The organism is Pseudobacter ginsenosidimutans (assembly GCF_007970185.1).
Lineage (GTDB): Bacteria > Bacteroidota > Bacteroidia > Chitinophagales > Chitinophagaceae > Pseudobacter > Pseudobacter ginsenosidimutans.
On sequence record NZ_CP042431.1, the window covers coordinates 5,075,090 to 5,190,432 of the forward strand.

Genomic DNA, 115,343 nt, shown 5'->3' on the forward strand with positions numbered 1-115,343 from the left:
CATCTGTGAGGGGAACAGGCAGGATCTCGAATTTCTCGCCCTTGCTGACGAGGGCTTCCTTGCCCTGGATCCGGTAAGCATCTTCTCCGAAGGGAACGAATTTTTCGGTAGCATCCAGGAAGTATGTTTTGCCTTTGAAGTAGAGCGTAGTGATGGCATGGTTGTTCACACAAAGTGCGGGCAGTGATTGCGAATAAGGTATCTGACGGGTTCCGATCCATGAGAAGTGTGCATCGTAACCCTGTAACCTGAGCATTTCCGTTAGCAGGTTGGCCATGCCTTTACAATCGCCGAATTTGCTTTCCAGCACATCCTGTGCATTGGAGGGGATGAAGCCGGAATAGCCGTCTTCGTATGCGATATACCGGATCTTGTCCTGCACCCAGTAGTAAATGGCTTTGATCTTTTCTTCGTCAGAATTCTTTCCTTCAACGATCCGGCTGACGGTGGCTTTGAGTTTGGAAGGATCGTTCCTGGCCATCGTGTACATCCTGTTGTTCCAGTTATATACATCGTCCACTTTATCGAAACCCTTGATGAGATCGCCTTTACGTTCGTATGATTTCACCCTGATCACCAGGTGCGGATCGGAGAAGGCGCGGCCGATCTGCCTGCTTTCCGATTTGGATGCTTCCAGGTTAGCTACTTTGTAGGTATAGTAAGTGTATCCTTTTTTCGTTTCTTCTGATTTCTCCACTTTGAAGCCGGTCATATTGAATGGCTTGATATCGATGGTAAGCCATTCGGGTACTTTGAAAGTGACCACTTTTTCCAGGAGGGGATAATGTTCATGGAAGAAGATGCGGGTGAAGTATTTGGAATCGAGATAATCCTTTGTAACGTTGATCTGGCCGGTGTTTCCCGGGCCGTTGAAACTGAAGGCGGAGAAGCGCATGCGGTTATCGTCGAAGAAGATGCCATCATCGGTAACTGATCTGTCTTCCCACTGGTAAAACAATCCAGGTACTTTTTTGCCCTTGGTACTGCCTGTTCCGTGGTGCTGAATGATCTTCACGAAATTGTTGTAGTACTGCGGGTACCAGGCCCTGGCCCTGTGTTGCAGGGCAATGAGCTCTATTTCGGAGGTTTCGCGAACGGTGACAACTTTGTCTTTATAGCTGTTCTCGCCCCTGTCGAACGTGAAGGTCTGGTGGATGAAGCGGATGGCGGAAGGATCATCCGGGTATTTTCTTGCGAGAGCTTCGGCCTGGTTGATGTCTTCAGGCAGGGCTACAGCATTGCGCCATTCAACCAGTGGCGGTTGTGCATGGGCGTTGAAGCAGACGGAAACCAGGAGTATGAGTAACAGGGAAATGAAGCCCGCTTTTTTGTGGGCAACAGGCGCAGATAGTTTGTAGCCACCTGCAACAGGATGGGTTTGCATCATGTGGGTGAAGGGTTTGAGGCGTTTAGCCACTTTAATTAATGGATACTTCGGTGGAGATAAGTGGGCTGTTCCATTGCCTGGAGGCAGAGGAAACTTACTTCCGGCGGAATGAGTAACGTTTCGTTTGCGAATTTATGATGAATTATGATGATTATTTCCACAGTTCAAGAAGGTTTTTCTCTTCTTCATTCATCCTTCAGATTGCCGGAGCGGGGAGGGAAGTAATATTGTGGCTTCTCTTATGTAGACTTGTTACATTACAAAAGCCCCTGTTTCCACAAGGGCTTTCTGTAATGTACTTTTATGTTGGAATGCCGGGTGGTGGTAGTGAGGCAGCTTACCTGCGCGCCACTGTCACTTTCAGGAAAGTAGCCGGGATCAATGTGGTTTCGTTATTACCGCTTTTGTTTTGCCTGTTGAATAAGTCTTCCAGTTCCTGTTGCAATTCTGCTTCTTTTCCATTTTTTCCTGCCGCATCAAAGGCATTCATAGTAGGTCCGTAATAAAGCCTGAACCTTTCGAGGAATTCGGATGGTGTACCTGAGATCCCGAAATTGAAGGTTTCCCTGCTGAAGGAGATGTCTTCCTTTGCCACGCCTGCGGCGCCAAAGCGTTCGGTCACATGATCTTCTACGCCCCATAACATCGGACTGATAAATCCCTCGGGTGGGGGTGGTGTATAGGCCGAGCTGATCTTTAATATCTGTGCTACCAGGGTTGGGTCCCCGGGATCCAGTTACCCATTACGATCCTTCCGCCGGGCCGGGTAACGCGCACCATTTGTTTGGCCACGTCCATTGGCCTGGGGGCGAACATGGCGCCAAAGATGGTAACCACCAGGTCAAAGCGCTGATCGTCCAGTCCCTGAAGCTCTGTTGCATCCCCTTCCCGGAAGGTAATATTATCAAGTCCTTCTTCTTTGGCTCTTCGATTGCCTGCCGCTACCAGGTTGGAAGCAATATCTACGCCCAGTACGTTGGCCCCGAGTTTTGCGGCGGGGATGGCGGTAGTTCCGTCGCCGCAACCAAGGTCCAGTACTTCCATTCCTTTCGAGATGCCTAATTGAGCAACAAGCCCGGCGCCGCTTTGCCGCATGCTTTCTGCGATCCTTGTGAAATCGCCCTTTTCCCAAAGTGCTTTGTTTGGATTCATTGCTTTTATTTTTATTGTTTTAAAATGTGAGCGCAATGATAGAAGTTTAAAAAGGGGACGGCATTTCTCTAAAGTCCAATTATCTGACTGAAAGGTCCGGAGGGAGGATCCATAAGGGAATGACTAAACTCATTACATTACGAAAGCCCCTGTTTTTCACAAGGGCTTTCTGTAATGTACTATTATCATGGTTCAAAAGGAAATCTATTTCCAGAGGGCTTTATACACTATTCCTGCAAGGGCTGCACCAACAATGGGGGCGAGGATGAAGAGCCAGAGCTGTTCTACCGCCCATCCACCCACGAAAACCGCCTGGCTGATGCTTCTGGCAGGGTTCACGGAAGTGTTGGTGACGGGGATGCTGATCAGGTGGATCAGGGTGAGGGTGAGGCCGATGGCCAGCCCTGCAAAACCGCCGTTTGAATTACGGCTGTCTGTGGCGCCAAGGATCACGATCAGGAACATGAAGGTCATTACCGCTTCGCAGAGGAATGCCGCTTTCATGTCGTACCCGCCGGGTGAATGTTCTGCATAGCCATTGGCTGCAAAAGTGCCGATACTGCTGCCATTCCCTGTTACGATCACGTACAGTACAGCTGCGGCCACAATGCCGCCCAGCACCTGTGCAATGATGTAGGGAAGCAGATCTTTGGCCGGCATCCTTCCACCTACAAAGAGCCCGATGCTCACTGCAGGATTGAGATGCGCTCCGGAAACCCTACCCAGCGAATACGCAATGGTGAGTACAGTTAAACCGAAGGCCAGGGCTACACCCAGCAAGCCAATACCTACACCCGGAAATGCCGCAGACAATAAGGCACTGCCGCAACCTCCCAACACCAACCAAAAAGTGCCAAAGAACTCAGCCGTAAATTTTTGTACCATAGATATTGATTTTTAAAGTCAGGAATATCATAAAAATACTTATACGATTTGAAAAACGAAGGATTCCGGCCACGGAGTTGTGCACCTGAAATGCACCTTTTCTCCCGGTACGGCCTGCGCGACGTACCTTTGCCCGATGGATTATTTCAAGAAGCTGCTCGATCTCCTGAAAACAGAGCGGCAGGAAGATGAAGCAATGTACCGCCAGCTCAGTTCCTCCCTTTCCGTGAACGACCGCCGGGAAGCCGGTCTCAGCTGGTATCCCGTGGCCATCCGCGGCACCGAGCCCACGAAGGGCGACTATATAACGGTGGAGCTGGAACGAACTACCAACCAGGACATTCCCCACCAGTTCCGCACCGGCGCCAGCGCCGCCCTGTTCAGTAATCACAACCGGGAACATGACAGGGTGGAAGGCGTAGTCAACTACGTAGGCGCCAACAAGATCAAGATCACACTCCGCACGGATGAACTGCCCGAATGGAGCCGCAACGGCAAGCTCGGCGTAGACCTCCTCTTTGATGATAACAGTTACGATGAAATGCAGCAGGCGCTCCGCCAGGCCATCGCCCTGAATGAGAAAAGGGAAGAAGGAAGACTGGTGCGGATCCTCACCGGCTCACAGGAACCTGTATTCGAAAATTATGTATCTCCCGTTCCCTTTCCTTCGCTGAACCCTTCGCAGCAGGAAGCAGTGAATAAGATCCTCAGCGCGGAAGACCTGGCCATCGTGCATGGCCCTCCTGGTACGGGCAAGACCACCACGCTGGTGCAGGCCATCAAAGCACTGGTGGCGAAAGATAAACAGCAGGTGCTGGTAGTGGCGCCCAGCAATACTGCGGTTGACCTTCTCAGTGAGAAGCTCTCCGATGCAGGTCTTAATGTGCTGCGCGTTGGCAATCCCGCCCGTGTGAATGAAAGACTGCTAAGTCTCACCATGGACCATAAGATGGCGGAGCATACAGCGAACAAGGAGATAAAAAGACTGAAGAAACAGGCCGGCGAGTTCAAAGACATGGCCCATAAATACAAGAGGAATTTCGGAAAGGCCGAGCGCGACCAGCGCAAAGCCCTCTTTGATGAGGCACGCAATATCATGAAGCAGGTGGAGAAGACCGAACAATATATCGTGGATGATCTTCTTGCCAAAGCCGATGTGATCACCGCTACTTTGATCGGCGCCAATCATTACCTGGTGCGCGAACGAAAATTCCATACAGTAGTGATCGATGAAGCCGGACAGGCGCTGGAGCCCGCCACCTGGGTGCCGGTGATCAAAGCTCGCAAGCTGATCCTCGCAGGCGATCACCTGCAACTGCCGCCCACCGTGAAATCCAATGAAGCAGCGAAGAACGGTCTCACCCTCACATTGCTGGAAAAGCTGGTGGAGCGCTATCCGCAGTCAGTAGTGATGCTGAATGAACAGTATCGCATGAACCGCCTGATCATGGGCTATTCAGCTGCCACCTTCTACGATAACCAGCTCAAGGCACATGCCTCGGTTGAAAATCATACGCTCAACAATGATGAACATCCTCTGCAATTCATCGATACTGCAGGATGCGGATTTGAAGAGAAGACCAGTGGCAATGCTATCTCCAATCCGGAAGAAGCCGCATTCAGTATCAATTACCTGAAACAGCTGTCTGCTGAAAAGCAGTGGGATGCCGCTTTTCCAACGGTGGGCATCATTTCGCCCTACAGAAGACAGATAGATGAGCTGAAAGCCATGTTGCAGCAAACACCGGAGCTGCTGGCATTCCAGCATCGCATCACCATCAATACTATCGACAGCTTCCAGGGACAGGAACGTGATATGGTGCTGATCAGCATGACGCGCAGCAACAACGATAACCGGATCGGTTTCTTATCAGAGATCAGGCGCATGAATGTAGCCATGACAAGAGCCAGGAAAAAACTGGTAGTGGTGGGAGACAGCAGTACACTGAGTCAGCATGATTATTACGCAGGGTTCATCGCTTACGCAGAACAGCAGGAAGCTTACAAGAGCGCCTGGGAATATATGGGCGTTTAGAACTTATTTGCAGCAGCTTTTCTTCGGAAAGAAAATCTTTCTGAAAACCTGCCAGAACCTGTTCAGTAGGGTGGTATTGGACATCGAATTGTACATTTAAAAGGCAAATTTACGAAAATGATCAGACTCGGGCTTATCAGGGAAGGAAAGACCCCTGCAGACAACAGGGTGGCGCTCACGCCTGCACAATGCAAGTGGATCCATAAGAACTCGGATGAGGTCCGCATTTTTGCGCAATCCTCACCTGGCCGCTGCTTTTCCGATAAGGAATACAGGGCTGCCGGAATAGAGGTTGTGGACGATATCAGCGATTGCGATATCCTTCTCGGCATCAAGGAAGTGCCCGTTAGCCAACTGATCCCCAACAAGACCTATCTCTTCTTTTCACATACACGCAAGAAACAATCCTATAACCAGGAACTCTTTCAAAGTATCATTTCCAGTAAGATCACCCTGATCGATTATGAATGCCTGGAGCATGAAGACGGACAACGCATTCTCGGCTTCGGTTTTTTTGCCGGAGTTGTGGGAGCGCATAACGGGATGATGGGATATGGTCATCGCTCAGGTGCGTATGATCTTGTACGTGTGTACAGGCAAAGGAGTTTCCGCGAGCTCATCCATACTTATTTCGGATTAAGGATTCCTCCTGTGAAAGTGGCGGTCACCGGTAGTGGCCGTGTGGCGCATGGGATCCTGGAAATCATGAACCTCATGGGCATCGTGGAAGTGGAACCTGAGGATTATCTTCTTAAAAAATATTCATACCCCGTCTATACGCAACTGAAAGGTGCAGGTCTCTACGAACGTAAGACCGATGGTGCTTACAACCGGGTGCATTTCCACGATCATCCCTCTGAATACAATTGCAAATTCCTGCCTTATGCAATGCAATCAGATATCCTGATGAATGGCATTTACTGGGATACTGCCATGCCACGATTGTTTGAACGTGAAGCCGTGCAGGATCCTGCCTGGCGCTTGCATACCATTGCCGATATTACCGATGATGCATTCGGTTCCGTGCCGATCAATCTTGGTGATCAGACCATTGAAGATCCGGTCTATGGTGTTAGTAAAACAAGTTTCAAAAAAACCGCACCGTACTTACCCGGAAGCGTAGACGTAATGGCTGTAGGCAATCTGCCCAATGAATTGCCGCGTGATGCCAGCCGGTATTTCGGAGAACAACTCATCAAATATGTGCTGGAAGATCTTGTGAAGAACAATCAGTCGGATGTTATAGAACGCGCTACCATGGTGAAAGAAGGCGTACTTACCTCTCGCTATTATTATCTTGCAGATTACGCAGCAGGAAAATAATCATCACGCAAATATCTAAGACCCCGGGGTCTAAAGCTGATACAGCTGTTAACATTATTTTTACCGGATTCATATATCCGATAAAAAAACAATGTACATGTTACACCATGTAGCTGCTGCCAAACCCGGTAATCCATTTCGCATTTATGCCAACTTCAAACAGCTCTATAGAGGATCAGTAAAGATCTTTCTTTGTGCAGTTGTCTTCTTTATTGCGCCTCATTTTTCTGCAAACGCGCAAATAGCAGGAGTGGGTGCTGGTCAAACCTATGCCACTTTGAACGATGCCATTACTGCTATCAACACTGGTGCCTTAACAGGAAGTATCCAGCTTCAGATCCGCAGTAGCAGTACATTGTCCGGAACAGCTGTGTTGAATGCTTCAGGAACAGGAGCGGCCAGTTACTCTTCCATAAGAATTTATCCAACGGGCAATTATGCAGTTACAGCAAACATAAACGGGCCACTGCTTGAATTGGTGGGTTGTGCAAATGTTACCATCGATGGCAGGTTGAATACAGTGGGCGCCACATATAATCTCACCCTGGAAAATATGAATACAGGCGCCAATGCTGCTGTTATCCGGATGCGTGACGGAGGTTCCAACAATATTGTTCAAAATGCAATAATCAAAGGAGCAGGCGGCTCCGCAACGCGTGGTCTGTTTACTGCGGATGGCGCCGGCAATATGGTGAATATTGTTTTGCAGTATTGCAGAATTACCAATTCAAATGGGAACCGCCCTTACAGTTCCTTCTATGTGAATGCAGCAGGAGCAACATCATCCGCCATTTTTTTCGGTAATGAAGTGTATGATCTTTTCCGTTCAGACGCGGGCACCAGGGCTGTAGTCTTCACAGGTACTCTTTCTGCCGGCTATATCATGAACAATCATTTTTATGAAACTACCCCGGTGAATGCAATATCCGCCAATACGTACCGGGCTGTTTCAGTGGAAGGAAACAATGCAACGAACGTATTGGTACAGGGGAATTTCATTGGGGGATCGCAGGTGAATGCAGGCGGCAGCGCCATGACGTTCACATCTGCTTCTGCGCCGCAATTCGACGCCATCTATATTTCTGGGGGAACTTCCGCTGCGCCTGCTTCCGTGCAGAACAATACCATCACGAATATATCCTTTCAGAGCGCGAAGAATAATCTCAATAATATCTATTCTCCTGGTTATTTCAATGCTATCTATATTTCCGGAAGCGGTGTTTGCGCCAATATTGGTACTGTTGCTGGCAATACCATCGGCTCACAGACAGTTACAGGCGCTATTCAGTTGTTTCCCACCAATACCACTGAATACTGTCCGGCAGTGATGATCTTCAATGATGCTGATGGAACAGTGGATATTCAAAACAATACAATGGGTGGGATCAATTCCACCGGCCCTGCATTGGCCAAGAGCTTTACAGGTATATTGAATGTGGCGGCAGGCAATACAACCATTTCAAACAATATTATCGGAAGCGTTACTACTGCCGGCAGTATCAATATCGGACCAAACAGTGATAATGCTCCGGTGAATGAACTGGTCTGGGGAATTGCCAATCTTGGTTTAGGTGGCAATAAGATCATCTCTGGTAATACTATTGCGAATATCACGCAGCAAGCTGTTGGCCCCAACGTGAATACACTGAAACATACAGCAGGTATTTTCCTGTTGGCCGGTGGCGATGTAACAGTGGATAATAATGTAATCCATCATCTGAAAAGTTTATCCAACACGGTTGTTGGTGGTGAGTTCAGCAGTGTGGTGGGCATCGATGTTTTTCAGAATATCGGTTCCATCAATTCTATTTCCGGCAACAGGATCTATGAACTGGAATGTCTGAATACGGAAAACCTGGCTACGGAAGTAACCGGAATATTTTTCAAAGGGAATAATGTCAGCTCGGTAATTCGAAACAATTTTATTCATGGCCTGCGGCTTTCATCGTCCAGTACCGCGGCAAAGATCAATGGTATCAATATCGGCGTCTCCAATGGTATTGCTGAGCTTTCCAACAATGTGGTTGCCCTGGGAGCGGGTATCACCAATGGTTATGCGATCAACGGTATCCTGGATGGCAGCCAGGAACCAGGCAATGCCAATAAATTCTATTACAATACCATCAGCATTTCCGGAGATATGGGACCGGGAAGCAATTCATCGGCATTGTATCTGGGCAGCAATTTGCCTTCAGGCAGAGCAGTTATCAATAATATCCTGGTGAATGAACGCAATAATATGATGGGCACAGCCAGTCATTATGGCTTGTTCGTGACCGGAACACCTGTGCTAACGGTGAACTACAACGATTATTACACGCCTAATTCCGGAGGAGTGGCCGGCTATTATTCAGGCAATAGAACATCGCTTCCTGTAATTACAGGTCAGGATGCCAACAGCGTTATCCGCGATCCGGGATTTGTTACTGCCGGAGGAACGAATGCAACCGGTTATATTCCGGCAAATATGCTGGCAGGTACAGTTCTGGCGGGCTATGAGCCTGATCATATCGGTGTGGTGCGTCCGGCAAGCCCTTTCATGGGCGCCTTTCATTATTTGAGTACCTTGCCTGTGGCCTGGCTGGATTTTAAATTGTATCCTTCCAAAGACCGGATCGTTCTAAAATGGTCCACTGCCAATGAGCAGCTCAGCAGGGATTTTGTTGTTCAGCATAGTGTGAATGGGGTCCACTGGAAGCAAATTGGAATTGTTGCTGCAGCGGGTACAACCAGTTTGACCTCTCTTTACCAGTATACAGATCTCTCTCCTTCAAAAACAAGGAACTACTACAGGATACTGCAAAGGGATATAAATGGAAAATCGGATTACAGTGTTATCCGGACAGTAGAATTTGGACAGTCTGCTGCATTGCAGTTATTCAATAATCCTGTTACCAGGGGATTGCTGGAATTTCAGACAAAGCAGGCAGCCGAACTATTCCTTGTAGCTCCTGATGGACGTTTGATTTGGAGAAAACAATTCTCAGCAGGGCAGCACCAGGTGAGCGTGCATGCGTTATCACCAGGTGTCTATTACTTGAAGTCTGCCACAGAGGTTATTCCATTTGTGAAAAAATAAAATGGGAATAAGCATGCTGCGCCTTCTCCACACTTTAATATTGAATCCTTCAGTATCTTTAATCCTTAATCGTTGCAAATGTCGCTCGCAGCAGACAGAAACGAACCCTGGGACTGGGAGATCAGTAACCGTAGCAGTTGGCGCAACTGGCCGGTAAAAGAATTATGGGCCTACAGGTACCTGCTTTTCAGGTTCATCAGGCGTGATTTTCTGATCAATTACCAGCAGACATTACTGGGACCGCTCTGGGTTGTATTGCAACCTCTCTTTACGCTTGTGGTTTATGTGATGGTATTCAGCAGGTGGATAGGGATCGATACCGGCGCATCACCGCCCGTGTTATTCTTCCTCTGCGGCATTTTGTTATGGGGATTGTTCAGCGATCTCTTCACTGGCACCGCTTTCATCTTTACTCATTACAGCTCGCTTTACACCAAAGTTTATTTCCCCAGACTTATAATTCCTTTTTCCGTGGCAGGAACCCATCTGCTCCGGTTTTGTATACAGTTTGTTTTGCTGGTGGCGGTTTTGGCTTTCTATGCAGTATTCCGGGACTTCAACTTCTCCTGGAATTTCTGGTTGCTGGTATTGCCGCTGTCTATTTTACTGACTGCTCTATTTGCATTGGCGCTCGGCCTTATTTTTTGTATCCTCACTGCCAGGTATCGCGACCTTGGCAATATCGTTCACCTGGGCGTCAGGTTGTTTATGTTTGTAACGCCTGTTATCTATCCAATTTCCTCTCTACCTTCCGGCATTCGCTGGATTGTGCATATAAATCCACTATCCGCATTATTCGAAGTATTCCGGTATGCCCTATTGGGCCAGGGAATATTTTCGATGTGGCAATTACTTTACAGTGCAGTATTCATCATCATCACTTTCTTTATAGCCCTGATATGGTTCAATAAACAGGCCATCAGGCTTATAGACATTGCATAACCGATATGAGCAAGATTGTAATTGAAGCGGCTGGTGTTTCCAAGATCTACAGGCTCGGCGCCATTGGTACAGGTTCTTTCCGGCAGGATGTAAAACGCTGGATAAACAAAACCATGGGGCAGAAGAACAATGCTTTCTTCCATGAAGATAAGCTGGCCGCAGATCAGTTCATGGCCCTGAAGGATATCAGCTTCCAGGTCAGGCAGGGGGAAACATGGGGAATTGTTGGACCCAATGGCGCAGGGAAATCAACTTTGCTCAAGATCATCTCACGCATTATTCAACCAAGTTCCGGTTTTGTAAGAGGGAGAGGGACTGTTGGTAGCCTGCTGGAAGTAGGTACAGGATTTCATCCGGAACTTTCTGGCCGAGAGAATATCTATATTAGTGGATCCCTGTTGGGTATGACTAAAGCACAAGTGCTGCGCCAGTTTGATGAGATCGTTGCTTTCTCGGGGCTTGAAAAATTCATTGATACGCCGGTAAAGCGTTATTCGTCGGGCATGTATGTGAGGCTGGCTTTTGCAGTGGCTGCACATCTTAATGCGGATATCCTTATTATGGATGAAGTACTGGCTGTGGGAGATATCGAATTTCAGAAGAGATGCCTTGATAAAATGCAGGAAGTGGCCAAAGACAGCCAGCGAACGATCTTATTTGTCAGTCACAATATGCAGGCGGTGAGCCATCTTTGCCGCAAAGCAATCTGGTTGCAACAGGGAGCAATGATGGCAATGGGCGATACCAGTGATGTTGTAGAAAAATACATTGGCAGTTTACAGCAGAATAAGCTGCATGTGGCATGGGGTGAAACCAAAGAAGCACCGGGAAATGAATATGTGCGTATCCTGTCGATGGAGCTGGTGCCTCAGCTGCTGTCTGCAAAAAGTGTGATAGACATCAGAACGCCGCTGACTGTAAAGTTCACCATCCGAAATCAGCAGGATAATGCATTGCTGAATGCCGGACTGCACTTATTCAATTATGCCGGTGAATGTATTTTCGATGTAGCTTCGCTTCCTGTATTGTGCAGCGAAGGTGCAATTCAGGGGGAGTGCCAGATCCCGGGCAACTTCCTTAATGATGGAGCGTATTATCTTTCACTCATCATTGTTCAGGACACATCCATTCCATTATTCTATTATGAAGGAGCGCTTCATTTTGAAGTGGCTGATTTTCGTGAAAATACCACCTGGTTTGGTAAATGGAAAGGGGCTGTGCGTCCGCAATTTCCATTCAGGTTTGAACCGTCGATAAAACAGGCAATTCCATAAACAGCAAATTAGTTTGGATAGAATTCCGTTATCCCCTCCATTCATAGCACCGGTTTCCGACGGTGTACGCAGACCCCGCTGGTCTGTGATGATCCCTGCATTCAACTGCGCCGGATTCCTGGTGGAAACATTGGAAGCAGTACTTGCACAGGCGTTGCTTCCGGATGATATGCAAATAGAAGTAGTGGATGATCATAGTACCGATGCGGATGTGGAAGCATTGGTAAGAAATGTGGGCAAAGGAAGGATTGCTTATTTCAGGCAATCAGAAAACAAAGGAAGTCTTCGGAATTTCGAAACCTGTATCAACAGGGCCAAAGGGCACTTTATCCATTTATTACACGGCGACGATCTCATAAAGCCGGGTTATTACCAGGCAATGGATGAACTGTTTGAAAACTATCCGCAGGCAGGCGCTGCTTTTTGCCGCTATGAATACATTGGGGAAAGCAGTAAGCGCTTATATTTTCGTGATGCGGAAATGAAAGAAGCAGGTATCCTGCAGGATGCCCTGCTGCTGCTGGCTGGCCGGCAAAGGCTGCAGTTTTGCACCATTACAGTGAAAAGGGAAGTATATGAAAAGCTGGGCGCATTTTTTGGTGTTGATTATGGAGAAGACTGGGAAATGTGGGTAAGGATTGCCCGTGACTATCCCGTTGCCTATACACCGCAGACACTGGCTTCATACCGGTTACACTTGGCCTCCATTTCCGGCAGATCATATGCTACTGCCAAGAACCTGAAAGACCTTCAGTGGGTAATGCAAACCATTCAGCAATATCTTCCGGAAACGGAGAAAGAAAGGATACTGGAGCAGTCTATGAAATTCTATGCGCATTATGGTATCAAGATTGCCAATGATCTTTGGTATGGACTGAGAAACCGCCAGGGAGTGAAGGTGCAGGTGCGGGAAGCATTGCGTATGCACCGCGACTGGCTGATGTATTGGAAGATCTCAAAACTGTATACCAAGATGGCGTTGAATATTACATCATTCATTCCCCGACGCAATAAAGCACAAACTGTATGAAGGCAGGTATGACCATTCTTGTTTGCACGTATAATGGGGCTGAACGACTGCCGGTGACGCTTCGTTTTATCGCTGCACAGCAAATCCCTGCCGGTTTGGGTTGTGAGTTGCTGGTGGTCAACAATGCTTCTACGGATAATAGTCTGGAGGTGATTAAGAAAGAATGGCAACAATATGATACAGCCATCAGCCTCCGTGTTATCACGGAAACGAGGCCGGGACTAACTTTTGCGCGGGAAACAGGTTTTTGTGCGGCGCAGCATGAATATATCATTCTTTGTGATGATGATAACTGGCTGGCCCCGGATTATGTACAGACCGCCTTTGCCGTGATGGAAAGCCAGCCTGAGATTGGCATATTGGGAGGTAATGGCAATTTTGTTTTTGAAGAACCAGCGCCCGCCTGGTTATTATCCTGCAATCTCTATGCAGGTGGAGAGCAGGCCAGTAAAAGTGGAAAAGTGAACAACCAGATCGTTTATGGCGCAGGTGCAGTGCTGAGAAAATCTGCTTATGAAAAGATTTGCGCCGGAGGCTTTGTTCCTGCATTGACGGATCGCCAGGGCATGAGCTTAAGTTCTGGCGGCGATCATGAACTGTGTTATGTACTGGCATTGGCAGGCTATAAGATCTGGTATGAAGATAAACTGCGCTTTGATCATTATATCACTGCCAACAGGCTTACACTCCCTTATTATCTGACCTATATTGAAGAAAGCGCTCATTGTTTTTCTGTATTGGAACCATATAAGATCTTACTGAAAACAAAAAACAAATCCATCTTCAGATTTCGTTGGGAGCTATTCAAAAGCTTCTGGTATCATATGAGAAAAATGGGCGTATTGCTCATTACAAAACCTATTGCCAGTAAGCAGACAGACGACCGTGAATTGCGCAAGCTCCAGTATACACTGCTCATACAGCGTTTAAGGTCCTATGGCCGGATCTCGTTGTTCGAAAACAATTTTAGCAAAGCAGTATCCTTACAAAATGAATTGTTGCGAAAAGTAAAACAAAGAAACCCCATCGCTACAAATACAAATAGTAATCCTTCAGCAGCTCAGTAAATTCTTCCGTGTAATTTCCATCTTCTCCTTTTATCGTCAATTCAAATGTTGGATTGAACTGATCATTGGTCCTGGAATAATGTAAAATACTTCTGAAGAAATCATGCTTTGGTGTTTGTTTCACCAGCAGATTCTCTACCAGTGAGAATCCATTTTCTGTTGCCAGTTTATTGAAGTATTCCCATCTGTGATAGGGCAGCAAGATCCCGAAGCCTCCGTGTGGCTCCAGGCTGCGGCTGATCACGCCGATCAGTTCTTCCAGCGATAATTGTTTGCTGTGTTTGGCGATCTGCTCTTCTTCCGAAGACGATGGCAGATCATTTTCAAAGAAGGGCGGATTGGTGATGATGAAATCGTATTTGATGGGGAAGGCGTAGGTGCGGGCATCTCCGGGAAATACCCTGATACGTTCTTTCCAGATGCTTTGCTGGATGTTTTCTTTCAGTTGCTTGAATGCGCCGAGGTCCAGTTCGATGCCGTGGATCTCTGAATTCGATTTCTGGGCAAGCATCAGAGAGAGCAGTCCCGTTCCTGCGCCGATGTCAAGCACTGTAGTGTAGTCGGCGGTCTTGGCGGCAAACCATGCGCCGAAGATGCAGGCATCTGTGCACACTTTCATGGCGCACTGGTCCTGGTGAACGGTAAACTGTTTGAATTGAAAGTAGCCGTTGGCCATTTGCAGTTTTTGAGTTATACAAATTCGGTTACTGGTTTAGGTTACCATTCGGCTTTGGCGGAGGGGCTGGCAGTAAGAGGGGTATATTCTCCTGCCAGGAATTTGTAATACGCTGTGATGGCGATCATCCCGGCATTGTCTGTACAATATTGGAATGCGGGAATGAATGTGTTCCATTTCATTTTATCGCCGGTTTCTTTGAGTGCGGTCCTGAGACCGCTGTTGGCTGATACGCCGCCTGCGATACAAACATCTTTGATGCCTGTTTCGATGGTGGCCTTCTTCAGTTTGTTCATCAGGATGCTGATGATCCGATGCTGAATGGAAGCGCAGATATCTGCCAGGTTCTCTTCCACAAAATTGGGGTTGGTCTTTGTGTTCTCCTGGAGGAAATACAGGATGGCGGTTTTGAGTCCGCTGAAGCTGAAATCCAGTCCGGGTATTTGTGGCTCGGGGAATTTGAAACGATCGGGCTTGCCTGTTTTGGCGTATTTATCTATCAATGGGCCGCCGGGGTAGGGCAGTCCGAGTAATTTGGCTGATTTGTCGAATGCTTCGCCTGCGGCATCGTCGATGGTTTCGCCGATGATGCGCAGCTGGTGCGGGCTATCGCATTGCACGATCTGCGTATGTCCTCCGCTGACGGTGAGGCAAAGGAAGGGGAACGATGGTTTCGGATCGTCTATGAGATTGGCGAGCACATGCGCCTGCATATGGTGAACGGCGATGAGTGGCTTGTTCAAGGCCAGGCTCAGTGATTTGGCGAACTGTGCTCCTACCAGCAGGCTGCCGATCAGGCCAGGCGCCTGTGTGAAGGCGATGGCATCGAGATCTGATAATTGTTTGCCTGCTTCCTTCAGTGCCTTGTCCACTACCGGCACGATATTCTGCATATGTGCGCGGGATGCGAGCTCGGGCACTACGCCTCCGTATTGCTCATGCACGGCCTGGCTGGCAATGAAGTTTGAGAGGATCTTTCCGTCTGCACAAACTGCGGCCGATGTTTCGTCGCAGGAGGATTCAATTGCAAGAATGGTAACGCTCATAATCGCGGCAAAGGTAAGTATTCTCGGAGTTTTGTCCGTCACTCGCCGGGAGGCGAGGGAGGATACTGCGGGATTATTTCGAGCGTATCGCCACCACCGGGTCCATCCTGGCGGCAATGGAAGCGGGAATGATCCCTGCCAGCACGCCTACCACAATACAAATAGAAATGGCCAGCATGATGATGCCGGGCGCAATGAACACGGTAAACCCAAAGATGGCCGAGAGCACGAATGTGAGTATGACCACTATCAGCAATCCTAACATCCCTCCCATGATGCAGAGGAAAGAGGATTCCAGCAGGAATTCCGTCATGATGGTAATGCGCTTCGCGCCGATGGCTTTTTTTAGACCGATCTGCGAAGTGCGTTCGCGGACCGTCACGAACATGATATTCGCCACACCAAACATGCCAACGATCAGACTTAAAGTGGCAATGGCCCAACCGCCTTTGTTCACACCGTCGAAGATGCTGGAAGCGAAATTGGCGAAGGTATTGATATCATTAAGTGTGAAATTGTCTTCCTGAGTGGGTTTCAGTTTGCGGATGGAGCGCATGGCGCCAAGTAACTCATCTTTCAGTTGCTCGAGCGGAACATCTGGTTTTCCGGTGACGAGGATAGATGGCCCGGCCCAATCTTCTTTGGTCATCTGCTTCATGAAATTGCGGGTGATAAGCACGTTATTGTCGTAGTCCCATCCTCCCAGTATACTTTTTCCTTTCTTCTTCAGGATCCCTACCACCACTGCTTTCTTGCCGTCCTTCAGTTTCAGTTCCTGCCCCAATCCTTTTTTTACATCTGAACCGAAAAGGTTTTCAGCCACCATATAACCAAGGATGATGGCGCCAGTGCCCTGGTCAAATTCAGACTGCAGGAAATAGCGGCCAATTCCTACTTCAATGGGTTGCAGTTTGTCGAAGTCCTCGGTGATCCCATAATAATTTAGACCGGTGAGAACGCTGCCATTGTATTCGATGGGAGAACTGATATTATTGGTGTAAGCAATGTATCCGATTGCAGGCACCTTTTGTTTCAGGAGCTCTACCTCTCTGTATTTAGGGGCTGGGCGGTTCATGTATTTCCACCAGGGCGCATTATCGTCTCCCGAGTAGTCCCATTTGTCGATATAAATGGAATTGGAGCCAAGCGCCTTGATATCCTGTTGCACTGCATATTCCAGGCTGTTCACGGTGGCGAGCACGCCAATGATACAGAGGATGCCGAAACCGACGCCGGAAAGGGAGAGCAGGGTACGCAGCTTGTGCGATTTGAACTCCTGCCAGGTGAGGTTGAGGCTGCTGCCGAGAATTTCGATGATACGACGCATATTCCAAATTTAAGTGATTGTTCCCGGGTATTTGTCGCAGCACCCGCTGATTTATTTCAATGGTCATTCCGGCTGATAAGCCTTTTTATTAACTTGCTGTATGTTTACGATCGAAAGTCACCTGCTGAAAGCCAGCATCCATCCGAAAGGCGCTGAACTGCAGAGCCTGTTGCAGAAAGAATCCGGCATAGAATATATGTGGAAAGGCGATCCCGCCGTTTGGGGGAAATTCTCGCCCGTCCTCTTCCCGATCGTGGGCACACTAAAGGATAACACTTACTATTACAAAGAACAGCCCTACCAGTTGGGGCGGCATGGGTTTGCCCGCGACCATCAGTTTGCCGTGGAATCGCAGGCATTTGACAAGATCGTGTTCCTGTTGAAACAGAGTGAAGAGACTTTGAAAGTATTCCCTTTCCCATTCGATTTCAGGATCGGTTATACTATTGTTGACAGCAGCATTGCCGTTACTTATGAGGTGGTGAATACAGGTAAGGAAACGATGTATTTCTCCGTGGGTGGCCATCCCGCCTTTGCATTGCCACTGGTGGCGGATACAGTGTACGACGATTATTACCTGGAATTCGATCAGGCCGAAACCACAGGCCGCTGGCCTATCGCTGAAGCCGGACTGCTCAAAACCTCGTCCATTCCATTGCTGAACGATACAAAGCAACTGCCTTTGAACAAGGGATTGTTTGCGCAGGATGCACTGGTGCTGAAGAATCTCAACTCTTCCAGGATCTCTTTGCTGAGCCGCAAAACAGAACATGGTCTCAATATGGACTTCCCCGGATTCCCCTTCCTGGGATTGTGGGCGGCGCCCGGCGCCGATTTCCTTTGCATCGAGCCCTGGTGTGGTATTGCCGACAGCGTTGATACGATGCAGTTATGGGAAGAGAAAGAAGGGATCAACAAGCTGGAAGCAGGAGAAAGTTTTGTAAGAACATGGACGGTAACCGTATTCTGATCGGATACAGTAAAAAAATGGAATGATATAAACCTGAAATTGATAAATTGGGACCAGAGAGCAGAGAGATGGAGATTGGATAGAACCGAATGGTAAACTATGAAGTTGAAATTTTTTGACCCCCGCGAAGCAGCAAAAACCCTTAAAGCCACCGCGCACAAGAACGGAAAACTCGGATTCAGCGCCGATGCTGCAAAAAAGATGGAACTGGCCGCAGGAAAAGGAGCCAGGATCGCTTTTGATGAAGAGAACCCGGAAGACAAAACACTCTACGTGATCATCTCTTCCATGGCTATGGAAGACACTTTCAAGATCATCAAGGCCGGCGAATATTTTTACCTGAATGCCAGGTCGCTCTTCGAGGAGCTGGAGCTCGACTATAAGAACGATAATATCGTGTATGATATTTCAGAAGTGCTGATCGACGGCCGCCCGATCTACAAATTCACTAAAAGGGCAGGAGTGAAGAAAGTGCAGCTGAGCTGATCATTATATTTATTCACTTTTTCATTCTTCTATAAATCACTGTTTCGGGTGATCGCCCGCCGCGATTTCCTCTTTTTCTTTATACCTGATTCACCCGGTATACCAATTACCCGGTGGATCTTCAAAAAGTATAATATGAAAAAGTGGAAAACAATACTCTGCATTTCCTTTTTGTCTGTGATTATTTCATTGCCCGTTTTTGCACAGCCACCAATTCACGTGGCTGGTATGATCGTAAGGATGTGGAGAATGTTGATGTCGGCTGGATGACAAAACTGACATTCAAAGAGCCTTCAAAACCATTTGCACAACATGGCTGGACTTACCCCGCCAATCAAACGGATGTAACCCAGAAGATCATCACCTGGATGCAGCAGACCTTCACCTGCAAGGGATTGCTCGGCGAACCCAAACTGACGCTGCTGGCGCCGCCTCCGCCACTTCCCGGTGAACCGGAGAAAGAAAACAAGAAGGCATTGCCCAATACCTACGGCGCTTTCGTGAGATTCCACCACAACCTCGTTAAAACAAGTACAAAGAAGTTCTGGCCCATGTACGGTAATTTGTCCAACATCAATGTGGATATCCTGGCTAACAATGTAGAGCTGATCAGCAGGCAGATGATCTTTCTTTCAACAGCTGATGAATATTATTGTGTGATGCCCAAATACAACATCGGGATGAAAGGGGAATTCGATAAAGATCATAATGAAAATATGGCCAGCTACCGGAACTTTTCCAATAGCCCTAACCTGAAAAAGTATGAGCATTACCTGATTCCCGGACAGTCATTATCAGGTAATGGCGCTTTCTATGCAGTGATCATGACAAAAGACGGCAGCCCGCTGCCCTTCGAGCAGGTTACTATCAATGAGCTCATCAGCAAACTGGAAAATCGGTTACCTTATATGTATAAGGTGGCAATGAACCAGGACCGCAAAATGGAGAATATGCTGGAAAAAGCCAAACGCGGCATTCAGATCCTCAAAGACAACTATAAAAATAACCTGAATGATTATGCGTACCTCGCAAGTCTCAATACTCCGATCGATGTGATTGATCTTGCCAACCTGGAGCCGGGCAAGAATGTATACTGGTTGTCTACCGAAGCTGAAACAAAGAAGAACAGGGACTATACTGCGGTCAACTGGCCGTTGCTTCGACTGAAAAAAGGAGTGAAGCAGTCCTGCGCCACAAGCGGGCCGCAATGGATCATCTTCCGAATGGATGCAGTGATCAATCAGTCGGATGCAGGTAATATAGAATTGATGGATAATTTTGTGAACCGCTTCAATTATGATTATGTATACAATTATTTCTTTGGGAAGGATAAAGTGATAGAGCCTTACAAGCCCCTCGCTTTTGTGAGTAACGAAGAAAAAGCGAATAGCCAGTCTGCCACTGAGCTGTCTGATGAAGCAAAAAAAAATGCAAATGATAGATCGATAGCATTCTTTGAAGATTTCTCTGCTGTGCCTTCAGGCGCTGCTCCGCCCCACTGGAATACAGAACGGAGTTATGGAACAGGAGGGATGGTGTCTGTAACAGAATTGAAAGATATGCCGGGCAAATGGCTGAAGCTGAAAAGGAATGCAAGTCCGAAGACGTTCACTCCGGTGAGTGGCGATTTTGAGATCAGTTATGATCTGCTGGTGCATAAAGGCGATGTGCCCTGGGGTACGCCGGGTATGCAATTGCAGCTTATGTTCTCTGCTGGTCAGTCAGAAAAGAAATACTCCGTGGATGTATCACCGGGAGATATGAACAGGAAAGATGCAGCAGGCTGGATCATGCTCATGTTAGGTGGCTCGGCTTGTAAATTAGGCAATTATTATTCTGTTCCGGATTTTACGGGAAGCAAGCCGGTAAATCAGGTAAGGATCACTATGAGAAAGAAAGGAGAATCTATAACTGTTCTCAGCAATAACAATAAGGTGTATGATTGTGCAACAGCTTTCAGTGCAGGAATGGAGTTGAAGAAGATCAACTTTGAAGTGAATGAGAAGAATGTGTATTACATCAGTAATATCAAGTTGAAGAAGATGTAGGTGGGGCTGGTTTCTCGTGAAAGATGTGTTACAGTAGCGTCAGGTTTCGTTTAAAATGCATGAAAAGAGCGTGAGAGAAGCGTTACGTTAGCCTTAGCCAGTAGTGAAATAGTAGAGTGATAGTAGTGAAAACATGGGTTTTTAAACGGGGAGAGTACTGAGATAGTACTGAGACGGTAGTAAGAAAGTACTGAAAGAGGGTTTGGGGTTGTTGAAAAACCGGAAATGTATATTGAGATGATACGCGCATAAGGTTGGTACTCAGATGCTTGAATGATGAAAGCTGACTTATTTTTACGTATTTTATTGATTTTCAATTGATTGTAAGTGTCTGGTTGGTGCTTGGTTGTACTTTAATTGCTGTCTGATTGCTGTTTAGTTGCTGTCGGAGGTATGAAGGAGGTATGCGAGGGTGCCTGGAAGGGTATAGGGTGTAGTCCATGGATAGGTTAATATCTGTTGCTAGGATTTCTGCCTGCTGCATATTATGCGATTATTGTTTTGAATAAGGGTACATTATTATTGCGAAGCGACATGTTGAATCAGGCTCTTTCTTTGTTTTTTTGTCCTCGTAATTATTCCAGGTTTGTTTTTGAAGGAAGGCTATTGCAGAGTATCCCTGAATGAAATTTAAGACTGCGTCACTTACGCATACGTATATCCGTAATCAATTTATCTGCAATCTTTTTTTAAGAGCTTTCTAGGATTATTTATATTTGAATAGTATAGTGCCATCAAAACTTGATAATTGACTTCAAATTCAAACCTCTGTTATATGGAACAAGAATTCTCTGTGTTGGAAAATAAGGCAGTAGGAAGGAACATGTACATAAACCGGAAAATCCGTGATAAGAAAGCCCAGGAAGTGGCAGATTATCTGGGGATCAGTGAGTCGGCCTATACCAAGTATGAACGCGGAGAAAGTAAGATCACTGTTGATATAATTCAGAGGGTGGCTGAGTTTCATAAAGTAGATCCGGTAAGTTTGCTTTCTTCACAAGGCATAACTTTCATCGATAGTGGTAATAATTCACCTAATTCTTCTGGTGCAAATGGTGGATATTACAATAATGTGCAGTCTATGACAGACGAGCAAACCAAAATGATGCTGACTTTGATTCAGAGTGTTACTTCACTAAATGAGAAGTTGATTGCTGTTTTGGATAAGCTGAAATAGTTTGTTCCAGTTTCAGTTGACAGTGGGGGAAGTTACTTTTTCAATTCCCTATGGCTGCTCGGGCTTAGAAAATCCTTTGAGAATATGGATAGTAGGTTGACGGTAGATTATATAATTCGTTTTTGGCCGTTAAAAACCCTAATGCTTCAATGGCCGCTTCTTGATCATCCCGCCCCGCGTATCCTTGATACTATGCATTACCACAAACGCATGCGGGTCCACCATCTCTATTTCATGTTTGAGTTTTGAAATTTCCAGCCTCGTGATCACTGTAAAAACGATATGCTGATCCTCCTGCACATACCCTCTCTTCCCATAACCGCCGGCGCCCTTGTACACAGTAATTCCTCGTCCAAGCTTTTCCGTTATCACCCGGCTGATCTCTTCACTCTTCGGAGAAATAATAGTAACACCTGTATACTCTTCAATACCCTCAATCAAAAAGTCTACTGTTTTTGATGCAGCCAGATAAGTGAGCATGGAGTAAAGCGCGTTATCGATCCCTAAAAAATACGCAGCCGTGGCAAAGATCAGCACGTTGATCATCATGATCACATCCCCGATGGTAGTGCCCAGTTTCCGGCTGAGATAGATCGCCAGGATCTCCGTACCGTCCAATACGCCACCGCCTCTCACGGCAAAACCGATCCCTGCGCCTAAGAAGAAGCCGCCAAACACCGCCACCAGCAATTTATCTGAAGTAACGATAGGGTAGTCTACAACGGCCAGACAAATAGACAATCCCGCAATGGCCAGGATCGCTTTTACTGTAAACCCTTTCCCGATCAGTCTATATCCGATCAAAATAAACGGCAGGTTGATCAGCACGATCATTAACGCCAATGGCCAGCCGAGCAGGGCGCTGGTCAGCAGGGAAATACCGGTGGCGCCGCCATCAATGAATTTCACGGGCAGCAAAAAGCTCTTCAATCCAAACCCCGCACTCAGTATCCCGATAATGATCAAAACCGCATCCTTCGAGTTCTGCAATACGGCTCTCCGTAACTGGTAGAGGCTTTTCGCCATCTTATAAGGACTTGGGGAATAGGACGATCCGTTGTCTTTCCGTTGCCGGAGGAAGTTGTTGACAATGAATTGGCGAAGTCTGTAACGCATGCATCATAAAAGTACAAATTGAGGAAGGATTAATGTACCTTTGCGGGCGTTTTTCCTAAAAGCGATCCCTTCATGAAGTACAATGCAGAAATACAGAAAAGAAGAACTTTTGCGATCATTTCCCACCCGGATGCCGGTAAAACAACCCTTACGGAGAAATTCCTCCTGTTCGGTGGCGCCATCCAGACAGCCGGTGCGGTAAAGAGCAATAAGATCAAGAAGCACGCTACATCTGACTTCATGGAGATCGAACGCCAGCGTGGTATCTCCGTTGCCACCTCGGTGATGAGCTTCGAGTACAAAGGCATCCTCGTGAACCTCCTTGATACTCCAGGTCACAAGGACTTCGCCGAAGATACCTACCGCACACTCACTGCAGTGGACAGCGTTATCCTGGTGGTGGACTCCGTGAACGGGGTGGAAGACCAGACCCGCCGCCTCATGGAAGTATGCCGCATGCGCGATACTCCAGTGATCGTGTTCATCAACAAAATGGACCGCGACGGAAAACACCGGTTCGACCTTCTCGAAGAGATCGAAAATGAACTGAAGATATCATTACACCCCATGACCTGGCCCATCAACAGCGGCAAGGACTTCAAAGGTGTATACAACCTGCACGATAAAAACCTTGTTCTTTTCACCGCCAACACCAAAGCTTCTGATGACGAAGATAGCCTCGAGATCAACAACCTGAGCGATGCAGTGCTTGACGTCAAACTTGGTGAAAAAGATGCCAATCTTTTACGTGAAGATGTGGAACTGGTAGACGGCGTGAACGGAGAGCTGAATGTGACCGATTATCTCGCCGGTAAAGTATCGCCGGTTTTCTTCGGCTCTGCCATCAACAATTTCGGTGTACGCGAAATGCTGGACACCTTCATCCGCATCGCACCCATTCCGCGCTGCAGACAGACTTCCGTTCGCGAAGTGTGTCCGGATGAAGATAAATTCTCCGGCTTCATCTTTAAGATCCACGCCAACCTGGATCCCAAGCACCGCGACCGGATCGCTTTCCTCCGCGTTTGCTCCGGCAGGTTCGAGCGTAACAAATATTTCCACCACGTGCGTCTCGACAAAGACGTTCGCTTCAGCAATCCTTACACCTTCCTCGCGCGCGACAAAGATGTGATCGATGAAGCATTCCCCGGCGATGTGGTTGGTCTCTTCGATACCGGCAACTTCAAGATCGGGGATACCCTCACTGAAGGAGCCAATTTCTATTTTACCGGAATTCCTTCTTTCTCTCCTGAGATCTTTAAGGAAGTAGTGAACAAAGACCCAATGAAAACCAAGCAATTGGAGAAAGGTCTTTTGCAGCTTACTGATGAAGGCGTTGCACAACTTTTCACCCAGTTCGGTGGCAATAAGAAGATCATCGGTTGTGTGGGAGAACTGCAATTCGAAGTGATCCAGTACCGCCTTTTACAGGAGTACGGCGCCAGTGTTGAGTTCCGCTCACAACCTTTCTATAAAGCCTGCTGGATCACCAGCGCCGATCCCAAAAAGCTGGACGAATTCACCCGCTTCAAGAGCAATAATATTGCAACCGATAAAGACGGTCACCTCGTCTATCTCGCTCAGAGTGAGTGGTTTTTGAATACAGAACGAACCAATAACCCGGATATCGAATTCCACTTTACATCAGAAATCCATAAGGAAACGGTATAAGGTTTGTATTTTGAGGGAGGATGCTCGAAACCGCAAGACTACATATCCTCCCGCTCAATGTACCTGCGCTGGAACTCTACCTGCAGGGCAATAATCTATTTGAACTGGAACAGGGGCTTACGCTCACCAACCGCAGTGTGCACACGGATGTGAGACGCTATGTGAACTCTATCACGTTGCCGTGTATGCGCAAAGCGCCGGAAGATCATTTCCTCTTCTTTACTTTCTGGCTCGTTATTGAAAAGAATACAAGGCTTGTGGTAGCCGAAATGGGCTTCAAAGGTGTGCCCAATCCCGCCGGTGTTGTGGAAATCGGTTATGGCACGGTGGAAGGTGCGCGCAATAAGGGCTTCATGACTGAAGCCGTGGCTGCGGTCATCGCCTGGTCTTCCAAACGGCAGGACATATCCACTGTTCTGGCAGAAACTGCCAAAACCAATACCGCATCTATCCGCGTATTGCAGAAGAACGGCTTTGAACAATATGATCAGAAAGGGGATATGCTCTGGTGGCGAACCATCTTTGCTCAGAAGTCGGGGTTCACGCCAGTATAGTTGTGCGGAGTGATCTTCTTCAACTCTTTACGCACAGTTACCGGAACTTTTAATTTATCGATGAACTGATGGAGGGTTTGCTTATTGATGCCCTGTTTGCCACGGGTCAGTTCCTTGAGTGCCTCGTAAGGTTTGGGGTAGTTCTCGCGGCGCAGGATGGTTTGAATAGCCTCGGCCACTACTGCCCAGTTATTATCGAGATCGTCATAGATCTTTTCATCGTTCAATACCAGTTTGGCCAGTCCTTTCTCGATGCTGCGGGTAGCCAGGATGATATGAGCGAAAGGCACGCCGATATTGCGCAATACGGTGGAGTCCGTAAGATCGCGCTGGAGGCGGCTGATGGGCAGTTTGGCTGCCAGGTGCTCCAGGAGCGCATTCGCGATGCCGAGATTGCCTTCAGCATTTTCAAAGTCGATCGGATTCACTTTATGCGGCATGGCTGATGAACCGATCTCGCCTTTTTTGGTGCGCTGCTTGAAATAGTCCATGGAGATATAGGTCCACATATCGCGGCTGAAGTCCATCAGGATGGTATTGATGCGTTTCATGCTGTCGAAATGGGCAGCGAGGTTATCGTAATGTTCGATCTGCGTGGTGAATTGCTGGCGGCTCAGTCCCAGTACACCTTCCACGAAATCGTTACCGAGGCTCACCCAGTTCTTTTTGGGGAAGGCCACCGTGTGTGCATTGAAGTTACCTGTAGCTCCGCCGAACTTGGCGCTAACGGGGATCTCAATGCAATGCTGGATCTGGTTGCTGAGGCGCTCGATGAACACCTGGATCTCTTTGCCAAGGCGGGTGGGAGAGGCTGGTTGTCCATGTGTGCGGGCCAGCATCGGGATATCGCGCCATTCATCTGCGAGGATCTCCAGTTGTTTATTGAGGTTAAGCATTGCAGGAAGATATTCGAATTCCACGGCCTGTTTCCAGGAGAGCGGAACAGCTGTATTGTTGATATCCTGTGAAGTCAATCCGAAGTGGACCCATTCTGAAAGATGTTCTGCTTTCAGTTCTTTCAGTTTCTCTTTGAGGAAATATTCCACGGCTTTCACATCATGATTGGTGATCTTCTCCGTGTCTTTGATGGTCTGGGCATCTGCGAGACTGAAATTCTCGGCAGCAGCCTGCAGGCCTCTTCTGACCGCGATAGGCAGGGAGAAGAATTTCTTGTCACCCAGGAACAGGAAGTATTCCACTTCAACCAGCACCCTGTATTTCATCAGTGCAAATTCAGAAAAGTATTCGTCGAGGTGCTGCACCTGGTTGCGATAGCGTCCGTCAATAGGGGAAATGGCCGTAAGTGTATTCAATTCCATGATCTGGTACAATGTTGATGTTAAAATGGATATTCCTTTACCTTTGCGCCGTAAAATTAATTCAATTGAAGAAGATTAAGGTTGGAATCGTGAATTATCTCAATACCAAACCATTATTGTTTGGTATCGAGCATTCACCGGTGATCGATGCAATTGAGCCCGTACCCGAATATCCGGCGAATATTGCCCGTATGCTCCTGGAAGATGAAATTGATATGGGACTGGTTCCCGTAGCGGTGATCCCGCGAATGAAAGAGTATTTTATCAACACCAATTACTGTATCGGTTGTACGCAGCCCGTGGCCAGTGTTTGCCTGTTCAGTGATGTGCCTGTAGAGGAAATAAAAGAAGTGTTGCTGGACTATCAGAGCCGTACCTCGGTAACGCTGGCGCGTATCCTGATGCGTGATTACTGGAAGATCGATCCGGTGATCACAGATACGAAATATGATTACCGCAGCCGCATCAGCGGAACTACTGCCGGTGTGGTGATCGGCGACAGAGCCCTGGAGCAGCGCCACAAGAGCAAGTATATCTATGATCTGGGAGAAGCCTGGATGGCCCATACCGGATTGCCATTCGTGTTTGCCGCATGGGTGAGTAACAAACCATTGCCGGAAGATTTTGTAAAAGCCTTTGATGCTGCCAATGCAGAAGGACTGAAGCATATCGATGAAGTGGTGGCAGCCAACCCTTATCCCACTTACGATCTGCATGAATATTATACCAAAAATATCAGCTACGAACTGGATGAAGCCAAGAGAAAGGGATTGTCGAAATTCCTGGAACTGATCGGAACGCTCAATCCGGTAGTAGCCGCAAAATAATCAGTGTGTGCCAGGTCGCTCGTCTTCGGGCGAGTGACTTTTATTTTGTTGCCTCCGGCGGCACTTATTTCCTTCCCAACCTTTTGCTCACCGTTCTCATCACCTCTGCAAGGTCCGGCGTTAATTTGAACAGCCAAACACCTCCAAGGTACACTACAGAAAAGATAGCGCTCTTCACTACCATTCCAGCCAGCCCATTCAGGCTGATGAGTAACGTGACCGCATATGCGCCAATTGCCAGTAGCAACGCATACAGGCTATTAATGGAAAAAGGGAAATACCCGAATCTCAATTTGATGAAGACCAGTCGTAAAGTATTGTAAACGGTATACGTGGATAATGTAGCCAGCGCCACACCGATCATTCCCATAGAGCGGGCCAGGTAGATATTGAGTGGTATCGAAGTGGCAAGTAAGATCAGGCCGGAATAGAATTCGAAACGCCAGGCAGGGGAAGTCATGATCACTGAACTGCTGATCCCCAGCGTGAGGTCGATTACATTGAAAATCCCCAGGATCAGGAATACCATTTTGCCCTCAGCAAAACTGGGATCAAGGCCCAGCAGATGGAGGCCATCGTCATAATTGATCCAGATGAACAAAAAGAGGAATGAGCTGATCAGTTGCAGATTGATGCTGGCCCTTTTGTAGATCCGGGAAATATCATGGTGGTTCTTGTTCTTCCAGTGCATGGCAATCATCGGTCCGGCGATGGACAACAAGGCCCGGTAAGGCACCTGTATCACCGCGGCCGTATATTGATTGAGCGTGTAAACGCCAGTCATGGTAAGACCCGTAACGCCAGCCAGCGCAAGCGTATCTATTTGTCTCGCGATGCCATTGATCACGATGCCGCTGTACACGAAACTAACGTAGTTGAATATCTGCCGCCGTAATCTTTTGGTTACTGTACTGAATCTGAAATTCAGGTACAACTGACCGCTGCTCACAAGATAGATGATCACAGCTATCACGATCAGCAAATACACGGAGCAGAAAAGTTTCACAAAGAGATCGAAATCGATCACCTGGAATGCATACAATGCAATCAATACAGAAACGCAGATGCGATAGGCCGTTTCCTTCATGAAGTTGGGCAGTACCGTTCGTTTGAGTGTGTACAGGTAGCTCTCCAGTATCATGAAGCAGAGATAGAAAAATGCAAAAAGCAAACTCCAGTAATAGAATTGCACCAGCAACTTCGAACGTTCCGAGAACTTCCGGATCACCAGCGGCTCAAACAACAAACAACCCGAAAAAACCAGCAATGCGCCGATGCCGCTAATCATCACTGCAATACCCAGCATATCATTTCGTTTATGGCTGAGCCTGTCGAAATAATAGGGAAAGAATTTACCCATGAACACCGTCATACCCAGTGTTCCGATAGGGGCAATTACCTGGGAAATGCTGGTGAATGCCTGGGTGAGACCATACTGTTCCGGAGTGAACAAACCCTTTTTAGTGAAAAAGTACGTGTTGATGGCGCCGATCAGGAAGCCTGTGTAAGACAGGAAGCTTGATTGTATGGTTTGTTTGCGGATCTGCCCCATTGGGTGATGTTGGTAAATGTGGGCAAAAGTAAGTAAACTTTGCTGCTGCTTCCCCTATGTTATGAGATATTAATAAGTTAGCTTTGCACAACTTTTTTCAAAATATGAAAGTAGTCATTTTTGCAGGCGGTCTGGGTACCAGGATCGCTGAAGAAACAGATACAAGACCAAAGCCGATGGTAGAGATCGGTGGTAAGCCCATCCTCTGGCATATCATGAAGATCTACAGTCAGTACGGATTCAATGATTTTATTATTTGTCTGGGTTATAAAGGCTTCCTCATCAAGGAATACTTCATGCAATATTTCCTGCACAATTCCGATATCACCATCGAGCTGGGCAGCAATAAACTGGACGTTCACTATACCAATACAGAATCTTTCAAGGTTACCCTGGTGGATACCGGCCTCAATACCAAAACCGCCGGCAGACTGAAACGCGTACAGCAGTATGTGGGCAATGAGGATTTCATGCTTACCTATGGCGATGGCGTTTCCGATGTAGACCTGAAAAAACTTCTGGAGTTCCATAAAGCCCATAACAAGGCAGCCACCGTTACTGCCATTCAGCCGGAAGCCCGCTTCGGTGGAATGGAAATGGGACCTGATGGTGAAGTGATCAGCTTCAAGGAAAAACCCAGGGGAGATGGAAAATGGATCAATGGCGGGTTCTTTGTACTCAAACCCGAAGTATTCAAATACCTCGATGGCAATATGGATGATACCATGTGGGAAGACAGTCCCATGGAGCACCTTGCCAAAGATCACCAACTGATGGCCTATCAGCATCATGGCTTCTGGAAATGCATGGACGCAATGCGCGACAAACTTGAACTGGAAGCATTATGGCAAAACAATCAGGCAAAATGGAAAATCTGGTAAGCAACGCATCCCTTCAGTCTGCCTACAAAGGCAAAAAAGTGCTGCTCACCGGGCATACCGGTTTCAAAGGAGCCTGGCTCATGAACTGGCTGCAAATGCTGGGAGCTGACGTCAAAGGTTATGCGCTGCCGCCATCTTACGAAGGAGGTATTTACCAGCTGATGGAACCTTTTGCAACAGGTGCTTCTATCCTGGCTGATATCCGCAACAAGGAACTGCTCAAACAAACCGTTCAGGATTTTCAACCCGACTTTATATTTCACCTGGCCGCGCAACCACTGGTTCGGCTCAGCTACGAGATCCCGGCTGAAACCTTCGAAGTAAATGCAGTAGGCACCGCCAACCTCCTGGAAACTGCCATATCATTGAACAAGCGCTGTGCCGTAGTGGTGATCACCACAGATAAAGTATACGAAAACAAAGAACAGGACATTCTGTATACAGAGAACGATGTGTTGGGTGGATATGATCCCTACAGCGCCAGCAAAGCCTGTACAGAGATTGTGGTAAGCTCCTTCAGAAGTTCTTTCTTCAATCCTTCTCAATCGCTCCAAAATAGGCCTTCTGTTGCCAGTGCACGCGCAGGCAATGTGATAGGAGGGGGCGACTGGAGCAAAGACCGCATCGTTCCTGATATTGTACGCGCACTCCGCAATGGAGCACCAATTCCCGTACGCAATCCCAATTCTGTAAGGCCCTGGCAGCACGTGCTGGAGCCGTTGCATGGATACCTGATACTGGGAGCCATGCTCTACGCCCAACCGGTGGAATTCTCCACTGCTTTCAATTTCGGCCCCCTGCCGGCTGATCATCTTACCGTGCAGGAACTGGTTGAAACCGCTATTGACAGCTGGGGAAGCGGTGAATGGAACAATCTCGCAACGCCCGGACAACCCCATGAGGCCAATCTGCTTAAACTGCATATCGGCAAGGCCATGCAGCAGTTGCAATGGAAACCCAAACTGAACGCAAAGGAAGCGATTCAGTGGACCATCGAATGGTACAAACAGCCGGTTGAAAAGCAGTTGGATTTCACGCTGAATCAAATCAACAGCTACCAGCAATTATGACCTTTACACCTACTCCGCTCGCCGGCAGTTATGTGGTCGGATTGAAACCTTTCACAGACAATCGTGGATGGTTTGCCAGGTTCTATTGCAAAAATGAATTTGCAGCAATCGGGCATAACAAAGAATGGTTACAGATGAACCATTCCTTCACCACAGAAGCAGGCACCATACGCGGTATGCATTTCCAGGTGCCGCCTTTTCGCGAGATCAAACTGGTAAGGTGCATTGCCGGCGCAGTTTTTGACGTGATTGTCGATTGCCGCAAAGATTCGCCCACCTTCCTTAAATGGTTTGGCGCCGAACTCTCTGCCAGCAACCGCAATATGATGTACATACCGGAAGGCTTTGCTCACGGATTTCAGGCGCTTACCGAGAACTGTGAGCTGATCTATCTTCACAGTGAATTGTATCAACCTGGATCAGAAGGCGGTCTCCGTTATGATGATCCATCACTCAATATCCAATGGCCTTTGGCCGCCAGGAACCTGTCAGACAGGGATGCGAGTCATCCGCTGCTGGACGAAAACTTTAAAGGACTGTAATTATGCAATGCAGATTTTGTAAAACAGAATTGTCGCAAGTATTCATTGATCTGGTGAATTCTCCTGCTTCCAACTCTTTTCTCACAAAGGAACAGCTGAACGAACCGGAAATATTCTATCCGCTCAAGACCTTCACCTGTCCCAACTGTTTCCTGGTGCAGGTAGATGAGTATAAAAAGTCCGATGCTATCTTCAACAGCGATTATGTTTATTTCTCCTCCTACAGCACCAGCTGGCTGAAGCATGCAAAGGCCTACACCGAAAAAATGATCCACCGTTTCGGATATAACCAACAATCCAAAGTGGTGGAGATCGCTTCTAACGATGGTTATCTTCTGCAGTACTTCCTGGAAAAACAGGTGCCCGTACTCGGCATAGAACCTACTGCAAATACCGCCGAAGTGGCCAAAGGCAAAGGCATTGAAACGGTAGTGGATTTCTTCGGCGTACGTCTTGCAAAGGAACTAACGGCCAAAGGTATCCGCGCCAACCTGCTGCTGGGTAATAACGTACTTGCACATGTGCCGGACATCGTGGATTTTGTGGGTGGTATGAAAATACTGCTGGCGCCCGATGGCGTGATCACCATGGAATTCCCGCACCTGATGCAGCTGGTAGACAATAATCAGTTCGATACCATCTATCATGAACATTTCTCTTATCTCTCTTTCTATACTGTTCAGCAGATCTTTGCTGCTGCCGGACTGGAAATGTTCGATGTGGAAGAGATTCCAACACATGGTGGCTCCCTTCGTATCTATGCTCATCATAAAGAGGATACCACCAGGGCCGTAACAGCAAATGTTCAGGCCCTGCTGGATAAAGAAAAGAACAAAGGCATGCAGGGGCTCACTTACTACGATAATTTCCAGCAGAAAGCCCTCAAAGTGAAAATGGACCTGATGGATTTTCTCGTAACCCAAAAACGCGCCGGAAAAAAAGTGGCTGCTTACGGAGCTGCCGCCAAGGGCAATACATTGCTCAACTATTGCGGCATCAAGGATGATTTGATAGATTATGTGGTGGATGCCAATCCGCACAAACAGGGTAAGTTCCTGCCGGCCAGCCATATTCCCGTGCTGGACCTGGAGCACCTGAAAAAACATCAACCTGATTTTGTGCTCATCCTGCCCTGGAATATCAAAGATGAGATCACGCAACAACTGGCATTCATCAAAGAATGGAATGGACAATTTGTAGTGCCGATTCCATCACTGCAAATAATATAAGATGCAAATTCTGGTAACAGGGGCAACTGGTTTTATCGGCAATTATGTAATTGACCGTCTGCTGCAGCTGGGGCATGAAGTGATCGCCAGCTCGGCCAATGCTGCAAAAGCCGCCACCATGCCCTGGTACCCGAAGGTGAAATATACCGCATTCGATTTCGAAGCATTTGATGCCAGCGCAGATTACTTTTCGTATTTCGGTAAACCTGATTGTATGGTCCATCTGGCCTGGGAGGGATTACCAAATTATAAATCGGCCTTTCATACAGAACTGAACCTGCCGCGTCATAAGGCTTTGCTCACGAATATGATCGAAAATGGTTTGAGCGATCTAACTGTTACGGGCACCTGCTTTGAATATGGCATGCAGGAAGGAATGCTGAAAGAAGATATGCAGGTATTCCCTGCAAACCCTTACGCCATTGCCAAGAATGAGCTGAGAATTTTCCTGGAAGAGCTGGCCGCGGAAAAGCATATACATTTCAAATGGGCCCGCCTCTTTTATATGTATGGGAAAGGGCAAAATCCTAATTCCTTACTTTCGCAGCTGGAAAGGGCCATCGCCAATGGGGATGAGCAGTTCAACATGAGCGGAGGGGAGCAGGTAAGGGATTTCCTGCCGGTGGAGAAAGTAGCTGAATACATCGCAGCCATCGCATTGCAAAACAGAACCACTGGTGTGATCAATTGCTGCAGCGGCATTCCGGTATCAGTGACCCAACTGGTAGAAGATTATCTTGCAGAAAAGAATAAAACCATAAAACTGAACCGTGGTTTTTATCCATACCCGGATTACGAGCCGATGTGCTTCTGGGGTGATAATACCAAACTTAAAACCATACTGAACAATGAGTGATCCTGTAAAAGCTTTTGTTGAAGAAAGAAAGCAAAGGATAGCCGAAAACGGCGGGAACCAGCAATTGCAGGCTGCTGCAAAGGCTTTCAACGATGCATCCAACAGTGCGAGGTATTCCTATAACTTCTCCTGGATGGGCAGGCCCATCATCCAGTATCCGCAGGATATGATCGTGATGCAGGAGCTGATCTGGGATCTGAAGCCGGACCTGATCATCGAAACAGGGATCGCTCATGGTGGTTCACTGATCTTCTATGCTTCACTGATGGAACTCATCGGGAAAGGAGAAGTGCTGGGCATCGATATCGATATCCGTGCGCATAACCGAAAAGAGATCGAAGCGCATCCCATGTTCAAACGTATTACGATGCTGGAAGGGTCTGCCATCAGTGAAGAGATAGCCGCTCAGGTTCGCAGGGCAGCCGAAGGCAAGCAAACAGTGATGGTGCTGCTGGATTCCAACCATACTCATGATCATGTGCTGCGCGAGCTGGAACTCTATGCGCCACTGGTTACTCCCGGCTCATACTGTGTAGTGTTCGATACAATCGTGGAGAAACTGCCCGAGGGTTATTTCAGTGAATCACGACCCTGGGGAATCGGTAATAACCCGCTTACTGCCGTGTATGAATACCTGAAGAAAGATGATAATTTCGTGATCGACGCCAGCATCGACAATAAAGTGCTGATCAGTGTAGCGCCGGAAGGTTATCTCAAAAGAATCAAATAAGGAATCATTCTCATAATGTTTACAGGCGAACCATCCAATAGCAATCCCTGGGTTACTTTTTGCATGACCACTTTTAAGAGGCCGGACTTCCTGCACCAGCAGCTAACCGATCTTGCAAAGCAAACCTTTCCTTATTTCAAAGTGGTGATCTCAGACAATGATCCGGAAGGAAGCGCCAGGGCTGTAGTGGAAGCCTTCAATGATCCACGCGTTTCTTACTATGTGAATGAAGCCAACCTGGGAATGGTGAAGAGCTTCAACCGTAGCCTGGCAAAAGCGGAAACACCCTGGGTGGTGATGATCACGGATGATGATCCTGTATATCCAAACATGCTGCAGACATTATACGATCTGCACAAGAAATATCCCGGCTATGGCATGTATATGGGCGGCTGCGACCTCATGGCCCATACACCCGAAGTTGCGCGCAGCTCGCGGGTGAAAGTGGGTACCAATAGTTGTCTCGCCAACCTGGCCATCGGTACGGTGCGCGAATACAAGGGAAGGGAATTTCCCTATGCTTATTTCAAAAACGATATCGGCTGCCACCTGCTCTGGAGCTGTGGTGTAGTGAAGCGTGAAGTGGCGCTGGCCATTGAAGGAATGCCGGATTTCGGCGCACCCTACAATACCGATTTCGGTTATATCGTACTGGCAGGAGCCCAACAGGGCGCAGTACTGCTTAACACTTCATTGGGCTGCCAGGTGGTGCATGGCGCCAACTATGGTTTTACCGAATCGGACTACGAAAAATTCTATATCACCCCAGATGCCTGGATGAAATGGGTGATGGACCATCTTCCCAAAAGTCAGGACTGGAGCACGTTGTACAGGCCACTCGAACTGTTTACGGCCAGATGGGTGGTGGAGTATGCAGTGAGCATAAAAAAAATTGCAAAAGACCGCCAGCTTCATAAGCCTGAGTTCGACGCAGTAGTGAAGAGGATCTTCAAAATCCCTTATCTCAGGAAATGGAAGATAAAATACTGGCTGGCCATTCATATGCCGGGACTGTTTGAATCCCTCATTGGCATTAAGAAAAGAATATTCGGAAGCTGATGCCCAGGTTCAGTATCATATTACCGGTCCGTAACGGAGGAGAGTATGCGAAGGAATGCGTGAACAGCATCCTGTCGCAAACCCTGAATGATTTCAACCTGGTGGTGCTGGACAATTGCAGTACAGACAGAACAGTAGAATGGCTGGAATCTCTGCACGATGAACGCATCGTCATTCACAAAGCTGATCGCTCACTCTCAATCGAAGAGAACTGGGCTCGCATCAAAGATGTGTCACGTAATGAATTCATGACCATGATCGGGCATGATGACCTGCTGCTGCCGAATTACCTGGAAGAGATGCAAAGCATTATCAACCGTTTCCCAAATGCAACACTCTATCAGACACATTTCAATTATATCAATGCAACCGGCGGTTTGATCAGGCCATGCCTGCCGATGGACGAGCAACAATACGTACAGGATTTTCTCGCTGCACAAATGCAACGGAAAATAGACAGTACAGGTACCGGCTATATGATGCGTTCGTCTCAATATGATGAAGTGGGCGGCATCCCTCCCAATTATCCCAATCTCATTTTTGCAGACTTCGCATTATGGGTTCGGCTCATGGCGAAGGGCTACAAGATCACATCGTCCAAAAATTGCTTTTCCTACCGCGTGCACCAAAGCGTATCTGCCACCACCAATGCAGAAGCCTTCATGAAAGCATTCGGTATATATGCAAAAGAGATCGATCTGCTCCAACAGAAAGATCCTGCTGTGCAGCAGGCGGTCCGGAGTTATGGCAGGGAATTTCTGCTATTGTGGTGTGAAAGTCTATCGCACCGGCTCTTGAAAACCCCGCTGAACAAGCGTTCTATGCTGGTGAGCGATCTGATGAAGAAATTCATGGAGTTTGCCGGGGAGTTGATACCCGGGCAGTCTTTTGAACCAGGCGCAGTGTTCAGGATCAAACTGGCTGAATGGCTTGATTCGAATACGCTTACCCGTAATCTCTTTCAGTGGTATAAGAAGTAGTCAGTATCAGAAATCATTATCTGTATACAGGAATTTCCTGAACTCCCTGCAGAACACTTCCCCGCTGAATTTTTCGATGGCGATCTCACGCCCGCGTTTGCCAAATGTTTCCTTCACTTCCGGATGTTCCACTAACCATTGCAACAGGGTAGCACCTTCTTCCACAATCGCAGGTTCACTGGTGGCATGGATCAGTAATCCGTTCTCCATATGCCTTACATAATCGGGAATGGCATTCACAGCTGTGCTCATCACAATGCGGCCATGCGCCATCATCTGCATCACCACCAATGGCAGTCCTTCGTAGGCGGATGTGAGGATCAGTACATCGGACTTATGATAGAGCTCCAGCATTTTGGCTTCATCGCGCACATTGCCGTAAAAAGTGCAGTAGGGATATTGTGCCGGATCGATCACATTGTCCACGTCACCCACAAAGGAAAAATGGATAGGCGCATTGATCTGGTGTAATTTCTCTGCAATGGCCGCTATCAGCGGAACCCGCTTCTGTGGCGCACCACGGCCGATGAATATCACTTCCAGTGTTTCATTGTTCACAGGACGGTAGGGTGGAATGGGGATCATGTTCTCCGCAAAACGCAGGCGTTTTGCATAGGAGGGATTCACCCCGGTTTTTTTGTATTGCTCTTCCACATCCTTCATCAGTTTAACGGTACTGAATATACGAAGGGTGATCAGGTCGATAAATCCGATGGAGTAGGGCAGCCAGGTATCGAGATGGCAAAGCTCTATGCGACGGACATTCCTGTTCACATGCGCCAGCATCTTGTAGAAGAACAGGGATTCTCCTCCGAAGATCGTGGCATTGGGCGCGCTGTTGATCCAGGCGGCCAGCACACCGCGGTAAAAGAAATTGACGAAATGATAAAGCTTATTGTCGATCTGCTCATGAAGGTCCAGCACATCAAAGCCCTGGAACATTTCCAGGTGGCCATTGTTCTTTGGTTTCTTGGAGAAGATGATCAGCGGTTGCTGGTCTTTCATACAGGCGGCGATATCTGCATTCACTTTGATGGCGCCACCAATATCGGCAGAAGGGAAGAAAAGGAAAGTGCTGGTCTTCTTCTTCAACGGGAAAAGCCGGCCATAGATCATACCGGCCAGCACAAAGGGAAACATCCCGATGTATTCCAGTCTTCTTTTCAATACTCCTTTGCGATGGCTCATGTTCAGAAATATTTTTGCAGGATCTTTTCCAGGTATCCTTCCCCGAAGCGGATGCCCAGGGTTTCACATACAGCTGCTATTTCATGGGTATCGATGCTTACGGGACCACCTCTGTCGTCCAGTGAATAGAGACCCTGTTTGCCACAGAATTCCTCGATGGTATCCACAATATAAGTAACAGGATAACTGGCAGTATTGGCAATATTCAGTGTCCGGTTGGTGGCCATCTGGTGCTGCAGCAAATGATCGGCAATCCTGTACACATCCTCCACATCGATGATGTTCCGCTCGGATCGCTGCCAGAGCTGGAATGGGATTCCCTGCGCTATATGCTGGAAGAAATAATTCAGGATCGTATTGGGATTGTCTGACCGGCCTGCCAGGTTCGACAAACGGAAGATCGCATAGCGATGGGCGTTGGAACGCACCAGATCTTCCATATTCAGTTTATGCTGCACGTAAGCAGTTTGCTGCAGGTCCGGATCATCCACGCTGGTGGTGCTGAAATATATCAGCATCATACCGGGATTGGCTTCCATGGATTGCAGCAATAACCTGGCTTCCCGCTGAAAATCCGCTTCTGTGCTGGATTTGGAGTTAGACACTCCGGAAGCGAAGATCAGAAAACGATCATCTTTTGCATAAGCTCCAAAACTCCTTGCCACGAGGCCAGTTCCAATAACCATGTTCTCTTTTCGTTTACTGCGCTTTGGATGCAGATGAAGAATCAACTCCGGCAGCCCTGTTCTTCCAGAGCCACCAGGCGCCACCCAGCACCAGCAGGATGGAAATGATGCCGGCAATCAATGTTATCAGATTACCCGTATCATAAGATGCCGGCTCGAACCGGAACTCTATGACATGTTTTCCTGATGGAATGCTCATGCCGCGCAGTACGTAGTTCACTTTTACGATCGGCGCTTCCTTGCCGTCGATAGTAGCCTTCCATCCAACCGGATAATACACTTCGCTGAACACGGCAAACTGGTTGCTGGCCGCATTGCTCTCGTAAGTGACAACATCATTGAGATTGCTGGTCATGCGGATAGTGGCCAGTGAATCGAACTGTGGCTCGAATGTAACTTTGCCTTTCTCACGTTGATCAATCACCGCTGTGTCGGCAGGATGGAAATCGTTGAGCGCTGCCATTTCAGCATCGGCATTGGGAACATATTGGAGGGCTTTCACAAACCAGACATTGCCGAGTGCGCCCGGATTCATTTGCGCAATGGGTTGTCTTGTCTGCGGATTGGCCGCTATGAAATATTTTGTGTTGAGCATGTTGAATACTTCCATATTGCCCCTGTTCAACTGATGTGTGATCAGGTCATCATAATTGGCGAGCCTGGCGGGCAGGTAACCACCGATTGAATGATGATGGAAGCTGGCGCGTGAGTCGGCAAAAGGATTGCCGGCAGTTTGATCGAACACGCGGTAAAAGCCTGTGTCCTGCTTGATCTGCAGATCAGCGGCATTGGCCTGATAGGGCGCCAGGAATTCGTCTTTATCTACATAGTTCTCTTCTTTCAGATACCTTCTGTCAACAGGCAGCAGGTCCACCAGGTTGAGTACGATGAAAGCTGCTATTACATATTCGGCTTTCAGTTTTTTCTGAACGCCGAGCCAGATCAGTGCGGAGCCCAGCACCAGGAAGAGGATGGTGCGCAGCATATCGCCTTCATACAAAGTCTTGCGGTCTGAGCTCAATCCGTTCATGACGGAGGAAGCGATGGTCCGGGCCTGCTGCTGTACCTGCTCATTGGGCTGTCCACCCTGAGAAGCCATTTGCATGATGGCGCCGGAGATCCCTTCGCGAAGCTGATTGTCGCCGGAAGCCTTGAAGCTGCCAGTGAAATAGGTTCCTACCAGAATGGCCACTACCGCCAGCACAGCAACACCTGCATACTTCAGTTTCTTCATCATTTCGGTTTTATCGTATTCACCGAACATGAGTTGATTCAATGCCATGGTGGCCAGTAAAGCAAACGTCAGCTGCGGGATCACCAGCGCTGTAGTAGGTGCTCTGAATTTATTATAATAAGGAAGATGATCGAAGAGGAAATAGTTCAATGCCTGGAAATTGCTGCCCCAGGCCAGTACGATACCGATGATGCTTGCGGCAATGATCCAGCCCTTGTGCCAGCTCTTTACCACAAAGATGCCAACAATGAAGAGCAGGCAGATCAATGCACCGAGGTATACAGTACCTGAAGTACCGGGCTGTGCGCCCCAGTAGGAGCTCAGTGCAGGATAGATATAATTGGTGAACTCCTGCGGCAGTTGTGATTCCTGCAATGCCTGGATGGCCTTGCCATCTTCGGGCAGTTCACGCGGACCATCGCTGCCGCCGTTGTAAGCGGGCATCACCAGGGTCATGGTTTCGCTGATGCCATAGCTCCAGTGGAAGGCATAGCTTTTATCCAGACCGCCTTTCGATTTATTTTCCGCCAGCTTCTTGCCATCGGGCCCTGTAGTCAGCTCTGAAGCACCGCCGCGCATAGACCATTTGGAATACTCGCTGGTTGGCATCAATATCACAGCATAACTGGCAATACCGATCACCAGTGCTACGATGGCGAGACCGGCCGTATAAATAACAGGTTTGAAATCTTTTTCCTTGAATGCGCGCACCAGCATCGCCACACCCAAACATCCTGCAATGAGGAATGTGTAATACAAGATCTGTACGTGGTTCTGCCAGGTAAGCAGGGTGCTGAACAATAAGGTAACAATGAAGCCCAGCACATATTTGCGCTGACTGAGCAAGATCAGTCCAGCAATGAGAGCAGGCGCATAGCCCATGCTCATGAGCTTGGTATTATGACCTACTGCCGCAATGATGGCATTGTAGGAGGCAAATGCATAACCGAGTGAACCGAAGATCCCAGCCATGCTGCGAAGGCGAAGCACAACGGTGAGGATATAAAAACCGATACAGGCCAGGAAGAAAAAGCTGGCGGGCGCAGGCAACCAGAGCGTGAACACATTGTGCAGCCATGCCAGTGTAACCGGATACTTCGCTTCGATCCCGATCTGGAAGGCAGGAATACCGCTATAAGCGCTGTTACTCCACAAAGGCCAGTGACCATGCTGCTCTTTGAATTGGTTCGATTGTTCGATCATTCCCTTCCAGCCCAGGGTATCATGCTGGTTCAGGATCATTCCCTTGAAAGCGGGTAAGCAAAAGAGGATGGAGATGATCAGAAAAATCCCTATCGCGATAACATGCGGCTTTAACTGCTGCCAGATTGTTTTGTTCATTATATCAGGATGGTTAAAAGATGCGACAAAATAAGGCAATTATTTGGTAAGTTGATCAGGCACTGGGTTTTAAAGCGGGTTCAATGCCCGGGCTGCATCGGCGGTGATAGTGCCCCAGTAGAAATGCCGGTAGAAGGCGGCAGGTATATTGTCCTGTCTGGAAACAAGTTGCAATACTGCGGCGGTAAATGCAGGCCAGTCGTTATTGCCCGTCACCACCAGTTTGCCTCCGCAAATGGCGGGGTCCACACCTTCAGCGCCGTTCTCCACACTCACCGCATTCATATTATTGCCCAGTGCCTCCACCAATTTGGTTTTGATGCCGCCACCGGATATTACAGGATTCAGGAATATGTCGGAGCCCCTGAAATAAGGATTGATATCATTCACAAACCCTGCGATCACCAGCTTGGGTATCCCGGCTTTTGAAATGCGTTCGGGAATATCCTTTCCGCATATCAGTATGGTATAATCAAGAGATGATTGCTGCAATAGGGGATTGATCTTTTCAATGATCAGGTCCAGCGCTTCCAGGTTGGGTGAATAATTGAATGCGCCGTTGAACAGGAGGAGGCAATGGTGCTTCGGGATACCATGCTGTTGCTGCAGGTATGCGCGCGCTTCCTGTTTTTCGGTTTGGGATGGTGGTTGGTCCCACTCAATGCCGTAAGTGGCTACCGTGCATTTCGATGGCTGAAGCCCGAATTCACGGATCGCGTATTGCCTGTCTGATTCCTGGATGAAAAAGCTATGCGCTGCTGCGCGGTGAACGATTCGCTCATACTGCCATAATATTTTCCACCACCATTTGTGGAGGGTCTTCCAGCGAAGCCCTTCGATATTATGGGAATGCACCACCAGTTTCACGCCGGTGAACCATTTCAATAACAGTCCCAGCCATCCGTAATATGGATGTTCCAAAATGAGATGCGTAATTTTTTTCCGGCGTATGATTGAACGGAGCGTAAAAAAATAGAATATATTCAGGTAGCGTGTGGCGCTGCCGGAAAGTATATTGAGCAGTTCATACCCTTCGGCCAGTGCAGGATCATTGTTCTGTGTGGTTACCATGCTGAGATCAACCTGTCTGGTAAAATACTTGTAAAAAAGGGCGATCCCTTTCTGGCCACCCATCCGGGGAGGTAAAAACTGATAGGAGACCAGGCTCAACACTTTTATCATGCTATATCCGCTAAATTGAATTCGGGATGAACAAAAATTATGCAATTTTACACCAACTTGGGTTATGCGTAAACTATTATTTTTCTGCAGGGTGGCCTTTCTCTGCAATGTTTGTTTCCTCCTGGCCTGGCTCATTCAATACCTGCCTGTATCGCCTCACGGGCATATTGCGTCAACTATCGTGGTGCTGGGAACAGGGCTGGCGGTGATACTGAACATTGCGGTGAACTTTTTTGTAGTTATTTCACTTTTGCAGAAAAAAATGGACTGGTCAGTATTCCCCCGCTGGCTGATAATCGTTAATTTTCTTTTTCTCTTGTTGCAGATAATCATATTACTTTTCAACTAACATGCTTTATTCATGATCCATAATATTATCCGTGATAAATCCACCCGTCTCTTCCTCTTCCTTGGTAGTTTTTTTATCGCCAATGCCATCATTGCCGAAGTGATCGGCGTGAAACTTTTTTCGCTTGAAGAAACACTTGGCTTCGAGAAAGTGAATTTCACTTTGCTGGGAGAGAGCGGACTGAGCTTTGATCTCACCGTGGGTGTGCTCACCTGGCCCATCGTGTTCATCATGACTGATATCATCAACGAATATTACGGTGTAAAGGGCATCCGGTTCCTCAGTTTCATTGCAGCAGGATTGATCGCTTTCTCTTTTCTTGTTTTCTTTTTTGCTATAAGAACAACGCCCGCCAACTGGTGGATACCATCGCAGGCAAAGCATGGCGTACCTGATATGCAGGCCGCCTACCAGCAGATCCTGGGGCAGGGGATGATGATCATCGTGGCATCGCTTACCGCCTTCATGATCGGGCAGGTAACGGATGCCACCATCTTCAAACGCATCAAAAAGTTAACTGGTGAAAAGAATATCTGGATGCGCGCCACACTCAGTACACTGGTGTCGCAACTGATAGACACCATCGTGGTGCTGTATCTCTATCTGTATATCTCACTGGGATTCTCCTTTGCAAAAGTGACTGCCATCGGCATCGTCAATTATACCTACAAATTCCTGATCGCTATTGTAATGACGCCTGTGATCTACCTGGTGCACTCACTGATAGAAAGATATCTGGGCAAGGACCTTGCCCAGGATATGAAGAATGCAGCTATGCGTGAAGGTTAGTGACTGGAATGTCATAATAGTTTTTCCATTATATAATCATTCATCTGGAATCCATTACCGATCTCGATGTCTGCTTCCTCAATAACGGTGAAGCCGAGTTTCTCGTAAAAGTTTTTGGCTTTGTTGTGGCGGTTGACATTGAGGTGAAGCGTATGTCCGCCTTCATCGAGGATCTGTTCAATTACGAAGTCCAGCAATGCACGGCCAACACCCAGACCCTGCGTTTGAGGGAGCACATAGATCTTATGGAGTTTTTGCACGCCTGCTTTTTCAGTGACTCCAAATGAGGCGAAGCCAACAGCGTCTTCGTCCAGTTCTGCGATCAAAAAACGATGATTGAGTTTGGTGATCTGTTCGTTCAGGGATTCCGGGCTGTAATTTCTCTCCAGCATGTATTCCAGTTGACCATCGGGCAGGATGGCGCCGTAAGTGACAGGCCATATCTGTTGAGCCAGATAGCCGATGGTGGGGATATCATCGAGATCCGCGAAGCGGATCACCAGTTCTGCACTTGTATTCATAGGGGCAATATTATGGATTTTCAAAAACTTCTTTGGATAAATTCTGATGGATCCGGATGGCTCTCCAGGCCAGCCTCATGGCTATCCAGTAACAGACGATAGCGCCGAAGGCGAGTATGCCGGTAGACACATAGCGGGTAACATTCGGGTTCTTCTGGAGGAATAAAAAGAAATCGAAACCGCCATGGAAAAAGATGGCCAGCAGGAGACCGGTCAGCAATCGCAATATGGGCCGGTGATGATCGAATTTGGCCAGTCCGGCATGGAATCCCATCAGCACGCCGAAGGCCGCATGTGCAGGAACGGAGAGGAACATACGCAGTACGCCGGTAGCGAATCCATTCTCCAGTACATACCATACATTCTCGAAAGTGGCAAAGCCCATACTTACCATCACGCTGTAAATGATCCCGTCGAAAGGCTCATTGAATGCAGGTTGCCGGTAGGCATAGAACCGCAGCATCAGGAATTTGCTGCCTTCCTCACTGAATGCCACCAGCACAAATGCAAAAACAACATAATAGGAAATGGAATAGGGAGAGAAGCTTGCATCCAGCAATGGCTGGAATTTCGTTTGGAAAATGATAGCCGGAATAGTACTGGCAACTCCCAGCATAAAGGAGATCACCAGGTTCCTTAGCGGCTCCCTGTCGTATTTGTCCCTGGAATAAATGAAAAATGCAATTGCCAGTCCGGGCGCCAGCGCTAATGCCAGAAGAGAAAGGACCATAATCCAAAAATAAACAAAAGGGCCGATGGTGTAAATCCAAAATGTCTTAATTTTCCTTTCATGCGTAAATCACTGTTCCTGGCCTTTCTTATCGGTAATTGTTCCGCATTATTTGCCCAACAGTTCGGAGGCCATCCCCCTTCCACCCGCTGGCGTCAGGTAAATACAGATTCAGTACGTGTGATCTTTCCTGCGGGCCTCGAGCGGAGCGGAAAGGAAGTGGCCGGTATCATTCACCGCATCGGTCAGCAGCCGCAGGGATTGCTGGGAAACAGGCTTCGCAAGATCAGCATCGTGCTGCAGCCCAATACCACTATCTCCAATGGTTATGTTGGACTGGGCCCCTGGCGCAGTGAATTCTATCTCACACCGCCCCAGAACAGTTTTCAGCTCGGCAGCCTGCAATGGGAGCAAAGCCTGGCATTACATGAGTACCGTCACGTTGAGCAATACGCCAATTTCAGGAAAGGCATTTCCAAACTCGCATACATTCTTTTTGGCGAACAGGCGCAGGACCTGGTGAACAGCGCTGCCGTTCCCAACTGGTTCTTCGAAGGAGATGCTGTTTACCAGGAAACCATTCTCAGCCCGCAGGGCAGGGGACGGGTACCCGCTTTCTTCAATGATTACCGCTCACTCTGGGCTGGTAAAAAACAATACAGCTGGATGAAACTGCGCAATGGATCGCTGCGCGACTTCGTTCCCGATCATTATCGTCTCGGTTATATGATGGTGGCCTATGGCCGCGAAAAATACGGGGAGGATATCTGGCAGAAGATCACCAGCGACGCCGTTCGATTCCGCGGTCTGTTCTATCCGTTGCAACGCGCTGTAAAGAAACATACCGGAGAAGGGTATTCGCAGTTCAGGCAACTGGCCCTGGAAAAATTCAGCCAGCCATTCAATGACAGCAACCGGACTACAGTGGATGAATGGGCGGCAGAACAAAAACATTTTTCCGGCAATGCGGAATTCCCGCAGTGGCTGGACGATCATACCCTCGTGTATGTGAAAAGCAGCTACAAGCAAATACCTGCTTTTGTGAAGAAAGATATTGTTACCGGCGAGGAATCCAGGTTACGCATAAAGGACGTTTCAATCGATGCAACTTTCTCTCTCCGTAATGGTAAGATCGTATACGCCGCGTATGAGCCCGATATCCGCTGGAGCTGGCATAACTATTCTGTGATCAAATGGCTGGATGTGGCCAGCAATGAGCAACGCACGCTCACGCGCCGCACGCAATTGTTTGCTCCCGATATCAGTGAAGACGGCAATACCATCGTAGCCGTGAAAGTGGAACCTGGCGCCAATCCCGAACTGCAACTCATCAGCAGTGCAGATGGCAGCCTGCTGCGCAGCTTCCCCAATCCCGATACCCTGTTTTACACTTTTCCAAAATTTGCCGGCAATAACACCGTGATCACTGCCGTGCGCAACAATGCCGGTGAGATGGCGCTGGGCTCGGTGGACCTTGGTTCAGGGAACATGAAATACCTGACACCATTTTCTCATAATGTGATCGGCTTTCCGGCAGCTCATAAGGACACGATCGTTTTCACCGCATCCGAAGGAACGCTGGACAGGCTCTTCATGATCACAGGCTCACAACTCTATCGCCTTCAGCCGGAACAGGCTTCCGGCTTCACCGGACAATACCAGGCGCAGGTGGCATATGGGCAGTACACTTATTCCGCTTTCACGGCTGCCGGCGATCTGCTCCAACTGGGACGTATAAGCGCCAATAATATCATTCCGGTAGATGCCAAAGTTTTTACAGCGCCTCTGTCTGCCCAGGGTGTTCCTGAAATAGCGCAGAACAAATACAAACCTGTTACAGGAATGGCATCGGATTCCGCCATGCCCGTCAGCCATTACTCCAAAGGATTCCGCCTTTTCAATATTCATAGCTGGCGGCCTTTTGTGGATGACCCCGACTATACCATTTCCGTGGTTGGTGAGAACGTGCTCAATACCCTTCAATCAGAAGTTTATTTCAATTACAACAACAATGAGAAGAATAAAGAGGTTGGATTGAATTTCACTTATGCACAACTCTTCCCCTGGATCAGGCTGGGCTCCAATTTCATCATGGACCGGCCATTCGATTACAATAACAGCCTGCTCTATTTCAATGAATGGAACACCTATGCAGGCCTGAGCATACCGCTGAACTTCAGTAAGGGCCGCTCTTTGCGCTCACTGAACTTCGGTACGGATATCGCCTGGAAGAAACAATACGTACAGGGCATGTATAAAGATACTTTCGATACGGAAGGTTTCGCATATATCCGCCCGTATGTGAGTTTCGTAAACCAGGTTCAAACAGCCAGGATGCATATCCTGCCACGCTGGGGACAGAATATCCAGCTCAGCTACAACCGCGCTGTGAGCAGGCTTGATGCCAACCAGTTCCTCGCAACGGGTTACTGGTATTTTCCGGGCCTTGCTCCTACGCATAACCTGGTATTCAATACAAGCTTTCAGAAAAGGGATACGCTCCGGAATTATATCTTCTCCAGCAGTTTCCCTTTTTCACGCGGCTACAATGGCGTGAATTATCCGGAGATGTGGAAGCTGGGTGTGAATTATCATATTCCATTATTGTATCCTGATTTCGGGATCGGCAATATCGTGTACTTCATGCGCGTGCGCGCCAATCTTTTCTATGATCATACCAATGGAAGTTTTCACAACAAAGGCGTCAGGTATTCCAATGAGCTTCGTTCCTATGGTACTGAAGTGTACTTCGATACCAAATGGTGGAACCAGCACAATGTAACATTCGGATTCCGTTACAGCCGCCTGCAGGATGGGGCTTTGCAGGGGCTTGGAGCTAACCAGTGGGAGTTCATCATGCCGGTGAATCTGCTGGGTGCGCGTTGATTTAATCACACTTTAATTTTCTAAGGAACTTCAGTTCAATGCTTCAAAGCTTCATATCACTTCCAATTATCTGAACATGCTTTGCATGAAGCATTTCAAAAAAACTGCCACCGCTGTGATCCGGGAAAGGATCATCATCGAAGCAAAAAGACAACTGGCGCTGCCGGAAAGAAGCATCAAGGAAATGGCATTCGGCCTGGGTTACAAGGATCCGGCAAACTTTTCAAAGTTCTTCAAAACGAATACCAATTACTCGCCAAGAGCATTTAAAGAACTTAATAACGACCAATTACAACCGAAAAACAGGATGTAATAGTAAATGACCCGATTCTCCTTGTAACTGATATAACAGCTGTTTCAATATTCAATCCTTCTCCCTAATTTCGATTCATGATATTTGACCGGAATAATTTGGCAGTACCGGCAAAAAAGATCAGAACATTCTCAAGACGGTTTCGTTATCCAATCATTTCCAATCAAAGCTTCACATTCAACCCACCAGTCGTTGCGATGAAGAGGTTATCTATCTCTTCAACTGAAAGTTCCGGCTTTCATTTTACCTCTGTTGGTTTTTCATAGCAATCGGGACATTGGCAAATCTCTCCGTTGCGCTAAGGCAGAGCCCGCCGGATTCTTCCGGTGGCTGCTCTGATCTTAGAATTGAAAGTCCTTGCGATGGAGCTTATTCTTATTGAAAAGCCAGATCCGTATCCTTTGAATATCCGTTTAGAACATGGGCATCGGGCCGCCTCCAGGCAATTACTTCCCGGAGGCGGGATTTTTCTTTGAAAGCATTTATTTCAGGACGAAGTGAATATGACTGTCATTTCCAACGCCGCGGATCTCCAGTGCCCCATTGGCATCAGTGGCAAAATTGAGATCGTTGTAATCGGTTATGGCCGGATAATTGTTTTCCATTTTTTTATGATGGGTAGCGGTGATCACCAGTACCTGCGAGCCTGCTCTTTCACCTGCCAGTATTCCCGCAGGAGAATCTTCCAGCACCAGGCATTTGCCGGCAGTGGTGCCGAGTTTTTCGGCAGCTAACTGAAAGCCGTCGGGTGCAGGTTTGCTATTGGGCACATCTTCCGCTGTGATCATCAAAGGAGGCAGTGGCAAGCCCGCGGCCTGGATGCGGCGTGTAGCGAGCTCCCTGGGCGCCGATGTAACAACCGCCCACCGGTAAGGGCTAAGCGCAGCGAGGAAGTTTGCTGCTCCGGCGATGGGTTCTATTCCCGCCACATCATCTATCTCCGCCAGTGTGAGTGCGGCAGCTTCAGCTACAGGATCCATGCCCGGCAGAGCAAGCCGGCGGATGGTTTCAACAGCCTGAATGCCGTGAATGGTGGGTAAGAAACTTTCCACGTCGATCCCATTTCGTAAGGCCCAGGTGGTCCAGACGCGTTCAGCAGATTTGATAGAGTTCAGGATGGTGCCGTCCATGTCCAGGAGTACGGCGTCGATCTGTTGTTGCATGACGCGAAGTTACTATCATCAGGAAAACCGGACTGTATTATTTATTGATGCTCTGGCCTCCGTCGATCAGGTATTCAGCACCGGTAATGAAAGAAGCCTCATCGCTGGCGAGAAAACTGATCAGCCTGCCTGCTTCTTCCGGAGCGCCCAGTCTGCCCATCGGTACTCCTGCAACGATCAATTCCTGCATTTGAGGGTCTGCTATGCCAGCCTTTTCCATGATCTCCGTGGCAAATGGTCCGGGGCTTACACAGTTGATCCTGATCTGCCGCGGCGCCAGTTCCACCGCAGCTATTTTCATCACTGCATTGATGGCGGCCTTGCTGGCTGCATATACAGATGTACAGGGCTTTGAAGTGGAGGCGGAAGAAGAGGAAATGAGAATCACAGATGCTCCGTTCCGCAGTATTGGGATGAACCTGCTCAAAGTGAAATAAGCGCCTTTGAGGTTCAGGTCCATCACCTGATCATAAAGCTCTTCTGTAGCTGCTTCAATGCTGGTCAGTTTGGAAATGCCTGCATTCACCACCAGTATGTCCGGTTTTCCAAATTTCTCCGCAACAGCGGCCACCAGTGTTTCGATGGCGGCAATATCCGATTGGTCGGCTACGAGGCCGGTAGCACCCAGTTCTGCGGCAGCTTTCTCCACTGCATCCTTTCTTCTACCGGTGATGATCACGCGGGCACCGCTGGCTATCAGTTCTTTGGCAGCGGCATAGCCGATCCCGCTGTTGCCCCCGGTAATGAGGGCAAGCTTGCCTTGTAAGTTTGTCATGTTATGAGCGATTATTAATTACAGTTCGAAACGGATACCGGTCATGGATTCAGTGAGGTTCCACAATCGTTTAGCATTGTTTTCGTCTAATGAATACTGTTGTACGCCGCTTTTGTGAAGCTTTGCTTTGGAGGGAATGGACGGATCGGAGGAAATGAGCTCAGCGATATCGCCATCTTCACAATACACGCCACCGATGGTATCGAGAGCAGGACTGGTGGCTGCCCATACTGTAGTGGCGGCGCCCTGCAGAACCGTCTTCAAAGATGCCAGTACTTCCGGCCGCATATTGCCTTGCTCATCCAGGAAGCCCATTTTTTTGAATAATTCAACAGATGCTTCCCGGGCCAGTTCCGTTCCTGCAATGGAGCCTGGATGCACAGAGTAAGCCCTTACATTGTATTGCCTGGCGCGATTGTCTAGTTCCACGGCAAAGAGGTTGCTGGCTGATTTAGACTGACCATAAGCCTGCAGCGTTTCGTATGTACTGTGCTGGAAATTGGGATCATCAAAATTGAACGGCGACATATGATGTCCGAGTGATGAAACATTTACCACTCTTGCACCATTGGCCTGTTTGAGCGCCGGCCAGAGTTTGGCGGTCAGGTGGAACTGTCCGATATAATTGGTGGCCAGTTGTGATTCGATGCCACGGTCATCTTTGCGGAATGGCACCCACATGATGCCCGCATTATTGATCAGCAGGTGCAGCGGTCTTTTCGATGCAATGAATTTGTCTGCGAAAGCATCGATGGAAGCGGGTTGCATGAAGTCCATTGCTTCGATCTCAACGTTTGCAATTCCTTCCAGGTTCTTTTTCGCTTTTTCTACATCCCTTGCCGGAACGATCACCGTGGCGCCTGCAGCAGCAAGTGTTTTGGTGGTTTCGAGTCCGATGCCTGCATTGCCGCCGGTTACGATCGCGATCCTGCCGTCAAGGTGGATGCCTTTGATTACATCTGTAGTGGTTGATTGTGCATTGAAACCTGTTCCGATGGGGTGTTGAAGCGCTCCCTGGTAATTGTTCTGTATCATTTTGAATTTGTTTTGTTGATACAAAAGTAGAGCGCTGCGTATCAGGCGGCTTTGTTCTAAAGGCCGAATTGCTTTGTTCAAAAGACCAAATGAAATGTCAGAAACCAGCTACGAGAATGATCCTTTTGAATGCATACACGATGGGGGAAGCAGTAAAACGTTTGGCGATCCGCGCCTTGAAACTGTTTACAAATTCAGTGCTGAGTGGCTCCTCTAATTTTTCCATATAAGGAACAAGTGAAGATCCGGATATGAATTCGAACAATGTTTCAGTGGAGTTTGCCAGGATGGGATATACTTTCTGATACACCAGTACCTGCTTTGCATGGTTGCTGTAGAACAGCTGCGTATAATCATCCAGTGATAAAACAGGGGAGTGGCGGATACTATCTTTCAATACATCATAATAAGGCGCTTCGTGCACAAGTTCATACAGGAGTTGATTGAGTATGTTTTCTTTTTGTGAAGGCATTTGTACTGCCAGCTGTCCGCCGGGCGCCAGTTTGCCAATGAGCCCGGGAAAGAGTGTTGCATGATCGTTCACCCATTGCAGTGAGGCGTTGGCGTGGATCAGGTCCCATTGTTCCGGAAGCGCCAGTTGCTCTTCAATGGATCTTTGGGCGAAAGAAAGATGCTCCTGCTGTGGAGCCTGCTGTAACATTTCAGCAGAGTTGTCTATGCCCAGTACTTTATCAGGGTTGAAACGATCTGCCAGTATTTTCGTTTGTTCTCCTGTACCACAGCCGAGATCGAGGATGTTCATATGTGGCCGTCTATCGATATGACTGATCAGATCATAGAAAGGCTGATAGCGTTCCGCTTTGAACTTGTTGTATACATCGGGATTCCATGGCATAGGAAAATATTTATGTAAAGTTACCGCCAACAATGCAAAAGGGCCAACCTGCCGGTCAGCCCTTTCGTTATCTTATTGCTTATCCTAAATGCGATAAGCTTTCTTCTATGATCTTCATTTTTTCCAGCGCATCAGCTTTCTTCTTCTGTTCATTGGCCAGCACTTCAGGTTTTGCATTGGCAACGAATTTCTCATTTCCGAGTTTCTTTTCAACTGAAATGAGGAAGCCTTGCAGGTATTCCAGGTCTTTCAGGAGCTGCTCCTTCTGGTTACCGGTTTCCATTGGCTTTTCTGTAGCAATGCAGAACCTGTCTTTACCGATCACGATAGTAATGGTATTGGCAACAGTTTCGTTCACGAACACGATCTCTGTGGCATTGGCCTGCTTGCTGAGAATACTGCGCACAGCTTCATAAGCGGCCTGGTCATTGGTCTGGATATAAACAGTGATCGGGTCCTTTGGTTTCATCTGGTTCTTCTGACGAAGATCGCGGATACCGCTGATCGCATCTTTGAGGATATTCCCCTGTCGGATGATAGCGGCATCGATGGAGCCTGGGGCAGTGAATTGCTTCACACAGAGATCATCTGTTCTCTCTGCCAGCAGGTGGTATACTTCTTCGGTTACGAAGGGCATGAAAGGATGCAGCATTTGCATCAGTTCGCTGAAGTACTCAACAGTTTTGTTGTAGACTGCTGAAGACATCTGCTCTCCGAAAGGAGGCTTCACCCATTCCAGATACCAGCTGCAGAAATCGTCCCAAATAAGGCTGTATACGGTTTTCAGCGCTTCGCTCAGCTTAAAGTCCTTGTACAGTTTTTCCACTGTTGCTTTCGCATCCTGGAGGCGATTATCGAACCAGTTGATGGCGAAATTATTGGCGATATCACCACCCGGAGCCTGGTTGGCTTCCCAGATCTTCACCAGTTTCAGTGCATTCCAGATCTTGTTATTGAAATTACGGCCTTGCTCAGGCGAAGTTTCATCAAACAGGAGATCGTTACCTGCGGGGGCGGAGATCATGATACCGAAACGAACGGCATCGGCTCCTGAAGCCTCTATCAGTTTCAGCAGGTCGGGTGAATTGTTGAGCTGCTTGCTCATCTTTCTACCCAGTTTATCGCGCACCATTCCGGTGAAGTAAACATCACTGAATGGTTTCTCGTTCATGTATTCCATACCGGCCATGATCATACGCGCAACCCAGAAGAAGATGATATCCTGTCCGGTTACGAGTACGGATGTGGGGTAGTAGTAGTTGATATCGTCGTTGCCGGGACGGGTGATGCCTTTGAATACTTCGATGGGCCAGAGCCAGCTGCTGAACCAGGTATCCAGCACATCTGCATCCTGGGAGAGTTTGGCACTTGTTCCGAATTGTTTCTGGTAAGCGGCATTGGCGTCGGCTTCTGTTTCTGCTACAACGAAATTGCCTTTCTCATCATACCAGGCAGGGATCTGTTGTCCCCACCAGAGCTGACGGCTGATACACCAGTCTTTCACATTCTCCAGCCAGTATTTGTAGGTGGCCAGGAATTTATCGCCGGGGTGTATGCGCACTTCGCCGCTGGTAACGGCATCCAGGGCCTTGTCTGCCAGGGAGCGCATAGCCACGAACCACTGTGTGGAGATGCGTGGCTCAACCACGGCATTGCTGCGCTGGGAGAAGCCGGTCCTGGTCTGGTATTCCTCTTCCTTGATCAGTTGGCCGTTATCGCCCAGCATCTTCACGATGCTGATACGTGCTTCAAAGCGATCCTGTCCAACGCAGATCTCTGCTGCAGCGCTGAGTGTACCGTCTGCATTGAGGGTGTCGATGGTGGGCAGGTTATGTTTGAGGCCGAGGTTATAGTCGTTGATATCGTGAGCCGGCGTCACTTTCAGGGCGCCGGTACCGAATTCCTTATCTACATAATTATCCTGGATGATGGGGATGGCGCGGTTCACGAGCGGCACCAGCACTTTCTTTCCCTGGAGATGCGTATAACGGTCATCTGTAGGGTTCACGCAAACGGCTGTATCGCCCATGATGGTTTCGGGGCGCTGGGTGGCGATGGTGATGAAATCGGCAGTAGGCTTACCGTTCTCATCGGCCACGAAATATTTTACATAGTAGAGTTTGCCCTGTACATCGCGGTATTCCACTTCCTCATCGCTGAGGGCGGTCTTTGCGGCAGGATCCCAGTTGATCATGCGCGCGCCGCGATAGATCATGCCTTTGTTATAGAGGTCAACAAATACTTTGATCACCGCACGGTAGTAGTCGGTGTCCATGGTAAAGGCAACACGGTCCCAGTCCACACTGCAGCCGAGTTTCTCGATCTGGTGGTAGATGATGCCGCCATATTTCTCTTTCCACTCGAATGCGTGTTTGAGGAATTCCTCACGGGTAAGATCGGCTTTTTTGATGCCTTTTTCTTTTTCGAGCATCTGCACCACTTTGGCTTCGGTGGCAATGGAAGCGTGATCGCTGCCGGGCACCCAGCAGGCATTGAAGCCGCTCATGCGGGCCTTGCGGACGAGGATATCCTGCACGGTTTCGTTGAGGGTATGCCCCATGTGCAGAACGCCGGTAACGTTGGGGGGAGGGATCACCACGGTGAATGCCGGGCGGCCATCCGGTTTGCTGTTGAAATATTGTTTCGCTTTCCAGTGCTGAGACCACTTGTCTTCTGCCGAAGCCGGGATATAATTCTTACTTAATTCCATATCAGTGAATGCATCTTTAAAGGAGTGCAAAGGTAGGCATTATGGGGCTGGAAAAGAAAAAACCGGCCCCATCGGATGATGAAAACCGGTAATACATTGAGTGGACAATCAAGTAAGCGTGTAACAGAGGTCCTAGAGGCCGTACCAATAAAGGTAGGTCAGGAACATGATCAGGGCCAGGAATCCCAGCGCAATAAGAGCAACCTTTAGATTTTCCCCTAATTGATTCTGTTTTTTCATTTCTAACACGTTTTTAGTCATAACCGATAAAATTTAAGTTTAAGCGGTGTTCATGGGATACGTTGTCAGGAGTTGAATCAGTCTTTTGCTTCTTTGAACGGGGGTTCTACAGTCAGATATACGGGGTCTTTCCAGGAAGGGTTGGATGTAAAGTTAGTACAAGGTTTTTACCGGTGCAAGCCTCATTTTTTTGTTCTTCTTGCTACCTTTATAGCCGTTATGTATGCCATTGTTGATATAGAGACTACCGGGGGACATGCTGCTGGCAATGATATTACAGAAATTGCCATTGTATTGCATGATGGCGAAAAGATCGTGCAACGCTTTGAAAGTCTGGTGAAACCGGATAGAACTATTCCTTATTATATTCAATCGCTCACCGGCATCTCCACCGAAATGGTGGCCGATGCACCCCGTTTCGAAGAACTGGCGGGCACTGTGCATGATTTGCTGAAAGACCGCGTGTTTATTGCACATAACGTTAATTTCGATTATTCCTTCGTCAAACATCATCTCTCCGCTGCGGGCTATGACCTGGATGCACAAAAACTTTGCACCGTAAGGCTCAGCCGGAAAGTATTTCCCGGACTGCCGAGTTACAGCCTGGGCAATCTCTGCCGGGAATTCGGCATCAGCAATGAACAAAGACACAGGGCTGGAGGAGATGCCGATGCCACCGTGAAACTGTTCGAGCATTTGCTGCAAAACAATGCTGAGCCGCATATTGCGCAATTTATCCGTAAAAAATCTGCTGAACAATCGCTTCCGCCCCATCTGTCAAAAGATGTGGTTGACCGGTTACCTTATACACCTGGCGTGTATTACTTCCACGACATCAAAGGCAAAGTGGTGTATGTGGGAAAGGCCAAGAATCTCAAATACCGCGTACGCAGTCATTTTACACATAACGGCGCCGGCAGGCAGCGCCAGGATTTTCTCCGCAATATCCATGATGTCAGTTTTGAAGAGACAGGCACCGAGCTGATGGCCTTCATCCTGGAAAGCGTGGAGATAAAGAGGTTATGGCCCGAATTCAATCGCAGCCAGAAAAGATTCACGCCTTCGTTTGGGTTGTACCGTTATGAAGACAGGAACGGATATATCCGACTGGCCATCGATAAACAAAAAAAACACCTGCAGCCACTTTATACTTTCAACCTGTTGATCGAAGGGCACCGGCTCATGCGGAAGATGATGGAAGCCTTTCATCTTTGTCCAAAGCTTTGCTTTGTTCAAACCGATCACAGCGCCTGTGTAGGCGTGGAAGGCCAGCCCTGCAATGGCGCCTGTGAACAGAAGGAACCCGTGGATGTTTATAATGCAAGGGTGGAAGAAGCCATTGGCTATCTGGAACAATTATTGCCCAGCTTTGCCGTTGTTGGGGAGGGAAAGAACAGGGACGAGCAGAGCTGCATCCTGATGGAGAAGGGCAGGTTCTATGGAATGGGCTACCTGCCAGGCGATGCAGCCGTGAACGACCTGGAAACCCTGAAGAATTTCCTCACCCGCTATTCCGAGAATGACTATATACGCGGACTGGTGTATCAATACGTTGATCGTTACCCGAAATATAAAGTTGTTTTCCCCGGATAAATCAGAATTGCAACATAAATGATCAATTACAGTATGAAGAGAGTTCTCATTGCCCTTATCCCGTTCTTAGTTTTGGCTTGTGAATCCGCACCCGGCAAGAAAGAGGAGCCTGCCGCTCCGGCAACAAAAGAAGTAGTGAATCCCGCTGAAAATGTACCTTCTGAAAGAAAAGAAGTGAAAACAGAGCCGGTGGCCAGTTATCGTGTAAAAACTGATGATCCGCTGAACGATTTTTTCTTTGGCGTGGAATTGTACGAAACGAAAAAGACATTCCATTATCTGATGAAACTGGAGTTTGAAACCATCGATGGAAAAGATACATTGAGGCTGCCCAATTTTGGCACCATGCCTGAGCCCGTGATCAAAAAAGGGCCCGAGAAATTTTCCGCTATTATTGGGTTTATGGATAAAGACAAACAGTTCCGCGAGTATAAGAAAGTGTATGTGGTGGGAAATAAGTTGAAAGTAACGGCGCTGAAGCATTATGGGGTTTCTACCTATCAGCCTTAGCATATTTGTCTAATGGGATTTTCTCTTTCCATCATGAATAAAGAATAAACCCGAATGAAAGATTAGAGTGAAGCATCATGCATCAATGTGTGATGCTTTCTTATTTTCTTGATCCTGGTCAACAAATTCAACAAAAGAAATTATCGGGAAATTGGTAGCGGTTAAATTTGCCAGCAGAAACAAATGATCATTTTTTGAAACTGATCACCTGATCGATGCTGAGATTGAGGCTGTACACTACTTTGAGGAGATTACGTACGTTCACGTCTTCACCATCGAGCATGCGTGTAAGTGTGCTGCGGGAAACGCCGCTTTCATACGCGAGGTCGTCCAGTGAGATATCCATCTGTTTCCTTTTCTCCTTCAGGATCTTTCCGATGCGGGAAAAGATCTGATCAATATCACTATCCGACAATTGTTTTACAGTCGGTTGTTTATCACTCTTTGCCATACCACGAATTTGCCCAAATAACACAACCTGTAAAATCCTATGTTTGGAGCCTTTTATTTGAGAGTTCAAAAATAAAGATTCATATATGATACTTTTATTGAACTGTTTATCTTAACTTTACTTTCTCAAAAAGGCGTGAAATGTTTTCTTATTTGGAGGATTTGTGCGGGATGGCGCTGAATAGTTCTTCTGGTGTGGTACCGAGGCCCCTCACCACTTTGAGCAGGCTTCTGAGTGTGAGATCCTGTCCTTTTTCAATTCGGATCAGGCCGCTGCGGGAGATATTCACCTGGTAAGCAAAATCGTCAATAGTAGCATTGAGCGCTTCCCTTCTTTCCTTAAGCATTTTGCCAATTGCAAGATGGATAGCGTCGATCTCTTTGTCTGAAATGGTTTGAATAACTACTTTCTGTTTTGCCTTACGTGCCATTCTACGAATTTGCCTAATAAACCCCGTCTGTAAAATCCTTTATAATCAATCTATTATACAAAGATTCAAAAATAAAATGCATTAAACTGTACTTTAATTACGAAAAACTTTATTTTTATGCTTTAGCGTGGTCTGATTGGAGAGAGCTCTCAAGAGTTTCTGTTCCAACTGATGACTCCCTTCTCAACAATTCATTTATTTCAACTAGGATAAGTAAGGTTAAGTGGAAATGATTAGTACGGTTACCGGTATTCCTGCCGGGAACCAGCTTTGAATGAAAGGAGCCCCGTCTTGTACAAGACGGGGTTATTTTTTTGAAACAGCTATTACTTCACTCATCCAATCACGGCAACTGCTCAATCTTACTTCTTTTACTTTAGTTCCCGGCATAATTTGTAACATGATCACTTGCCGGCTTCGCAGGAGCCGGCAGATAAACCTTTACCTGTAAAACAGCGATCATGAAAAAGTTACCTCGTGATGTTCGTTCTATGATTTTCTTCCTGATGCTGGTAACACTGATGCCAGCCTGCAAAAAAAGCGGGAATACTGACGGATCCAATCCCAATCCACAAAACAAAAAAATTGAACATACCGGTAAGGCTAGCCTGTCGCAGCCAAGGTATGGATTGGTGGCCGCAGCTGCGGGAAACAAAATATTATTTGCGGGCGGTTGGACCTACAATGCCTATTCAAAGAGAGTGGATATTTACGATGTAGTCGCCAATTCCTGGTCTACTGCGGAACTAAGTGAAGCGAAAGCTAATCTGACAGCTGCTGCCGCCGGATCAAAAATAATTATTGCAGGAGGATACAATTACGATGGTGCTTCCAATGCAGTGGATATCTATGATGTCAACACCGGGACCTGGAGCAAAAAAATGCTGGACTCCAACCGATATGATCTTGCTGCTGCTGGAGCTGGTAACAAGATCCTCATTGCTGGCGGGTTTATTCCTGGTGGCGCCTCCAGGGCCGTGGATATCTATGATGTCACAACCGGGCAGTGGAGCAAGGACTTGCTCAGTGTTGGAAGAGGAAAACTGGCTGCTGCTGCCGCTGGCAATAAAGTATATTTTGCCGGCGGGCTCGGGAACGGAGATGTGAAATCCACGGTAGTGAATATCTATGATGTTTCAACAGGTAACTGGTCGGTCGCTCAATTGGCGGAAGGAAGATTCCTGCTGTCGGGCGCAGGAACCGGCACAAAAGTGATTTTTGGTGGCGGGACTCTCTCCAATATCAGTGTATCACAAAAAGTGGACATCTACGATGTGTCAACAGGAAGCACCCGCCCGTTTCAGTTGACTGAAAGTAAAACGATGGTGGCAGCCGCAGGACTGGACGATTTCATCCTCTTTGCAGGAGGCCTGTTCGGCAACAATTATTACAAGACAGTGGATATATACAATGTATCAAAAGATGAATGGACAAAACTGGAATTAAGCGAAGCCAGGGGAGGAGCTGCAGCTGCAGGAGCAGGAAATAAGATACTGGTAGCCGGCGGCGCTGCTCCGGATTATGTTGCTACTGTGGATATTTTTACAATCACGAAGTAGCCTCATTTGAAATTGGTGAGCTCAATCAATTTATTGATATCATGTATCACTATCTTCCTTCCCTTTGTTGACAATATACCCTGGTCCTTGAATTCAGAAAGAATACGAACAACGTTTTCCCTGGCGGTTCCTACAAAATTGGCAAGGTCTTCCCTGGACAGGTTGATCTCTACGCTCATACCGGGTTGAAAATTCTGTTTGTATTTTTCCCGAAGTACAATCAGCTGCAAGGCGAGCCTTTCCCGCACAGAGTGCTGACCCAGCAAGGCCAGCCGGTTTGCAAGAACAGTGAATTCATGGCTCAGTGTTTTCAATAACCGGCTGTTCAGGATAGTTGAGTGTTGAAGTGTTTTCAGGAAATCCTCTTTTGGAATGAAATCAATTATGCAATCTTCCAGGGTGGCGGCTGAATCAGGGAACCGTTCTTCCGATAAGATGGCATGATAGCCTATCAGTTCACCTGTATTGGCAACGTATATTATCTGTTCACCACCTCGTTCAATTGCTTTGTATTTTTTTACTTTTCCCTTTTTAATATAATAAATGCCGGTAGGATAGAAGCCCTCTTTGAAGATCGTTTCGCCCTTGCCATAGGAATGCTCGGTACTGTTGGCAGTTAGCATGTTGTAATCATCTTCCATCAGGTTGGCGAGTATCGACTCACTCTTGAAATCCCATTTGTCTATCGGAAAGATCCCTCTTATGCTCATGTTTTCACTCCGAAGGTTTAGAAGTAATAAAAATCACTTTTTAATGTGATAAAACAGCGTGGCAGGCCTGCAGCCTGCCGGATAACTTTGTTCAGATGAACACTGCCAAAATTACAAAAATGGAATCATATGATGGATCAGTGGTTTAGCTCTGAAAAACAGTTGCATTATTTATATCCTCCTTCAATCCGCGCCCTGGCTGCCAGGCATTGGACACCTCTCGAGATCAGTAAAATGGTAGTGGATTTTCTGGCGCCTGAAAACAACTCCCGTGTGCTCGATATCGGAAGTGGCGCAGGGAAATTTTGCCTGGCAGCAGCTTATTATAAACCATTGGCTGAATTCTTCGGTGTTGAGCAGCGTAAACATTTAGTGATCCATGCTGAAACCGCTAAAGCTGTCCTCGGAATAAAGAATGTACATTTCCTGCATCAGAACATTACGCAGGTCGACTTTACTCAATTCGATCACTTTTATTTTTTTAACTCATTCTATGAGAACCTCGAGAATACTGAAAAGATCGATGATTCAGTAACATGCTCTCCACAACTTTACAATTACTATAACCGCTGTTTGTATAAAAAGCTCGTTACCGTGGCTCCTGGAACAAGACTGGCCACTTTCCATTCAGAAGGTAAAATGATACCTCCGGAATTTCATCTGGTGGAAGAGCATGCGGCAGGGCTATTGAAATACTGGGTGAAAGAATAATTACGCGAAATCATTCGCGCTTAAATCAATCTGCATGACTTTGGTACGAAAACCAACGGATATTCACAGGTATTTTGCCAGCGAGCAAAGCTTTTGTGAATTGTATTCACCGGCAATAAGATTGCTGAACGACGTGCATTGGTCACCATTGAGGATCATTCGAAAGGCCGTGCAATTCCTGGCGAAACGGGATGGTATCAGCATACTGGATATTGGCAGCGGGGTAGGGAAGTTTTGCCTTGCCGGCGCTTATTATCAACCCTCTGTATTATTCTCCGGTGTTGAGCAAAGACAGTATCTGATCGATGAAGCAAGGCTGGCAAATGAAAGGCTGGGAGGACTGAATGTGAATTTCATTTACAGGAATTTTACGCAGCTGGACTTCAATCAATTTGATGGTTTCTTTTTTTACAATTCTTTTTTTGAGAATCTGCCCGGTACGGGTAAGATAGATAACAGGCTCGAATACACGAAAGAGTTATATGATTATTACACTTTCTATCTGAGCCGTAAATTTTCTGAGTTGCCGGAAGGGACCAGGATTGTTACTTATTGCAGCTGGGACGATGAGATGCCTTCCGGATACAACCTGGTGGAAACCCGTGAAGAAGGTTTGCTGAAATTCTGGAAAAAAGGAAGCAAACCGGATTTGTATTCACCCTGCTAATACTGATATATGTTCAGGCCCGCAATACTCGATACCATCAGGAATTATTCATCAAAAGATCTGACAAGAGATTTGCTTGCCGGGTTGATAGTAGGTGTAGTGGCTTTGCCTTTGGCGATTGCGTTTGCCATCGCTTCTGGTGTTTCACCTGAGAAGGGAATTTACACGGCCGTTATTGCCGGGTTTATAATTTCCTTCCTGGGTGGGAGCAAGGTTCAGATAGGAGGGCCTACGGGCGCCTTCATCATCGTTGTTTATGGAATTGTGCAGCAATACGGGATAGATGGTCTTGGTGTAGCCACGCTGATGGCTGGTGCAATGCTGATGATCATGGGCTTTGCAAAACTGGGAGCCGTTATCAAATTTATTCCTTACCCATTGGTGGTAGGTTTTACAAGTGGGATAGCCGTGATCATATTTTCTTCACAGCTGAAAGATCTTTTCGGATTTCCGATAGAACAACTGCCTGCAGATTTTATTGAAAAATGGAAAATTTATTTTGATGCAGCTCCGGGTGTGAACTGGTATGCCTGTTCAATAGCCGCGTTAACGCTTATGATCGTGATGGCCTGGCCTAAAATAACGCATAAGATACCCGGATCCCTGATCGCAATCCTGGTCTGTTCGGCAGTTGTTCATGTACTGGACCTGCCTGTTGAAACGATCGGCAGCAGGTTTCCTGCAATTCCTTCTTCTTTGCCCTCGCCGGTATTTCCTGATATGGATCTAGCCTCCATAAGAAAACTGGTGCAACCTGCTTTCACTATTGCATTGCTGGGAGGGATCGAATCGCTTTTGTCAGCAATGGTGGCAGATGGCATGACGGGAGACAGGCACAGATCAAATACTGAACTGGTGGCGCAGGGTGTTGCCAATATTTTCTCTGCTACTTTCGGAGGGATCCCGGCAACCGGCGCCATTGCCCGCACTGCCACCAATGTGAAGAATGAAGGCAGAACGCCTGTAGCGGGAATGGTTCACGCATTGACCTTGTTGCTGATCATCCTGTTTGCAGGACAATGGGCAGCGATGGTTCCGATGGCCACTCTCGCAGGCATTCTGGTGATGGTGGCATACAATATGAGTGAATGGAGGAATTTCCGGGCTATCACCAAAGGATCGCGGAGCGATCTGGCTGTTTTGCTTACATCATTCATCCTGACTGTTATGGTTGATCTTACGGTAGCCATCGAGATAGGATTACTCCTGGCTGTTTTTTTGTTTATGAGAAAGTTGATCCAATCCACCAGTGTAAAGATCCTGTCCATCGATAATGAGGAAAAAAACAATACAGGAATTCTGGAAAACGATAAATACCGGATACCGGAAGGGGTTGAAGTTTTTGAAGTGACCGGCCCCTTGTTCTTTGGTGCTGCATACAAGTTCAAAGATGCGATCAGGCTGGTAGGAAAACCTCCCCGCTTCCTGATCATCCGAATGAGAAATATACCGGTTATCGATGCAACAGGTATCAATGCCATCAAAGAAGTGCATAAAGAGATCAAAAAACAAGGCTCCAAACTTATCCTTTCTGAAGTTGTCCATGAACAGGTTTGGAATGAATTGAAAAGATCCAGATTGTTATTTGCTATAGGAAAAGCCAACGTGACGAAAAGTTTCGAAGGTGCTTTGAAGAGATGCATCATGTTGAAAGAAGGGGCTTAACCTGACGCCATATCCAAACAGATCCCACCCTAAGCCGTTTTCGATAAGAAAACCTGAAACCCCGCATTTGCGGGGTTTTTCATTAATAACCATTAATCGATTCGTCAATTATGATAACAATAGATCAAATATTCAATTTTAGATTTCCCTGATAAAGTCTGATAGAAATCCCGCATTTTTCGGCAGTAATTCACTTTCTCCATGGCCTACTGAACTAATTCCGCGTAAGAATTACGCAGGTCAGTTCATGGGCAGAAGAGGTCTGTTATTCCAATAAATATACCAACTACGCATTATATTTGTCCTTAAACTTATAACTTACATGCGTTTATTTACTCTGGTTTCCAGTATGGTACTGGCCGTGACTCTTCTTGGATGCGGCAATAAGGATAAAGGTAACAGTTGCACCACGGCAGCAGAAGATGATGCCAAAATGCAAAAGTATATCACAGATAATGGTGTTTCTGCTACCAAACATGCCAGCGGTCTGTATTATCAGATCATTGAGCCGGGCACTGGTTCAACTCCCACCATCAATTCAACTGTGAAAGCGAAATATACAGGTACATACACCAACAAGACTTCCTTCGATGGAGGAGAGGCCAGTTTCCCGCTGGGTGGCGTAATTGAAGGTTGGCAAATAGGTATTCCCCTGATCAAGCAGGGAGGAAAAATAAAACTCATCATTCCGCCTTACCTGGCTTATGGATGCAATGATTACAGGGGAATTCCCGGCAATTCAGTTTTGGTATTTGATGTGGAATTACTGGAAGTGAAGTAGACCGGCAAGCTGTTCAATTTATGGGTGCGGGATGTGAGTCCCGTTCCCCTTGTGAGGAGGGAGCGAAAACCATTCGGTGGCATGCGGCCGCAGGAGTGAGTTGCAGGCATCCGGTCCCCATGTTCCTGCAGGATAGAATTCCAGCTTTTTACCGCGATGTTTTTCCCAGGCATCCAGAATAGGCATCACTACTTTCCAGGCAGCTTCTATCTGATCTGCCCGCATGAACAGCGTGGCATCGCCATGCAATGCATCTATCAACAATGCTTCATAGGCTTCAGGTAGTGTTTCTGAATAAGCATCCTGGTACATGAAGTCCATTTCAACCGGCTTCAATTTCATTTCCAATCCGGGCACTTTACTTTCAAACAGCAAACTGATTTCCAATTCAGGCTGAATACTAATGATCAGGCGGTTCGGAACGATATCATCTTTAAATATTTTATTGGGTGAGTCCTTAAACTGGATCACGATCACAGAGGATTGCCTGGGCATTGATTTACCCGTACGAAGAAAAAAAGGAACGCCTTTCCAACGTTCATTATCGATATTTAATTTGGCTGCTACAAATGTTTCTGTATTGGAATCCGCTGCAACCTGCTCCTCGTTACGATAAGCCGGCCTCGGCATATTGTTGACTGTACCCTCAGTATACTGTCCCCGGATCACTTGCTTAAATACATTTGCATTGGTATAGGGCCGTATACTTTTCAGAACCCGTGTTTTGGCATCCCGGATGGTTTCTGCTTCATATGCGGCCGGACACTCCATTGCAATAACGCATAAGAGCTGGAGCAAATGATTCTGGATCATATCGCGCAAGGCGCCACTGCTGTCATAATATCCCCCGCGTTTTCCTACTCCCACTTCCTCTGCTACACTGATCTGGATATGATCGATGTATTTATTGTTCCACAATGGCTCAAATACATAATTGGCAAAACGGAAAGCCATAATATTTTGTACAGTTTCTTTGCCCAGGTAATGATCTATCCGGTACACCTGTTTTTCATCGAACCGCTCTTGCAGAAAACGGTTCAATTTGCGTGCGGTGGTCAGGTCTGTTCCGAATGGTTTTTCAATGATCATCCGGTGCAGCGCAATCTTGTTACACAATTTATGTTTGTGGAGCGCTTCCGAAATGATTTCAATAAAACGGGGAGCTACTGCAAAGTAGAATAACCGGACGCCGGGTTGCTCATTCGCCTTATCGAATGCAGTCAACTTTTCTTTCAGTCCGGTAAAAGTACCAGCCTGAAGAAAATCCCCCTGCACATAGAAGATCCGCTGCGCAAAGGTTTCCCAGATAACGGGATCTGCTTTGCCATTGCGGCTGAATTGATTGATGCCATCCAGCAAGTCTGCTTTAAAGACCTCCTCATCCATCGGAAGAAAATCTACACAATAAATAACGAACCTGGAAGGCAGGTGGTTATCGATAAATAAATTATACAGAGCTGGGATCAGTTTTCGCCTGGTGAGATCGCCTTTGGCGCCAAAAATTGTGATGGCGGCGGCGGGGATAACTTTTGTTTCTGTCATTTTCTGTCTGTTTCTGTGTGACGTTCTGCTTCCGTAATTGCGCTGATGGATGTAAGTAACAAACTTAGGTATTAATTGGCTGAGTTGAAAGGCCGATAATTTGGTACTGTTGTAGGATTATTGAGTTTTTTGAACTTTCTTGTCAGGAAATGAAAACAATTAACACGGTCGCTTTCCTGCTAATTCTTTTAGCTTCATCTTGCCTTGTACGGGGGCAAGCCAGGCAAACGGGCATTGACACGCTTGTTATGAAACTTGGAGAAACCTTTATGAACGACCAACAAGCGGTCGGGCTTTCCATCGGCGTTTACAATAATGGAGAAGTTTCCTTTTACAATTTTGGAACTATTGAAAAAGGGAAAGCAATACAACCGACACAAAACACAGTGTATGAAATTGGGTCAGTAACAAAGGCCTTTGTCAGTTTGATTTTGGCAAATGCTGTCATTGAAAAGAAAGTCAATCTCAATGACGACATCAGAAAATATCTTCACGGCCATTATCCCAATTTAGAATACGCAAAGAAACCAATTACAGTAGAGCAATTGGCAAATACAACTTCAGGTCTTCCGAATTGGCTGCCGGCAACGCCTAAAGAAATAACGAATGCACCAGCTGACTCTTCCGCATTTTTGAGAGACAGAATATATGGCAGCTATACTGAGAAAGATTTTTATACAGCTTTGCGAAAAGTTGAATTGGATACTATTCCCGGTTTCAAAACAAGACATTCGAATGCTGCTGCACAATTATTGACTTATATTTTGGAAAAAGTATATGCTACCTCTATAGACAATTTGGTGAAAAAGTATGTGCTGGAGCCAAACAAAATGGACAATACTTCTTTCCTGGCTTCAGCTTCAAATAGTAAATCCCTGGCAATGGGTTACGATGGAAAGGGAAACAAAATGCCTTATTTCACCACGCAGTATATGAAAGGTGTTGGCGGCCTGAATTCAACAACTGCCGACCTCATGAAATTCATAAAATTACAACTGGACAAAAAAGACGATGCGATCAGTCTGACCCAAAAAAGATCCTTCGATGCCGGCTACTATAGCATTGGTCTGAGTTGGCTCAAATACAAACATGACAATGGAAAACACCAGGTCTGGACGGATGGCGGCACATATGGATTTGTAAGTTATATTGTATTTTATCCGGAAATAAACAGTGGAGTAGTGCTGCTGTCAAATATAGCAGACGATTCAACGCCAGGTAAGTTGGGCAATATTGCTTACCAGCTTTTTGAGCTGATGCAGCGGCAATAAAACTTATTGAAAAACTGAAAATGGTGAGGTTTCCTGCATTGTGGTGTTTGCTGAAAATTGTTGAACCAATTGTTTCAAAGTGAAAACCGGATTTATTTATAGAACCCAATGGGGGGACAGATGTAAGGTTTTGATGTTTGATAAAAAAGAAATTTTTTATCAAGCAGTTGACGAAAATAACGCGTTAGTGTATGCTAAATATAGAACTCAAATTTATACGAGAACAGAAACTGATTTTTTTAGCAATACTTCTGAATTAATTAAGGGATCGGGTTTGACAAAACAGGAGGAAGGCATTCACAGGCCAGATTTGCCTTTAAGATTAAATTGTTTTAAAGAATCATTCTGGACTGTTGATAGGTTTGAAACACCAGATGATTTCAAAACATTCCTTAATCAACAGTTGATCGACCATGAAAAAATTGAAAATTTGCATACCAGCAAAATTGTCGTTATCCCTACGGGACAAACGGGTGCAAATAAGAAATCAGTGTTGTTGGAAAATAACGAAGGTGTATTTGATGGACTTGAATTGATGTTTAATTGCTTCAATATCCAACAACAGTATGTAAAACCAGAAAAAAGATATTTTTCAAGACACAGACTAGCTCAGAAAGGAAGGGAAGAAAAACGATTAACCGGTTTTGGATTATATCGTTTAGGAATCCAGGGGAATATTCCTTCATTTTACTTAGGTGGCTACATGAGTTTTGGTGAGCTGGAAACAGATGATAGCTTAATTGTGTAACATCATTTAGATATTCAACATAATCTTATTGCATCTACATGGAAGTATAACTGCTCTGCAATAGGTAAAAACAAAAGCCCCGCAAATTGCGAGGCTTTTCTGTGGGAGTTGACGGGTTCGAACCGCCGACCCTCTGCTTGTAAGGCAGATGCTCTGAACCAGCTGAGCTAAACTCCCTTTTTGGTATCCCTTTGTTCGTTTGGGAGTGCAAAGATAGGGATTGGAATATTCTCACCAAATTTTTATCAAAAAAAACGGAAGTTTTTTTCTCCAACACCATCATACTGAATGCATCACGAGCATCACCTCCTCCCAATGCCTCAGCTTCCGCTCTTGCACCCTTGCCATATTTATATAACTTTGCCCTATTATTAAATCGTACTTATGGCATTTGACGGACCTACACGGCCTTATCAGGAAGACGATACAGATGTGCTCACCAGCGTTGAGGAACCCTGTAGCCTGATTGTGTGGAATGATGAGGTGAATACCTTCGAATGGGTGATCGAAACACTGATGGCTGTTTGCGGACATTCCGCGGAGCAGGCTGAGCAGTGCGCCTACATCATCCACTTTCAGGGAAAGTATGCTGTGAAGAACGGAACCTTCGACGAGCTCAAACCGCAATGCGATGCCATTACAGACAGAGGCATCGGCGCTACCATCGAGGTAGTGGCTGCATAATTCTCCACTCAGGCCATGCCATTATTTGCACTGGACAATACACTTCATTTTCCTCCGGTCCATATGGCGGAACCGGACGGGCTGCTTGCTGTTGGTGGCGATCTCACTCTTCCCAGGCTGGAGCTGGCCTATCGCAATGGTATCTTTCCCTGGTACGAGGGGGAATACATTCTCTGGTGGTGCCCGGATCCCCGTTTCGTTATCTTTCCCGAAGAGCTCCGCATCAGTAAAAGCATGCAGCAGCTTTTCAAAAAAGGAGCTTTCAAGTTCACCATCAATAAGGCATTTCGAGAAGTGATCAGCAATTGTCAGCAGATCAACAGGGAAGGACAGGATGGAACCTGGATCACCACTGATGTGCTGGACGCCTATTCCGCTTTTCATCAGGCAGGCTTTGCACACAGCGCGGAAGCATGGCTGGATGGTGAACTGGTAGGAGGCTGTTATGGAGTAAGGATAGGAAATGTTTTTTTCGGAGAAAGCATGTTCAGTAAGGTCAGTAATGCCAGCAAGTTTGCATTCATCAAATACGCGCAACAATTGATCCGCGAAGGTGTAAAGCTGATCGATTGCCAGGTATACACATCCCATCTCGAAAGCCTTGGCGCGCGTATGATCCCGCGCACTCAATTCATTGGACTGCTAAAGGCGAACGGAGTGTAAGTCATTCGGCAGCATGGCCCGCCAGGTAGGCCAGTCGTGCGTCCATTCCGGTCCCCAGATATTCAGATCGTAACGGATCGACTTCGCATGAAGAATGCCTGCCAGTTGTCTCGCAGCCTGCGGATCCTCATATGCTCCACTCCCGGAAAGTATATGGATATGATTGCTTTTACGGATCTGCTCCAATAGCGAATGATCGTTGAGGTTAGGAAGATAATGAACGGGGCTGTTGAAATATACATCATCATCAAAATACCCTCGCGTATATTCCGTCAATGCATACACGCCGCTCATGGCGATGCAGCCATTGATCAGATCGGGCCGTTTAAAAAAAAGATTAGCGCTATGTAATGCCCCGAAACTGGCGCCACAGGTAAGTATCGGCGTGTCCTCACTTGTTTCCTTTCTGATGAAGGGGATCACTTCCTCAAAAACATACTGGTTCCACTGTTGATGACGGATGGCTTTTTGCCGCGGTTCAACAGCCTGGTTCATCCAGCTTTCATTATTGATACTGTCGATGGAGAAAACCTTCACAACCCCTGCATCGATCTGCGGCCGAAGCGAATCGATCAGCTGGAATCTCTCATACTCCAGGTAATCGGCTGCTGCTGTAGGGATCAGCAATAAAGCGAAACCATAGAAGCCATAAACGGCTACGGGCATATTCTTGTTGAGGGCCGGGCTGTGCCAGGCGGTGAGTTTGCGCTCCATAGGCTGATTCAGATTGCTTCACTGAATGTAACGAAAAAACAGGAACGACGCATTATTGCGGCTAGCCGTAACAAATTCTGCGGCTGATAGCGTAAAGGGATATGTCAACGCGGCTGGGAAATGAACCGGCGCGGGAGAATATTAATGGGGCTGTGAATAGGAGTGATGGGACGGTAGAATATATATCGTCTTCTTCGCTTACATTTCACAAGGCCGCTTAAGACATATCCCGTTTACGCAGCACGATAATAGTGCTGCAGTTTTGAGGCGGGAATTTTACGGCATTTGGTACTAATAACAGCAGCAAAAAAGGAATACTGATAAAAGTAAACAAGCCTGTCTGCTCCGAATTCCACAAAACTTTCTCGTTCCGCAATTCCATTTTTTCATTCAAATGATGCAAACTGAATGGCTGCACCTGCTGAGTGCCCATGCCGGCGCGGGATTATGAAAATACGGCCTTGGGAATATAAGCGATGGGGCCGGGAATAGTTCCCAAAGCCCCATCTTTCCAAACAAAAGTTCAATTATATTCTCCCGCGCCGGTATAATCCCCAGCCGTACTTTTCATAACCCAAGCCGGCGATTTAATTTCCTGCCAGCGGATTGTTGGACAACTCCACTTCCGGAATGGCAAATGTGAAGCGCGAAGGCACAGGCTTGCGGTTGGGCCTTGGGATGTTTGCGCGGACTTCGTTGATCATTTTCGCAACACGGTTGGTGCGCACCAGATCGAACCAGCGTTTGAATTCACCGATGAACTCATAGCCTCTCTCGCGGAAGACGAGATCATCGAAGGCTTCTTCATTCAGGCCTGCAGGCAGATCGGACACATTGCTGGGTGTATTGATGGGAAGTCCATAAGCTCTGCGTCTTACCTGGTTGATGTATTCGTAGGCATCAGTGGTAGGGCCATGATTGATCTTGTTATCGGCTTCTGCAAAGATGAGCAGTACATCGGCGTAACGCCAGAAGTAGAGATCATTGCCATTGCCGGTATCGATGGGCGCATTCGGATCTTTGTATTTGCCCATGCGGAAATCATAATCGGCATCAAGACTGGCGGGTGTTACAGCGCCATTGATGATATAACTGTTATAGAGACTGAATTTCTTACGGAGATCATTATCGTCCCAATTCTTAATTAGTGGCGCGTTGCTGGTGATGCCGCCGAATTTGTTACCGCTGATGGAAAAGCCGGCTGCCCTGGCATTGGCATCGGCCCAGTAGCTGGCCATGAACGAACCCTGGTTGATCACCTGTGAGAATTTAAGCGAGAAGATATCTTCCTTGTTGGTGGGCAGGGTAGGTGAGTAAATTGTTGCGAGGGAAGTTTCGAGGTCATAGCCGTAAGTGGCTTTGTTGTCGATCACTTCTTTGGCTTTGAGTTTGGCATTCGGATAGTCGCCGCGTGTGAGGTATACATCGGCGAGAGCCGTCCTGGCGGCGCCGGCAGTAGCACGACCAGCTTTGGAGGACGCCACTGTTGGCGGTAACACCTTCTCTGCTTCCTGGAGGTCTTTGATGATCTGATCGTAGATCAAGGGAATATCGGAAGAGGCCAGCAGCACATCTTTTGAATTCAGGATGGGCTTGAGGCGCATCGGGAATTTACCGAATGTGCGGACTGCAAAATAGAAACAGATGGCGCGAACGAAATATGCTTCGCCGTAGGCTACTTTCCTGATGTCGTCGGAGAGGTTCGGACTATTGTCCAGCGTTACGATCAGCGAGTTGGCGCGACCGATCGCTTCGTACAAAGTGGTCCAGGGCTGGTTGAGCGCGGTATTGCTGGTGTTGAGGTTATTGTAATTGCTCCAGTTGATCTGGCTGCTGCCGCCGGCATCGGCGTACTCGGCCATCAGCTCAAAACCCAGACCGATAGTGGATTCCCAGAGCCGGCCACGGCTACGGGTGAGCGGTTCGTACACCCCAATTACTGTCTGTTCCAGCAGTGCGGGATCGAGGTTACCAAGACTGATGGTGGATTTTGGTTTCTCTTCCAGCAGTTTATCGCATCCTGTTTCCAGTACTGCGGTCAGCAGCAGGAGTATAACGGTGAGGAATATGCTATATCGTTTCATATGCTTTTTTTTACTGGTGGTGATCAGAATGTAAGGCTGAATCCGAGGTTGAAGGTTTTGGAAGATGGATAGGCCGCGAGGTCCACACCCTGTCTTCTGTCGTTCCCGTTGAAGGAGTTCACTTCGGGATCAAAGCCGGAATAGTTGGTCCAGGTGAGCAGGTTCTGTGCGCTCACATATACATTCAGGTTCTTGATGGCCTTCGAATTGAGTGGCACCTGGTAGTCGAGCCTGATATTGCGTAACCGGAAGAAAGAACCATCTTCCAGGTAACGGTCGGAGGTGCGGTGTTCATTGGCTGCTGTCTGACTGGGCCTGGGATAATAGTCCAGCGCTGCGCGCAGTTTATTGAACTGGTTGACCGGACTGGGATTGGTTAGTTCAACCAGGTTCCTGTTGTTGATCACACCACCGCTCACGCCTGCCCAAACGGATGAGAGCGTAAAGCGCTTATACCTGATCGTTGGTGTGAAGCCGTAAGTGAGATCAGGGTAGGGACTACCGATGATCTGGTTGTCAGAGCCATTGATCACGGGGCGGCCATTGGAACTGTCGCCGTTCAGGTTTTGATAAGTGGGAACACCGTCTTTGTCGAGGCCTGTGAATTTCGGTGCATAGAAAACCGAAAGAGGGTAACCCGGGCGGATGATGCTCACTGCGCCGGAAGCATCGTCGCCGCCGGTTTGTGTGGGAACATCTTTGTTATCGAGTGTTTTGAGCACCTTGTTCTTGTTGCCGGAGAAATTGAGATCGATGGAAACGGTCCAGTCTTCGTTATTCAATATGGTAGCGCCTGCACCGATCTCCCATCCTTTATTTTCCACTTCACCAACGTTATCGATGATCTGGCTGGCGCCTGTTCCCACACCGGCTCCCACGCCACCGGATGGAGGCAGTTGTACAAGAGCGAGCAGGTCCTTGGTCTTTTTCACATAGTAATCGAATGAGAAGCGGATGCGTTCATTGAGCAATCCAAGATCCAGGCCAACATTGGTCTGTGCAGTGGTTTCCCATTTGAGATTGGGGTTGGGGAAAGTGGGTGCGAGACCAACCACGATACCGGTTCCGGCACCCTGACTGGTATTCACTGCGCGACCGAGCAGCAGGCTTTGATAAGGTCTGATGGCGGGGTTTCCTGATTCGCCCCAGCTACCACGGATCTTGAGGTTGCTGATCCAGTGGAACTGCTGCATAAAGTTCTCTTCGGAAATGCGCCAGGCTGCCGATACGGAGGGGAACACGCCGTACTTGTTGTTCTCTGCAAATACAGAAGCGCCGTCGCGGCGGATGCTGGCGGAGACCAGGTAACGGTCTCTCACGTTGAAGCGCACACGACCGAATGCGGAAATGATAGTATTCTCGATCAGCGTAGTCACCGGTTTGCTCACAGTGGTTGCTGAACTGAAACTATAGTTTTTGAGATCATCATTTACAAAGCCGGAAGCAAGGAGATCGGTTGTGTTGAGTCTTTCATGCTGATAGCTCATACCGGCGATGGCTTCGAGGGCGATGTCCTGTGTAAGGTCCTTTTTGTATTCGAGGAAGTCTTCCAGCAATACGGATGTTTTGTCGTAGTTGCCGAGCTCTGCCACACCTGCAGCCTGTCCGAGACGAGGCAGGATGCGCGGGAAATAGAGATCGCGGCGGATCTGGTAGTAGTCGCCCGATACACGAGTAGTATTGGTCAGGCCTTTGGCGATGGTGGCTTTGAGATCGATGCCACCCTGGATACGTGTTGTGGTATTGCGGTCCAGTGTTTCTTCTGCGAGCGCCACCGGGTTTTCGGCGTCGATACCATTGAAGCCATAGGGTGTAACATCAGCATAAGTACCGTCGGGATTCCTTACAGGCACTACAGGCAATGCGCGCAGCACAGAGCCCATACCGGACTTTCCGAAGTTGCGGGTATTGTCGCCCTGCGAAGGAGAGAAGCCGTCCTGCACGCCTCTTGAAACTGTGAGGCGGGTAGCAAGACTGAAATAATCGCTGAGCCTGTTATCGAGGTTCACGCGGAGCGAGCCACGTTTGTATCCGCTGTTGCGTACGATGCCCTGCTGATCGAAATAACCGCCGGAAACATAGTAGCGGCTCTTTTCATTACCACCGGAAACGCTGATGGAATTGTTGAGCAGCAAAGCGGTGCGGAAGGTTTCATCCTGCCAGTCTGTATTCGCTGCGGGAACTGTAGCAGGGAAGTCGCCCGGCAGCGCCAGTCCTGAATTGGTATAATAAGCTTTCGTGTAGTTGTACCATTCTTCACTATTCATCATATCAAGTTTCTTTCGCAGTTTCTGAATGCCCACCGAATGATCGAATACCACGCGGGGAACGCCTGCTTTTCCTGATCGTGTGGTAACCATCACTACGCCATTGGCGCCGCGGGAGCCGTAGATAGCGGTGGCGGCGGCATCTTTGAGCACTTCAATTGATTCTATATCCGAAGGGTTGATAGTGGCCAGGCCATTGACGCCGCGCACATCATCGTTGAACTGTGGTAAACCGTCGATCACATATAGCGGTTCGTTGCCGCCTGCTATGGAACTGACGCCACGGATGCGGATGCTGATCCCTGCGCCGGGTTGTCCGGATGTTTGCTGCACCTGAACGCCGGGCATGCGGCCGCTCATGGCCTGTTCTACAGATACCACGGGCATTTCGCGGAGCTTATCACCACGAAGTGAACTGACGGATCCTGTAAGATCGGACTTTCGTTGGGTGCCATATCCCACCACTACAACATCCGTCAGGCTTTTGGCATCGCCTTTCAGTTGTACTTCGATGGGGCCATCGCCCGCGGTAGTCACTTCCTTCGTTTCATAGCCAACTGAAGAGAATACCAGCACGGTGCTGCCGGTGGCAGGAACGCTAAGGGAAAAACTGCCATTGTCTGCTGAAGTAGTAACTACGCTACTTCCTTTAAGTTGAATGGAAACACCTGCAAGTGGTTGTTTGTCTGTGGAGGTTACTTTTCCGGTTAGCCGTTTGTTTTGTGCATAAGTGGAGAGTGCAGTCAACAAAAGAACCATTATTACCGGTAATGGTATTAATCGCATAGCAATCATTTTGAATTATTGTAGCAATATTCCAATGTTATACTACGAAGAATTTCCAGCTTGTAGCTGAAAACTTACGGAATCGTTTTCGCTTCGGATCCAAATGGGAATGTTAAAGCGGCAGGCTGTAATGCCCGTGGGGAGGGGATTGCAGGCAGGATAAGATGGCAGGGAGCAACTGCTCCCCGCTGTTATTTTCCAATCACCAGTTTTTTGGTGATCCTGAAATGGCCCATTCTTAATTCCACCAGATAAACCCCATTTACATATCCGGCAACGGGTAGAGGGATCCTGAATTGTTGCTGCGTTTTCCGAAATGTATGGTTGTAAAATTGTACGCCTGAGATACCGGTGATGGATACCTGAACAGGGCCGGTATAACTGTGATCTATCAACGCAAAAGCGGTATTGGTGGCTGGCATCGGATAAAGCTGCACAGACCGGTCATTGGTGGGGTCAGTTATGCTCAGCACAACATCTGGCTCCAGTACTGCCTGGAAGGGGCGCTCTGTGCCGAAGGGTTGCTGAACTGTGCCCATGAAATGAAATTTCTTCTGCGTATCCGAATAAAGATCTGTGCAGGTGAGCGTATTGCCTTTGTTGCCAAATGCGGTGAACCCTTTCTGCATGCCGTTGACGTCTGTACGGAACAGAACTCCAAAGCTTTCCTTTGCTCCAAACTCAGGCTGGCCAGTAGTACCGGCAATATAGTATTGTCCTCCGTATTCGATTACACTTATTCCGGCATCCATCTTATCGATATGGTATTCTTTCTCCCATAGTAACCTGCCGGTTGCGTCTGTCTTCAATAAAAGCAGGTCTTGTTTGCCCGGTTCTCCCGGATATCGTACATAGCCTGTGACCAGGTAATCATTGGTTGAAGTAACGATCACTTTATTGCCCACAGCCATATTGTTGCCACGTGGAAAGGTTTTGTACCACTGAAGCGTTCCCTGGAGGTCCAGTTTACTGAGATAGGTGGCACAGGCAGGGTCCTGCATCTCCTGCATGAAGCCGGTTACCAGTATTTGATTATCGGGAGTTATCTGGATGCTTCTTCCATAGATCCATTTGCTGTTGAGCCGGTGTTTGTATTTCCACTGCTCATCTCCCTGTTGGTTCAGTTTGATCACGCAGAGCATCCTCACTGTGCTGCCGGTGCCTTCATGTTCCATGCCGCAGAGCAGGTAGCCACCGTCCGGCGCCATCACGGCATCTTTGATGTAGTTGGCGTATACTTTCTTAGTCCAGCTGATCCTGCCATCAGCATCTAATTTTGAAACGAAGTAGTCATTGACGAAAAGCGGGTTCCTGACTTCTGTTATGGAGAGGAAGCTGCCGTCTTTCATGGGTTTCATCATTACGCTCTGAACACCGTTACCAGGAGCTTCCTGGTGCCAGATCACATTGCCCTTCGCATCGGCGCGGGTGATGTATGGGCGCATTTCGTCGGTGCCCGGGTGGAGCAGGGATGCAGCCATCACCATGCCGCCATCTGGCAGAAGGGCTCCGTTGGTCAGGCGCTGAATGGGGCTGTGCGGATCTGTATTGGTGCTTACGATCCCTGAAGGATTGAGCAGGGGATGCGGAAAAGTATATTCAGGGAAAATTCCATCAACATTTGTTTTGAGTAATACGGGTTCGGTGAGTATCGTGTAGTAAGTGGTGGATTGTCCGCCAATGAAGATGTTGCCATCTTTATCAATCAGCAGGCTGCGGCTGTAATCCATCGCCGGTGAACCATATGATTTTATCCAGACTGTTTCACCGGCGGCGTCCAGTTTTACCAGGGCCATGTCTGTGTTGTTCTGGTTCAGGTCGCCGGAAGTATATCCCACGCGCGCCAGGATCATGTAACCATCACCAGTAACCGTAATACCATCATCGATGTCGCCGAGATAGAAATCATGTTTTTTTACCCACTCGGTATTTCCTTTATCATCTGTTTTAAGCAGGAGGATATCATCATTTTTGACACCGGTGAGTTGTACCCCGGAGTAGAGATAGCCGCCATTGGGAGTTTTGATCACACGCCTGATGATGGTAAGTGCCTCCTGTGGTCCGGTGAATGCTACAGGTTGTTCGGTGATATTGCCATCTGTATCGCATTTGAAATGATGAAGCGCCATATCACCGGGGCTCATATGCAGGAATTCCACACCGCCATTGTTGCCGGCAATTGCATTCATTTCATTGTACACATCAAAGCCCAGATGTCTTTCCCACAGGATATTGAAATCCTGGTCGAAGTACATCACAGCAGGATGCCTGCGTTGTTGTTCTACTTGTACAAATACCAGGAAGAAACGATTGTTGGTGGAAGGCACCAGGCGCAGGTTATCAAAGCTGCTGCTGATATCGAAAGCCAGTTCACGGAGCACCTGGCCGTTCGCATCCAGCCTGGTCAGTTTGATGGCCGGCTGCGTGCCTGTATACAGTCCGCCTGCGATCACTGTTAGCCCATTTGTGAGTTGCCCGAGATCCTGCAGGTCGTAACCGTTATGTCCGATGTTTACCTGTTTGAGTATGGCGCCCTGTTGATCGATTCGATATAATTCGGTACTGGTGAGAAAAGCGTATTCCGTATCACTTAGTCGCAAGAGCTTCCTGCAATAATGGGAGGAGTTGTCGGATTTGCGCAGGATCTTCTGGAATGACTGGGCCTGCAAGCATTGAAAACCGGTCAGGCAGCACAATAATAAAAGGGAATTCCGGAAGTGCATGGTTGTTGGATTTAGTCACTAAGTTGACAACCATTCCTGCCCATCCGTTGAGTGGATCTTACAAGCTGCCTCAATTGAATTCCGGAGCAGCAATATCCTGCAATGAAATGAAAGGCTATGCTTTGATGGTGTTATTGTTTTCCTGTTTGCCTGCAACGCCATTCATCTGGTAAGTGAGTATATCGCCATTCTTCAATACTTCTACGATGCGATAACCATAGTATGGTTTTCCCCAGCTGCCACCAACATGACCATCAAAGAAATAATGTTTTCCATTATTTTCTTTCACACCATCCTGGTCGTGGTCATGCCCGTGAAAGATGCCCCTTAGATTCATTTGTACATCAAGCTCAGGGATCAGCTCCGGACAGTCGATACCGTTATCGGTCCACTTGAAGGGCGTGATATGCATGAACACGAATGTATGTTTCTTAAAAACGTATTTCCGCAGTTCCCAGGAAGTGAAATCGAGATTCGGGCAAATGTATTTTCCGGTCTCATCTGCTGTGTTGAGAAAAACAAATCCACAGTCTTTCAATTCGAAAGAATGGTGCCAGCCATAATTGAGTGATTCCCTCCATACTTCTTCCGTTACTTTGTCGTGGTTGCCATGCGTGGCATACCAGGGCATATTCAATGTATCCCAGACTTTCTTTACCTGTGGAAAAAATTCCGGATTATCGTGGAAGAGATCGCCGTTCACAACGGTGAAGTCCAGCCCGCGGTTTTCTTTTTCCTTGTTCAGCCAGGCGATCATCGTTCTGTGGGTGGCTTCAAATTCGGTTTTTGGTTGTCCGTAATGGCCATCGGAGGCAAGGGCGAAGCGAAGCAGCACCTCATCCGGATCAGGCAGTTCAAAGGAGCCGGGGGCGAATGACTGGAGGATATTTCCGGCGCTGAGCACCATGGCGGCACGGATGGTCTGGCCGATAAAACGCCTGCGGGTGGACATTATAGAAGGTTTTAGAGGATGTGAAGATAGTTTTTTTAACTATTTGGGTATTATTAATAAATTGGGCGCCTAATCCCGTGATGAAAGCATGCAGCAATCCGATATTTCTGAACTGTTGACCACTTCCCCCGCTGTACAAATGATCCGTATGCGTAATGCCCACTGGGTATTGCCATTCCTGTACCAGACCTTCAAATCCGAGAACAAACTGAGTATCCCGGAACCGGTACTGACCTCAGTACTGGCAGAAGAACTGCGTACCCATGCGGAAGGAACAGAGGACCTGGAAGAGGCGAGGATCGAATTTGGGGAGGACGAAGAAAGCCGGGCCCGCAAATACCTGCTCAACTGGGTACAAAAACGACTGCTCCAGGATTTTCCTGACGCAGACGCCGTAACGCAGTACCAGCTCAGCTCCCATACAGAAAAAGTTTTCCAGTGGCTGCAAAGCCTGGAAAAACGGCAGTTCGTGGGAACGGAAAGCCGTTTCCGTTTTCTCTTCCAGACACTGAAAGAAATGGTGGAATACACGGAAGATAATAGCGCTGCGCGACTGGAAGACCTGAAAAACAAAAGGGCTGAAATAGATAAAGAGATCAAGAAGCTGGAAATGGGCTATCAGCCCGAAGTGTTCAGCAATGCGCAGGTGAAAGAGCGGCTCGACTGGTTCATCCGCCTCAGCTATGAGCTACTCAGCGATTTCAGGGAGGTGGAAGATAATTTCAAAGGCATCCACCGTGCTATCGTTGAGCAACACACGAAAGCAGAGGCCAGCAAGGGCGCCATCGTCGGCTTCGCCTTCGGTGCATACGACGAGCTCCGCAAAAGTGATCAGGGCAAAAGCTTCTATGCATTCTGGGACTTCCTCATCAGCCGCAGCGGTCAGGAAGAATGGAAACAGATGACAGACAGCCTGCTGGCATTACTACAGGAACGCGAGATCGACGCCAACGATAATTATATCCGCAATGTCAAAAGCCTGCTCCTGCAGCAGGGACGCAGTGTGTATGACGCCAATGATAAGATGGCCGAGAAACTCAGCCGCATCATCACGGAGAAAGAGATCGCGCGCCACAGGCGATTGCGTCAGCAGATCAGCTCCATCAAGGACCTGGTATTTCAGTTGATGGACGAACCCAAAGTAGACGCAGGCCTCACCACCAGCGGATCAGCCGAGATAAGAATGAGTATGGAGCGAAAGCTCAATCTGATGCCCAAACAGGCGCCGCCGGCTGTGAAGCAGCCTGCCAACGCAGCTGAAAAAGTGGAGGATCTGGAACGTTTCAACCGGATGCTCAACACAGCTTTCATTGATAAAAAGAAACTATGGAGCCAGGTGGAAGAAGTGCTGGAAAAACATCAAACGGCCACTCTCCGTGAGATCATCGATACCGTTGGACTGGAACATGGAGTGGGAGAAGTGGTCAGCTATTTCAGTTTCCTCAAAGAAAAGAGCAGTCGCGTGCAGGCCCTGCCGGATATGAAAGAACTGATCCCGCTGGACAAGGCGCAGACACATTTCATCGAAGTACCGTATCTGTTGTTCAGCCGGTAATTCACTCAATCATTAAACAAATTGTAATGCTTCCATACACCGGATTATTTATTAAACTCCTGAAAGGGCCCGTGGAGTACTTTGAAAAAGGAGCCTGGGAACAGTTGCTGAATTATCAGGGAGAGCTCACAACTTTCCTGCAACAGCTGGGACTGATCCTCGTGCTCGATAAGGAAGATGGTTATGCCTACCTGGAACAAATGAAACTGGATGAAGAAGAAAGCACAGCAGGATGGGTGAGAAGGACCAGTATCAACTACGAAGAAAGTGTGCTGTTGGTATTACTCCGCGATATGATGGCGGAGTTTGAAGTAGGTGAGGTCACCAGTCGTGAGCTCATCCGAAAACGCCGCGAGATCAAGGAATATGCAGAACTCTTCTTCCGCGAGAATGCAAGTCGTGTCAAGTTCATCAAAGAGCTCGACAAGCTCATTGATCGTGCAGAAGAGCTTGGATTCCTTCATCGCATCGAAGACCATGAGATCCCCGATGAACAGAAATTCAGGATCCGTAAGATCATCAAGGCAAAAGTAGATAACGAGGTTTTGGAAAACTTTAAACAACAATTACAGGCACATGCAGCTAACGGTATTCAGCACGGATGATCGCAAGAGTGGATTTAGATTGCAATACATGGAGATCTTCAACTGGGGTACTTTCGACGAGCATGTGTGGAAGATCAACCCGGGTGGGGAAACCTCTCTGCTCACCGGCGCCAATGGCAGTGGCAAGACCACTTTCGTGGATGCGCTGCTGACGCTCATCGTTCCCGAAAAAAAATATCGCTTCTATAACCAGAGTTCGGGTTCTGAAAAGAAAGGAGACCGTACGGAAGAGACCTATATCATGGGTGGCTATGGCACCGTGGCTACTGAAAATGGACAGGGCACCAAAACCCTGTACCTGCGCGAGTCCCGTGAAACTGCCTACAGCGTGCTCCTGGCGCATTTTGCCAATGAAGCCGAACAATATGTTACACTTTTCCAGGTGCGTTATTTCAGTGGCAATGAAATGAAACGCGTGTTCGCTATCGCTCATAAACCATTACATATCGAAGATGATTTCAAGCCCTTCGACTTCAATGGCAACTGGCGAAAGCGTATCGATACACAACATAACAAGGGAAGCCGTAAAATGGTGGAATGGTTCGACAGCGCCAGCCGCTATGCACATCGAATGGTGGATGTACTGGGCATGCAGAGCATCCAGGCGCTCGGGCTCTTCAACCAGACCGTTGGTATCAAAGTGCTGGGTGAACTCAATGGCTTCATCCGCACGCATATGCTGGAACCACGCAATATGGAAGAACAGTTCCAGGAACTGAAGAAACATCTCGGCACCCTGCTGGATGCGCAACGCAATATTGAAAAAGTAGAGGAGCAGATCAGACTGCTGAAGCCTTTACAGAAAAGTTTCCAGGTGTACAAGGACCAGGCAGATGAACTGGTAAGGGCAAAGGAAGAGATTGATATTGCCAGGTTATGGAATATATACACGAAATATAACCTGCTGGATACTGGCATCGCGCTCGGGAAAAAAGAGATCAGGATGCTGCAGGAAAAACTGACAGAAGCCAGGAAAAGCATCAGCGATATGCTGGAGGAAGAAAGACAGTTGCAGAACCAGCTGGATAGTAATAAAGCCGGGCAACGGCTCCTGCAGCTTGAAAAAGACCTGGAAACGCAGGAGAACCAACTCAGGCAAACTGAACTCATGCTTGAAAAATTCAATGATTTCAGCAAGGAGTTGGGGGTCGATGAAACTCCCGTTGATGAAGCTGCCTTTCAACGGATCGTGAAGGAGGCCGAGCGCATCAGTAAGAAGCTTCAGACAGAGATCAGGAACAATGATGAGGACAGGTGGGATGCGAAAGACAGGCTGAAGCGTGCAGAACAGGAAAAGAACCGCATCCAGGAAGAATTCAACATGCTCCAGCAAAGCAAACACAATATTCCAGGTTACCTGGTTACTTTAAGAAAAGACCTTTGCTCAGCGCTTAAACTGGATACCGCCGAGCTTCCTTTTGCCGGAGAACTGATGCAAGTGAGATCGGAAGATCTGGAGTGGCAGCCTGCCCTCGAAAAGTTGCTTCGCGGTCTTGCCACCAGAATGCTGGTGCCTCACAAGCACTACAGGAAAGTGAGTAAATATGTGAATCAGACCAATCTTCGTGCAAAACTGATCTACGAACATGTTCAGGATGTGGCAGTGCCTAAACATCCCGAAGAAGGCGCCATCTTTCACCTTCTTGAATTCCATCCTGATCATCCGCTCAGCAATTGGGTGGCGCAGCATATCATTGTACATATGGATTATTACTGTGCCAATAACGAAAAGGAATTGGAGCGGTATGATAAAGCCATCACTGTATATGGGCTCATCAAGAACCGCTCCAGGCACGAAAAGGACGACCGGCCTCAAAAAAACGACGCCAGCAACTATGTGATGGGATGGAACAATGAGCGCAAACGGGAAGCACTGCAAAACCGGAGACTGCAGTTGCTCAGCGAGATCGAAAAAGCAGGTGAATCCGAACAGCGCGCTGAAGCAAAAAATAAAAAACTGCAAAGACAGGTAAGTGCTGCCGGGCAGATCACAGAGCAAAGCAGGTTCGAACTGTTGAATGTGTCGGCCATTCAAAGGACCATCAAAAAAACACAGGACCAGATAGGTTCCCTGAAAGAGTCCAGTGATCAACTGAAGGTACTTACAAAACAGGTGGATGAATTGCTGAAAAAAAGAACTGCCCTTGAAGCGGAAAGGGATACACTGGTGGGAAAGATCAGTGTGGATCAAACCCGCATCGATGAAATGGACAAAGAACAAGGTAGTCTTGAACCAGTACTGAACCAGCTTACAGCAGAAGATAAGGAAAAGCTATTGCAGTTCCAGCAAAAATACAGCACCGAACTTGCAGAGATCAGTCTTCATAATATTCAGGAACAATTCTTCAGCTTGAAGGAACAGATCGAGGACCGCTCCCATAAGATCGAAGAGCTGGTGAACAAGGAAGGAAGGGATCTTGACCGCTCCATTAACAAGATCAGGAACCCTCCCATGGAGATCCTGCAAAGATTCACTGACTGGGCAGCGGATGTACAACCTTTTTCCAATGAACGTGAGTTTGCCGGAGAATACATTGAGTGGCTCGATAAACTGGAAACAGATAATCTGCCCAGGTACAAAAAGGATTTTGAGCGTTACCTGCACGATACGATGGTATATAAAATGGGTGAGCTGAATGAAGAGCTCAGCAATTGGGAGCAAACAATCAGGCAGAGTGTAGATGTGTTGAACAAGTCGCTCGCAGGGATCAATTTCAACAGGTTGCCAGACACCTATATTCAACTGGGCATCCGGTCTGTGGCTGATTCAACAGTGAAGGAATTCAGGAATATGTTGCTGGAGGCATTGCCACAGGCAGTGAACTGGCAACAGAGTTCATTTGATGATAAAGCGGGCCATTTCAGGAATAAAGTGCAACCCCTCATCAATGTGCTGGATGAAGGTGAATCATACCGCGCACGCGTACTCGATGTGAGGAACTGGTTCGAATTCTGGGCCGACGAGCGTTTCAGGAATACGGATGAGCTGAAAAAAACATACCGGCAGATGGGACAGCTATCCGGTGGTGAAAAAGCACAGCTTACTTATACCATCCTTTGCTCGGCCATCGCCTACCAGTTCGGGATAACGAGAGAAGGTAAGAATGCGCGCAGTCTTCGCTTTATTGCAGTAGATGAAAGCTTCAGCAATCAGGATGAAGAAAAAGCCACTTACCTGATGGAACTTTGTAAACAACTGCATCTGCAATTACTGGTTGTTACCCCCAGCGACAAGATTCAGATTGTAGAAGATTTCATTGCACATGTACACCTTGTTCAGCGTGTGAACAGCAGGAACAGTATTTTGTTCAATATGACAAAAATGGAATTGAAAGAAAAGCAGCGTAAGGCAGCTAAAAATGAAAAAGGAAAATCCATATCTTGACCAGCTGAGAAAGAAATATGTTCCTTTTCTCAGGTCTGTGATCAATGGTGAAGATTTCATTCCCCTTAAACTGCGGGGAGGGATTGGTAAGCCGGTTGATACCAGGCAATTGCACGATGCTATCCAGGTGTTTCTTGAATTTGAAAAAAAGACAAATATTCCGGGTTGGGTGGTCCAATGGGAAAGCTGGAGCAGTAAGAAATTAGGAGTGCAGCAATGGCCATCTTCCATCACAATTGAAACAGAAGAAGATTTTACCTGGATTCTCGGAGTAACTGAAGAGGTCAGCAGGTTCAGATTGCTGGTCCGGGAAATTTTGACCTGGCAACCTGCTATCCAACCCTGGCTGGAAAGTAAACCTCTAAGAACACTCGAACTTTCTTCGCAATGGAAAAATTTGCGGGCAGTTATCGATTATGTATTGAATCATGAGCTTTCAGCCTTTTACCTGCGAAGCATCCCTGTTCCGGTTCATACGAAATTTATCAAACAGCATGAAAGTGTTTTGCTTTCCTTACTCCGGCACATTGCTCCGGACAGATTTGCTGCCGGCACTGATGATATCGGGAAAGCACTTGGTGTAAAGTCAAAACCGCTTTTGTATCCGCTTCGCTGGCTTGATCATAGCCTGGCAGCACAATATACCGGAGGGATCAGAACACTGGCAGTTTCTTCAGAAGATCTCCAAATGATGAACCCGGAAGTTGCTGAAGTCTGGTTAGTGGAAAACGAAACAAATTTATTCCTGCTTCAACAAAGGGAAAATGCAGTAGGTATTGTAAGCATGGGTAATGCGCTGCATGTATTGGCTGCTGTTCCTTTCTTCAATAAAGCCAGGCTTCTCTACTGGGGAGATCTGGATGAAGCAGGATTCAGAATGTTGCATCAGTTCAGGCAAATGTATCCTTCATTGGAAAGCATACTTATGGATGATATTACCTTGCAGTTTCATCAGCATGTTGTCAGAAATATTGATGCAGGTCCGGTGAAAATGGGATTAAGTTTGACTGAAAATGAATACGCAGCCTATTCTTATCTGCGTCAGATAAAAGGCAGAATAGAACAGGAGCAATTGGAACAGGCTTTTATACAACAATATCTGTTTGAAAAAGGATTGAGTTCCTAATCCTTCACCTGCACATGCCGCTCTATCTGCTCAAACGAAGTCTGGGCCTGATCTATCAAGGTCCTGAAGATCGCAGCCGCAGGTTTCCTCACAGCCTTGCTTGCAGATTGCCCTGCCCACATGGTGGTGAAATCCGTCAGGTCTTTCTGTTGTGCGAAGCTCCTGATACTTGCAGTAAGGCTTTGCTGATATGGATAGGGGAGTGTGGTCAATCCTGATTCGCTGATGGCGCGCATCAATTTATTTTCTATCCCTCTTGCCCATCTTCCTGAGAAATTCTTTGTGAGCACTGCATCGCTGGCCGATGCATTCTGGATGCGATGCTTATGCGCATTGGGTGCAGAGCTTTCATTGCTGACGAGAAAGGCGCTGCCCACCTGAACGCCCTGTGCGCCGAGCATCATGGCAGCCATCATGGTGCTGCCATCTGCAATACCCCCCGCAGCAAGAACAGGACGGCGTGTTGCATCCACGATCTGAGGAACCAGGCTCATGGTGCCGATCATAGGAGGAGTTCCCTCCGTAATGAAAGTGCCCCGGTGGCCACCGGCTTCTGCGCCCTGCGCAGTGATCACATCCACAAATTTATTATCGAGCAACAAGGCCTCCTCCACGCAGGTGGCTGTGCCGATCAGGCGTGCGCCACGGTTCTTGAGTGCCGCGATATACTCGTCCTCAGGAATGCCGAAAGTAAAACTGACTGAAGGGATCTGCTCGCTGAGCAGGATATCGATCTGATCGTGATACGTATGGAAACGGAGCATTTCCTGCACCGGTGGCACATACGTGATATCATTGGCTGCGGCAAATGTGGTGAGGAACTGTTGCATAGCCGTGAAAGCGGCCGTATCTATACTGGAAGGGATCGAATGCGCAAAAAGGTTGACGGCAAATGGCTTGCTGGTGAGTGCTTTCACTGCGCGGACCAACTCCCGGGTCTGGTCAGCCGAAAGACCACCTACAGGCAATGATCCCAGTCCACCCGCTTCAGAAACAGCGGCAACCATTTCAGGAGTGGTAATGCCCAGCATCGGAGCCTGCACCACCGGATAAGTTATATTGAGCAATGAAGTGACCTTATTATGCCATTTCATACAGATAATTTTTAGAGGAGAAAGGTTAGGGCTGCAAAGTTATTGGATAATGCACAAACCCATAGTTTTTAACTCCGTTACAATAATTGTGAAAACGCTTCGTTAGTTGAATGATTGCGATTTGTCAAATAAATATTTTTATTGACAATGTGAATCATCCTGTTTAGCTTGATCTGATAAAAAATGGAATTTGGATTGTAACTTTAATCGCCCCGGATCCTATGACAGCCCTTGCATGTGCGGTGCAGCATAGGTGGGTACAATCATTCCATTATGCGGCAGGTAATCGAATTCTTTGAAAAACTATTGGATACATCAGACTGGCCACCACGCTGGCATTGCGGAAACTGGACGGACTTTCATGGCTGGTTATTCATTATCAGTGATCTTTTGGTATGGTCTGCGTATTTCGCAATACCGCTGATCATTATACGCTATATTTCCCGGCGGCAGGATGCGCGGTTCTTCAGGCTCTATTTTTTCTTTGCAGGATTTATCCTGGCCTGTGGCGCCACACACCTGATCGATGCCGTTACCTTCTGGTTCCCGGTTTACAGGTTGAATGCCCTGTTCCGCTTTTGCACCGGGGTATTCAGCTGGATCACGGTGATCTACCTGATCAAACTGTTGCCAAAGGCTTTTGCGTTGCGGACCAATTCGCAACTGGAAGCAGAAGTGGATCAACGGAAAAAAGCAGAGGAGAAATTCCGTAATCTGCTGGAAGCTGCGCCCGACAGTATGGTGATCATGGACGATACCGGCACCATTCAACTGGTGAATGCTCAAACCGAAAAAATGTTCGGTTACAAAAGAGAGCAAATGATCACCAACAATGTGGAAATGCTGATGATCTCCAGGTTTGAGCGGCTGCTCCATATCGGTCGCGAATTGTCGGGAGGCACCAATAAGCCAGGCCCGATGGTGGAAAGAGTGGAGTGTTTTGGTAAAAGGGTAGACGGCACCGAATTTCCCATCGAGATCAGTTTAAGCCCTATGAAATCTGAAGAAGGTCTGATACTGACAGCGGCCATCCGCGACCTGTCTGAAAAGAAAAGACTGGAAATGGAGATCCGCGAAGCCCATAGTTCCCTGGAAAGGAAAGTAAAACAGAGAACGGCAGAGCTGGAAGTAAAAAACCGCGAGTTGGAAACGTTTGCTTACGTAGCTTCGCATGACCTGCAGGAGCCGTTGAGGACAACCACCAGTTTTGTGGACCTTCTTCGTAAGCGGTACTACGGGCAGCTGGACAGCAATGCGGATCAGGTACTGGATTATATTTCGCAGTCGTCTGACCGCATGAAGGTACTGATCCATAACCTGCTCGACTATTCGAGGCTTGGTAAGGAAAAAGAGCTGGTGACCCTATGCTGCAACGAACTGTTGCAGGATGTGCTGCACGATCTGGACCAGAGTATCCGCGAAACCAACGCATCGGTTCAATCCGAGCCGTTGCCGCAGATAACAGGTTACAAAACAGAAATGAAACAACTGTTCCAGAACCTTGTGAGCAACTCGATCAAATTCAGAAAAAACAACAGCGATCCTGTAATTATGGTGAAAGCTGAAAAAGATAACGGATCCTGGATCTTTTCATTCAAAGACAATGGCATAGGCATCAATACAGCCTTTCATGAGAAGATCTTCGTGCTGTTCAAAAGACTGCATAAAAGATCGGATTACGAAGGAACAGGTATCGGCCTTGCCTACTGCAAAAAAATTGTAGAGCTACACGGAGGTAAGATCTGGGTGGAATCTGTGCCTGATGAAGGCTGCACCTTTTTCTTCACCATCTCCGAAACACAGAGATTATGAAACGTAAATTAAACTGCATCCTACTTATCGATGATGACGAGCCCACTAATTTTCTGAACAAGATGATCATCGATGAAGCCAGTTGCGCTGAGACCGTTCAGGTTGAACAAAGCGCAACTGACGCCCTCGACTACCTTACTGCAGAACCTGTTGAGAAAGATGGAGCGGCATCACCCGACCTGATCTTTCTCGATATCAATATGCCGGCCATGGATGGCTGGGAGTTCCTGGATGAATACAAGAAGCTCACGCCAGACCAGAAAGCCCGGGTTGTAGTGGTGATGCTCACTACCTCTTACAATCCTGAAGATGAAGTGAAAGCCAAAAATCATAATATGATCGCGGCGTTCAGGAATAAGCCACTGACAACAGAAATGCTGATGGATGTACTGCAGGAGTATTTCCCTGAAAAATTCTGATCAGCCGCTCAGAGCGGCATCACGATCTTCAGGGTGCATCCGGCTCCGGGACTGCTGATGATCTCCATATTGCCGTTCTGCATTTCCACGCGGCTGAGGATATTATGCAAGCCAATACCTTTGCCTTTTTTCCGCGGCTCAAATCCGATCCCATTGTCTTTAATGACGAGATGTGTAGAATGCTGATCTGTTTTCAGCTCTATCTCCGCCAGGCTGGCCCTTGCGTGCTTAACGATATTGTTCACCTGTTCCTGCACGATCCTGTAGATGATGAGCTTTTTGTTATTGCTCAAACTCTCCACATGCGGGTCGTTGGCTTTGATCTTGATCCTGAGACCTGGTGAAACAGTCATATTCTCGATCATTTCAAGCAGTGCTTCCTTCAGACCGATATCGCCCAGGGAAGGAGGTACAAGGTTCTTGGAAAGAGAACGGATCTCGTTGATGGCCCTGGAGATGCTGTCGTAACTTTTATAGAGCAGCTCCTTGCTGATATCATCCTCATTGATGGCCATGTCCACGCAAAGTTTGGCAGTAGCAAGGATCTGATTGATATTGTCGTGCAGCTCCAGGCCGATCTCCCTTCTTTCCTGTTCCTGTGTTTGTATGGTGATGCGGGTGATCAGCTTCTGTGTTTCGATCTGTTCTTCCTGTTTTCTTTTCCGCTCTGTGATATCCAGCATCGCGCCGATCATACCGTAAGGCTTCTGGTCGCGGCGAAGGATGTACCCACGGTCATACACGAATTTGTATTGCCCGTCTGCCGTGAGATAACGGTATTCATCTTCCCATTGGTCAAGCCCATCACTGAGGCAGCGTGCGATGCGGTCCAGTACCCTTTCGCGGTCGTCCGGATGGATATTCTTATGGTGCCAGGATGTGGTTGGCTTTACTTTCGATGCCGGGTAACCGAAAGTAGTGGTAATGCCTTCATTCCAGGTGATCTGCTGGTTATTGAGGTTCCATTCCCAGATGGTATCGTTGGTGGCTTTGATGAGCGTATTGAATCGTTCATAATTTTCTACCACGGCCTGCAGGATCTTTTTTCTTTCGATACTGTACTGGATTGCCTTGGAGAGGAGCTTTTCATCGTACTCGCCTTTCATGAGGTAATCCTGCGCGCCTTCCGCGATGGTTTGCAGCGCAATCTGTTTATCATCCAGCCCGCTCAGTACGATGATACCGATATGGGAAGCGCGCTGGTGCAATTGTTTGAAGGTTTCGATGCCCTCACTGTCTGGCAGCGTCAAATCCAGGAAGATAAGGTCTGGCTGATATTCGTCCACAATAGGAATGGCTTCTGCCAGTGAATTGGCGTGATGCAGTGTCTGAACTTGTAATTGTGTTAATCTCAGGAACTCATTGAATAGGTAAAAGTCGCTCGGACTATCTTCAATAATGAGGATGTGAAGCAGGTGCGTAGAATTGATCATAGCGCTAAATTGTGGTGGATGTTGAACGTTGCCTGTAACATCGCAGCCATTTACGGTTATTGCTAACCTTCAGTTTTCTTTCTTTTGTCAATAAATGTCGCATTCCCGCACAAGGGCAGGTACGGAAATACGAGGTCAGAGTATAGATTGCCCCTCAGGATAAGGTGTTGAGTCGGAGAATTGCTTCACAATTGCCGGAAAAAGGTACTAAGATATTTTTTCACAAAAAAATTGCTTCCGTTTTTTTGATACCTGATATGGATTTACAAACTTGGGGTTGTAATTCTTTTCAACTCATTCGTATACAGCCTGCAAGAAAGAAAACCATCAGCCCTTAACCAACGCTGGCGGGGTCCTGAAGACAATGGAGGATACCTGAGGCGAAGGAAAAAAGCTTCCTGGAAATGAAGGATTATTCCTGGCGGTAACCGGGGAAAAAAATCGTAAACAAAAATTAAACAGGACCCCAAAGGGCCGAACCTACACTTCATGTTCATGATAGTAAGATTACTCAAACGCTGTTTCTCTTTGATTTTTCTCTGGATGCTGGTGCATTGTACCTGGGCTGCTATTGTGGGGCTGCAGGACTTCAAGACCCAGGCCGATGTGGCCATCGTGCTCGGCAATGAAGCCTACAGCGATGGCAGCCTGAGCCCCTGGCTGAAAGGAAGGGTGGATGCTGCGCTTAGGCTTTACCGTAACCAGCAGGTAAAAAAGATCATGGTGAGTGGAGGAATAGGAGAGTCCGGTTATCCCGAAGGCGATGCCATGCGCAATTATTTAGTGGAGCAGGGCGTACCGGCAAAAGATATTTTCACTGATAATAAAGGCGACAACAGTTATCTCACTGCCAGGAATTTCATAACGCTGGACCAGCAGGAACATTTTCGGTCAGCCGTGGTGGTGAGTAGCTGGTTCCATGTGCTGCGATGCAGGTATATTGTAAGGAAACTCGGATTTGAAAATGTAGCTACAGATCACTCCCGCGCTTATTTCTGGAAAGATATTGTCGGACTAATCCGGGAATTCCCGGCCTACTACAAGTATATGCTTGTGTATTAATTGAGACGAACGGCCGGTAATCTGTAATGCTGGCCGTCTACCACAAACAGCTCATCGATCTCACAACTCCAGTACCGGTAAAGAGGGGATTGCTGAAGATAATCCTCTACATCTTCCTTGTCTTCAGCTGTGAATGTGATCCATACACGCTGCGATTCCATGCTCACAACATACTGATCGATGATCCCTTTCTCGATCAATGTATTGATGTATACACGGTGGGAGGGGACCAGGGACGTAAAATCATCATCCATTTCAAAATGTATCGTGACCTGGTATTTCTTCATGACTGAATGTTATAACAGTAAATCGCAGGAAAAGGTTCTATATGCAGGATTACAATTTCCATTCCACCACCTGGTTGGCCCATTCGGCGCGGTGGGGTGTGGTCACTTTTATGTAGTTGTCTGTGTATCCTTCCATCATGCCGTTCTTGTCGAACATCTCGAATAATACTTTACGTGTTTGTCCGGCATGAAGTTGGGTGAAATACTGCATTTTCATGTAGGAGAGATTGCGCAGGCTCTTGTTGCGTTCGTGCCTTACTTCGATGGGCACTACCGGTGTAATTTCCAGCGCTTTGGTATTGTCTCTCTCTGAATACGTGAATACGTGGAGGTAAGATATGTCAAGTGAATGGAGGAAGTCGAATGTTTCTTTGAAATCCGCTTCAGTTTCGCCGGGGAAGCCAACGATCACGTCAACTCCGATGGCGCAATGCGGCATCAGGGTCTTGATCAGTTGTACGCGGTCTGCATACAATTCCCTTTTGTAGCGGCGGCGCATCAGTCCGAGGATCTTATTGCTGCCACTCTGGAGCGGAATATGGAAATGAGGCATGAACTTATTGCTGTTGGCAACATGTTCGATGATCTCGTTGGTAAGCAGGTTGGGCTCGATGCTGGAGATACGATAGCGTTGAATACCTTCCACCTGGTCAAGCGCTTTCACCAGGTCGAAGAAATTCTCTTCATGTTTTTTGTTGCCATCGGCGCCTTTGCCGAAATCGCCCAGGTTCACACCTGTCAGTACTATCTCTTTTACCCCTTCGGTTGCCAGGCGGGTGGCGTGTTTCACTACATTGTCAACATTATCGCTCCGGCTTTTGCCGCGGGCCATGGGAATGGTGCAAAAAGAGCAGTTGTAATCACAGCCGTCCTGCACTTTCATGAAAGTACGGGTGCGGTCGTTGCTTGAATAGGAAGCGTTGAATCCGCTCACATCTTCGATATCGCAGCTGCAGATCAGGGCGGAATTCCCTTTGGTAAGTTCTTTCAGGTGTTGAGTGATATTGAATTTCTCGGCGGCGCCAAGTACCAGGTCTACCCCCGGGATATCGGCGATCTCTTTGGGCTTCAGCTGTGCATAGCAACCGGTGATCACCACCAGGCTTTGCGGGGCCTTGCGCTGGATGCGGCGTACAAGGTGACGGCATTCCTTATCGGCATTCTCGGTAACAGAACAGGTATTGATCACGTACACGTCCGCCAGGTCTTCAAACGCACGTTTCTCGAAGCCATCCTGTTCCAGCATACGCGCCAGGGTAGAGGTTTCCGAGAAATTGAGTTTACAACCGAGGGTATGAAACGCTACTGTTCTTTTTGTTTCCATCAGGGCGCAAAGATAGGATAGTTTATCTTTTGCCGTTAAATTGCACAAAACAGGTTGAATGAAGCCCGGAAAAAACAAATATCTGATCGCTGTGGTTGTATTCATTGCTGTACTGATAACCACTTTTATCAGGAATAATAATGGGAAACAGGAAAAAGAGAAAAATAGACAAGAGCAGCGCGATAATCGTACTGATAACAAGCGGGATAATGATCCCGCCCGCCGGGATCCCTCCAAACCACCCAGCGATGAGCCCAATCGCAGGGAAGGATTCAACCGCCGCACCGAAAAGCTCATCTTCACCAAACATGCCCGCTGCCGCATGGGCTGCCGCCATATAGATGAAGCCGAAGTGCGCGATATACTCCTCAATGGCCGCATCAATGATCGCAAAAGCGAACCCGCCGCCCGCCCGGATCCCAAATATGCACTCGAAGGCAAAACGAAGGACGGTCAGGAAGTGCGGATCATCTTCGCACCCAGCGATCGTGGAATGGTGGTGATCACCGTGATCGATCTCGATACCGAATGGCCCTGCGATTGTAAATAAGTTAAAACCTGTATCCAGGAAACCGTTTATTGCAGGTATTCGAACGCATCTATTATATTTACGTTTTCGACCCTGATGAAGTATCTTTTATTACCCATTAAAGGCCTCTACTTCCTCTATGCCGCGATCTGTTTCGTTGTGCTGATGCTACTGGTTTTCCCCATAGTGATCGTAGCATCCTTTTTCGGAAAGATCAGCGGAGGCAATTTCATCTACCGCTGCTGCCAGTTCTGGGCAGACGCCTGGTTCCTCCTCACCGGGATCATTCACCGGAATATCTTCCAGTTCCCGCATGATAAAAAACAACAATATATTTTTGTTGCCAATCATATTTCCTACCTGGACATCCCCGTGATCGTAAAAACCATCCGGCAGCCCATCCGCATTCTTGGCAAAGCCGAAATGAGCAAAGTGCCGGTATTCGGTTTCATTTACCGGAATGCTGCCGTAACGGTTGACAGGTCCAGCGCCGAAGGCCGCGCCAAAAGTGTGCGTGTGCTTAAATCAGTTATCAGAAAAGGGATTTCCATTTTTATATTCCCCGAAGGCACATTCAATGAATCGCATGAACCACTTCGTGGTTTTTATGATGGCGCCTTCCGCATCGCCATCGAAACGCAAACACCCATCAAACCGGTTCTCTTCCTGGATACCTACGCCAGGCAACACTATAAAAGTATTTTCTCACTGAACCCGGGAAAGAGCCGCAGCGTTTTTCTTGAACCCGTTCCGGTGGAAGGGCTTACTACCAAAGACGTGCAGGCACTGAAAGAAAAAGTGTACAACCTCATGGCTGACGCACTCCGGAAATATAATGCAGCATGGATTCACGAAGTGCCGCAGTTGCCCGCATCCGGCGAATGACCTGTATTTGTTCGCCTCCGGCGAACGGCAGCCAACACCTTGATTAAAAACCGGATGTTCTGACTTACATTTGAATCTTGTTTGCTGAAGTTATCATACCATTGGCCTTACCCAGGAACTATACCTGGAGCGTACCTGAACGGTTCCGTGAACAGGTTCGGCCCGGCGTTCGTGTGGAAGTGGTGCTGGGTAAGAACAAGAAATATGCAGGCGTGATCCGCACGCTGCATGATGAAATGCCACAGGCTTTCGAGCCCAAGGAAATACTCAATGTGCTGGATGTGGAGCCCATCGTTTATCCCCAACAGTTACAGCTCTGGCATTGGATCGCCCAGTATTATATGTGCTCCGAAGGAGAAGTGATGGCCGCCGCACTGCCTTCGCATTTCAAACTCAGCAGCGAAACCACCATCGTATTCAATGAAGAATATGGAGAAGATTTCATGCAGCTGGACCATGATGAATTCCTGGTGGCGGAAGCCCTGCTCATCAAAAAAGAACTCAAGGTTCCTGAAGTACAGCAGGTGCTGGATTCATCACATGTATATCCCGTTATCAAGAGGCTGATCGAAAAAAAGGTCTGCTCGGTTTGGGAGGCATTGAAAGAAACCTATGCTCCCAAGAAAGAAACTTTCGTAATGCTGAACACAGCTTACGATAACGAGGATGCGCTGGCCGATCTGCTGAATGAAGACAAAAAACTGCAACGTGCCGAAAAACAAATGGAGCTGCTGCTCAGCTATCTTCACCTGCAGAAAACACAGGGCGAAGTAACCAAATCGGAACTGCTGAAAAAAAGCGGGGCTTCCGATGCGCAGCTCAAAGGGCTTGTTGACAAGAATATACTCTGGCTGGAAAAACGCCAGATAGACAGGCTGCTCTATCTTCCACGAGATATCAAAATAGACTTCTCACTTACTCCGGCACAGGAAGAAGCTTATGAAAAAGTGAAACAAAGCTTCGAACAAAAACCAGTGACCCTGCTGCATGGTGTAACGGCCAGCGGAAAAACGCAGGTGTATATCAGGCTGATCGAAAATGCCATCCGCCAGGGCAAGCAGGTCCTCTATTTGCTTCCCGAGATCGCACTCACGAGCCAGATCATCCGCAGATTGCAGAAACATTTCGGCGGCTATATCGGGATCTATCACTCCAAGTTCAACCAGAACGAGCGGATAGAAATATGGAATAAGGTAAAGACCGGAGAATTGAAAGTGGTTCTCGGCGCCCGTTCATCCATCTTCCTTCCCTTCACAGATCTCGGATTGATAGTGATAGATGAAGAACATGATCCCAGTTTCAAACAACAGGAACCTGCGCCGCGATACAATGCGCGTGATGCAGCGATATATTATGCCTCCCTCTTCAAAGCAAAAGTACTGCTGGGAAGCGCCACACCTTCCGTGGAAAGTTATTACAATGCGCAGCAACAGAAATACGGTTTCGTAGAACTGGCAGAACGTTTCGGTGGAGTGAAGATGCCTACCATTGAATTGGTGGACATCAAGAAAATACCAAAACTGAACAAAGAGAAAGTGATCCTCACGCCCGACCTCAAGGCGGCCATTCAACGGTCGCTGGACGCAGGCAAACAGGTGATCCTGTTCCAGAACCGGCGCGGTTACAGTCCTTACCAGGTTTGCCAGACCTGTGGCTGGATACCGCATTGCAAGTTCTGCGATGTAAGCCTCAATTTCCATAAGAACACCAATAAACTGCATTGCCATTATTGCGGCACCGTGTATCCGATCGTCTACACCTGCCAGGCATGCGGCAATCACCATTTCCTGCAACAGAATTTTGGTACGGAAAAGATCGAAGAGCATGTGGAAGAGCAACTGCCCGGCGTGAAAGTGGCGCGGATGGATGTTGACAGTGTGCGCGGCAAGACTGCCCACGATAACCTCATCCAGCAATTTGAGCAACAGCGCATACAGGTACTCGTTGGAACACAGATGGTGGTGAAAGGACTTGATTTCGAGAATGTGAATCTTGTTGGCGTGCTGGATGCTGACAGTCTCCTGAGCTTTGCTGACTTTCGCGTGAATGAACGCGCATTTCAACTAATGGAACAGGTGAGCGGAAGGGCAGGACGGAAAGACGGAGAAGGCCATGTAATGATCCAGGTGGCACAGATGGCGCATCCTGTTTTGCATTATGTGCAACAGCACAATTATCCTGCATTCTTCAATACAGAGATCGAAGCGAGAAGACAATTCTTTTATCCGCCTTTCTCGCGCATCATCTTACTTACATTCCGCAACAAATCGAAAGAGCTGGTGGACGGTGCTGCCAGGCAACTGGCCGAATATTTGAAACCGCAATACGGGCAATACATGATAGGTCCGGCAGAGCCGGTTGTGAACCGTATACGCAATCAATACCTCATGGAGCTGATGTTCAAACTACCGAAAGATTCAGCCCTGATCCAGCAGTGCAAACAACAGATACAGGACCAGATAGCAGTATTGCATTACGACAAACGATTCCGCAGCGTGGTGATCATTCCCGATGTGGACACGCAGTAAATCATTTCATCTGATCATATTGGTAAACGTGCAGGCCCGTAAGGGGAGAGAGGGCTGCGTTCATCATGGACCTGGCCACTTTTTCGCCGGTGATGGGCCTGAATTTACGCAGGGGACCGATCATGGTCCAGGAGATGAGTGGCATCACCACCTGTGCGATATTCTCGCCTGTCCTTTTTTCATTTCGATTGCCCATCAGCAGTGAAGGCCGGAAGATATGCGTACTCTCGAATGGTAAAGAACTGATATCCTCTTCCACTGAACCTTTGAGTTGTAAATAGAAATTGGCTGAATTGGGATTGGCGCCAACGGCCGATACAAGCAGGTATTTTCTGAAACCGTTCTTCAGTGCCAGCTGTGCAGCCGTTACAGGAATATCATAATCCACTTTCCGGTATGCGGACTTATCGTTTTTCACTTTTTTCTGTGTAGTGCCCACGCAGCAGAAAATGGAATCGGCTTTGCCGAGGCCATCATTGAAGCTTTCAGCATCATCGAATTTCACCTGTTTCACTTCCAGCTTGGGATGCTGCATGGAAACAGGCTTCCTTACAAGGATACGAACGGCGCTGAACAGATCATTCTGCAGCAACTGCTGCACCAATAATCCGCCTACCATGCCTGTGGCGCCTAATACGACCGCTGTTTGTGTGTGCATAATTTCGTTATTTTGCGGGTAACACAGCTATATGCAAATTCAGGAAAATATTTCACTCAGGCAATACAACACTATGGGTATCGATGCAAGAGCCCGTCAATTTTCCACATTTGGAACTCTTGATACATTACAGGAGCTGACGGCCTTGTCTGACGATGGAAGTCTTGCAAAACTTGTGCTGGGAGGTGGAAGTAATATTTTGTTGACGCGCAACTTCGATGGCCTGGTGATGAAGAATGAGCTGATGGGGATCGAACTGGTAAGTGAAACCGACACGCATTACTATGTGAAAGCAGGCGCTGGCGAAAACTGGAATCAGTTTGTGCAGTATTCCATCGGAAGGAACTGGGCCGGACTTGAAAACCTTTCGCTCATCCCGGGTAATGTTGGTGCCAGCCCCATGCAGAATATCGGCGCCTACGGAGTGGAGATCAGGGATGTGTTTGAAGAGCTGGAAGCCTTCCATCTCAAAGACAAAAAGGTAGTAACCTTTACCAATAACGATTGTGAATTCGGCTATCGCGAAAGTGTGTTCAAAGGTCGTTACAGGGACCAGTTCGTGATCCTCAATGTGACCTATCGCCTGAATAAAACACCGAAATTCAATACCAGCTACGGCGCAATTGAACAGGAACTGGAAAGAATGGGCGTGAAAGAACTCAGCATCCGCGCCATTGCTGATGCGGTGATCCATATCAGGAGCTCGAAATTACCGGATCCTGCAAAGATTGGTAATGCAGGCAGCTTCTTCAAGAATCCTTCTGTGCCTGCTACACAGTACGAACAACTGAAACAGAATTTCCCCGGTATCGTTGGGTATGCTAACCCCGATGGCTCAGTGAAATTAGCCGCCGGCTGGCTGATAGAGCAATGCGGCTGGAAAGGTTTCAGAAGAGGCGATGCCGGTTGCCACGAGAAACAGGCGCTGGTGCTGGTGAATTATGGAAATGCAAGTGGCGCTGAAATCTATGAACTCAGCACAGAAATTATGGACAGTGTGCAAGAGCGCTTCGGTGTTGTATTGGAACGCGAGGTGAATATTGTCTGAGTGTGCCCGGTCACTCGCCGGGAGGTGAGCCACTGACAGCTCTCTAATTATCCTTAAACAATTCCAGCTCTCTTACAGCTTCTTCGAATAGCGGCAACACTTTGTTGTGCAGTTGCTGAATATTCTCCACTTTTTCATTGGCGAGCGCCAGCTTTTCCATTTCCAGTAAGGGATTGCCGATAGAGGACGAAAGCCCGAACAATCCCACTGTATTCCGCAGCGCATGCACCGTTTTATAGATCTGCCTGTAATCTTGTTTCGAAATCGCGTTTTTCAGTTTTTCCCTGTCTTTGGGATATTGTTTCAGGAAGATGCGGATCATTTCCCGGATAAAAGTTTTGTTGTTGCGCGTTTGTTCCAGCAGGAAACTGAGATCGATCCTTTTAAAGTTGGGATGAGTAGAATCATGATTTCCTTCTGCTAACGATGCCCAATACGCGATTTTGTCCAGCAGATCGGCTTCCCTGAAAGGTTTGGCGAGGTAATCATTCATACCTGCTTTGAGGCATTTATCACGTTCACCACTAAGCGCATGCGCTGTCATGGCGATGATGGGAGTGCCGATATGGAGCTCGTCGCGGACCAGTTGTGTGGTGCGGTAGCCATCGAGTACTGGCATCTGAATATCCATGAGGATAAGATCGAATCCTGATTCCTTCAGTAAGTCTATGGCCTTTCTGCCATTCTTCGCGATGCTGACCTCGAAGCCATTGTGATGCAGGATAGTAGAGGTGAGTTTTTGGTTGATCAGGTTATCTTCCACAATCAAGATCCTGCGGAAACTGCCGAAGGAGCGGGGGGCGCCATTGGATGGCGTATGTGTTGGATGCAGCTGCTCCTGTGCTTTTTTGTAGGGGATCATAAAATGGAATTCTGTTCCCCTGTTCATTTCACTTTTAACGCGGATATTCCCTCCCTGCAATTCTATCAGTTGTTTGGTGATGGCCAGTCCCAGTCCTGTGCCGCCGTACTGTCGTGTGATATGTGATTCAGCCTGCGTGAAGCGATCGAAGATGCTGTGTATCTTTTCTGGTTCGATGCCGATGCCTGTATCGCGCACGGTGAAATGCAGCTCGAGTGAATCATGGTCTTCGCGGCTGACGATGCAGTTCACGTCCACGCTGCCATTGTCCGTGAACTTGATGGCATTGCCGATCAGGTTCACCAGGATCTGCGTGAGGCGCATGGGATCGCCGGTCACCTGGTAATTGATGCTGAGATCGGCGCTGCAGCTGAGGCGGAGCTCTTTGCCTGCCGCTCTGGGCGAGAACATCACCTGGATGGAATGCATCAGTTCGGGTATGCTGAAGGGAACGGATTCAATGATGAATTTGCCGGCATCGAGTTTGGAGAGATCGAGGATATCATTGATGATGCTCAGTAAGCTCTTTCCTGAAGTGTGGATGGCTTCGAGGTATTCCTGCTGCACGGGATCGAGATCGGTTTTCTGCAAGAGGTCTGCAAAGCCGAGAATGGCGCCCAGTGGCGTTCTCAGCTCATGGCTCATATTGGCAACGAAATCATCTTTTGCTTTGGCTGATTCTTCTGCCAGGGCTTTCGATCTTTCCATTTCTTCTTCTACTTTTTTCCTTTCAAAGAGTGTGGGAATATTGTACTGTTTTCGCGAAGCATATTTTTTCTTACTGTTTATTTTTTCCAGGTGTTCCTGTATGCGGTGTGGCGGCGCCATCACGAAACTGCATTTGGCATCGCCTTTGGCAATACAGCTCACTTCAACGGCGGTAAGCGGTAGTCCGAAACTTTCTTCACACCAGCCGGAGGAGTAACCGGAATTCATAACGCATACAGGTTCCTTGCTTATTGCACCTGCACGGATCCAGCTATCTGCTTCAAAGGAATAGGGGTGATCATACAATAACAGGAAATCGTCATCAGGACTGGGATTGCTTTCAGGATGAATGTTCACGAAAGCCCAGCCGGACCAGGCGAAATGAACAGGACCGGCGGAGAGTCGCGCGATGGGATCAGTGAGGTTCATCTTCTGGTGGAAGTCACGGGCATCATGGGTACCTATCACATGCGCATAGTCGAAAAGGAAATTACGGCCGATGGCGAAGGCTTCGCTGGGGCCTTTGTCTGCATACAACCCCTGTATCGTTTCCAGGAAGCCTTTGGAAAAGGCGGAGGCGCGCACCAGCACATAGCGCTGGTCGTTGATCTCGATGGTGCCGCAGCCGGGATCCATTTTGAAATCCCTGAAATATTCCCGTACGGTTCCTTCCGCCACATTGAAAACCGGACGGAGCTCTTCGGGCACATTCACAGCATTGGTATGCGGAAACCGGCCACTGCGCAGCATTTCGTTCTCCTGCTGCAGCAGCCTGAATTGTTGTTCCAGAATATGGTTCGCGTTAGACATCTTGAATGGGATAAAGTTGAAGGATGCTTACACCAGCCGCCGGCTCATCAGTTGCAGGAATTCATCTTTCTTCCTGGGTGAGATGGCGATCATGGCATCGTTGTTCATCACGGCATAACCTCCGTCTGCACGTATCATTTTTTTCACTTCTTTCATATTTACCATATAGGAATTGTGTAACCGGAAAAAGCCATGCTCGGTCAGCATCATTTCGTATTCTTTCAAATGTTTGCACACGATCATATGATTTCCGCTTTTCAGGAAGAAAGTGGTGTATGGACCTTTTGCCTCCAGGTAACTGATCTGCTGCAATGGAATATATTCGATGCCTTCTGCTGTAGACAGGCTGATGGAAAAATCATCTCCCGATGGGATGCGCACATTGCGCATGAGCAATTCCAGGCGATCGTCCTGTTGTTTTACTTTCAATGATTCAATGGCCTTGCTCACGGCGCGCGTAAGCTCTTCATAATTGATGGGCTTCAGCAGGTAGTCGATGGCGCTGAAGCGGATTGCTTTGATAGCGTAATGATCGTAAGCGGTGGTGAAGATGATCTCGAATTTTGTGTCTCGCACCAGTTCCAGTACATCGAAGCCGGTGGCTGTCTGCAGCTCTATGTCCAGGAAAATGATCTGCGGATCATGTGCCCTGATGGCGGCCACGGCTTCGTTTACGGAGGCAGCTGTGGCCACTACTTCGATATGCGGACAAAATTCCTGTAAAAGGTTCAGCAGGAAATCGCGGTTCAGTTGTTCATCTTCCACGATGATTGCCTGGTATTTCATAATTAAGGTTGTTAAGTTTGGTTCAGATCGAATAAAGGTTGTGGTATTTCCAGCGTGGCCACATGCCGGTGCTGTTCACCGGACTGATGATTGTCTGCCGCGCTGGCGGTTATCTTCCGTTGATTGTGCGCATTGAAAAGTTCAATCCTCCGCATCAGCATTTGTTCATCACCGTTAACATGCTCTTTCCTGTTTTCCACTATTTGACTGATGGTGCGGTTGCAGCCATTGTCGGATATCTTCACCACCAGAGAATCTGCTTCACCCAGGAATTCAATGTCCAGTTTTCCCTTATGCCCGTTATTGAGGTGCAGTATGCCTTTGTACAGTGCACTTTCCACCAGTGAATGCGTCAGGAAAGGCAGGATGCTGGCCTGGCTGGCTGATGGATGCACGGTGATCTCATAATCGAATTTGTCGAAGAAGCGGCAATGCTCCAGCCAGAGGTATTCGCGCAGGAGACTGGCTTCGTCCTGCACCTGAATGCTGAGCTCATCGCCATAGTTGATCACTTTGCGGAGGAAGGCGGCAAAGCGGCTGATGTATTGCAACGACACTTTTTTATCGCCCCCGGCAATAAAATACTGGATCGAATTGAGCGAGTTGAACAGGAAATGCGGGTTGAGCCTGGCTTGCAGGATCTTCATCTTCAGCAACTGGTTCATTTGTTCTATCTGTTGCTTCTGCTGTTCCAGTTGGGCGTTGAGTTTCTGTCTTGTTCGGAAACGGCTGTAGAGCACAGCACTCATCAGCACGCCCGAGCCGAAAAGGATGATGAGGATATTGCGCAGTGCGCCCTGTTGCTGTACTTCAACAACGGTGTCCATCAGCCTTTTGGTGACGATCTCTTTTTCCAGCGATACGAGGTCCGATGCAGCAGGGCCGTTCATCAACAGGCTGTCTTCAAACACAAGGTCCTTCACTTCCGTGCCGAGATATTTTGCAATGATGGCGCCTGCCTTCATTCTGAAAAGTGGCGAAGAAAAATATTCGTCCATCACAGGCTTCCAGTCCGAGCTGATCGGCATCACGGCCGCAAATCCTTGCCGGTGGCTGCTCAGCACCTGTTGCCGTTTTACACGAATATCTTTTTGTAATGCAACAATGTAAACAGACAATGGCACATAACCGAAACTGTTATTATGGTTGGCAACAGCCTTCATGATCTCGTAATCATCTTTGGCGTAGGAGAGAGGCAGCCTGGGGTAGAAATTGTTGCGCAGCATCATCACATCCTCTTCCATGGTGGTTTGCGGTTGTGTGAATGCGTGCATATCGCGGAGACGTCCGGTGAATTCTTTAGGGCTGGCATACATGGGTTCCAGGTTGTTGGTGACCAGCACATTCACATCCGGCATATAGGGCATGGTGAACTGCACTTCTTTTTTCCTTTCGGGAGTAATGGAATAATAGGACCAGCCGAAGAGCCCGCTGCAATTACTTTCTTTCACCCTGCTGAAAATATTGTGGAAGCTGCCTGCCCGCATCCAGCGGATCTCCAGCCCGATCTTGTATTTCAGTTGCAGGTATGATTTCAGGCTTTCCATGATCTCATATTCCACTCCGGAAAGTTGCCCGGCTTTGTTCATGTAAATGAATGGTTCGATATCGTCCCAGAGCGCAGTGACCGTTCCTTTTTTATTGGCCAGGGTGGTGGCCCAGCTGTCGCACTGACTGGTCTGCTGCGCCCTCAATAACGGTAAGCAGCAGCCTAGCGCAAGCAGGAGACAGAAACCATGAATAAAAGAGATCCTCATTCAAGCGGGGCTTTGCACAAAGATGCCGATTGAAGGAATGAATGTGGCGCCTGACTTTACGGATGAGGCATTTGAGTTAACGGATGAGGAGGCAGGTTTTGTAGCTTATTGTTCAAAAGCCGGCTTTGTCATGCTCCAGAATTCGTCCAGGGCAATGATGCGTGGTTTGAGGAAGGAGATGATTGCGGGCCAGTCAGATTGCCTGAGCACATTTACATTTTCGAGCATCTTGCTGATGGAGCTGGTGGTTTTTCCGAACCAGTCCATTTCATTTTCTTTCCAGGTCCAGTCGTCTTCTTTCAATACTTCCCATAGCATGGGCTGGAGCTGATTGAATTGCTGGTAATGTGATTGTCTGGTTTCAGGATCCTTATGGGAGAGGGAGATGAGGATGATGGCATGATCGCGGTCTGCATCCATTTTGAAGCTGATGCCATTCACGCCGGTCTTGTAATTGAGCCAGGTAACAGGCAGACCATCGGCCGACTGGATGGGCTTCATGTAGCTGCCGAATGCAGCCCAGAAGGATTGTTTGATCTTCGATATTTCTTCTCTCGTATACATGGGTAGCAGAAAGCTGCAAGATACAGCATACAGTGTTCCCATTTTTAGCCTGTTCTTTTTTCCACAATCCGAACAATGGAGAGTATTAGCTTTGTTATACCCTAACAAATCATATCATGAAAAAAATAGTATTGGATTTAGCGGTTACACTGGATGGTTTCATTGAAGGTCCCAATGGCGAGATCGACTGGTGCATTATGGATGATGATATGGACTTCACGGGATTCCTGTCTGGCATCGATACCATATTCTATGGCAGGGTGAGCTACGATGCCTGGGGAAATTACCAGCCGGATGCAAATGCCGGCAAAGCGGAACTGGAATTATGGAAAAATGTACATGCAAAGACAAAGTTCGTTTTTTCCAGGCAGGAGAGGAAGGATGATAAAGCCAGTTTTGTTTCCGGCGATATTGCCGCTATTGTAGATGCCATCAAAAAGGAGGAAGGGAAAGATATCTGGTTGTATGGGGGAGCCGGCCTGATCAAAACTTTCATTGATCTGGGATTGATCGATGTGTACAGGGTTTCCGTACATCCGGTAGCGTTAGGAAGCGGCAAGCCTTTGTTTGAGAACCTGAAGGAGCGGGTGAAGCTGAAACTGATAGATACAAAAGTGTTCAGGTCAGGAGTGGTGCAGCTGATCTATGAAACACTGTAATCAGATAACTAAACTGATAATGCTATGATCAGAGTTTTTATTGCAGGAGCCACCGGATGGGCCGGCTCCGCTTTAAGCAAAGCTGTTGCAGCGAGTGATAAACTGCAATTGGTTGGGGCTTTATCGAGGAAACACAAGGGAGAGGACCTGGCTGCTGTACTGGGGTTGTCTACTGGTGAGATCCCGGTATTTGATCATATAGATACTGCTCTGGCCGCTATCTACTTTGATGTGCTGGTGGATTATACCAGTCCGGAGATCGGGAAGAAGAATATCATGGCAGCATTGGGCAAAGGGAAGAATGTTGTTGTAGGTACTTCCGGACTTTCCAATGATGATTATGCAGAAATAGAGCAGGCAGCCAATAAGAACAATGCCTCTGTACTGGCTGTGGGGAATTTTTCCATAACAGTAGTACTGCTGCAAAAATTTGCTGAAATGGCTGCGAAGTATATATCAGATTTCGAGATCATCGATTATGCACAGGAAGATAAGATAGATAGTCCCAGCGGAACTGCCAGGGAGCTGGCGCACCGGTTGTCAAAAGTACAAAAACCAACTGTTCACGTTCCGGATGAAAAACTTGTTGGTGACAAAGAAAGTCGCGGTGCCAGCCTGGATGGCGTACGTGTACATTCTGTAAGGCTTCCCGGTTTTGTAATTGCGGTTGAAACCATTTTCGGATTGAAGGATGAAAAGCTGACCATCCGGCACGATGCAGGCGCAAGCGCTACGCCTTACGTGAAAGGCGCCCTCCTTGCTATAGAAAAAGTCGGAACCTTCAAGGGACTCCGACGTGGGCTCGATACTGTTATGGATTTTTAATTTGGTTCAACTACACCCTAAAGCTTCCCCTGAATCCTCTCGCCCCATAATATGAATCAGCTCCGTTATGATACACGAAAACAGTATCATATCTTCTGTCACAGAACAAGGCTCCACCAAGCTTCCTGATCTTTGCAGGTGTCTGGATCCAACTGGAGGTTTTAAGATCGAATTCACCCAGTTCCTGCAACTGACGATACTCTTCCTCAGATAATATTTCAATACCAATGGCTTTGGCCATTTCCACGGCGCTATCGTCCGGCTTATGTTGTTTGCGGGCTGCTAGTGCTTCTCCATCGAAACAAATGCTTCTCCTGCCTTTGGGTGTTTCTGCAGAACAATCAAAGAAAATATATTCTCCGGCTTTCTTGTCAAATCCCACCACATCCGGTTCTCCGCCGGTGATCTCCATCTCATTGAGTGTACGCAGGGCTGCCGGGCCCGATTCCAGCTTAGCCTGTACATCGTTCCAGGCGATGCCTTTGTGGCGTTTCATATTCTTATCGAAACGTGCTTTCAATGTTTGCAGCAGTTCCTGTTGTTCTGCTGCGGATAATTTCTTTGTGGTGGATTTGCTCATATCACTGCTTTTTATAGTTAGTTGATAGCAAGAAAAATGGTGCCGGGTTTTAGCGGGCTGCTTTCAATTGTTTCGCTACTTTTTCCAGTTCTGCATGCGCCCAGTTTAGACCCTGCCTGAAAGGAAGCTTCAGCTGGTTTTCGCGGTGCTCAGGAGTTTTGTAAACCACAAACATGGTGAGCTTGCTGTTGTCTTCATCCAGCGCTTCAAAGGTGAAGAATTCCAGTTGTGCATCAAAGCCTTCACTCATCATCTGAAAGGTGCGGACCAGGCGTTCATTCGGTACAAATTCATGGAATACGCCATTGCCCTGGAACAATACATTCCCTTGTGGGTCGGAGGTTTCAAAAGCAAAGCCGCCATGTTGTTTGGCTTCGAATTTCAATACTTTTGTGCCCATCCATTGTGTAATGATCTCAGGATCGGTATGGGCCTGGAACAAAAGGTCAACGGGTATCTCAAATTCCCTGGTGATGGTGAGGTATTGTTTACCTTCTTCAGCGTGTACCTGTGTCTTTCTTTCCATGATTTCTATTTTTTAGTTTTATATTTTTTCATGATCGATTCCAGTTTGTTGAATCGATCATCCCAAAGATTCCGGAAAGGCTCGATAAAATCTGCAATCTCTTTCATCTTTTTAGGGTTTAAATGATAGAATATCTCCCTGCCGTTCTGTTCCTGTTTTACCAGTTCACATTCGGTGAGGATCTGAATATGTTTCGAAATGGTCTGACGGGAGGAGTCGAAATTTTCAGCAATGGCGCCGGGCGTCATGGCGCTTACTGCCAGTAAAGTGATGATGGCCCTGCGGGTGGGGTCGGCAATGGCCTGGAAAACGTCTCTTCTTAATTCCATTTGCAGCTATTTGACTGCAAATATATGCAGTCAAATGATTGCGCAAAGAAAAATTGCAAAAAATATTTTCGAGGAGGGGAAAATCGCCTGGAAGAAGCAGGCCGGGAGGATGGCGATCAATCCTTTTTCAAAGGATGCTGCAGGAAGAGGATCACCAGATTGAGCAGGAGGAAAGGCAGTTCAATGGCTGCACCTTTGAGGTCTTTATCCAGCAGTTGAAAACAGATGATCAGTAAGATCCCGGCGGCCATCAGGAAATTACCCCAAACGAAAGTTTTGGGAAACAGGATCAGCAAGGCTGCAATGATGGTAATGGCGCCATTGATCATTACACCATTCCTGCCAAATCCCCATTTGCTGAACATTTGCAGCATTTCCGGTTTGCCCGAGAACATGGCATATCCCTGTTTGAATCCCATGAAAACGGCAATAAGTATCAGTACTGCGTTGATGATTTTCAGGATCATAGTTGTATCGATTTATCATTTTAAAAAAAAGAAAATGGGAAGCCGGTTAAAGCTTCTCATTTTCTTTCTGCGTATACGAAGTTCTTATCTTGTAGTATAACCTCCGTTTGCGAAAATGGTCTGCCCGGTGATCCACCAGCCATCGGTGACCAGGAACTCCACCAGCGGCGCGATATCCTTTATATCTGTCAGTCCGCCAAGCGCAGACGCTGATTTGTGATAGGCAACGGCATCTTCACTTTCCTGTCCATAAAAGAATGGCGTGTCCATCGGCCCGGGTGCAACTGCCGTTACTGAAATTCCCCTGCTGCCGAATTCCTTGGAAGCTGCCCTGGTGAAATGCTCTACGGGTGCTTTCATCCCTTCGTAAGTAGAGTACAGTCCTGTATAGGCAGCCAGCAGCGAAGTTACGATGGTGCAGATCTTCCCATTATCATTCAGTTTCTTTCCGGCTTCCTGGATGAAGAAGTACGCGGCTTTCGAGTTGATATCGCTCATGCTGTCGTATTCTGCTTCGGTAGTATCTGCAATTGGTTTTTTCAAAACCTTGCCAACTGTGTTGATGGCGATATCAATACCACCAAACCTTGAAGTAGCTGCATCGAAGAGTGTGATGATATTTCCCGGCCTGGTTAGATCGCCCTGGAACAGGAAAGCTTCTGCTCCTGCCGCCTGCACAGCTGCCAACGTTTTTTCCGCATCGGGTTGCGTGCCGGCACTGTTATAATGGATCACCAGTCTGGCTCCTTTTGCTGCAAAATTCCTGCTCAGTAATCCGCCAAGGTTTTTGGCGCCACCTGCAATTAAGACCACTTTCCCGTTTACATTGTTATTTGCCATAGAATCCTTTTTAAGTTGGATACGAAGGTCAATGATGCAAACAGGTTTATTATGGTGAACTTTTCGGATTTTTTACCGGATCACTATTTCTGTTTTTCATTCCTGTATTCACCAGGTGTGAAGCCAGTCCATTTTTTGAAGAACTTTGAAAAATTGGAAGGGTCGTAGGTCAGTTTCATGGCAATCTGAGCAATGGACAGATCGGATGTGGTCAGCAATTCCTGTGCTTTGCTGATGATCTTTGCATCATAAAAATGACAGGGGTGGTGCCCTTTCTCTGTTTTGATGATATCCGTGAGATGTTTGTGTGATATGGTCAGTTCACGGGCAATCCGGTTCAATTCGAAAAAGTCGGACACATCTCCGTTCACAACATCATCAATATGCTGGTCCAGAAAATCGAAATACCTGGTTGCTATTTCAGTGCTTCTTCTGATCTTATTCTTTTCCATAGGCATCATTGATTCGGATGATCAAATTCTACTGTTGCTAATCGTTCAGCCCCTTGCCGGCAAGGATGAGTTTTGTACATTTTTCCACTCTTTCAGCACGGGTTTTGGATTGTTTTGCCGAAGAGAAATAAAGCAGGTATCCTCTCTGGCGGCCGGGCGTCAATGCTTCGAAAGCCTTTTTGAGTGCGGGTTTGCTGTTGAGCTTTTTCTGGAATTCTTCCACAACAGGGTATTCCTCCACCTTTTTCAATTTTACTTTCAATCCGGCCCTTTCCACTTCGATGGCTTCATATACATAGGCTTTTAGTGCGGCTTTCATTCTGGTGATCTGTTTCGCATTGGTGAAACGGATCTGCCGGGCGCTCTGTACATTTTCCGATTGTTGTACCAGGATGCCATTGGGATCATTGAGCAGAGCGCCTTTGAAGAAGAGCAGGGCGCAATATTCCTTGAAACCATGTATCAGTACGATATTCTTGTTCTGGTATGTATAGCAGGCCTGTCCCCATTTCAGTTCTTCGTCGAGCTGGCAATCCAGCAGGATCGCTCTCAGTTGTTCGAATTCATCCTGCCATGCTTCAGCATTGGCGAAGAAATCGTCAGCGGCGGAGATGGTTTTGCTTTTTGCCATAAAGTGGTGTTTTAAAAGGTGGTGATTAAAATTAGTGAAAATGAATGGTATCCCGTTTAGCCGTCTATGTCTTCCGTTAAGCAACAGTCCTCAACCATTAACCGGTGGGAAAGGGAACCAAGGGTCCTGGTTAGCTTTGGTGCAACAATTAAAACAGATTCCATGAAACATATCGGCATTATCGGGGCCGGCATCAGCGGCCTCGCCACAGCAAAAGCGTTCATCGAGAAAGGATACCAGGTTACTGTGCTCGAAAAAGCGGCCAGCGCAGGCGGAGTATGGGAGAAGAGCCGCTCCTATGTTGGTGTGGCAACACAAACCACCAGGGATGAATACGCTTTCTCTGATTATCCGATGCCGGCAGGTTATCCCTTATGGCCTTCGGGAGAACAGGTGCAGGCCTACCTGGAAGGATATGCGAAAAGATTCCGCGTTTTCCCGCATATCTGGTTCAATGTACGGGTGAACGCCCTCAGCTTTCGCGACGGCGCCTGGCATATGCAGTTAACGGACCTGAAAACAGCAGAAGATAAATACATGCGATTCGATTTTGTAGCTATTTGCACAGGTACTTTCCATAAGCCATACATTCCGGCTGTTGCCGGCAGTGAGAGCTTTTTACAGGCTGGAGGAGAGATACTGCATTCAAGCCAGGTGAAGGATGCAAACATCCTGAAAGGAAAAAAAGTTGCAGTAGTCGGCTTTGCGAAATCGGCTACGGATATTGCTACCACGGCGGCCGGCAATGCAGCAGTTTGCACTTTGCTCTATCGCAAAGCGCAGTGGAAAGTGCCGCGTTATTTCGGAAATAAAGTGAATATGCGATTCCTGTTGTTCTCCAGATTGTCGGAGGCTTTCTTCAGCGCACCGCGCAAATCGATCGGGCAAAAGCTCCTGCATTCCATCGGCAGGCCATTGGTATGGGCGCAATGGAGAGGACTGGAAGCATTGCTGAAAATGCAGTTCAAGTTGAAAGCCTGTGGTATGGTGCCGAAACACAGGATCGAAGACCAGATCAGTTGCAGCCTTGGCGTTGCGCCGGAAGGGTTTTATGAGAAAGTGAGATCCGGGCTCATCAATGCGAAACAGACCACCATTGCTAAAATGGAAGGGAAGAACGTGATGCTCAGCAATGGAGAAACGATCCAGCCGGACCTGGTTGTTTTTGGTACAGGCTTTACACAGGAGCTTCCTTTCCTGGAACCTGCCTACAAACAATTCATTATCGGACAGAACGGACAATACCGTTTGTTCAGGAATATCATCAACCCGCAGGTGCCGCAGCTTGGATTTGTGGGATTCAATTCGAGCCTGTTCACCACGCTCACGTCGGAGGTTGCCGCTAACTGGTTGGTTCGTTATGCGGAACAGAAACTGGCATTGCCTTCACAGGAAGCGATGAACAAGGATATGGACCATATGGAAAAATGGAGAAGCGATAGTCGTCCTATTGCTTCGGAGTTCAGCGGAACCTGTATTGCGCCGTTCAATTATCAGCATCTTGATCTGCTGATGCGGGATATGGGATTGAAAAGGAAATTAAGCTTATCGCCCTTTGAATATTTGAAGCCGATCAATCCGAAGGATTATCACCAATTGCTGCGCGGGAAGGGGAACACGATTGTAAAAGAGATGAAAACAGAACCGGAGTATCAGTTCTATTAAATATTGGTGGTGTACTGAGAGAAAAACCAGCGACTGCCGGCAAACTGATCAATTCATTAGCTGCTTTGTTGCAGCGAGAATCGTTTTCAAACTTGTTATTGCCATCGCAGTGCTCATTAGTCTTTTCGTATCTGCATATGTGTTAGTAATCTCATTTGAATGCTGATTTTGTTCAAACTGTACCGGCACCAGCAATACTTCCGCTGAAGCCCAGCTTCCGTCTGTCAACTGCGTATTCAACAGGTATTGAGCAAGGTTTCCCGTTGTATCTGGATCCACACCACAGAGCAATGCGATCTTCAACAACTGCGCCGCTTCAAATGCCGATTGCGGACTATTTGTTTGCATCAGCCACAGTGTTGCATTCTGCCGGATGGCTTCGGGGATGCCGCCGCTGGTCTGTAAAAACTCAAGATTGATGGCAATGGCATAAGCATCGGAATTCCACCAGAATGCTGTCCAGAGCTCATTGCCGGCGGATAGTATACAATGATTACGCATTCGGAATATAAGGCTGGTCAGGGTTGAAGTTTGTTTGGAAGCAGCACTGGCATAACATTTCAGCAATGCCATACCGATCATCGGTTGTACGTCTGCGTGATGGTCTGCCCAGCTGCCGAATCTATCCTGCAATATGAAAGTGCGTGTACTTCCATTCTCATGGATATAATTCTGAAGGATGGCTGCCAGGAATGCGCCGGGCAGCGCCTGTAATGAAGCGAGAGCACGACAAGCCCAGGCGGTGGAATCGCCATCTGTAGCGGTATGCCGGTTATAACCCCATCCTGTGGGGCGTTGCAGGTCAAGTAATGCCTGTATGGCGGCATTCACCATCGGAACGGGAATGGAAGAGGGCTGACTTCCTGTAAGACTGTACAGTACCGTGGCGGTGGTCCAGGCTTCGGAGGAGCCGGGCTCCAGCTGGTAATCGCGCCAGCAGCCATCAACGTCTTGTTGCAAAAGCAGGAACTGCTCGGCCAGTTGTACAGCTTCAGTTACTGCCTGCGGGTTGAAGCGAATGAGGTTTAGCATAAACGGTCAGGTGGTCAATGCCGCCATCCACTCCCAGGCTGATGTATTCCACATCGCATCCGTTGAAACAATGCCGGAGATCAGACAGAAAGGAGGGAAGCTGGCTGTTATCGAAATTGAATTCTTGCACCAGTTGATGTAAAAATGGAATGAATCCTTCGGCTTTGGCGAAACGCTGGCAGGCCACATCGATCTTGGTGCGCGAGATCAGTGGCTGCAATACGCCTTTTTTATCCAGATGAAAGTCATAGCCAAGTGTGATGCTCTGCCGCGCAAATGGACCGAACTGCTCAAGGATAGCATTGCAGAACCAGTGTATATCATCTTTCACCAGCGATGCATCGCCTGAAATACAATCCATGATACTGGTTTCAGAGGGTTCCTGCATACCTGCATACAAACGGATACCCCTGACCGAACCGCTGATCACGATGCCCAGCCCTACGGGTATGGCATGGGGCGAAGTTTGTACGATGAGTTTCTCCAGAACCGGGGCAATGCTATCATCACTGAATTCGGTTAGTACATCGGCCACGCGTTGCCAGCGTTGCAATGTGTTACCATGACGAAGGTTGAGATACATGCGTAATTCGGTATGCGTATCTGCAATGGAAGTGCCGAGCCAGATACCGCCCCACCAGTTTTCCAGTTCTGCGCTGTCGGCAGGGAACACATGATGAATGATCCTGTTCACCTGTTCAGCGGCTTGTTGCCAACCCATGATCTGCAGCAGTTCATCGGCGGCTTTAAGGGAACAACTCACCTGTTGCGGCACGGTAATGCCGGTTCCGCCGGGTTCCACCAGCACGCGGAAAGCCGGTGATTCCTGCTCACGTGTGAGCTTAACCGAAAACACCACCGGCGTTCCGTCTATGCAAATGGAGGCAGCGCGCAGGGGAGTGGTTATGGGCTGGATGTTGAACGTTGGTTCCAGTAACGATTGCCAGAGTTGGTTGTTTTTGGAGGAAAGCCTGCTGCTGCCTTTATAACTTAGATCATTGATCGAAGTTTCTACCAGCGCAATTCTGCGCTGATAGAAACTGTTGAGCGTTGGTTGTATCATGATTATGGTTGTTCAATGATGTCAACTGTAGCGGGGCTGCCGGTTGCTGCGGTAGCTCCGTTGCCTCCTTCTTCGCCGGGATCGCCTGTGCCGCCGCCATCGCCTGAGCTGCTGCCGCTGCCGGGATTACCACCTGGGCCGCCAGGTCCGCCCTGTCCTCTTGCGCCGGGAGCGCCGGGAGGGCCGCCTGCCAGTCCATCCACGGGATCTGCAATCACATTCGGGAAGAGTGCATTGGGATCGTAGAGGATCACGATATGGCCGCCATTTCCACCGCTTCCGGCATTGCCGCCGTTGCCACCGCGTCCTCCACGACCACCTTTGCCGCCATTGCCGCCCTTTCCGTCGCCTGCATGGGGCTCGCAGCCTTTGCCGCTGCCGCCCTGACCGCCGTTGCCTCCATTCTGACCCTGCTGTCCCTGTCCGCCATTGCCGCCATCGCCACCGTTGCCACCGCGACCGCCGCGGAAATTCAGTGTGATGGTGCCCGTGAGGAAAGTACTATCTATCGTCACAACAGCGCCGTGTGAACCATTGCTGCCATGACCTCCATTATTACCGGGATGTCCCTGCGCGCCCTGTCCGCCATGCGCTCCTGCGCCGCCATTGGTGGGCTTTTCATCGCCCCAGGTACTGCACTCCGCATCGCGGCCGCCGGGGCCGTTCGCTGCTGTTGTATTGGGTGCCGGTGGCGCACCAGCGCTGCCGGCAAAGCCGTTAACGCCATCGTTACCCGGACCAGTAAACATTGCCATATAATATGTTTTAAAGTGTTAGTAGTAATGATGATCAAACAGGTACATGCTTTATATGATAAGCATGCAGCTTGGAATTGTTCGCCATTTTGATCTGTCCATCGCCATACACGATCACGTTCACGAAGAACATGGCTGCAAATCCATTGAAGAAAACGGTCTCACCGGGACAAACGATCAGTTCCTGCGCCACGAATGTGGGCAGCTCTCTCGCTTTGCCGATCATATAGTCCACCACCGCTTTGTAAGGCTGACGCTGCATACGCTCTTCCTCCACATAGCCATGGAGCAGGTTATGCGCCATATCGTGCAGTGCGATCCGGCCAGGTGCATCCAGCGATGTGAATTTGAATTTGGCTTCTGCAGGAAGATGCTGCATCTGCACCTTTCTGATATTCGTGCTGGCGCGCATCTTTCTCTCTCTGGCCAGCACTTCATTGGGAGTGCCCACCAGCGCTTTGAGCTTTTGCAGTGAATCACAGGTTACCGGGCGGATGAATTCCCTGATCTCTCCGATATGAGGATCGAAGGTCTGTTTGGGATGAAGGATCACCGGTCCGATCTTTTTCAGTCTGCAGATCAGTGGCATCTGAGGCATCTCTTCCACTCTGTCGAATCCGAAGAGCTTGAGTTTGCCTGCCAGTTTTTTGAGATCGGGCTTCATGATATGCTGCTTGTAATCCTTCACAGGATCAACTTTCACAATATCCGTCCGCCCCCTGACCGGCGCTTTCTTTTTTGCGTTCATGTCTGGGATGTTTATGGTTAAAGAATAAAAATGGTTCCAGAAAAAAATCTGTCGGTGGGTAGGGTGGTGGAGAGGGACCAGTAAAACTGTTGCAATAATCAGAGAGTAGATCGGTATAATTTCCGGTGGTGGAATAAAGGTAGATGCTGTTGCATCATCCACCAAAAAAACGGCATACCCTAAAAGTGTTATAGATAAGAAAGAGCCGCTCTGCACATGGCTTTGAGCGGCTCTTTAAGTAGATGTACCGAATGGTTCCTGTCAATTAAAATCTTCGTTATCAAATTCTTCATCTGAATAAGAAGTAGTATTACCTAAATTCAGCATAGAGCCCATCAGGTCTTTGAATTCGATCTTGTTTTCCACTATTTTTTTGCTGATCAAAGAGAATGCACTGAGTCCGTGCAACACAAACTCCATCAGTAATGCAGCTTCCCTTTCGTTTGCCTGCCTGTAATATTTTTTCACCAGCGCATGCAATCCATCAACTTTGTAAAGCTGCTGAATTTTCTGTTCGTCTTTCAGGTTGAGGAAGAGATCGAGTGCATTTCCTTTATCGAACCATGCCTGGATGCTGCGATAAGGATTCTCTTCCTGCTGCGCCTGGGTTCGTTTCTTCTTCAGCGATTCAGGATTGGGGAAATAGTTCACGAACTGGCTGCGGATAGATTTTTCCAGCAGGTTCATGGCCACCTGGAATGGACCTTCCTGTTCGCCTTCATACACCAGTTCTATTTTTCCTGTAATGCTGGGTACAACGCCTACGAGATCGCTGACCCAAACCTGCGTTTGTTGCTCACCGTTGATAACTGCCCTGCGTTCAGCGGCGCTGATGGCGTTCTCAAGTGCGGAGATGCTGAGGCGGGCGGATACGCCGCTCTTCTTGTCTACCAGCTCACTGCCGCGCGCTTCGAAAGCGATCTGTTCCACCAGGCGTTTCAGCAGATCGCTGATGGCAACGATGGCTGATTGCTCGGGGAGGATATCTGCTTCCTGTTCGGTAATGGCGAGTGCAGTATCGATGTTCTTTGGATAGTGCGTAAGGATCTGGCTTTCGATACGGTCTTTCAGCGGCGTAACGATGGAGCCGCGATTCGTATAGTCCTCCGGGTTAGCAGTGAACACGAACAGGATATCCAGGGGCATGCGGAGCTTGAACCCGCGGATCTGGATATCACCTTCTTCGAGGATATTGAAGAGGGCCACCTGGATACGCGCCTGCAGATCGGGCACTTCATTGATCACGAAGATGCCGCGGTTGCTGCGCGGAATGATGCCATAGTGGATCACCTGTTCATCGGAGAAATTGAGACGCAGATTGGCGGCCTTGATAGGATCGATATCTCCGATCAGATCGGCCACGCTAACGTCTGGTGTGGCGAGCTTTTCACCGTAACGTTCGCTGCGGTGCAGCCAGTGGATGGGCGTTTCATCGCCATAGGTGGCAATCTGGTCGACCGCATAGCGGCTGATCGGGTTGAACGGATCATCGTTGATCTCGCTGCCTGCGATCACAGGAATGTATTCGTCCAGCAGTTCCGTCATCTGGCGGGCCATACGTGTTTTGGCCTGTCCGCGCAAACCGAGGAAGAGCATATTGTGCCGGGAGAGCAATGCCCTTTCCACATCGGGCACAACAGTATCTTCATAACCGATGATCCCTTTGAATGTGTTCTCCTGTTGCTGCAATTTCGCAAGGAGGTTTGTTCTGATCTCGTCTTTCACAGAGCGGGAC

Annotated in this window: 101 protein-coding genes, 1 tRNA gene and 1 pseudogene (2 of these 103 running past the window's edge); 51 read left to right on the plus strand and 52 right to left on the minus strand. The window is 47.8% G+C overall.

Annotated features, from left to right (window positions below):
• The 4 genes from FSB84_RS19940 to aqpZ all read right to left on the minus strand — a co-directional run.
• On the minus strand, positions 1 to 1,387 hold the 5' portion of the coding sequence (locus FSB84_RS19940; protein ID WP_130539646.1) for a transglutaminase-like domain-containing protein. 638 nt of this gene lie to the left of the window's left edge; only the first 1,387 of its 2,025 coding nucleotides appear in the window; the start codon lies at positions 1,385 to 1,387; its stop codon lies off the left edge, out of view.
• A gap of 337 nt (positions 1,388 to 1,724) precedes the next feature.
• Positions 1,725 to 2,033: a hypothetical protein gene (locus tag FSB84_RS31180; protein WP_225979833.1), complete on the minus strand. Its 309-nt coding sequence runs from the start codon at positions 2,031 to 2,033 to the stop codon at positions 1,725 to 1,727.
• 62 nt (positions 2,034 to 2,095) lie between these two features.
• On the minus strand, positions 2,096 to 2,539 hold the full coding sequence (locus FSB84_RS31185) for a class I SAM-dependent methyltransferase (RefSeq protein ID WP_225979834.1): 444 nt from the start codon (positions 2,537 to 2,539) through the stop codon (positions 2,096 to 2,098).
• Between the two features lie 204 nt (positions 2,540 to 2,743).
• A complete protein-coding gene (gene aqpZ, locus FSB84_RS19950; protein WP_127127545.1) occupies positions 2,744 to 3,424 on the minus strand; it encodes an aquaporin Z in 681 nt (226 codons plus the stop codon).
• Between the two features lie 136 nt (positions 3,425 to 3,560).
• Here aqpZ and FSB84_RS19955 point away from each other — a divergent pair, with 136 nt between their 5' ends.
• From FSB84_RS19955 to FSB84_RS19985, 7 genes are all read left to right on the plus strand, one after another.
• On the plus strand, positions 3,561 to 5,459 hold the full coding sequence (locus tag FSB84_RS19955; RefSeq protein ID WP_130539647.1) for an AAA domain-containing protein: 1,899 nt from the start codon (positions 3,561 to 3,563) through the stop codon (positions 5,457 to 5,459).
• Between the two features lie 117 nt (positions 5,460 to 5,576).
• Positions 5,577 to 6,782 (plus strand): NAD(P)-dependent oxidoreductase, encoded by a 1,206-nt coding sequence (locus FSB84_RS19960; RefSeq protein ID WP_130539648.1) that lies wholly within the window; start codon positions 5,577 to 5,579, stop codon positions 6,780 to 6,782.
• A gap of 97 nt (positions 6,783 to 6,879) precedes the next feature.
• Positions 6,880 to 9,861: a beta strand repeat-containing protein gene (locus FSB84_RS19965; protein WP_130539649.1), complete on the plus strand. Its 2,982-nt coding sequence runs from the start codon at positions 6,880 to 6,882 to the stop codon at positions 9,859 to 9,861.
• Between the two features lie 78 nt (positions 9,862 to 9,939).
• Positions 9,940 to 10,803 (plus strand): ABC transporter permease, encoded by an 864-nt coding sequence (locus FSB84_RS19970; protein ID WP_207234195.1) that lies wholly within the window; start codon positions 9,940 to 9,942, stop codon positions 10,801 to 10,803.
• A gap of 5 nt (positions 10,804 to 10,808) precedes the next feature.
• A complete protein-coding gene (locus tag FSB84_RS19975) occupies positions 10,809 to 12,077 on the plus strand; it encodes an ABC transporter ATP-binding protein (RefSeq protein ID WP_130539650.1) in 1,269 nt (422 codons plus the stop codon).
• A gap of 13 nt (positions 12,078 to 12,090) precedes the next feature.
• On the plus strand, positions 12,091 to 13,107 hold the full coding sequence (locus FSB84_RS19980) for a glycosyltransferase family 2 protein (RefSeq protein ID WP_207234196.1): 1,017 nt from the start codon (positions 12,091 to 12,093) through the stop codon (positions 13,105 to 13,107).
• Positions 13,108 to 13,115: 8 nt separating this feature from the next.
• On the plus strand, positions 13,116 to 14,174 hold the full coding sequence (locus FSB84_RS19985; RefSeq protein ID WP_158644022.1) for a glycosyltransferase: 1,059 nt from the start codon (positions 13,116 to 13,118) through the stop codon (positions 14,172 to 14,174).
• Here FSB84_RS19985 and FSB84_RS19990 read toward each other — a convergent pair.
• The 3 genes from FSB84_RS19990 to FSB84_RS20000 all read right to left on the minus strand — a co-directional run bounded on the left by FSB84_RS19990 (position 14,137) and on the right by FSB84_RS20000 (position 17,223).
• A complete protein-coding gene (locus tag FSB84_RS19990; RefSeq protein WP_130539652.1) occupies positions 14,137 to 14,850 on the minus strand; it encodes a tRNA1(Val) (adenine(37)-N6)-methyltransferase in 714 nt (237 codons plus the stop codon). The two genes, FSB84_RS19985 and FSB84_RS19990, sit on opposite strands and share 38 nt — an antisense overlap.
• A gap of 41 nt (positions 14,851 to 14,891) precedes the next feature.
• Complete coding sequence (gene tsaD / locus FSB84_RS19995) at positions 14,892 to 15,896, minus strand: tRNA (adenosine(37)-N6)-threonylcarbamoyltransferase complex transferase subunit TsaD (protein ID WP_130539653.1); 1,005 nt, start codon at positions 15,894 to 15,896, stop codon at positions 14,892 to 14,894.
• Between the two features lie 73 nt (positions 15,897 to 15,969).
• Positions 15,970 to 17,223 carry an ABC transporter permease gene (locus tag FSB84_RS20000; RefSeq protein ID WP_130539654.1) on the minus strand — a complete coding sequence of 418 codons (1,254 nt, stop codon included), beginning with the start codon at positions 17,221 to 17,223 and terminating at the stop codon, positions 15,970 to 15,972.
• 100 nt (positions 17,224 to 17,323) lie between these two features.
• Between FSB84_RS20000 and FSB84_RS20005 the strand changes: the two genes are divergently transcribed.
• The 4 genes from FSB84_RS20005 to FSB84_RS20020 all read left to right on the plus strand — a co-directional run bounded on the left by FSB84_RS20005 (position 17,324) and on the right by FSB84_RS20020 (position 21,904).
• On the plus strand, positions 17,324 to 18,193 hold the full coding sequence (locus FSB84_RS20005; RefSeq protein ID WP_130539655.1) for an aldose 1-epimerase family protein: 870 nt from the start codon (positions 17,324 to 17,326) through the stop codon (positions 18,191 to 18,193).
• A gap of 105 nt (positions 18,194 to 18,298) precedes the next feature.
• A complete protein-coding gene (locus tag FSB84_RS20010; protein WP_130539656.1) occupies positions 18,299 to 18,679 on the plus strand; it encodes a hypothetical protein in 381 nt (126 codons plus the stop codon).
• Positions 18,680 to 18,822: 143 nt separating this feature from the next.
• Positions 18,823 to 20,727 carry a hypothetical protein gene (locus FSB84_RS20015; protein ID WP_147122284.1) on the plus strand — a complete coding sequence of 635 codons (1,905 nt, stop codon included), beginning with the start codon at positions 18,823 to 18,825 and terminating at the stop codon, positions 20,725 to 20,727.
• Positions 20,728 to 21,502: 775 nt separating this feature from the next.
• A complete protein-coding gene (locus FSB84_RS20020) occupies positions 21,503 to 21,904 on the plus strand; it encodes a helix-turn-helix domain-containing protein (RefSeq protein ID WP_127127565.1) in 402 nt (133 codons plus the stop codon).
• Positions 21,905 to 22,042: 138 nt separating this feature from the next.
• Here FSB84_RS20020 and FSB84_RS20025 read toward each other — a convergent pair whose 3' ends face one another.
• Entirely contained in the window at positions 22,043 to 23,020 is a 978-nt protein-coding gene (locus FSB84_RS20025) for a YitT family protein (RefSeq protein WP_130539658.1), read from the minus strand.
• Between the two features lie 72 nt (positions 23,021 to 23,092).
• On the opposite strand from FSB84_RS20025, the gene FSB84_RS20030 reads away from it, so the two are divergent.
• Positions 23,093 to 24,691, plus strand: coding sequence for a peptide chain release factor 3 (locus FSB84_RS20030; RefSeq protein ID WP_130539659.1), 1,599 nt, complete (start codon positions 23,093 to 23,095; stop codon positions 24,689 to 24,691).
• Between the two features lie 20 nt (positions 24,692 to 24,711).
• Positions 24,712 to 25,245 carry a GNAT family N-acetyltransferase gene (locus tag FSB84_RS20035; protein ID WP_130539660.1) on the plus strand — a complete coding sequence of 178 codons (534 nt, stop codon included), beginning with the start codon at positions 24,712 to 24,714 and terminating at the stop codon, positions 25,243 to 25,245.
• Here FSB84_RS20035 and purB read toward each other — a convergent pair.
• Positions 25,218 to 26,564, minus strand: a complete 1,347-nt coding sequence (gene purB, locus FSB84_RS20040) for an adenylosuccinate lyase (protein WP_130539661.1) — start codon at positions 26,562 to 26,564, stop codon at positions 25,218 to 25,220. The two genes, FSB84_RS20035 and purB, sit on opposite strands and share 28 nt — an antisense overlap.
• Before the next feature lie 65 nt (positions 26,565 to 26,629).
• On the opposite strand from purB, the gene FSB84_RS20045 reads away from it, so the two are divergent.
• Positions 26,630 to 27,391 (plus strand): menaquinone biosynthetic enzyme MqnA/MqnD family protein, encoded by a 762-nt coding sequence (locus FSB84_RS20045; protein ID WP_225979835.1) that lies wholly within the window; start codon positions 26,630 to 26,632, stop codon positions 27,389 to 27,391.
• Between the two features lie 64 nt (positions 27,392 to 27,455).
• Here FSB84_RS20045 and FSB84_RS20050 read toward each other — a convergent pair whose 3' ends face one another.
• Positions 27,456 to 28,943, minus strand: coding sequence for a lipopolysaccharide biosynthesis protein (locus FSB84_RS20050; protein WP_130539662.1), 1,488 nt, complete (start codon positions 28,941 to 28,943; stop codon positions 27,456 to 27,458).
• Positions 28,944 to 29,047: 104 nt separating this feature from the next.
• On the opposite strand from FSB84_RS20050, the gene rfbF reads away from it, so the two are divergent.
• From rfbF to FSB84_RS20090, 8 genes are all read left to right on the plus strand, one after another.
• Entirely contained in the window at positions 29,048 to 29,824 is a 777-nt protein-coding gene (gene rfbF / locus FSB84_RS20055) for a glucose-1-phosphate cytidylyltransferase (protein ID WP_130539663.1), read from the plus strand.
• Complete coding sequence (gene rfbG, locus FSB84_RS20060; protein ID WP_225979836.1) at positions 29,788 to 30,894, plus strand: CDP-glucose 4,6-dehydratase; 1,107 nt, start codon at positions 29,788 to 29,790, stop codon at positions 30,892 to 30,894. The genes rfbF and rfbG overlap by 37 nt, the downstream gene beginning before the upstream one ends.
• Complete coding sequence (gene rfbC / locus FSB84_RS20065; RefSeq protein WP_130539664.1) at positions 30,891 to 31,436, plus strand: dTDP-4-dehydrorhamnose 3,5-epimerase; 546 nt, start codon at positions 30,891 to 30,893, stop codon at positions 31,434 to 31,436. Before rfbG ends, rfbC begins: the two co-directional genes overlap by 4 nt.
• A gap of 2 nt (positions 31,437 to 31,438) precedes the next feature.
• Positions 31,439 to 32,665, plus strand: coding sequence for a class I SAM-dependent methyltransferase (locus tag FSB84_RS20070; protein WP_130539665.1), 1,227 nt, complete (start codon positions 31,439 to 31,441; stop codon positions 32,663 to 32,665).
• 1 nt (position 32,666) lies between these two features.
• The gene (locus FSB84_RS20075) at positions 32,667 to 33,521 is read left to right on the plus strand and encodes an NAD-dependent epimerase/dehydratase family protein (RefSeq protein ID WP_130539666.1); all 855 of its coding nucleotides are present in this window, start codon (positions 32,667 to 32,669) and stop codon (positions 33,519 to 33,521) included.
• Positions 33,514 to 34,251, plus strand: a complete 738-nt coding sequence (locus FSB84_RS20080; RefSeq protein ID WP_130539667.1) for a cephalosporin hydroxylase family protein — start codon at positions 33,514 to 33,516, stop codon at positions 34,249 to 34,251. The genes FSB84_RS20075 and FSB84_RS20080 overlap by 8 nt, the downstream gene beginning before the upstream one ends.
• 63 nt (positions 34,252 to 34,314) lie before the next feature.
• Positions 34,315 to 35,310: a glycosyltransferase family 2 protein gene (locus tag FSB84_RS20085; protein ID WP_158644023.1), complete on the plus strand. Its 996-nt coding sequence runs from the start codon at positions 34,315 to 34,317 to the stop codon at positions 35,308 to 35,310.
• Positions 35,310 to 36,290, plus strand: coding sequence for a glycosyltransferase family 2 protein (locus FSB84_RS20090; protein ID WP_130539669.1), 981 nt, complete (start codon positions 35,310 to 35,312; stop codon positions 36,288 to 36,290). Before FSB84_RS20085 ends, FSB84_RS20090 begins: the two co-directional genes overlap by 1 nt.
• Positions 36,291 to 36,296: 6 nt before the next feature.
• On the opposite strand, the gene FSB84_RS20095 is transcribed toward FSB84_RS20090, so the two are convergent.
• The 4 genes from FSB84_RS20095 to FSB84_RS20110 form a co-directional block, all read right to left on the minus strand.
• Positions 36,297 to 37,478, minus strand: a complete 1,182-nt coding sequence (locus tag FSB84_RS20095) for a glycosyltransferase family 4 protein (protein WP_130539670.1) — start codon at positions 37,476 to 37,478, stop codon at positions 36,297 to 36,299.
• 2 nt (positions 37,479 to 37,480) lie between these two features.
• Positions 37,481 to 38,164, minus strand: a complete 684-nt coding sequence (locus tag FSB84_RS20100; protein ID WP_130539671.1) for an NAD-dependent epimerase/dehydratase family protein — start codon at positions 38,162 to 38,164, stop codon at positions 37,481 to 37,483.
• Positions 38,165 to 38,177: 13 nt separating this feature from the next.
• Positions 38,178 to 40,739, minus strand: coding sequence for a YfhO family protein (locus FSB84_RS20105; protein WP_130539672.1), 2,562 nt, complete (start codon positions 40,737 to 40,739; stop codon positions 38,178 to 38,180).
• Positions 40,740 to 40,808: 69 nt separating this feature from the next.
• Entirely contained in the window at positions 40,809 to 41,921 is a 1,113-nt protein-coding gene (locus FSB84_RS20110; RefSeq protein WP_158644024.1) for a glycosyltransferase, read from the minus strand.
• A gap of 64 nt (positions 41,922 to 41,985) precedes the next feature.
• Here FSB84_RS20110 and FSB84_RS30700 point away from each other — a divergent pair, with 64 nt between their 5' ends.
• Both FSB84_RS30700 and FSB84_RS20115 read left to right on the plus strand, forming a co-directional pair.
• Entirely contained in the window at positions 41,986 to 42,270 is a 285-nt protein-coding gene (locus tag FSB84_RS30700; RefSeq protein ID WP_158644025.1) for a hypothetical protein, read from the plus strand.
• Positions 42,271 to 42,282: 12 nt separating this feature from the next.
• Entirely contained in the window at positions 42,283 to 43,059 is a 777-nt protein-coding gene (locus FSB84_RS20115; RefSeq protein ID WP_130539674.1) for a queuosine precursor transporter, read from the plus strand.
• Between the two features lie 11 nt (positions 43,060 to 43,070).
• Here FSB84_RS20115 and FSB84_RS20120 read toward each other — a convergent pair whose 3' ends face one another.
• Together FSB84_RS20120 and FSB84_RS20125 are read right to left on the minus strand one after the other, a co-directional pair.
• Positions 43,071 to 43,580, minus strand: coding sequence for a GNAT family N-acetyltransferase (locus FSB84_RS20120; protein WP_130539675.1), 510 nt, complete (start codon positions 43,578 to 43,580; stop codon positions 43,071 to 43,073).
• A 10-nt stretch (positions 43,581 to 43,590) separates the two neighbouring features.
• The gene (locus FSB84_RS20125) at positions 43,591 to 44,310 is read right to left on the minus strand and encodes a PrsW family intramembrane metalloprotease (protein ID WP_130539676.1); all 720 of its coding nucleotides are present in this window, start codon (positions 44,308 to 44,310) and stop codon (positions 43,591 to 43,593) included.
• A 60-nt stretch (positions 44,311 to 44,370) separates the two neighbouring features.
• Here FSB84_RS20125 and FSB84_RS20130 point away from each other — a divergent pair, with 60 nt between their 5' ends.
• Together FSB84_RS20130 and FSB84_RS20135 are read left to right on the plus strand one after the other, a co-directional pair.
• Positions 44,371 to 47,196 (plus strand): TolB-like translocation protein, encoded by a 2,826-nt coding sequence (locus FSB84_RS20130; protein WP_130539677.1) that lies wholly within the window; start codon positions 44,371 to 44,373, stop codon positions 47,194 to 47,196.
• A gap of 52 nt (positions 47,197 to 47,248) precedes the next feature.
• A pseudogene (locus FSB84_RS20135) lies at positions 47,249 to 47,509 on the plus strand (helix-turn-helix domain-containing protein); the annotation flags it as partial.
• Positions 47,510 to 47,991: 482 nt separating this feature from the next.
• On the opposite strand, the gene FSB84_RS20140 reads toward FSB84_RS20135, so the two are convergent.
• The 5 genes from FSB84_RS20140 to FSB84_RS20160 form a co-directional block, all read right to left on the minus strand.
• The gene (locus FSB84_RS20140; protein ID WP_130539679.1) at positions 47,992 to 48,672 is read right to left on the minus strand and encodes an HAD-IA family hydrolase; all 681 of its coding nucleotides are present in this window, start codon (positions 48,670 to 48,672) and stop codon (positions 47,992 to 47,994) included.
• 37 nt (positions 48,673 to 48,709) lie between these two features.
• Positions 48,710 to 49,447, minus strand: coding sequence for a glucose 1-dehydrogenase (locus FSB84_RS20145; RefSeq protein WP_130539680.1), 738 nt, complete (start codon positions 49,445 to 49,447; stop codon positions 48,710 to 48,712).
• An 18-nt stretch (positions 49,448 to 49,465) separates the two neighbouring features.
• Positions 49,466 to 50,482 (minus strand): SDR family NAD(P)-dependent oxidoreductase, encoded by a 1,017-nt coding sequence (locus tag FSB84_RS20150; RefSeq protein ID WP_130539681.1) that lies wholly within the window; start codon positions 50,480 to 50,482, stop codon positions 49,466 to 49,468.
• Positions 50,483 to 50,579: 97 nt separating this feature from the next.
• Complete coding sequence (locus FSB84_RS20155) at positions 50,580 to 51,338, minus strand: methyltransferase domain-containing protein (RefSeq protein ID WP_130539682.1); 759 nt, start codon at positions 51,336 to 51,338, stop codon at positions 50,580 to 50,582.
• 79 nt (positions 51,339 to 51,417) lie between these two features.
• Complete coding sequence (locus tag FSB84_RS20160) at positions 51,418 to 54,048, minus strand: valine--tRNA ligase (protein WP_130539683.1); 2,631 nt, start codon at positions 54,046 to 54,048, stop codon at positions 51,418 to 51,420.
• 459 nt (positions 54,049 to 54,507) lie between these two features.
• Here FSB84_RS20160 and FSB84_RS20165 point away from each other — a divergent pair, with 459 nt between their 5' ends.
• Together FSB84_RS20165 and FSB84_RS20170 are read left to right on the plus strand one after the other, a co-directional pair.
• Entirely contained in the window at positions 54,508 to 55,881 is a 1,374-nt protein-coding gene (locus tag FSB84_RS20165) for an exonuclease domain-containing protein (protein WP_130539684.1), read from the plus strand.
• Between the two features lie 33 nt (positions 55,882 to 55,914).
• Positions 55,915 to 56,391 (plus strand): hypothetical protein, encoded by a 477-nt coding sequence (locus FSB84_RS20170; protein ID WP_130539685.1) that lies wholly within the window; start codon positions 55,915 to 55,917, stop codon positions 56,389 to 56,391.
• Positions 56,392 to 56,578: 187 nt separating this feature from the next.
• Here the strand turns inward: FSB84_RS20170 and FSB84_RS20175 are convergent, their stop codons facing one another.
• Both FSB84_RS20175 and FSB84_RS20180 read right to left on the minus strand, forming a co-directional pair.
• Positions 56,579 to 56,842 (minus strand): helix-turn-helix domain-containing protein, encoded by a 264-nt coding sequence (locus FSB84_RS20175; RefSeq protein WP_130539686.1) that lies wholly within the window; start codon positions 56,840 to 56,842, stop codon positions 56,579 to 56,581.
• A 148-nt stretch (positions 56,843 to 56,990) separates the two neighbouring features.
• Positions 56,991 to 57,272: a helix-turn-helix domain-containing protein gene (locus tag FSB84_RS20180; RefSeq protein ID WP_130539687.1), complete on the minus strand. Its 282-nt coding sequence runs from the start codon at positions 57,270 to 57,272 to the stop codon at positions 56,991 to 56,993.
• A gap of 461 nt (positions 57,273 to 57,733) precedes the next feature.
• Here FSB84_RS20180 and FSB84_RS20185 point away from each other — a divergent pair, with 461 nt between their 5' ends.
• Positions 57,734 to 58,831, plus strand: a complete 1,098-nt coding sequence (locus FSB84_RS20185; protein WP_130539688.1) for a Kelch repeat-containing protein — start codon at positions 57,734 to 57,736, stop codon at positions 58,829 to 58,831.
• 2 nt (positions 58,832 to 58,833) lie between these two features.
• Here FSB84_RS20185 and FSB84_RS20190 read toward each other — a convergent pair whose 3' ends face one another.
• Positions 58,834 to 59,541 carry a Crp/Fnr family transcriptional regulator gene (locus tag FSB84_RS20190; protein WP_130539689.1) on the minus strand — a complete coding sequence of 236 codons (708 nt, stop codon included), beginning with the start codon at positions 59,539 to 59,541 and terminating at the stop codon, positions 58,834 to 58,836.
• A gap of 129 nt (positions 59,542 to 59,670) precedes the next feature.
• On the opposite strand from FSB84_RS20190, the gene FSB84_RS20195 reads away from it, so the two are divergent.
• From FSB84_RS20195 to FSB84_RS20210, 4 genes are all read left to right on the plus strand, one after another.
• The gene (locus FSB84_RS20195) at positions 59,671 to 60,252 is read left to right on the plus strand and encodes a class I SAM-dependent methyltransferase (protein WP_130539690.1); all 582 of its coding nucleotides are present in this window, start codon (positions 59,671 to 59,673) and stop codon (positions 60,250 to 60,252) included.
• Positions 60,253 to 60,286: 34 nt separating this feature from the next.
• Positions 60,287 to 60,919, plus strand: a complete 633-nt coding sequence (locus FSB84_RS20200) for a methyltransferase domain-containing protein (protein ID WP_130539691.1) — start codon at positions 60,287 to 60,289, stop codon at positions 60,917 to 60,919.
• Positions 60,920 to 60,928: 9 nt separating this feature from the next.
• Complete coding sequence (locus FSB84_RS20205) at positions 60,929 to 62,584, plus strand: SulP family inorganic anion transporter (protein WP_130539692.1); 1,656 nt, start codon at positions 60,929 to 60,931, stop codon at positions 62,582 to 62,584.
• 322 nt (positions 62,585 to 62,906) lie between these two features.
• Complete coding sequence (locus FSB84_RS20210; RefSeq protein ID WP_130539693.1) at positions 62,907 to 63,365, plus strand: FKBP-type peptidyl-prolyl cis-trans isomerase; 459 nt, start codon at positions 62,907 to 62,909, stop codon at positions 63,363 to 63,365.
• Between the two features lie 18 nt (positions 63,366 to 63,383).
• Here the strand turns inward: FSB84_RS20210 and zwf are convergent, their stop codons facing one another.
• Entirely contained in the window at positions 63,384 to 64,907 is a 1,524-nt protein-coding gene (zwf, locus tag FSB84_RS20215) for a glucose-6-phosphate dehydrogenase (RefSeq protein WP_130539694.1), read from the minus strand.
• Positions 64,908 to 65,056: 149 nt separating this feature from the next.
• Here zwf and FSB84_RS20220 point away from each other — a divergent pair, with 149 nt between their 5' ends.
• Positions 65,057 to 66,178 (plus strand): serine hydrolase domain-containing protein, encoded by a 1,122-nt coding sequence (locus FSB84_RS20220; protein WP_130539695.1) that lies wholly within the window; start codon positions 65,057 to 65,059, stop codon positions 66,176 to 66,178.
• Positions 66,179 to 66,257: 79 nt separating this feature from the next.
• Entirely contained in the window at positions 66,258 to 66,926 is a 669-nt protein-coding gene (locus tag FSB84_RS20225) for a hypothetical protein (protein ID WP_130539696.1), read from the plus strand.
• A 102-nt stretch (positions 66,927 to 67,028) separates the two neighbouring features.
• Here the strand turns inward: FSB84_RS20225 and FSB84_RS20230 are convergent.
• Positions 67,029 to 67,103: transfer RNA gene (locus tag FSB84_RS20230), tRNA-Val, on the minus strand.
• 207 nt (positions 67,104 to 67,310) lie between these two features.
• Here FSB84_RS20230 and FSB84_RS20235 point away from each other — a divergent pair.
• A complete protein-coding gene (locus tag FSB84_RS20235) occupies positions 67,311 to 67,610 on the plus strand; it encodes an ATP-dependent Clp protease adaptor ClpS (protein WP_130539697.1) in 300 nt (99 codons plus the stop codon).
• A gap of 15 nt (positions 67,611 to 67,625) precedes the next feature.
• Positions 67,626 to 68,273 (plus strand): leucyl/phenylalanyl-tRNA--protein transferase, encoded by a 648-nt coding sequence (gene aat / locus FSB84_RS20240; RefSeq protein ID WP_130539698.1) that lies wholly within the window; start codon positions 67,626 to 67,628, stop codon positions 68,271 to 68,273.
• Here the strand turns inward: aat and FSB84_RS20245 are convergent.
• From FSB84_RS20245 to FSB84_RS20265, 5 genes are all read right to left on the minus strand, one after another.
• Positions 68,253 to 68,987 (minus strand): esterase family protein, encoded by a 735-nt coding sequence (locus FSB84_RS20245; protein ID WP_130539699.1) that lies wholly within the window; start codon positions 68,985 to 68,987, stop codon positions 68,253 to 68,255. The genes aat and FSB84_RS20245 overlap by 21 nt on opposite strands.
• A 587-nt stretch (positions 68,988 to 69,574) precedes the next feature.
• Entirely contained in the window at positions 69,575 to 71,071 is a 1,497-nt protein-coding gene (locus tag FSB84_RS20250) for a RagB/SusD family nutrient uptake outer membrane protein (RefSeq protein ID WP_130539700.1), read from the minus strand.
• 23 nt (positions 71,072 to 71,094) lie between these two features.
• Positions 71,095 to 74,124, minus strand: a complete 3,030-nt coding sequence (locus FSB84_RS20255; protein ID WP_130539701.1) for a SusC/RagA family TonB-linked outer membrane protein — start codon at positions 74,122 to 74,124, stop codon at positions 71,095 to 71,097.
• A gap of 191 nt (positions 74,125 to 74,315) precedes the next feature.
• On the minus strand, positions 74,316 to 76,847 hold the full coding sequence (locus FSB84_RS20260) for a T9SS type A sorting domain-containing protein (protein ID WP_130539702.1): 2,532 nt from the start codon (positions 76,845 to 76,847) through the stop codon (positions 74,316 to 74,318).
• Between the two features lie 115 nt (positions 76,848 to 76,962).
• A complete protein-coding gene (locus FSB84_RS20265) occupies positions 76,963 to 77,799 on the minus strand; it encodes a metallophosphoesterase family protein (protein WP_130539703.1) in 837 nt (278 codons plus the stop codon).
• An 88-nt stretch (positions 77,800 to 77,887) separates the two neighbouring features.
• Here FSB84_RS20265 and FSB84_RS20270 point away from each other — a divergent pair, with 88 nt between their 5' ends.
• From FSB84_RS20270 to FSB84_RS20285, 4 genes are read left to right on the plus strand one after another with little or no spacing between them, the layout of a single operon-like run.
• A complete protein-coding gene (locus FSB84_RS20270) occupies positions 77,888 to 79,354 on the plus strand; it encodes a DUF3375 domain-containing protein (RefSeq protein WP_130539704.1) in 1,467 nt (488 codons plus the stop codon).
• Between the two features lie 26 nt (positions 79,355 to 79,380).
• Positions 79,381 to 79,959, plus strand: coding sequence for a DUF4194 domain-containing protein (locus FSB84_RS20275; protein ID WP_130539705.1), 579 nt, complete (start codon positions 79,381 to 79,383; stop codon positions 79,957 to 79,959).
• Positions 79,931 to 83,344, plus strand: a complete 3,414-nt coding sequence (locus tag FSB84_RS20280) for an ATP-binding protein (RefSeq protein ID WP_130539706.1) — start codon at positions 79,931 to 79,933, stop codon at positions 83,342 to 83,344. Before FSB84_RS20275 ends, FSB84_RS20280 begins: the two co-directional genes overlap by 29 nt.
• A complete protein-coding gene (locus tag FSB84_RS20285) occupies positions 83,319 to 84,470 on the plus strand; it encodes a DUF3322 domain-containing protein (protein ID WP_130539707.1) in 1,152 nt (383 codons plus the stop codon). The genes FSB84_RS20280 and FSB84_RS20285 overlap by 26 nt, the downstream gene beginning before the upstream one ends.
• On the opposite strand, the gene FSB84_RS20290 is transcribed toward FSB84_RS20285, so the two are convergent.
• On the minus strand, positions 84,467 to 85,564 hold the full coding sequence (locus FSB84_RS20290; protein ID WP_130539708.1) for an NAD(P)H-dependent flavin oxidoreductase: 1,098 nt from the start codon (positions 85,562 to 85,564) through the stop codon (positions 84,467 to 84,469). The two genes, FSB84_RS20285 and FSB84_RS20290, sit on opposite strands and share 4 nt — an antisense overlap.
• Before the next feature lie 273 nt (positions 85,565 to 85,837).
• On the opposite strand from FSB84_RS20290, the gene FSB84_RS20295 reads away from it, so the two are divergent.
• Together FSB84_RS20295 and FSB84_RS20300 are read left to right on the plus strand one after the other, a co-directional pair.
• The gene (locus tag FSB84_RS20295; protein ID WP_130539709.1) at positions 85,838 to 87,376 is read left to right on the plus strand and encodes a sensor histidine kinase; all 1,539 of its coding nucleotides are present in this window, start codon (positions 85,838 to 85,840) and stop codon (positions 87,374 to 87,376) included.
• The gene (locus tag FSB84_RS20300; protein ID WP_130539710.1) at positions 87,373 to 87,795 is read left to right on the plus strand and encodes a response regulator; all 423 of its coding nucleotides are present in this window, start codon (positions 87,373 to 87,375) and stop codon (positions 87,793 to 87,795) included. Before FSB84_RS20295 ends, FSB84_RS20300 begins: the two co-directional genes overlap by 4 nt.
• Positions 87,796 to 87,803: 8 nt before the next feature.
• On the opposite strand, the gene FSB84_RS20305 is transcribed toward FSB84_RS20300, so the two are convergent.
• The gene (locus tag FSB84_RS20305) at positions 87,804 to 89,228 is read right to left on the minus strand and encodes a response regulator (RefSeq protein ID WP_130539711.1); all 1,425 of its coding nucleotides are present in this window, start codon (positions 89,226 to 89,228) and stop codon (positions 87,804 to 87,806) included.
• A gap of 489 nt (positions 89,229 to 89,717) precedes the next feature.
• On the opposite strand from FSB84_RS20305, the gene FSB84_RS20310 reads away from it, so the two are divergent.
• The gene (locus FSB84_RS20310) at positions 89,718 to 90,290 is read left to right on the plus strand and encodes a YdcF family protein (RefSeq protein ID WP_130539712.1); all 573 of its coding nucleotides are present in this window, start codon (positions 89,718 to 89,720) and stop codon (positions 90,288 to 90,290) included.
• Here FSB84_RS20310 and FSB84_RS20315 read toward each other — a convergent pair.
• Both FSB84_RS20315 and mtaB read right to left on the minus strand, forming a co-directional pair.
• Entirely contained in the window at positions 90,287 to 90,577 is a 291-nt protein-coding gene (locus FSB84_RS20315) for a hypothetical protein (RefSeq protein ID WP_130539713.1), read from the minus strand. The two genes, FSB84_RS20310 and FSB84_RS20315, sit on opposite strands and share 4 nt — an antisense overlap.
• Before the next feature lie 49 nt (positions 90,578 to 90,626).
• Positions 90,627 to 91,901 carry a tRNA (N(6)-L-threonylcarbamoyladenosine(37)-C(2))-methylthiotransferase MtaB gene (gene mtaB / locus FSB84_RS20320; RefSeq protein WP_130539714.1) on the minus strand — a complete coding sequence of 425 codons (1,275 nt, stop codon included), beginning with the start codon at positions 91,899 to 91,901 and terminating at the stop codon, positions 90,627 to 90,629.
• 58 nt (positions 91,902 to 91,959) lie between these two features.
• On the opposite strand from mtaB, the gene FSB84_RS20325 reads away from it, so the two are divergent.
• The 3 genes from FSB84_RS20325 (at position 91,960) to priA (ending at position 95,843) form a co-directional block, all read left to right on the plus strand.
• Positions 91,960 to 92,451, plus strand: a complete 492-nt coding sequence (locus FSB84_RS20325) for a DUF4258 domain-containing protein (RefSeq protein WP_130539715.1) — start codon at positions 91,960 to 91,962, stop codon at positions 92,449 to 92,451.
• Positions 92,452 to 92,526: 75 nt separating this feature from the next.
• The gene (locus tag FSB84_RS20330; RefSeq protein ID WP_130539716.1) at positions 92,527 to 93,315 is read left to right on the plus strand and encodes a lysophospholipid acyltransferase family protein; all 789 of its coding nucleotides are present in this window, start codon (positions 92,527 to 92,529) and stop codon (positions 93,313 to 93,315) included.
• A gap of 77 nt (positions 93,316 to 93,392) precedes the next feature.
• The gene (gene priA, locus FSB84_RS20335) at positions 93,393 to 95,843 is read left to right on the plus strand and encodes a replication restart helicase PriA (RefSeq protein WP_225979837.1); all 2,451 of its coding nucleotides are present in this window, start codon (positions 93,393 to 93,395) and stop codon (positions 95,841 to 95,843) included.
• Position 95,844: 1 nt separating this feature from the next.
• Here the strand turns inward: priA and FSB84_RS20340 are convergent, their stop codons facing one another.
• Entirely contained in the window at positions 95,845 to 96,501 is a 657-nt protein-coding gene (locus FSB84_RS20340; RefSeq protein WP_130539718.1) for an NAD(P)H-binding protein, read from the minus strand.
• A gap of 31 nt (positions 96,502 to 96,532) precedes the next feature.
• Here FSB84_RS20340 and murB point away from each other — a divergent pair, with 31 nt between their 5' ends.
• Positions 96,533 to 97,549, plus strand: coding sequence for a UDP-N-acetylmuramate dehydrogenase (murB, locus tag FSB84_RS20345; RefSeq protein ID WP_130539719.1), 1,017 nt, complete (start codon positions 96,533 to 96,535; stop codon positions 97,547 to 97,549).
• A gap of 43 nt (positions 97,550 to 97,592) precedes the next feature.
• Here the strand turns inward: murB and FSB84_RS20350 are convergent, their stop codons facing one another.
• From FSB84_RS20350 to FSB84_RS20365, 4 genes are all read right to left on the minus strand, one after another.
• Positions 97,593 to 99,929: an ATP-binding protein gene (locus FSB84_RS20350; protein WP_130539720.1), complete on the minus strand. Its 2,337-nt coding sequence runs from the start codon at positions 99,927 to 99,929 to the stop codon at positions 97,593 to 97,595.
• Positions 99,930 to 99,956: 27 nt separating this feature from the next.
• The gene (locus tag FSB84_RS20355; RefSeq protein ID WP_130539721.1) at positions 99,957 to 100,715 is read right to left on the minus strand and encodes a LytR/AlgR family response regulator transcription factor; all 759 of its coding nucleotides are present in this window, start codon (positions 100,713 to 100,715) and stop codon (positions 99,957 to 99,959) included.
• Positions 100,716 to 100,726: 11 nt separating this feature from the next.
• Positions 100,727 to 102,472 (minus strand): histidine kinase, encoded by a 1,746-nt coding sequence (locus tag FSB84_RS20360; RefSeq protein ID WP_130539722.1) that lies wholly within the window; start codon positions 102,470 to 102,472, stop codon positions 100,727 to 100,729.
• Positions 102,473 to 102,577: 105 nt separating this feature from the next.
• Positions 102,578 to 103,078: a DUF4268 domain-containing protein gene (locus FSB84_RS20365; RefSeq protein WP_225979838.1), complete on the minus strand. Its 501-nt coding sequence runs from the start codon at positions 103,076 to 103,078 to the stop codon at positions 102,578 to 102,580.
• Between the two features lie 74 nt (positions 103,079 to 103,152).
• Between FSB84_RS20365 and FSB84_RS20370 the strand changes: the two genes are divergently transcribed.
• Both FSB84_RS20370 and dapB read left to right on the plus strand, forming a co-directional pair.
• Positions 103,153 to 103,695, plus strand: coding sequence for a dihydrofolate reductase family protein (locus FSB84_RS20370; protein ID WP_130539723.1), 543 nt, complete (start codon positions 103,153 to 103,155; stop codon positions 103,693 to 103,695).
• A 24-nt stretch (positions 103,696 to 103,719) separates the two neighbouring features.
• Entirely contained in the window at positions 103,720 to 104,520 is an 801-nt protein-coding gene (gene dapB / locus FSB84_RS20375; protein WP_130539724.1) for a 4-hydroxy-tetrahydrodipicolinate reductase, read from the plus strand.
• 10 nt (positions 104,521 to 104,530) lie between these two features.
• Here dapB and FSB84_RS20380 read toward each other — a convergent pair whose 3' ends face one another.
• The 7 genes from FSB84_RS20380 to FSB84_RS20410 form a co-directional block, all read right to left on the minus strand.
• Entirely contained in the window at positions 104,531 to 105,100 is a 570-nt protein-coding gene (locus FSB84_RS20380; protein WP_130539725.1) for a DUF4256 domain-containing protein, read from the minus strand.
• A gap of 49 nt (positions 105,101 to 105,149) precedes the next feature.
• The gene (locus tag FSB84_RS20385; protein WP_130539726.1) at positions 105,150 to 105,626 is read right to left on the minus strand and encodes an SRPBCC family protein; all 477 of its coding nucleotides are present in this window, start codon (positions 105,624 to 105,626) and stop codon (positions 105,150 to 105,152) included.
• Between the two features lie 5 nt (positions 105,627 to 105,631).
• Positions 105,632 to 105,955, minus strand: coding sequence for an ArsR/SmtB family transcription factor (locus tag FSB84_RS20390; RefSeq protein WP_127127702.1), 324 nt, complete (start codon positions 105,953 to 105,955; stop codon positions 105,632 to 105,634).
• Positions 105,956 to 106,071: 116 nt separating this feature from the next.
• Positions 106,072 to 106,422 carry a DoxX family protein gene (locus FSB84_RS20395; RefSeq protein ID WP_130539727.1) on the minus strand — a complete coding sequence of 117 codons (351 nt, stop codon included), beginning with the start codon at positions 106,420 to 106,422 and terminating at the stop codon, positions 106,072 to 106,074.
• 84 nt (positions 106,423 to 106,506) lie between these two features.
• A complete protein-coding gene (locus FSB84_RS20400) occupies positions 106,507 to 107,262 on the minus strand; it encodes an SDR family oxidoreductase (protein WP_130539728.1) in 756 nt (251 codons plus the stop codon).
• A gap of 83 nt (positions 107,263 to 107,345) precedes the next feature.
• Positions 107,346 to 107,714: a helix-turn-helix domain-containing protein gene (locus FSB84_RS20405; RefSeq protein ID WP_207234197.1), complete on the minus strand. Its 369-nt coding sequence runs from the start codon at positions 107,712 to 107,714 to the stop codon at positions 107,346 to 107,348.
• A gap of 37 nt (positions 107,715 to 107,751) precedes the next feature.
• On the minus strand, positions 107,752 to 108,345 hold the full coding sequence (locus tag FSB84_RS20410; RefSeq protein ID WP_130539729.1) for a YdeI/OmpD-associated family protein: 594 nt from the start codon (positions 108,343 to 108,345) through the stop codon (positions 107,752 to 107,754).
• A gap of 162 nt (positions 108,346 to 108,507) precedes the next feature.
• Between FSB84_RS20410 and FSB84_RS20415 the strand changes: the two genes are divergently transcribed.
• Complete coding sequence (locus FSB84_RS20415) at positions 108,508 to 110,010, plus strand: flavin-containing monooxygenase (RefSeq protein WP_158644026.1); 1,503 nt, start codon at positions 108,508 to 108,510, stop codon at positions 110,008 to 110,010.
• A gap of 48 nt (positions 110,011 to 110,058) precedes the next feature.
• Here FSB84_RS20415 and FSB84_RS20420 read toward each other — a convergent pair whose 3' ends face one another.
• From FSB84_RS20420 to FSB84_RS20440, 5 genes are all read right to left on the minus strand, one after another.
• Positions 110,059 to 111,042 (minus strand): prenyltransferase/squalene oxidase repeat-containing protein, encoded by a 984-nt coding sequence (locus FSB84_RS20420; protein WP_130539731.1) that lies wholly within the window; start codon positions 111,040 to 111,042, stop codon positions 110,059 to 110,061.
• The gene (locus tag FSB84_RS20425) at positions 111,002 to 112,105 is read right to left on the minus strand and encodes a hypothetical protein (RefSeq protein WP_130539732.1); all 1,104 of its coding nucleotides are present in this window, start codon (positions 112,103 to 112,105) and stop codon (positions 111,002 to 111,004) included. The genes FSB84_RS20420 and FSB84_RS20425 overlap by 41 nt, the downstream gene beginning before the upstream one ends.
• 2 nt (positions 112,106 to 112,107) lie before the next feature.
• Entirely contained in the window at positions 112,108 to 112,860 is a 753-nt protein-coding gene (locus FSB84_RS20430) for a hypothetical protein (protein WP_130539733.1), read from the minus strand.
• A 34-nt stretch (positions 112,861 to 112,894) separates the two neighbouring features.
• On the minus strand, positions 112,895 to 113,608 hold the full coding sequence (locus FSB84_RS20435; protein WP_130539734.1) for a hypothetical protein: 714 nt from the start codon (positions 113,606 to 113,608) through the stop codon (positions 112,895 to 112,897).
• Between the two features lie 261 nt (positions 113,609 to 113,869).
• A protein-coding gene (locus FSB84_RS20440; protein WP_130539735.1) for a MoxR family ATPase crosses the window boundary here: on the minus strand, positions 113,870 to 115,343 show its 3' portion. 74 nt of this gene lie beyond the right edge of the window; 1,474 of the gene's 1,548 nt are visible here — the last part of the coding sequence; its start codon lies beyond the right edge, outside the window — the gene reads right to left on this strand; it ends in the stop codon at positions 113,870 to 113,872.

Bases quoted from the DNA above. Each gene is read 5' to 3' on its own strand.
- FSB84_RS31180 (WP_225979833.1), bottom strand. From the start codon at position 2,033: ATGTTATGGGGCGTAGAAGATCATGTGACCGAACGCTTTGGCGCCGCA.
- FSB84_RS31185 (WP_225979834.1), bottom strand. From the start codon at position 2,539: ATGAATCCAAACAAAGCACTTTGGGAAAAGGGCGATTTCACAAGGATC.
- aqpZ (WP_127127545.1), bottom strand. From the start codon at position 3,424: ATGGTACAAAAATTTACGGCTGAGTTCTTTGGCACTTTTTGGTTGGTG.
- FSB84_RS19955 (WP_130539647.1), top strand. From the start codon at position 3,561: ATGGATTATTTCAAGAAGCTGCTCGATCTCCTGAAAACAGAGCGGCAG.
- FSB84_RS19960 (WP_130539648.1), top strand. From the start codon at position 5,577: ATGATCAGACTCGGGCTTATCAGGGAAGGAAAGACCCCTGCAGACAAC.
- FSB84_RS19965 (WP_130539649.1), top strand. From the start codon at position 6,880: ATGTTACACCATGTAGCTGCTGCCAAACCCGGTAATCCATTTCGCATT.
- FSB84_RS19970 (WP_207234195.1), top strand. From the start codon at position 9,940: ATGTCGCTCGCAGCAGACAGAAACGAACCCTGGGACTGGGAGATCAGT.
- FSB84_RS19975 (WP_130539650.1), top strand. From the start codon at position 10,809: ATGAGCAAGATTGTAATTGAAGCGGCTGGTGTTTCCAAGATCTACAGG.
- FSB84_RS19985 (WP_158644022.1), top strand. From the start codon at position 13,116: ATGACCATTCTTGTTTGCACGTATAATGGGGCTGAACGACTGCCGGTG.
- FSB84_RS19990 (WP_130539652.1), bottom strand. From the start codon at position 14,850: ATGGCCAACGGCTACTTTCAATTCAAACAGTTTACCGTTCACCAGGAC.
- tsaD (WP_130539653.1), bottom strand. From the start codon at position 15,896: ATGAGCGTTACCATTCTTGCAATTGAATCCTCCTGCGACGAAACATCG.
- FSB84_RS20000 (WP_130539654.1), bottom strand. From the start codon at position 17,223: ATGCGTCGTATCATCGAAATTCTCGGCAGCAGCCTCAACCTCACCTGG.
- FSB84_RS20005 (WP_130539655.1), top strand. From the start codon at position 17,324: ATGTTTACGATCGAAAGTCACCTGCTGAAAGCCAGCATCCATCCGAAA.
- FSB84_RS20020 (WP_127127565.1), top strand. From the start codon at position 21,503: ATGGAACAAGAATTCTCTGTGTTGGAAAATAAGGCAGTAGGAAGGAAC.
- FSB84_RS20025 (WP_130539658.1), bottom strand. From the start codon at position 23,020: ATGCGTTACAGACTTCGCCAATTCATTGTCAACAACTTCCTCCGGCAA.
- FSB84_RS20030 (WP_130539659.1), top strand. From the start codon at position 23,093: ATGAAGTACAATGCAGAAATACAGAAAAGAAGAACTTTTGCGATCATT.
- FSB84_RS20035 (WP_130539660.1), top strand. From the start codon at position 24,712: ATGCTCGAAACCGCAAGACTACATATCCTCCCGCTCAATGTACCTGCG.
- purB (WP_130539661.1), bottom strand. From the start codon at position 26,564: ATGGAATTGAATACACTTACGGCCATTTCCCCTATTGACGGACGCTAT.
- FSB84_RS20050 (WP_130539662.1), bottom strand. From the start codon at position 28,943: ATGGGGCAGATCCGCAAACAAACCATACAATCAAGCTTCCTGTCTTAC.
- rfbF (WP_130539663.1), top strand. From the start codon at position 29,048: ATGAAAGTAGTCATTTTTGCAGGCGGTCTGGGTACCAGGATCGCTGAA.
- rfbG (WP_225979836.1), top strand. From the start codon at position 29,788: ATGGCAAAACAATCAGGCAAAATGGAAAATCTGGTAAGCAACGCATCC.
- rfbC (WP_130539664.1), top strand. From the start codon at position 30,891: ATGACCTTTACACCTACTCCGCTCGCCGGCAGTTATGTGGTCGGATTG.
- FSB84_RS20070 (WP_130539665.1), top strand. From the start codon at position 31,439: ATGCAATGCAGATTTTGTAAAACAGAATTGTCGCAAGTATTCATTGAT.
- FSB84_RS20075 (WP_130539666.1), top strand. From the start codon at position 32,667: ATGCAAATTCTGGTAACAGGGGCAACTGGTTTTATCGGCAATTATGTA.
- FSB84_RS20080 (WP_130539667.1), top strand. From the start codon at position 33,514: ATGAGTGATCCTGTAAAAGCTTTTGTTGAAGAAAGAAAGCAAAGGATA.
- FSB84_RS20085 (WP_158644023.1), top strand. From the start codon at position 34,315: ATGACCACTTTTAAGAGGCCGGACTTCCTGCACCAGCAGCTAACCGAT.
- FSB84_RS20090 (WP_130539669.1), top strand. From the start codon at position 35,310: ATGCCCAGGTTCAGTATCATATTACCGGTCCGTAACGGAGGAGAGTAT.
- FSB84_RS20095 (WP_130539670.1), bottom strand. From the start codon at position 37,478: ATGAGCCATCGCAAAGGAGTATTGAAAAGAAGACTGGAATACATCGGG.
- FSB84_RS20100 (WP_130539671.1), bottom strand. From the start codon at position 38,164: ATGGTTATTGGAACTGGCCTCGTGGCAAGGAGTTTTGGAGCTTATGCA.
- FSB84_RS20105 (WP_130539672.1), bottom strand. From the start codon at position 40,739: ATGAACAAAACAATCTGGCAGCAGTTAAAGCCGCATGTTATCGCGATA.
- FSB84_RS20110 (WP_158644024.1), bottom strand. From the start codon at position 41,921: ATGATAAAAGTGTTGAGCCTGGTCTCCTATCAGTTTTTACCTCCCCGG.
- FSB84_RS30700 (WP_158644025.1), top strand. From the start codon at position 41,986: ATGCGTAAACTATTATTTTTCTGCAGGGTGGCCTTTCTCTGCAATGTT.
- FSB84_RS20115 (WP_130539674.1), top strand. From the start codon at position 42,283: ATGATCCATAATATTATCCGTGATAAATCCACCCGTCTCTTCCTCTTC.
- FSB84_RS20120 (WP_130539675.1), bottom strand. From the start codon at position 43,580: ATGAATACAAGTGCAGAACTGGTGATCCGCTTCGCGGATCTCGATGAT.
- FSB84_RS20125 (WP_130539676.1), bottom strand. From the start codon at position 44,310: ATGGTCCTTTCTCTTCTGGCATTAGCGCTGGCGCCCGGACTGGCAATT.
- FSB84_RS20130 (WP_130539677.1), top strand. From the start codon at position 44,371: ATGCGTAAATCACTGTTCCTGGCCTTTCTTATCGGTAATTGTTCCGCA.
- FSB84_RS20140 (WP_130539679.1), bottom strand. From the start codon at position 48,672: ATGCAACAACAGATCGACGCCGTACTCCTGGACATGGACGGCACCATC.
- FSB84_RS20145 (WP_130539680.1), bottom strand. From the start codon at position 49,447: ATGACAAACTTACAAGGCAAGCTTGCCCTCATTACCGGGGGCAACAGC.
- FSB84_RS20150 (WP_130539681.1), bottom strand. From the start codon at position 50,482: ATGATACAGAACAATTACCAGGGAGCGCTTCAACACCCCATCGGAACA.
- FSB84_RS20155 (WP_130539682.1), bottom strand. From the start codon at position 51,338: ATGCCATGGAATCCCGATGTATACAACAAGTTCAAAGCGGAACGCTAT.
- FSB84_RS20160 (WP_130539683.1), bottom strand. From the start codon at position 54,048: ATGGAATTAAGTAAGAATTATATCCCGGCTTCGGCAGAAGACAAGTGG.
- FSB84_RS20165 (WP_130539684.1), top strand. From the start codon at position 54,508: ATGTATGCCATTGTTGATATAGAGACTACCGGGGGACATGCTGCTGGC.
- FSB84_RS20170 (WP_130539685.1), top strand. From the start codon at position 55,915: ATGAAGAGAGTTCTCATTGCCCTTATCCCGTTCTTAGTTTTGGCTTGT.
- FSB84_RS20175 (WP_130539686.1), bottom strand. From the start codon at position 56,842: ATGGCAAAGAGTGATAAACAACCGACTGTAAAACAATTGTCGGATAGT.
- FSB84_RS20180 (WP_130539687.1), bottom strand. From the start codon at position 57,272: ATGGCACGTAAGGCAAAACAGAAAGTAGTTATTCAAACCATTTCAGAC.
- FSB84_RS20185 (WP_130539688.1), top strand. From the start codon at position 57,734: ATGAAAAAGTTACCTCGTGATGTTCGTTCTATGATTTTCTTCCTGATG.
- FSB84_RS20190 (WP_130539689.1), bottom strand. From the start codon at position 59,541: ATGAGCATAAGAGGGATCTTTCCGATAGACAAATGGGATTTCAAGAGT.
- FSB84_RS20195 (WP_130539690.1), top strand. From the start codon at position 59,671: ATGATGGATCAGTGGTTTAGCTCTGAAAAACAGTTGCATTATTTATAT.
- FSB84_RS20200 (WP_130539691.1), top strand. From the start codon at position 60,287: ATGACTTTGGTACGAAAACCAACGGATATTCACAGGTATTTTGCCAGC.
- FSB84_RS20205 (WP_130539692.1), top strand. From the start codon at position 60,929: ATGTTCAGGCCCGCAATACTCGATACCATCAGGAATTATTCATCAAAA.
- FSB84_RS20210 (WP_130539693.1), top strand. From the start codon at position 62,907: ATGCGTTTATTTACTCTGGTTTCCAGTATGGTACTGGCCGTGACTCTT.
- zwf (WP_130539694.1), bottom strand. From the start codon at position 64,907: ATGACAGAAACAAAAGTTATCCCCGCCGCCGCCATCACAATTTTTGGC.
- FSB84_RS20220 (WP_130539695.1), top strand. From the start codon at position 65,057: ATGAAAACAATTAACACGGTCGCTTTCCTGCTAATTCTTTTAGCTTCA.
- FSB84_RS20235 (WP_130539697.1), top strand. From the start codon at position 67,311: ATGGCATTTGACGGACCTACACGGCCTTATCAGGAAGACGATACAGAT.
- aat (WP_130539698.1), top strand. From the start codon at position 67,626: ATGCCATTATTTGCACTGGACAATACACTTCATTTTCCTCCGGTCCAT.
- FSB84_RS20245 (WP_130539699.1), bottom strand. From the start codon at position 68,987: ATGGAGCGCAAACTCACCGCCTGGCACAGCCCGGCCCTCAACAAGAAT.
- FSB84_RS20250 (WP_130539700.1), bottom strand. From the start codon at position 71,071: ATGAAACGATATAGCATATTCCTCACCGTTATACTCCTGCTGCTGACC.
- FSB84_RS20255 (WP_130539701.1), bottom strand. From the start codon at position 74,124: ATGCGATTAATACCATTACCGGTAATAATGGTTCTTTTGTTGACTGCA.
- FSB84_RS20260 (WP_130539702.1), bottom strand. From the start codon at position 76,847: ATGCACTTCCGGAATTCCCTTTTATTATTGTGCTGCCTGACCGGTTTT.
- FSB84_RS20265 (WP_130539703.1), bottom strand. From the start codon at position 77,799: ATGTCCACCCGCAGGCGTTTTATCGGCCAGACCATCCGTGCCGCCATG.
- FSB84_RS20270 (WP_130539704.1), top strand. From the start codon at position 77,888: ATGCAGCAATCCGATATTTCTGAACTGTTGACCACTTCCCCCGCTGTA.
- FSB84_RS20275 (WP_130539705.1), top strand. From the start codon at position 79,381: ATGCTTCCATACACCGGATTATTTATTAAACTCCTGAAAGGGCCCGTG.
- FSB84_RS20280 (WP_130539706.1), top strand. From the start codon at position 79,931: ATGCAGCTAACGGTATTCAGCACGGATGATCGCAAGAGTGGATTTAGA.
- FSB84_RS20285 (WP_130539707.1), top strand. From the start codon at position 83,319: ATGAAAAAGGAAAATCCATATCTTGACCAGCTGAGAAAGAAATATGTT.
- FSB84_RS20290 (WP_130539708.1), bottom strand. From the start codon at position 85,564: ATGAAATGGCATAATAAGGTCACTTCATTGCTCAATATAACTTATCCG.
- FSB84_RS20295 (WP_130539709.1), top strand. From the start codon at position 85,838: ATGCGGCAGGTAATCGAATTCTTTGAAAAACTATTGGATACATCAGAC.
- FSB84_RS20300 (WP_130539710.1), top strand. From the start codon at position 87,373: ATGAAACGTAAATTAAACTGCATCCTACTTATCGATGATGACGAGCCC.
- FSB84_RS20305 (WP_130539711.1), bottom strand. From the start codon at position 89,228: ATGATCAATTCTACGCACCTGCTTCACATCCTCATTATTGAAGATAGT.
- FSB84_RS20310 (WP_130539712.1), top strand. From the start codon at position 89,718: ATGTTCATGATAGTAAGATTACTCAAACGCTGTTTCTCTTTGATTTTT.
- FSB84_RS20315 (WP_130539713.1), bottom strand. From the start codon at position 90,577: ATGAAGAAATACCAGGTCACGATACATTTTGAAATGGATGATGATTTT.
- mtaB (WP_130539714.1), bottom strand. From the start codon at position 91,901: ATGGAAACAAAAAGAACAGTAGCGTTTCATACCCTCGGTTGTAAACTC.
- FSB84_RS20325 (WP_130539715.1), top strand. From the start codon at position 91,960: ATGAAGCCCGGAAAAAACAAATATCTGATCGCTGTGGTTGTATTCATT.
- FSB84_RS20330 (WP_130539716.1), top strand. From the start codon at position 92,527: ATGAAGTATCTTTTATTACCCATTAAAGGCCTCTACTTCCTCTATGCC.
- FSB84_RS20340 (WP_130539718.1), bottom strand. From the start codon at position 96,501: ATGCACACACAAACAGCGGTCGTATTAGGCGCCACAGGCATGGTAGGC.
- murB (WP_130539719.1), top strand. From the start codon at position 96,533: ATGCAAATTCAGGAAAATATTTCACTCAGGCAATACAACACTATGGGT.
- FSB84_RS20350 (WP_130539720.1), bottom strand. From the start codon at position 99,929: ATGTCTAACGCGAACCATATTCTGGAACAACAATTCAGGCTGCTGCAG.
- FSB84_RS20355 (WP_130539721.1), bottom strand. From the start codon at position 100,715: ATGAAATACCAGGCAATCATCGTGGAAGATGAACAACTGAACCGCGAT.
- FSB84_RS20360 (WP_130539722.1), bottom strand. From the start codon at position 102,472: ATGAGGATCTCTTTTATTCATGGTTTCTGTCTCCTGCTTGCGCTAGGC.
- FSB84_RS20365 (WP_225979838.1), bottom strand. From the start codon at position 103,078: ATGGGAACACTGTATGCTGTATCTTGCAGCTTTCTGCTACCCATGTAT.
- FSB84_RS20370 (WP_130539723.1), top strand. From the start codon at position 103,153: ATGAAAAAAATAGTATTGGATTTAGCGGTTACACTGGATGGTTTCATT.
- dapB (WP_130539724.1), top strand. From the start codon at position 103,720: ATGATCAGAGTTTTTATTGCAGGAGCCACCGGATGGGCCGGCTCCGCT.
- FSB84_RS20380 (WP_130539725.1), bottom strand. From the start codon at position 105,100: ATGAGCAAATCCACCACAAAGAAATTATCCGCAGCAGAACAACAGGAA.
- FSB84_RS20385 (WP_130539726.1), bottom strand. From the start codon at position 105,626: ATGGAAAGAAAGACACAGGTACACGCTGAAGAAGGTAAACAATACCTC.
- FSB84_RS20390 (WP_127127702.1), bottom strand. From the start codon at position 105,955: ATGGAATTAAGAAGAGACGTTTTCCAGGCCATTGCCGACCCCACCCGC.
- FSB84_RS20395 (WP_130539727.1), bottom strand. From the start codon at position 106,422: ATGATCCTGAAAATCATCAACGCAGTACTGATACTTATTGCCGTTTTC.
- FSB84_RS20400 (WP_130539728.1), bottom strand. From the start codon at position 107,262: ATGGCAAATAACAATGTAAACGGGAAAGTGGTCTTAATTGCAGGTGGC.
- FSB84_RS20405 (WP_207234197.1), bottom strand. From the start codon at position 107,714: ATGGAAAAGAATAAGATCAGAAGAAGCACTGAAATAGCAACCAGGTAT.
- FSB84_RS20410 (WP_130539729.1), bottom strand. From the start codon at position 108,345: ATGGCAAAAAGCAAAACCATCTCCGCCGCTGACGATTTCTTCGCCAAT.
- FSB84_RS20415 (WP_158644026.1), top strand. From the start codon at position 108,508: ATGAAACATATCGGCATTATCGGGGCCGGCATCAGCGGCCTCGCCACA.
- FSB84_RS20420 (WP_130539731.1), bottom strand. From the start codon at position 111,042: ATGCTAAACCTCATTCGCTTCAACCCGCAGGCAGTAACTGAAGCTGTA.
- FSB84_RS20425 (WP_130539732.1), bottom strand. From the start codon at position 112,105: ATGATACAACCAACGCTCAACAGTTTCTATCAGCGCAGAATTGCGCTG.
- FSB84_RS20430 (WP_130539733.1), bottom strand. From the start codon at position 112,860: ATGGCAATGTTTACTGGTCCGGGTAACGATGGCGTTAACGGCTTTGCC.
- FSB84_RS20435 (WP_130539734.1), bottom strand. From the start codon at position 113,608: ATGAACGCAAAAAAGAAAGCGCCGGTCAGGGGGCGGACGGATATTGTG.